Here is a 115343-nt window from a genome sequence, read left to right on the forward strand (position 1 = left end):
ATACACCTGTTCCCATGCCGAACACAGAAGTTAAGCTTCTCAGCGCCGATAGTAGTTAGGGGTTTCCCCTTGTGAGGGTAGGACGTTGCCACGCTTTTAGTTATTCCGCAATAGCTCAGTTGGTAGTAGCGCATGACTGTTAATCATGATGTCGTAGGTTCGAGTCCTACTTGCGGAGTTACATAGTTTTCTATGGTGTTATTGAGTTGTATTGAGATTTAAATGAATCTGGAGAGTTGTCCGAGCTGGCCGAAGGAGCACGATTGGAAATCGTGTAGGCGGTGAAAACTGTCTCAAGGGTTCGAATCCCTTACTCTCCGTATCAAAATAAATAGGCCCGTTGGTCAAGCGGTTAAGACACCGCCCTTTCACGGCGGTATCACGGGTTCGATTCCCGTACGGGTCATAGTTTTATCTGGAGGTTTAGCTCAGCTGGGAGAGCATCTGCCTTACAAGCAGAGGGTCAGCGGTTCGATCCCGTTAACCTCCATTTTTTTTAAAATTTTCAATCATACTGATTGACACAATTATAGAAAAATAAATGTGACGTAATAAATAAAGCCTATTTTGGTCTGGTAGTTCAGCTGGTTAGAATGCCTGCCTGTCACGCAGGAGGTCGCGGGTTCGAGTCCCGTCCAGACCGCTTTAATAATTTAATGTTTTTCCCTATATGGCTCGGTAGCTCAGTTGGTAGAGCAATGGATTGAAGCTCCATGTGTCGGCAGTTCGATTCTGTCCCGCGCCACCATTTTTGGAGGGGTAGCGAAGTGGCTAAACGCGGCGGACTGTAAATCCGCTCCTTTGGGTTCGGCAGTTCGAATCTGCCCCCCTCCACCATTTTTTATGTTTTTTAATTTAATACAGGGGTATAGTTTAAAGGTAGAACAGTGGTCTCCAAAACCATTAGTGTGGGTTCAATTCCTGCTACCCCTGCCATTTTTTATTGTTATGGCGATTGTGGTGAAGTGGTTAACACAGCGGATTGTGGTTCCGCCACGCGTGGGTTCGATCCCCATCAGTCGCCTTTAAGGTATTTTTATTTTATTATTTTCTATTTTTATGATGGCGATTGTGGTGAAGTGGTTAACACAGCGGATTGTGGTTCCGCCATGCGTGGGTTCGATCCCCATCAGTCGCCTTTGTATTATTGGGCTATCGCCAAGCGGTAAGGCAACAGACTTTGACTCTGTTATGCGTTGGTTCGAATCCAGCTAGCCCAGTTTTTTATTAATATTTTTAAATGGTGGCGGTATAGCCAAGTGGTAAGGCAGAGGTCTGCAAAACCTTCATCACCGGTTCAAATCCGGTTACCGCCTTTATCATTGTTTAAAAATACTAGCTTTTTGTTAATTATGCCGGCGTGGCGGAATTGGCAGACGCGCTGGACTCAAAATCCTGTGCCCGCAAGGGCGTGCCGGTTCGACCCCGGCCGCCGGTATACTTAGAGCATCAACGTTTTCATTAACGTTGGTGCTCTTCTTTTTGTCTTGGTTATTTTTAGGAGAGTCTCTAATTTGAGCCATAAATGTCTCCCATATAGCATAAATTGACTAATATAGGAAGTATTGCTATGATTAAGTAATTAGTTAATACCTTTATGAAGGGAGATAAATACATGAGCATTAAAAAATTGAATATGGCATTGTATATTTATGTATCAGCTATAATTGTTTTGCTTTTACTGTCATTTTTTTACAATAACTGGAAAATTCTTATTAGTGGGACAGGTGTATTTTCTGTTTTGATGTATTATATTTCTATTAAGCTGAAAAAATCTGATAGTAATTAAATTAAGTTTATTAAATGCCTTAAAATATCAACGTAAGCCACTCACTTCGCTAGGGAATGAGTGGCTTACGTTGAGTTAATGAATAGACATCAAAAGCAAAAGAGAGGAGTTTCAACATAATGATAAAGCTGAAACTCCTTTCATTTGAATAACCCATTCAACTTGTTTGAACTTTTCTTTTAACTATATTTTTCTAATTTTATAAAATATCCAGTCTTTTTGCTGTTCCATTTGCATTAGTTCTAATCCTAAATCACTAAGATATTTTTCAAAAGAACTTTGTTCTTTTAGATGATATAAAAAGTATTTTATTTTAGCATACTCACAACCAATAATAAAAATACCGTCACTAGAAAGTATTCTTCTTATTTCTAAAAAACTTCCACGAAGATCAGTCCAATGAAAGTGATTTTGGAATGCACAGACTAAATCAAAGTGGTTTGAAGGATATTGAGTTTTATTGATATCTTTTTTTTCATAGGCTATATTATAATTCGAATTCCGGAACTTGGCTTGCTCAATAGCTTTATCCGAGATATCTATCCCAATTATAAAATCAGAGATAAAAGTGTTACTAATATACTTCGTCGTTGCACCATTTCCTACGCCTATATCCAAAATATTATCAAAACTTTGTTCTTTCAGAAAAGATAGACTCCATATAGCCATGGGTAGATAAACATTATTCCATAATTTCATCATCATACTGCCAATCCAACCAGAAGGTTGGATTGATTGTCTTAAAAGCTGTTGATATAAAAAATACAAGGTTATTATTAATAATAATATAATAAAAAGTGTCATTTATTTTCCTTTCTGAATCATGGTTAAATAGAAATAAAATTTGTTTTTAGCATAGTAAATAACTTGTTTAGAGTTATTTTGCTACATACATTATACCATATAAAGTTCTTTTAAGTTTTGACTACATAATACTTTCTTCATAATAAATGAATTTAGTTTAACTGTATCTTATTTTGAAATATTAGTAACCGTCATTATAGATGAAGAAAGAGCTTAAACGTTATTATTACGTTCAAGCTCTTTCTTTTTAGAATAAGTCATTTAGCTTGTCTGACATGCTTTTCTGCTTACTTGGGTAAAGATGTCCATATGTGTCGTAAGTCGTTTGAATAGAGGCGTGACCGAGTCTTTGCTTGATTGGGAATTCCTTTTCTCCATTCTCAATTAATAAAGCAACATGTGAGTGCCTAAAGTCATGAATCCGAATCCGTTTTAGCTCGGTTGTTCGTTCTAGAATGGCGTTGTACTTGTTAGTTACCATGTATCGAGTGATGATACTAGGGGCAAACTGAAAGACTTGTAATTGTTCTACATCATCAGTAAATCGGTATAACCTAGCGGTTTGTGTCTCTTTCCATGATTGTAATTCATCAACTAAGTTACTTTGAATTGTTATTTTACGTTTACTGGCATCTGTTTTTGGTTCGTTGAGTATGGTTCTCCCTGGAAGATGTATAAGTGTTTTATTTACGTCAATTTCTTTTCTGTTAAAGTCGATGTCGTCCCACGTTAACCCCAGCAATTCACCAATACGCATCCCAGTTGAAAAAAGTACCTTGAAAATTAATTTGTATGAGCTATCATCTGGTTCTAGTAAGGTTAAAAATTGTTGGAACTCTTTTACAGTCCAGTAGTTCATCTTATGCTTAGGTACGGGCAGTCTTTTAATCTGAGAACAGGGGGTTTCATTAAGAAAACCTTCCTTAACGGCAATGTCTAATAGTTTTTTCATTAAGATCATTTGTTTATTGACAGTGTTGTTAGTTAAATCTTTATCTAACAATGTTTCTCTGAATGCGTCCATATCCTTGTAGGTTAAAAGGCCAATGGTTGCGTCTTTGAAGTACGTTGAAAAGTGTTTATTATAACTGCAGTTTTGCGATGAAATATAGCTCTCTTTGCGTTGTTTTTTCTTGTCTTCATCTTTCATTATCTCGTATAAGATGTCGAGTGAAGCTCCCTTAATAGTAGAGTAGTCACCATATTTCGTCATTCTGTAATAACTTTCTAATTCTAAAGCCTCCTTACGGGTCTTTATATTCCTTTTAATGAATCGGTTTCGCTTACCAGTAACAGCATTGTACCCCTTAGAGATATCTAGTTTCCATGTGTCTTTACCTTTTTCTTTTGTGACTGACATTATTAACACGCTCCTTTTGATTTTAATGTACTAATTTCTTTGAGTTCTGATGTTAAGTCGATTCCAAGCATGGTATCAATTGTTTTTACAGGTACACCACCTAATCGTTTGTTGTCGTAAAAATCGAATCCATCAGCTACTAGTAATGCTTTGGCTTTCTTAATGATGCTTTCGGCTGTGCAATGTCCGTATCCTAATTCGATTAAATCCTGTTTAGTTAGTGTTAAATTTTTCATAAAAGTTGTTCTCCTTTGTATTTGGTTTATTCGGTTCTAATGACCTGAAATCATTATTTCCGCAGTCTAACTTTTTGTAAAGTACCTTTATCCTAAAATATTTCTTTATATACTCCTCAAAAGAGCTTCTAAAGTTCAAAGAAGGTAGGGGCTTTTAGTATCAAAGTTAGACGATTTCATCTAAGGTAAAAATCTACATATAGGGTGGTGAAAACAACTTCTGAGTACCCCAAGATAAAGAAGCAAAATAATTGGAAATTTAAGTTGATTTATCTGATTCATTAGACCTTTGCTCTAAAACTAAAATGACAGTGAACAATTAACTGGAAAATTATGTACAAGTTACAATAAAATGAGTTTGTGTCAGTTTGGTTGAGTGAGATTTAAAATCAAGTGATCGGTGAGTATATCTATTCGACAATAAGTTCAATATATTTATAGTCCCATTAATTGGAGGAATGGTTTTTTCAATGTTTAGCTCAAATTGGATATCTATGAAATTTGGAAAAGATATGATTGTAACCTTTATTATAAAATTGATTCTGTTAGCTGTTTGGCTGTTCTTTTGGATAAGTTGTGGTTATTATTTTATGATTTTAGCTAACCTTATATAGAGTTTAAAATGGAAAGGTTAACTGTTTTTAATTATAGATAGGACCTCTGTCTAGGATAAAAAGATAAAAGAGTTCTGCAAAAGAATTTAACTACAAGAATCTTTTTTGTATGCTGATGTATTCTAGCTAGAGTGAAATGAGATTTAAGTCATTCGTTTATGCCTGGAATAAATCATCTAATCAAACTGAGCAGATAAGATATGAGAGAGGTAAGCATCTAATCAAAATATTCAACCATCTAGCCTAATTTCACTAGACAAGCGTTTGAATAAATGCTATACTTTGTTAGTAATCAATACAAGTAGAGATATTTTGAACGAGATAGTGCGAATGAGTTCTTGCTATTAGTTTCTATATATCACCAAATAGTTTCCTGAAAGACTAAGTTGTAATCAATTCTAATTGGTTATGGATGACTTAAGTCTTATTTAATTTTATGTAAGAATGTCAAATCGGGTCTCTGGCTGAAACTCAAAATCCTGTGCCCGCAAGGGCGTGCCGGTTCGACCCCGGCCGCCGGTATACTAGTAGTATCAACGTTTCTAACGATTCGTTGGTACTTTTTTTTATTTTTTGTTGTAATATAATCAGAGAAAATGAAAAATAGAATTTCATTTATAAGAAGTTATTTTTTTGGAAGGGATTGACATTAAGCGCTTACAATGTTAATGTATATGATATAAATAGGATTTACATACAACATATGGATAGTGATTGTTTCGGCAAGCTAAACCTAATACAACGTTTATAGTAAGGAGTGCAAACTTCTTTGACTATGAAGGTGTATTAGGTTTTTTTCATGAAAGGCGGGGTGTGAAAGAAATGCTAATAGAAAAAATTCTAAATAATAATGTTGTGATCACAAAAGATCGCTATGGAAATGAAATTATTATTATGGGACGAGGATTAGCTTACTGCAAAAAAATTGGGCAGAAAATTGAGAAGGATAAGATTGACAAAGTTTATCGATTAAGTAGCGATGAATTGTCACAAAAGTTTCAAGAGCTGCTCTTAGAATTGCCTATTGAGTATTTAGCAATAGTTGATCAAATCATTGATTACAGTAAAGAAATATTAGATGCGGAACTGAATGATTCTATTTATATCTCCTTAACAGATCATGTTTTTACCTCTATGGAACGAAAGAAAAATGGACTGCAAGTTCGCAATGCATTACTCTGGGACATTAAACGTTTCTATCCTAAGGAATTTAAAATTGGCATGAAAATGATTGAAAAAATAAAAGAACATTACGACATTGATCTTCCAGAAGACGAAGCAGGCTTTATTGCGTTGCATTTAGTTAATGCTCAAACTGGAAATTCTGAAATGAACAATATGTACGATTTAACCAAAATTATTCAGGACATTATGAATATCATTACGTATTACTTTAAAATCACCATTGATGAAGATTCAGTCTATTTTTATCGATTTACTACACATTTACGATTTTTTATTTCGAGAATGCAGTCTAATAAACCTTATAAAAATGAGACTGATGAGGATTTGTTAGAAATTGTACGAAAAAAGTATTGGAATGCCTATCAATGTGTCGATAAAATTGCTGAATTTTTAGCAGTTAATTATCATTATGAAACATCCACTGATGAACGTTTATACCTAACCATTCATATTGCAAGAATTGTTGAAAAGAATGGTTAGTCATAATATAAAATTTTAAAAAGGGGGGTCAGAAAGCTAGCAGGTAAGGTAAGCAGGAATTGACAGAGACATGAAACATTTGGATAGTGACATTCAGTTGGCTAAACCTTCAATTAAACTATTTTATTAATTATTGGAGGAAACAAAAATGGGAAAATATCATGAATTAGCAGAAAAAATTGTAGCAAATGTAGGCGGAAAAGAAAACATTAATAGCTTAACACATTGTATTACGAGATTGCGTTTTAAGTTGAAGGATGAGAGGAATGCAAATGATGACATTCTAAAAAATATGGATGGCGTTGTAACCGTTATGAAGAGTGGTGGACAATACCAAGTAGTCATTGGCAATCACGTTCCTGCTGTCTATGAAGAGGTTGTGAGTATTGCAGGTTTGTCTGGTGATACTGAAGAAGAATCATCTGGCGGAAGTATTTTTAATCGTTTAATCGATATTTTAAGTGGCTGTTTTCAACCTTTTTTAGGCGCTTTAGCAGCAGCTGGGATGGTAAAAGGATTTAATGCTTTATTGGTTTTCTTAAAGCTATATTCAAACACATCCGGAACCTATACGATGTTAAATGGTATTGGAGATGCGATCTTTTATTTTATGCCTGTTATTTTAGGTTACACTTCAGCTAAGAAATTTAAACTACATCCAATGGTGGGAATTGTGATTGGAGCAGCATTGTGTTATCCAGCCGTGCAAGGAAGTGCATTACAAGCAGTTTTTGAAAGTACTGCTGGCGCTGGTGCTGCAGCTCCTTATAGCTTATTAGGATTACCCGCTTATGATACATTTTTAGGGATTCCTTGGGTAGGCGGTAGCTATACAAGTAGCGTCGTGCCAGTAATCTTTATTATTGCATTTGCTGCTCAAATTCAAAAGTTGTTTAAAAAAATTATTCCTGAAGTAGTTCAAACATTTTTAGTGCCATTTTTTGTCTTATTAATTGCTTTACCAATTGGATTTTTAGTAATTGGTCCAATTATCAGTATCTTAACTGATTTACTAAGTAGCGGATTCCAAGGATTAATGTCTTTTTCACCTGCATTATATGGTCTTATTCTTGGATTTTTCTGGCAAGTCTTGGTTATCTTTGGTTTACACTGGAGCGTTGTGCCTTTGGCTATTATGCAAATTACGCAAGAAGGGTTTAGTCAAGTGTTAACAGCTTCATTTGCAGCAAGCTTTGCTCAAACAGCAGTTGTCGCAGCGATGTTCTTTAAATTAAAAGATAAAAAAATAAAAGCCCTATGTCCACCAGCAATTATTTCAGGCATCTTTGGTGTAACGGAACCGGCGATTTATGGCATCACGTTACCAAAGAAAAAACCATTTATTTTCTCAATGGTAGGAGCTGCAGCAGGTGGTTTGTATTTAATGTTAAATCAAGTTACTTCCTATACAATGGGTGGTTTGGGAATTTTTGGTATTTTAAACTTTATCAACGGGGAAGACGCTAGTGGTGTTGTAAATGGGGCAATTGGTGTTGTTATTGCCGTTGCAGTGGCCTTCACATTAACGTTCTTCTTTTGGAAAGATGATGTGGTAGAAGAAGAAGTAGAAATTGACATTCCAAAAGCAATGAATAAAGACATTATCACATCTCCTGTGAAAGGAACGGTTGCGTCACTAAGTACCTCAAAAGATGATGCTTTTTCATCAGGTGCATTAGGTAAAGGAGTAGTGATTTCACCTGAAAATGGAAAAGTAGTAGCCCCATTTGATGGGACTGTCATGACGGTTTTTCCAACAAAGCATGCCATTGGTCTAATTTCCGATAATGGAATGGAGTTATTGATTCATATCGGACTTGATACGGTTCAATTAGAAGGAAAGTATTTTGAAGCATTTGTAAAACAAGGAGACAAAGTGGCACGTGGTCAAACATTGGTGACCTTTGATAAAGAAGCAATTGAAGCAGCTGGATTCAGTACAGAAATTCCAGTTATTATTACGAATAGTGACGATTATTTGGATATTTTAGAACCACAGCAAAAAGAAATTAATTTAAATGATGATTTGATTACCGCGTTAATTTAAATGGAACAAGTGAGCGTGTATGTTGGTGAGTCAATTATTGACATACACGCTTAAATAAAAGAGCAAAAAATAAATTTAAAAGGAGCGATTGAACAATGGGATTTCCTAAAAATTTTCTTTGGGGCGGAGCTACAGCGGCCAATCAATATGAAGGTGGGTATTTATCTGGGGGAAAAGAACCAAGTACCCTAGATGCGATTACAGGTGGTAGTCATACGACACCCAGAAAAATTACTTACAAAACAAAAGAGGGCAAGATTGAATCTGTTACGAGAGAAAAGTCTTTACCAGCAGGAGCAGTTGGTTATATTGATCCAGAACAGTATTATCCAAGTCATGTTGCTACAGATTTTTATCATCATTATAAGGAAGACATTGCTTTATTTGCTGAAATGGGCTTTAAATGTTTCCGTCTTTCAATTAACTGGTCACGGATTTGTCCTAAAGGAACAGATGAAGTCAATGAAGAAGGATTAGCTTTTTACGATGCAGTATTTGATGAGTTGTTAAAATACAATATCGAACCGGTTGTTACGATTAATCATTTTGATATCCCTATGTACTTAGCAGATGAGCTTGATGGGTGGTCAAATCGTAAAGTGATTGATTACTTTTTATTTTTCTGTGAAACGATATTTAAGCGTTATAAAGATAAAGTGAAGTACTGGATGACTTTTAATGAAATTAATTTTTTAAGAAGTTGGACGCAAATTGGGATTCATGATAGCAGTCTTCAAGGAAAGTATCAAGCTGCCCATCATTTGTTTGTTGCTAGTGCGAAGGCAGTTCAGTTAGGGCATCAAATAAACCCCGATTTTCAAATTGGGATGATGGTTGCTTATATTCCAAGCTACCCAATGTCTTGTCGACCAGAAGACGTGATGGAATCCGTTCAGTTTAATCGTGAGCAAGAGTTCTATATTGATGTTCAAGTGAAGGGGTATTACCCAGCGCATAAGTTAAAACAATTTGAGCGCGAAGGGGTAGTGATTAAAAAAGAAGCAGGAGACGATGAACTGATAAAAGAAGGAACGGTGGATTACATTGGTTTTAGTTATTATATGTCAACCGTATCTTCTGCCAATCCTGATAAGGTGAAATTTGTAGGTGGAAATCAAATGCCAGCAGTGAAAAATCCTTATTTAGAAGAATCTGATTGGGGTTGGGGAGTTGATCCATTAGGTTTAAGAATTTCATTAAGTAACTTATACGATCGCTACAATATCCCACTATTTGTCGTTGAGAACGGTTTTGGTGCAGTCGATACGGTCGAAAGCGATGGTTCAATTGTGGACGATTATAGAATTGATTATTTTAAAAAACACGTTGCAGCTATGAAGGATGCGATTGAGTTAGACGGGGTCGATTTAATCGGCTACACGCCTTGGGGTTGTATTGATCTGGTATCTGCAGGTACTGGTGAAATGAAAAAACGTTATGGCTTTATCTATGTTGACTTAGATGATCATGGCCAAGGAACCTTAAATCGAAGTCGTAAGAAGTCCTTTAATTGGTACAAACAAGTTATTGCAACAAATGGTGAAAAGTTAGAAAATAATTAAGAGTGGATTGAAAATTTTGCTACAATTAAATACAAGAAACGCCCCAAAAAGAACTGTTCTTTTTGGGGCGTTTTTATTTATATAGACATCCAGGTTGGCTCTAGCATGTTGCCATCTGGATCTTGCACTTCAAGCCCAAACATTTGATCTTCAGGAATTCCCATCTCAACTTTGTAGTAGTTTCCACCATTTTCTTTTGCTGTTTCAGCGAACTTTTTAACCGCATCGGCACTTTCTAGACTAAAGGCAACAAGTGTACCACTACTAGTTTTAGCATCTGCAATTTCTTTCCCATTAATAAATTGACGATAAAAATCATGACTTAGTAACATAATCCAAAAATGATCGTCCCAAACCATTGAACTGCTTGTTTCATTCGAAAAAGCCTCGTTCTTGGTGAAGCCTAACTTCTCATAAAATTCAGTATAGCGCTTCACATCGGATACTGGAAAGTTAACAAAGACCATACTTGACATAAAAATCCCCCATTCTTTTTTTGTAAAGTTGATTACGCACAAAGCATCTCATGAAGGAGCTTTTTTGTCAAAAAATAAGAACACTTAATTTATTAAATTAAACGAGGATTCATTTTTTGATAATTTGCTAGTTTATACGCACTATTTTTTTCATAATCTATGTTGAAATAGCTAAGATAAAGCATATCAAAAAGATACATTAAGGACATTCTTGTAGAAAAGGATGAAATTTTATGGTAGTGATTTTCAAGAGAAGAAAAAAGAAACGTACTGTCAACTGCTTCCTTCAGCAAAGGACTATTTTTTGATGTAATGAGCAAGATTTTACACTTATTTTGTTTCAAAATAGCAAATAATTCAGGAATATTCCCACCACGACCTTCAAAGGAGACAATAATGGCTAAATGATTAGTAGTGCTATTGGCAGCAGTTAAATGTTGAGTGTAGTTATCTTGTGGTACATTGACTGTTTTTCCGATTTCTTGCATTTGAAATTTGAAATTTTCGGCAAAATAAATATTTGCTGAAGTTGCATAAATATCAATTGTTTCTGCTTCTTGTAAAAGTGTACGATTTACACTTAGGTTTTCAAACTCGTTAGTATCAATGGTTGATTGAACGGTTTGTTCATAAACTAGTTGTAAATTTTTCATGATGGAAAAATTAGTATCTTCTGACGAAATGGGGTAATTAATGTCAATAATCGGTTCTGACCTATGGACATTTAAGTATTTAACGAGTTCTAGTTTTAGGTCATTTAATCCGTCAAGTTTTAGTTTAGTAATTAAACGATAAATGGTAGAAATAGAAACAAATGAGGCTTCAGCTAATTCTTTTGGTGATAGGTAAATCACCTTTTCAGGAGCGTCTAAAATAAATTGAACAAGGATACGTTCACTAGTTGTAACAGGAGTTAATGTTTTCAGTTTTAAAAGTAAATTCATGAATGGATGCCACCTTTCTTAGACTGTGTAACTCTAGTATAAACTAGTTTTTATTTTTAAGCGTAAAAAAGATGAGAGATAGACTCTCATCTTGTCCTTTTAAAGTAATCCAGATAAAGCTTTTGCAATTCCGTCTTCATTGTTAGATAAGGTGATTTGGTCTGCATTCTTTTTTAATTCAGCTACAGCATTCCCCATGGCAATCCCGATACCTGCGTAGTTAATTAAAGATAAATCATTGTGACCATCACCAAATGAAATAATATGTTCAGGTTTCACGCCTAAAGGAGTTAACGTTTTAGCTAATGCTTGAGCTTTATCAATTCCTTGATCTGTAAATTCAAAGTACATAGGGGCAGAAAAGACACCATGGACCTTATTCTTAAAAGGAGCTAGAATTTTTTGCCAATGCATATTTAAATAGTCTGGTTGAGCAGCGACTAGAATTTTATGCAGTGGAAAATCAACAAAAGCAGCTAAATCTTTTATTTCACACAACTGAAATTCTCCCCCCTTTGCTTCGTATTCAATGATATTAAAAGTACCTAGTGGAGTTCCTAAATCTAATAGCCCGTTATAAACATTATTAACATACATGTACTCTTCTTTGGCGATCATTGGAAGGACATCAAACTGTTTTAAATGTTCTAAAATCTGCTGGCTCATTTCAATTGAAAGAGGTTGACTGAATAATTCTTTTTTTGTAGCAACCTCAACAACATAAGCACCGTTATAGGAAACTAACATCCCATTGTAGCGTTCTAATTGCAATTCTGCTGCGTATTTCCACATGCCAGGTGTGGGTCTGCCAGAAGCAAGTACGATTTTAATCCCTTGTTTTTGAGCATCAATTAAAGAGTCTTTCGTTCTCGGGGTTAGTTGCTTTTCATCATTTAAAAGTGTGCCATCAATATCTAAAACAATTGCTTTTATGTCCATAAGTGTTCCTCCATTTTCATTTGACTTCAATTGAATCTTTATTCTTTAATTCTAATTATAAAGGAAAACAACAGGAGAGTGAGCAAGTTGAGAGAGGTTGAAAGTTTTTTTTCAATAATAAAGTGTCTAAGCAAGCAACATGACAATTTTTTCTCATCACGAACTTTAGAAAAAGCAAAGCTGCTTAATAGAATGTCATGATTAAAGTCTATGTTTTCTATCATGAATCGAGTATGATAAAAGTAAACAATAAGGAAGAGGTGACATTTTGTTTAGACAATACAAGGACGTTTCCGCAAGTGAACGAACTCAAGTTTGGAATAATGGTTTTTCAGATTACATGTTTCCAATTCATATGACAAAAGAGCAGTTAGATAATCGTTTGTCTAGTTTATCGATTTCTCAGAAATTAAGCAAAATTCTTTATATAGATCAGCAACCAGCAGGGATTTATCTTCATGGGGAAGGTGTTTTTTCAGGTGAAAAGACAGCGTGGTTAGGTGGAATGGCGGTTGATTCAAAATTTCGAAATCAACACCTTTCTGTTCAGATGTTACATGAATTTGAACTTACAGCTAAAAGTAGAAACACCGATACGTTGTATCTTGAAGCTATCGATGGAAATAATCGTGCTATTTTCATTTATCAAAAATTCGGTTTTGTACCTATATGTAAAGTTTTAATGTTAGAAAGTCAAAAAAAATATCCTCTAAAAACACATCACGAGATACAAAAAGTTGAAACGTTAGAGGCAATTGGAATAACAGAAGATAAAGCCACCCTATGGCAAAATAAAACCATTCATGGATATGATTGTTTAGGAATTTATGCTGCTAAAGACTTGGTGGGGTACGCTGTTGTGAGTTTTAAAGAAGATTGTTTAGTGTTTCACCAAATAAAACTGGATGAGGCTTATACGCAAATAAAAAGCGTTTTAGGTTCATTCCAAATAAACTATGCTCCCAAGAGATGGATTGGAAGCAATTTAGTAGCAGATGAAGCCACAACGCAAAGTTTACTGGCAAACGGTTTTAGTGAAGTATTGTCTCAGCATCAATATAGAAAAAAGATTTAATAATTTTCTTCTATGAAATTAAACTAAATAAGGTTGATTCGTTTATAAAAAAAGGTGGTGTTTTTCTTGGCAAAAGACCAAACAAAAAAACTTTTAGCAACTTCCCTTAAAGAGATTATGTTAAACAAGCCGCTAGATAAGATTACAATTCAAGAGTTAACAGAAGAAGCTCATGTTACACGAAATACCTTTTATTATCATTTTTCAGATATTTATCAACTTGTTGAATGGATTTACGATCATGAAATTGTAAACGGATTATCTGAATACCAGCACCTTAATAACTGGCATAAAGGCTATGAGCGGTTATTAGATTACGTTTTAGCGAATAAAAGTTTTTGTTTAAATACTTCTCGCTCGATGGGAAGAGAGTTATTGGAAAATTTTTTATTTACTGTGGCTTCGCAAATGTTAGTTGGAGTGATTGATGAAATCAAACCAACATTGCCTGAATCGTTAAAACAAGAAATTATTCATTTTTATGGTTGGGCACTTGTAGCACAAATTACACAATGGTTAAAAAATAATTTAAATGAACCGAAAGAAGACATTTTACTGCGGACAGAAACAATGATGAATGGCGCCATTTTAAAATGTGTAAAAAAGAATCAAACAGTGTAAATTTGGGCAAATCACTGACATTGCCTATAGATTAAACCGCCTTCATCCCTGCATAATAGGAGTGTAGTTAAGTTACTTTTATGAAGGAGTTGGAGGAAAATGTTTTTATTTCAAGATGTCACATTGGTTGATTTTTTAATGTGGATTGCAGTTGTTGCAGGTCTTATGATTTTGAATGAATTTGCACGTAGCAACAAGTATGTAGCTCTTATTTTATTTATTGCATTGCCGATTATTTTAACGGTATTTGTTTGGCCAACAACGGCTGGACCAGGTTCAAGTACCGGAACGTGGTTCCACTGGGTGAAAGTTTATTCAGCACTGGCTGGTTGCTTAGGATTTCTAGCTTTACGCCATATTAAGAGTTTGCAAAGCAACAAATGGGCGCTAGCTTTCCCTGCTTTTATTTTAGCTTTTAATATTTGTGAAGCGGTTATTCGTGATTTTCAAGTAGCCAGTTTGCATGGTATGGTAGATGGCGTGTTTATGAACGGTGGACCTTGGAACATTATGAATGGGATCGCTGGAATTATCAATATTGTAACGATTTCAGGTTGGTTTGGAATTATTATCAGCAAAGACAAACAAAAAGATATGATTTGGCCAGATCAATTATGGTTTTGGATTATTGCATATGATGTTTGGAATTTTGCTTATGTTTATAATTGTGTTGGGGATCATTCATTTTATGCAGGAGCGGCGTTATTGATTTCTTGTACGATTCCAGCCTTCTTTATCAAAAAAGGAGCTTGGTTGCAACATCGTGCTCATACATTAGCTTTTTGGATGATGTTTACTATGAGCTTCCCTGAATTTGTCACAAGTTCAAAATTTGCTGTTCAATCCACCCATTCGGATGGAGCCTTGATGACGGTTAGTGGAATTGCATTAGCAGTGAATATTGCGGTATTAGTTTATCATGTTTACCGTATTACCAAATACAAACGCAATCCATTTACTCAAACTGTTTATGATGGATTAGCTGCTTCTGATGAAGTGATTAAAGAAAATAGTTAAATTAAAAAATCTATTGATAGAGAATTCTCTGTCGATAGATTTTTTTTAATAAAAAGGTGATTTTTAAACTATGTTTATAAAGTTTTGTTGATTATGCTATTTTGTTGTGTTAACATTTTAAATGTAGTTAATAAAGTTTTGAGATAAAAGGAGGGCATTAGGTGAAAGCTAGTAAACCACAAAATGTAAAAGAAAATAATCTCATGTTTTTAAAAACTGTAATCAAAGAAAATGGTCCCTTATCGCAACGTGAAATAGCAAAACAAAGTGGCCTGAGTATTGTGACGATTAATAAGTTAGTTACTTGGTTACTTGAAAGAGACGAAATCAAAGAAGCAAAAAAATTAGTAACAACGGGTGGTAGACGTGCAGTTTCTTATGAGTATAATGCTGAATTTAAATTATTATTAGCTATTCAATTAATTGAAAAAAATCACAAATTTGTTTTTTTATTTCATGTAACCGATTTATTTGGAGAAATAGTATCAGAAGAAGAAATTAGTGGGAGTTCATTGTCTTGGGCTGGATTTAAAGAATATGTGAGTTCTTTTCTAGATAAATTTCCTAAAATTGGTGGAATAATGTTAGGAATACCAGGAGTTGAAATTCATGGAGAGTTAAAAATCTTGGACTTTCCACCATTGCTGAATTTGAATGTACGAAAAGAATTACAAGAAGTTTTTCATTTGCCAGTTGGAATTGAAAACGATATCAATACTGCAGTTCGAGGTTATGCTGACTGGTTGCCAGTCAAGCATGAAATTTTAGTAGGCATTTACTATCCTGATGATTTTCCGCCAGGTGCGAGTATTTTAATAAATGGGAAGATTTTTAAAGGACGCAATGGACTTGCAGGTGAGATCAAACATTTGCCGTTATCTGTTGACTGGGAAATGGGATTGCTCGATAAAATAGAATTTAATAAAAATAGTCAAGAAGTAATTCAAACTATTATCAGCATGTATGACCCTGATAAAATTATTATTTATACAAATGAGCGTATTGTTTCTCAAGAAGAGTTGATCCCTATTAAAGAAAATTTAGCCGAAGTTTTCCCATATATTGAGTTGCCTGAAATTGCCAGTTCGGTCACGTTTAGTCAAGACTATTTAAAGGGTTTGATTATACAAGGAATTGAATTAATAGAGTCAGCAGAATAAAAACAAAAGGTAGGAGTTGGAAAAATGAGAACGGAAAAAGAAAAAATGCTAGCAGAAGATTTATATATAGCCAATGATGAAGAACTTGGTCAAGATGTGAAAAAATCTCGTCGACTGACTAGACTTTTTAATGGTACGACGGAAGAACAATCTGATTATCGAAAGGTTTTGTTAAAAGAGCTTTTAGGTGAAGTAGGAGAAAAGTATCACATTGAACCACCATTTCATTGCGACTATGGTCAGCATATATCAATTGGAGATCATTTTTATGCCAATTTTGATTGTGTTATTTTGGATGTAGCGAAGGTTTCAATTGGAAATAATGTGATGTTTGGTCCAAAAGTAGCTCTTTTTACAGCTAGTCATCCTATTGATCCTATAGTGAGAATTTCAGGTTTGGAACTGGGCAAACAGATTAAAATTGGAGACAATGTTTGGATTGGAGGAAATTCAACGGTCAATCCAGGTGTAACAATTGGGGATAATGTTGTAATAGGATCTGGATCAGTAGTAACAAAAGACATTCCTAAAAATGTAGTAGCAGCTGGAAATCCTTGTCGTGTTATAAGAGCAATTGATGAAAACGATAAAGTGTATTGGGAAAATTTACAGGAAGAGTATTGGTTAGAGTCAAAAAAAGCTAAAAAGGAGTTATTATAGGATGATTAAAATGGTTGCTGTAGATATGGACGGTACTTTTTTAAATGAAAATAAGGAGTATAACCGTTCACGATTTAAAAGAATTTATCGGGAAATGAAGCGTAAAGAAATTAAATTTGTAGTAGCTAGTGGCAATCAATATTATCAATTAAAATCTTTTTTCCCAGAAATAAGTGATGAAATTTCTTTTGTGGCTGAAAATGGAGCGCTAGTCATTAGTGAAAAAGAAGAATTATTTTGTGGAAAGTTTGAAGAGCCACTCGTTCATGAAATGCTCGCATTTTTAAGCAAATCCCCACAAATTCAAGTGCTTTTATGCGGTCGCAAGAGTGCCTATGTGGATGAAAAGGAGTCTGAGGACTTTAAACAAACTAGCAAAAAATTCTATCATCGTTTAAAGACAGTCACGGATTTAACTCAGTTAGAAGAGGATGTTTTTTTTAAGTTTGCTTTATCTGTACCCAAAGAAGAAACTGAGAAATTAGTGATGCATTTAAATAAAGAGTTCCAAGGTAAATTCGTAGCTGTTTCAAGTGGTCATGGCGAATTAGACTTAATTATACCAGGTTTTCATAAGGCAAATGGTTTGGAAATTCTGCAAAAAAAATGGGGGATTTTAGATGAGGAGCTGGCCACTTTTGGTGACGGAGGCAACGACGTTGAAATGTTACGCAAAGCAGCCTTTAGTTATGCAATGGCTAATGGCAGTCAAGCAGTTAAACATGCGGCTAACTATAGTGCACCTTCTAATGAAGAGGAGGGGGTTTTAAAAATAGTAGAAGAATTACTGGAGTTGAGTGATGAAAAAAAATAAACCGATTTTTAAGCTATCGCTATTAAGTATGTCTCTACTAACCGGTTCAGCAACAGCAATCACTGGAATTTTACCCGTTTTAAAGTCTAGTTACCCCAATGTACCGCAGTCTTTGATTGAAAGTTTAGTCACACTTCCAAGCCTAACAATTTTAATTTTCACTTTATTAAGTAGTTTTGTTGCAAAGAAAATTGGGAATAAACAGACGGTTCAGCTAGGTTTAATGATTGCTCTTGTAGGCGGAGTTACTCCTTTTTTTATAACTAATTTTACGGCGCTATTAATTATGCGTTTGGTATTTGGTGTGGGTATCGGTTTGTTCACACCGTTAGCCATTAGTCTTATTAGTATGTTTTTTGAAGGGGATGAGCGTGCCAATTTACTTGGTTACCAATTAGGGACAATGGCACTAGGGAACGCTTTGTTGATTTTTTTAAGTGGTATGTTATTAAAACATGGCTGGAACGTCTCCTTTTTAGTCTATCTATTGATTATTCCAGTTTATCTATTTGTAACGTTCAATATTCCGGAACCGCCAGTATCTCAGGATGGATTTTTAATTAAAACAGAATCTAGTAAAACATCCATTAAATTAAATAAAGAGATTCTATTCTTGATTGTGCTCTGTTTTTTTACATTTTTAATTATTTGGATTGTCCAGTTGAAAATGCCGCTTATATTTGCAGAAAGAGGATTGAATAAAAATAATCCTGCAAGTTTAGTATTAAGTTTAATGAATGTAGGCGGTTTAGTTGCAGGTCTTCTATTTGGAAGAGCTTTTGTTCTTTTTCGACATAAATTATTGCCTCTGGGGTATTTGCTAGCGGGTATGAGTATTTTATTTATCAGTCTGTCTAAGTCTGGTATTATGATTGCTTTTTGGGCTATTTTTTTCAATTTTATTTATTCGTTTACAGGCCCGTATATTATTTTAAAAGTGAATCAAATCTCCCCTCGCTCGTTGCTGACGCTGTCAACTGCTTTGATTTCAGTTTCAATGACGTTAAGCCAGTTAGTTACGCCCTTTTTTTGGAATGGTCTTGGAGCTTTGATAGGAATAGATTCAGCTTCTATGATTATTCGATTAGCAGGTGGCTTTGCTTTTATCATTGGTGGGATTCTTTCTTTAAGATTGATACAATTAAAACGTGTGAAAAACGACTGATAAGTTCCATTATCAGTCGTTTTTTTTTAAGTGGTTAAATTTGCCAACAGATTAAAAAACGATTAAAATTATAATAAATAACAAATAATAATCTTTTCTTCTATTGAAATTTATAGGGTTATATGTGAAAAAATAACGAAATCTGTATTTTTATCTAGGAGAGGGATTTAGAGTGGAGGGGAAGTAAAATGGAGAAAAAGCGTGTTGTGGAAACCTTTATTGAATTGGTAAAAATGGATTCAGAATCTAAAAAGGAAGGACCTTTTCAAGCTTTTTTAAAAGGAAAATTTGAACGTTTAGGCTTAGAGGTTTATGAAGATCAAACAAAGGAACAAACTGGATTAGGAGCGAATAATTTACTTTGTCGATTAGCAAAAACGAAGCATGATGGCACATCGCTATTATTTTCTTGCCATGTGGATACCGTTAGTCCAGGGGTTGGCATTGAACCTATCATTAAAGACAATGTCCTCTATTCAAAAGGTGAAACTATTTTAGCAGCAGATGATAAAGCGGGAATTGCAGTAATGTTGGAGTTAATTCAACGAATAAAAGAGGAAGCTATTCCTCATGGTGGACTAGAATTTATTTTATCTCCTGGTGAAGAAATAGGTCTTGTTGGAGCAAATGCGTTTGATTGCACTCTTTTGGAGTCAGAAATTGGGTTTGTTTTAGATAACGGAGGACCGGTTGGAAGTATTACGGTTGCCAGTCCAACCTTAATGGGCTTAGATGTTGAAATTAAAGGTAAAACGGCCCATGCAGGATTAGAGCCTGAAAAAGGTGTTTCTGCTATTGAAATCGCAGGTATTGCGATTGCTAAAATGAAATTAGGTCGCTTAGATGAAGAAACAACTGCAAATATTGGGACAATTAATGGGGGTGTTGCGAGTAATATTGTTGCGGATGAAGTAAAAATTACTGCTGAAGCGCGTTCAATTTCTCACGAGGCGTGTGTTACACAAGTGGAAGCGATGGTGGCGGCCTTTGAAGATACTGCAGCCGCAATGGGAGGTTCGGTTACAATTACTCAGGATACAAAATCAACAGGCTATCGCTTAACACCAGAACATACTACAGTCAAGTTAGCTGCTAAAGCACTTCAAAAAATAGGCTGTCAAGTCAATTATGATGTTAGTGGTGGCGGAAGTGATGCCAATGTCTTTAATAGTAAAGGCAAAGAAGTTGCCAATTTATCTATCGGTTATGAAAAAATTCATACATTGGATGAGTATTTGCCAATTGATGAATTAGAAAAAGCAGTCGAATTAGCGGTTCAATTAGTGAAAGAAGTAGAGTAGCTTTCCTTAAGAAAGAGGCGAATAATATGAAAAATACGATGAAGCAGATTCCTATTGTTACACTAGCAATTGCGATTTTAGGTGTGAGCATTAATATGTTTTTAGCACCTCATCATATAGCTGCTGGTGGTGTTAGTGGAATTGGAATTTTAGCTGAGCAGGCATTCGGTATTGATCGAGCACTGGTCGTTTTAGTATTAAATGTAGTAATGTTAATTTTAACCTTCTTTTTTTTAGGAAATACTGTTTTTATTCGTACGGTAATAGGGAGTATGTTGTTGCCCCTTTCCTTAGCTGTCGTACCGGAAGTAATGGTTACGCAAGATCGTTTGCTCTCTGTTATATTTGGAAGCGCATTATTTGCAGTTGGCGTTGCCATACTTTATAAAATTGGAGCGTCAAGTGGTGGGACAACGATTCCTCCTTTGATTTTTAAAAAGTACTTTGGCTTAAATACTTCGGTGGGGTTACTGTTTACAGATGCTATTATCGTACTATTCAATATTTTTGTGTTTGGTGTGGAAGAATTCTTATATGCCATTTTATCAATTGTAATTACGTCGATTGTCATGAGTTACATTGAAACTGGTTTGAAGAGAAGAAAAGCGATTATGATTATGAGTGAAACCCACATCGAAGCTATAAAATTGGTTTTACAAGCAAATAGTAATCGTGGAATTACAGTCTTTTCCGTCTCTGGCGGGTATACGGGAACCGAAAAAAATATGTTGATGATTGTGATGGAGAATCAAGAATATCCTGGACTATTAAAGTTGATTAATGAGGTCGATAGTAAAGCCTTTGTAATTGCCTATAATGTTTCAGAAGTTCATGGGTTAGAGTTCACATATCAGCCATTAGGATAAATAAAAAAGGAGTGATTTGTTATGAATGCAGTGTTGGCTTTTACGATTGTAATGCTTATTTGGACCATTAGTGATTTTGTTTCAAAGAAAACGAAGTCGTTGCTCTCTTCTTTACTGGTAGCATCTATTATTTTTCTGATTGGATTTAAATCTAATCTTCTACCCAAAGATATTTTGCCAAACTCTTCTTTACTAGCTTTAGGAACAACGGTAGTCGGATTTATCATCGTCCATATTGGAACGATGATTAGTATTGAAGAATTGAAACAGCAATGGAAGACAGTGGTAGTTGGTGTTTCGGCAATTATTGGAATTGCAGTTGCCTTGTTACTAGTGGGCCCTTTGTTTGAAAGTCGCAACTATGCCATTGCAGCAATCGGTGCAGTTAGTGGTGGAACGATTTCAATTATTATTGTTCAAGAAGCTGCTTTAGCATTAGGCTTGTTGTCTGTAGCGGTTTTACCGGTTTTAATTTCTGCTTTGCAAGGGTTGATTGGGTTTCCGCTGACGTCCATTATTTTAAGGAAAGAAGCAAAAAGATTGCAAGGGGAGTATCGGGCAGGAACCTTAAAAGCGGTGAAGGTAGAAGCTAAGGAGACTGAACAAAAAAGCAAGTTACCGGAAGCTTTCCAAACAACTGCAGGAACATTGTTTGTAGTAGGGGTTATTGTTTTGATTTCCACGTTGGTTAACAATTTGACTGGAGGGTTCCTAAATACTTTTATTGTAGCTTTATTATTGGGGGTTACATTGCGAGCCTTGGGCATTTTAAAACCTAATATATTAACTGGAATTGATGCATATGGGTTGATGATGTTAGCCATTTTAATCATTATTTTTGGTCCATTAGCAACGATTGAACCTCAGGATTTAATTGACTTGATTGTACCGATTTCATTATCCTTCTTAGTTGGGGTAAGTGGCAGTATTTTATTTGCAATCGTGACCGGAAAGTTGTTAGGGTATAGTTTGTTAATGTCGATTGCGGTAGGGTTAACGTCACTTTATGGTTTTCCTGGAACAATGATTTTAAGTCAAGAGGCAGCGAAAAGTATTGCGGAAACGGAAGAAGAGAGACTTGCAATTGAAGCTCAAATTTTACCGAAAATGATTATTGCAGGTTTTTCTACGGTAACGATTACGTCAGTCTTTATTACTAGTATTTTAGCTGGTTGGATTCAATAAAAAATGGGAGTGAGTAGAAAATGAAGAACGGTGTTAAAGCAACAGTGAAAACGGGTATTTCTTTTGGAACAGCTTTAGCCATTGTTATTTCTTATGTGAAGTGGCAATCTATTTTATGGGCGATGATTCATGGTGTTTTTGGTTGGGTTTATGTTATATATTACGCAATTGTATATCGTTGATGGAAACATTCCGTAACTGGTCTTTTAATAGGCCAGTTTTTTTATTGGTTTTATTTTTTAGGTAAGCCGAAAAAATAAATTGACAAATAAATAAAATAGGTTCATACTAAACTAGAATTAAGAAAACATGAGGGGACAGGAGGATTAAATATGTCTAATAGAGAGAAACATGAATCCAGTGGTTGGATTCGAAAATCACATAATATTAGTTTAGAAGAAGTAAATAGTACGATTAAAATCCCTAAAAATGCAGGTTTTTTCAGAAAGCTATTTGCATTTATGGGCCCAGGAGCTCTTGTTGCTGTCGGCTATGTTGATCCAGGAAATTGGGCGACATCCATTGCTGGGGGTGCGCAATTTGGTTATACTCTTTTGAGTGTAATTTTAATCTCTAATTTAATTGCCATGTTGTTACAAGAAATGTCCGCTCGTTTAGGGATTGCAACAGATATGGATTTGGCACAAGCAACGCGAAATTCGGTTGGAAAAAAAGTAGCCATTCCTTTATGGATTTTAACGGAGTTAGCCATTATTGCAACAGATATTGCGGAGGTTATTGGTTCAGCCATTGCCTTGAATTTATTATTTGGTTTGCCATTAATTGTAGGTGTCGCCATTACGACGTTAGATGTACTGGTTTTATTGTTGCTACAAAAAAAAGGATTTCGTATTATTGAATCGATTGTCGTTGTCTTGATGATTACGATTTTTGTGGTATTTTTATTTGAAGTGATCTTGTCAAAACCTGAAATGTCAGAGTTGTTAAAAGGATATATTCCAAGTACGCAAATTGTTACCAATCCAAAAATGTTGTTTATTGCGTTAGGTATTTTAGGGGCGACGGTGATGCCGCATAATTTGTATCTGCACTCTTCAATTATCCAAACAAGACAGTATGAACGTAACTTAGTTGGTAGAAAAGAAGCGGTTAAATTTGCTAAAATTGATTCCTTTTTATCTTTAACAGGTGCCTTCATTATCAATTCGTTGATTCTAATATTAGGAGCTGCAGCTTTTCATGGAACAACAAATACGATTAATGAAATTCAAGATGCGTATCAATTATTAAGTCCAACGTTTGGCGTCGCAGCAGCGAGTACTTTATTTGCAATCGCCTTACTTGCTTCAGGCCAAAATTCAACCATCACAGGAACATTAAGTGGTCAAATCGTCATGGAAGGTTTTATTCATATGCGTGTAGAGCCTTGGGTAAGACGTGTGATTACTCGTCTAATTGCTGTAGTACCTGTCTTTATTGTTACCTGGTTGATGGGTGCAAAGGGAACTGGGGAATTGTTGTTGTGGAGTCAAGTTATTCTTAGTCTGCAATTGCCTTTTGCAGTTGTACCGTTAGTGTTGTTTACAAGTGATAAAAAGAAAATGGGCAGTTTTGTCAACCCAACATGGGTGAAAGTAATTGCTTGGCTAGCGACAATCTTAATTACTGCATTAAATATTTTCCTAGTTGGTTATATTTTAATGACAGGACAAGATTTAGGCTAATAAGGATAAAAAGTCAACTTTTCGAGTTGGCTTTTTTGATGAATTTGTTAAAAATAGCGTTTAAAAGAAGTATTTGATTCCTAAATAAGGTAAAATAGAAGAAATGATTTTGATTTAGGAGGAAAAATAAATGGGCTTTCAAACACATGAAGAGTACTTAATGCGTTGCGTTGAACTTTCAAAATTGGCAAGGGAACATGGCAATACACCTTTTGGTGCGTTATTAATTGATAAAGAGGGTACCATACTCTTGGAACAAGAAAATATTGAAATCACAGAAAATATTTGTACGGGTCATGCAGAAACTACTTTAGCAGCGCGTGCTTCACAGAAGTACTCTAAAGAATTTTTATGGGATTGCACACTTTATACAACAGCCGAGCCCTGTGCGATGTGTACGGGAACGATTTATTGGGGCAATATTGGTCGAATTGTGTTTGGCATGACTGAAAAGCGTTTGTTGGAATTGACAGGTGATGATGAACAAAATCCAACCTTTGATTTGCCAAGCAGTACGATTTTAGCTCATGGACAAAAGGACATTCAGGTTCTTGGACCCTTTCCAGCAGTCGAAAAAGCAGCAGCAGCCGTTCATGAAGGGTATTGGGATTAAATTTTTAGGGGGAATAAGTGAATGAAAGCTTATCAAACAGTGTTATTTGATGTAGACGATACGTTACTTGATTTTGGTGCAGCAGAGGATTTAGCATTGCGTTTACTTTTTGAAGAACAAGGCTTTGAATTGACAAAGGAAATTGAAGCACATTATAAAGAGATGAATCAAGGCATGTGGCGCTTATTTGAAGCAGGTGAAATGAGTCGTGATGAGCTTGTAAATAGTCGTTTTTCATTGCTGTTTAAAGAATATGGGAAAGTGGTAGATGGCCCATTAATGGAAAAGCATTATCGGAAATTTTTAGAAGAGGGGCATCAATTAGTTGCTGGAGCATTTGAATTGATTACAAATTTAAAAGATGACTATGAGTTATATATTGTAACAAATGGTGTCTCTACGACTCAAGATAAGCGCTTAAAAGATTCAGGGTTGCATCCCTTCTTTAAAGATATTTTTGTATCAGAAGCAACGGGTTTTCAAAAGCCGATGCCGGAGTATTTTGACTATGTATTTAAGCGAATTCCCGGTTTTTCACTCGAAAAAAGCATCATTATTGGGGATTCATTAAGTTCTGATATTAAGGGTGGTGAATTGGCAGGTCTGGATACTTGTTGGTTTAATCCATTTTCTCTGCCAAATGAAACGGATTGTAAGCCTACTTATGAAATAAAATCATTAGAAGCGCTTTATGGGATTTTAGCAACTCAGAAAAGTGAGGGATAAGGATGGAATTAAAACCTTATACAAGAAAAACATTTTTTTATGAAACGGACCAAATGGGCATTATCCATCATTCAAATTACATTCGTTGGTTTGAAGAGGCGCGCTTTGATTTACTGGAGCAAATTGGGTATGGAAGTGATTTTTTAGAACGTGAGAAATTAGGAAGTCCAGTTCTGAATGTCAGTTGTCAGTACAAAGCAATGACGCGTTTTAATGAGGAGGTAGCCATTCGAGTAGTTGTTCGAGAATGCTCAAAGGCAAAATTGACTTTTTCTTATCAAGTTGTAGGAACGCAAGATCAAGTAGTGCGTGCTACTGGAGAAAGTTCCCATTGCTTTTTAAATGAAGCTGGAAAAATCATTTCCATTCAACGTCAATTTCCAGCACTTTATCAATTGTTAAATGAAGAAATCTAAACGAAAGAGGAAAGATTTTTTAGGGACTAAAAAGTCTTTTTTCTTTGCACTTTTTGGGTGAAATAACTAGCAAATTCAACAGCCAAGTGGTATACTGACAACTATTCAATTGTGGAGGTCTATTATGGGGAACAATGAAAATGAGTTACAATATGAACAAAATCGAGTAGATTATACCGTCAAAGAAATCAAAAAACGTGAGGCGATACTTGATGTTTCAATTGATCACGTTAGAAAAGAAGCCAAAGAAATTCGGACCAACTTTTGGAATGATGTGACGGTCAATTTAAGTAGTTCTGACGATGTGATAGAAACGGAAATCAGTATCCGACAACAAGAACAATTGCTACGAGAACGAGAGCAAAATTATAAACATGTCGAAAAACAATTAAGCTCATTCCAACAATTAAAAGAGTCGCCTTATTTTGCTCGGATTGATTTAAAAGAAAAAGAAGGCGAAATAGAATCGATTTATATTGGAACCTCTTCATTTATTGATGATGAGGATCATTTTTTGGTTTACGATTGGCGTGCGCCTATTTCGAGCGTGTACTATGACGGCAGTTTAGGCGAAGTAGCCTATCAAACACCTGTTGGCGAGCAGTTAGTGGAGGTTTCTTTAAAACGACAATTTCTAATTAAAAAAGCTCAAATTCAAACGATGTTTGATTCAAGTGAAACGATTGGCGATGAGATGTTGCAAGATATCTTAGGAGATCAATCAAATGCTCAAATGAAATCCATTGTATCAACAATTCAAAAAGAACAAAATAAAATTATTCGCGACACCAAAAGTCATCTGTTATTTGTTCAAGGAGCAGCAGGAAGTGGGAAAACCTCTGCGATTTTACAACGAATTGCCTATCTATTGTATCAATTTAGAAATGAAGTGGATTCAAACCAAATGATGATTTTTTCACCTAATAAGTTATTCAATCATTATATTTCCAATGTGTTACCTGAATTAGGTGAAGCGAATATTCAACAAACTACCTTTTTAGATTTTGCCTCTTCACGAATTAAAAACATGGAAATTAAAGATTTATTCGAGCAATTTGAAAATGAAAAAAACCAAAAGCGTAAAAATATTATAGCGTTTAAAGAAGAGCCTATTTTTTTTAAAGCATTAGAACGCTACGCTCAATTATTAGAAACTCAAGGAATGATTTTTAAAGATATTGTCTTTCGTAACAAGGTACTAATGAGTAAGGAAAAAATTAAGGCATTGTTTTATTCTTTTCCAGAACACTATACATTGCCACAACGATTGCTTTATACAACGCAAAAATTAAACGATCGATTAGATGAAATTGCTAAAGTAGAAGCTAAACGAAGCTGGGTAGAAGCTCAAATTCAATTGTTGAATGAAGAAGAATATCAACGAATGATTCCCACCCATCAGAAGTTTAAAAATTACCAAGAAGAAGTGTTGTTTATTGGAACTAAAATTGTAAATCGTCAATTAAAAAAAGTCAGACGTATGATTGCCCAGTTTAATTTTTTCCATTACAAGGCGCAGTATGCGAATTTTTTAAAAGTTCTTCCAAAATTAGTGTCATTAGAAAAATACTCTATTACACATGAGCAATGGATAACGGAGCAAAAAAGAGCAATTTTAGATTTAAATCAACGTGTCTTATTGATGGAAGACGTGGTTCCGTACTTGTATTTAAGCGATGCGATTATTGGTAAAGAGCCTCTAAGAAAAATTAAATACATCTTTATTGATGAAATTCAAGATTACTCCGTGTTACAAATCGCCTATTTAAAATCTTTGTTTCCAAATGGTCGTTTTACGATGCTTGGGGATTTAAACCAAGCTATTTTCAAAAATAAACTAGCAAAAAATACATTGCTAGAAGAAATCAAACCAATGTTTGACGAAACAAAAATCAAAGCCATCCAATTGACGAAAACGTACCGTTCAACGAAAGAAATCACAAATTTTACTAAAGGTATTTTAATGGACGATTCATTGATAGAACCATTTGAACGGTTAGGAGAGTTACCAGAATTAGTTGTAACCCAGTCCAATCGTAGTTGGTTAAATAATATATTGAAGCAAGCCAAAAAATATGAAACCGATTCACAGTTAACGGCAATTATTGGCAAAACGAAAAAGGAATGTGATTATCTTTATCACCAATTAAAAGAGGTCCTTTCCGTGAACTTAATTAGTTTTGAAAATCAACAATTAGCAGAAGGAATCATGATTATACCTTCCTATTTAGCTAAAGGTCTTGAATTTGATACTGTAATTGTCGCAAATGCTTCTAATAAAAATTATTCGTTAGAAGAGGAACGTACCTTGATGTATACTATTTGCTCTAGAGCTATGCATCGTTTAATTGTAAATAGTTTTGGAGATGCGTCTTTCTTGTTTGACAATGTGTCACCTGAACTTTATCTAAAAAAATAAAAATAAGCGATAGAATCCTAGATTCTATCGCTTATTTTTTAATCTAATAGCTGGACGCAGATGCCAATTAAACCAGGTCCTGTATGAACCCCTAAGGCTGGACTAACAGGTCCTTCAAACATCGCAAGGTTATTTGGGAAAAGATGTTGCAATTGTGCTTTGATTATAGCTGCTTCAGGAACGGCGTCGCCATTAACAACAGCTAATCTAACTTTTTGATGATCGCCAATGTACTCTTTAACTAATTGAATCGCATTTTCTAAACTTTTTTTGCGTCCTCTAGCTTTTGAAACGGTGTAGTAAACACCTTGTTCATTACAAGAAATAATGGGTCTTAGGTTGAGTGCATTTCCTAAAATAGAAGAAACTAACCCGATTCTACCACCTTTTTTCAAATATTCTAATGTTGCAACTGAAAAGAAGACTTTTGTTTTAGAGACGTTAAGCGTTAATTGTTCTTTGATCGCTGAAAAAGAAAGGCCTTCTTCTATTAGTTTTGCAGCTTCAACTGCCTGAATGCCACTTCCGATGCCGATATTTTTAGTATTTAAAACAAAAACATCTAAGTCAGTAAAATCTTCTGCAATTAAGCGCACAAGATTATTTGTTCCGCTTAGCCCACTTGAAATAGTTACCACGATTACCTTTTGATACCCGTCTTTTTTGATTGATTCAAAGATATCTGTAATCACTTGACCATCAGGTAACGAAGTAGTGGGTACTTCATTTTTCAAGTTTTGGTATACCTCTTCTGCAGTAATATCAACTTTATCAGTGTAAACTCGATCTTTGTAAATAATATTTAAAGGAATCACAAACATTCCATACTTTTCAATAAATTCTTCTGGTACATCGGTACATGAATCGACTAATAACGCAATTTTTTCTTGGTTCATTCTAATTCCTCCTTAGGATGTGTAAGTAATTGGTCTTTTCCAAGTGAAATCGCCTTTTTTGCCAATAACTGACTTGCAAAAGCAAGAGTCGCTGTTTTTAAGGCAATAAAATCTGCCGAAATAGGCTGGTCAAAGATTGCGATACTTTTTTCCCCTGTTGCTTGACGAGCGACGACTTTTAAGGCTTGTTCCTGTTCATCACAAAAGAGATTAAATGAGGCATTGATGCCACTGACAGATGCTTGAAACAGAATACCATCCTTAATTTCTTGAATAGTAAAGACTTGCTTTAAAATGGTAATCGCAATTAAAAATGCGAGATGTTTTCGATTGTATTTCTTTTTAATAGGAGCTGGGATTAGCCCTAGCTTCACATAATTATTAATCATGGCAGCTGTAATGATTTTTTGATTCGGTTGCACGATTAACGGTGACAGGTATTTCTCAATCAAGGTTAAGACTTGATCCATATAAAGTTCGATATCAGGTAATAAATTCCAGCGAGGCAATTGAAATTCTTCAATAGTTTTCCCCCAACTCGCTAATTCTTCGTTTGTATTTTTCAAAATAGACACCTTCTTTATTGATTGTAAATATAATTTAACATAGTTAATCTGATTACGCAATCTAATTATTGAAACTAGATTGAAAAAGTGTTTTTTCTTGATATCTGCTGGAACTTTCTTGATAATAGGAAGAAACAAAGAATCATTGGAGGTTCATTAATGAGTGGAACGATTACGGGAATGTGGTTTAGAAAAGATTTACGTTTGGTAGACAATACAGCATTGATTGCGATGATGAACGAACGAGACGACAATGAATCGGTTATTGGGATTTTTAATATCAATCCATCCCAGCTAAAGAAAGGAACGCTTAACCATCAAGCTTTTTTTGCAGCAGTTGAACAGTTTAGTGAAGAAGCAGAAAAAGCAGGACTACCAATTCACTTTATCGTAGGAAAGCCTGAAAAAGCATTTGAGACATTAAAAAAAGCCATACCAGAATTAACTAAAATTTACTTTAATCGTGATGAACGAGGATATGGGAAAAAAAGAGACGAAGCGATGCTGACCTTTTTTTCGGACTATAAAATTCAAGTGAATCATTTTCAAGATAGCCATTTGCACGGTGTTTCAGAGATCAAAAAAGACAATGGGGAAGCATTTAAAGTATTTACACCGTATTACAATCGCTGGAAAAAGCTTAAAAAACCTCTTTTTCAAAAAGAAGAATTTGCTGATTTTGGTGTAAAGGGAGCTGATTTTAGACAGTTATTTAAAGAGGAACAAAAGTATGTGTCTGAATTGTTAGCAGAAATACCCATAGAATTAAAAGGTGAAGTTGGCTTGCAGCGTGCTAGAGGATATTTAAGTCGTTTTATTGATAAAAAAGTATCGTCTTATGAAGTAGATCGTGATTATCCAGCTATTAAAGGTACGAGTCGGATATCTCGTTTCCTAAGAACAGGAGAGATGTCCATTCGAGAGGTATATCATCGTTTAAGTGAAAGTGATGAGGACGAAAATAGCAGAGATACTTATCTTAAGGAACTTTGTTGGCGTGATTTTTATAATATGATTTATGCTGAAAATCCAGAGCAACAAACGCTGGAAATTAAAGAACAGTATCGCGGTCTTCATTGGAATCAAAATCAAGGGATGTTAATTGCTTGGAAAGAAGGCAAGACTGGCTTTCCAATCGTAGATGCTGGCATGCGTCAATTAAATCAAACCGGTTGGATGCACAATCGATTACGAATGATTGTCGCCTCCTTTTTAACAAAAGATTTATTAACCGATTGGCGTTTGGGAGAAGCCTATTTTAGTCAGCAATTAGTCGATTATGATTCAGCTAGCAATATTGGGGGTTGGCAGTGGGCAGCGTCAACTGGAACGGATGCTGTTCCTTATTTTAGAATTTTTAATCCCACACTACAAGGAAAAAAATTTGATTCTGATGGAACCTTTATTCGTTTTTATGTACCAGAATTAGCGAATGTGCCAATCGCCTATTTACATGAACCTCAAAAAATGCCCCTTGATATTCAAAAGCAAGTAGGGTGCATCATTGGAACTGATTACCCTGAACCTATTGTGGATCATCAAAAAATGCGAAGTGAAATTTTAAGTTTATTTAAAGGACAGTAAAAAAAAGCTACGATTTAAAATCGTAGCTTTTTGGTTTATTCTGCTAAAGGAGACTTATCTAGAAAGGCTTGTAACATCCAGATTGTTTTTTCAATATCCGTTTTCATGCCAATAAGCATATCTTGAGTGGAACAGTCCTCTTCTTGGCCACTTATGTCAATGCCCTCTTGGAAGACCTCTTTTAAATAACGGTAATCTTCAACTAACTGTTGAATTAAGTTTTCCATTGGGATACCGAATTTCCCTTTTTTCTCTTCTAGTTTTGTCGTTTCTAAAAATTCACCAAATGTAGATAAAGGTTCACCGCCAATAGCAATTAAACGTTCTGCAATTTGATCTAACTGATCGTCTAAATCAGCCATTAATTCGTCCATTTTAGGGTGCATAGTAAAAAATGTTTTGCCACGCATGTACCAATGTGTTTGATGAACAATTAAAGTGAGTTGGCTAATGTCAGCTACCAATTGATTTAAAGTTGTTTGAGTTTTTGGATAAAGACTGTTCATTACTTATTCCTCCTCTTATTTGTTAAACTTCTTACAATTTAATGGTAGCGCTAATTGCATAAAAAGTAAAATAAAAGCTCCTTTGAATTTTTTTAATTAGGAAATGTTAAAAAATGAGGAATCAGTTGCTTTGTAATCGTGGGATTTAAGACTAATTGTAACGCAACTTTACCAAGGTCTTCTAATTGATGATTCATTGATGGAAAGTGAAGTGCTTTTCCAATAGGGAGATCTTCCTCACCGACTACGAGCAAATCCTCAGGTATATTTATTCCTTTTTTTACAGCAATAGAATAGATTCCTGCTGCAATTTCGTCACCATTTGCATAAATTGCAGTCGGTTGTTTTTTTTGATTCAAGAAAAGTTCGCCAACTCTAAGACCATCTTCATAGGTATCGCAATTTGTTAAATAATGGAAATCTGCAGGGGTTTGAAAAATGTCTTGGTAAGCTTGGACTAACTGTTGAGTGCTGTTGCTGATTGTCTTTTCTCGGACTGAGGTAAAGGCTACGTTTGAGTGTCCCAATTGTTTTAAGTAGGTGAATACCTCTTGATAAGAGGCTTTTCGGTCGCTATAAGCCGCCGATAATTCTGGATGCTCTGTCTCTTCACAGACAGTAATCGGTCCATAAGACGTGTATGATTTGATAGTTTCCCATGGATTGGCTCTTGAAGTAATAATTAGTCCGTCAATTCTTTTTTGTTTTAAAAGCTCCAAATGCTTTAGTTCTTTTTGTGGATCGTAATTGGTGGGAAGAAGCAAAATAATATAATTTAACTTGAAGGCTTCTGAAAGAATTCCTTTGATAATTTTATCAAAACAGGCGTGGTTTGTGTAAGGTGAGATAACACCAATTAATCGTGTTTTCCCAATGCTAAGGTTGACAGCATTTTGATTTGCAGTATAATCTAACTCTGCAATAATTTTTTGAATGTGGGCTCGTTTTTCTGCCTTTACATAAGGATGTTGATTTAAGACACGAGAAACCATACTAACAGAATAACCAGACAATCGTGCAATATCTCTAATAGAAGTCATGCAATCATTCCTTTCAGAAAAATAATCTTTTATTTAAGTATACCTGATTTAGATCACGTTGCTCCTTTTTATGGTTAAAATTATGGTATAATGAATCATTGTAAGAAGCTATCTTTCGTTACATAGTACTGAGAATACAGGATAGTGACGGGTGTTAAAATAGAAAGAAGGTTTAGTGGTGAAGAAAATCGATCAAGGAATCCAGTTTTTAACGAATAATATGCAATTGTTCCAGTGTCCAGTTTGTCATGCTGCATTTGTAGAAGTAAAAGGCACAAGTTTATGTTGTGAACAAAACCATCACTTTGATGTGTCAAAAAAAGGGACAGTTTTCTTTTTAGCACATCAAGCAAAAAATGAATACGATAAAGAAATGTTGAGCTCTCGGTTTAAAATTGCACAAGATGGTTTATTCAATCCGATTTTGGATGTTATTTTTGATTTAATGGGGCCAAATTATCAAGGGACGACCATTGATGTTGGTTGTGGGGAAGGTTCTCAATTGGACTATTTAACTGGAAAAGGGCTAAAAGGTGCGAAGATTGGATTTGATATTTCAAAGGATGCGATTCAATTAGCCAGTAGTCATTTTACAAGTGCTTTTTGGTGTGTAGCTGATTTAGCAAAATCGCCATTTGCTTCTAATCAATACGATACACTTCTAAATATTTTTTCTCCTTCAAACTATCAAGAATTTAAACGGATTTTAAAAGAGCATGGAACGGTTATCAAAGTAGTCCCTGAAAAAAATTATTTAATTGAACTTCGTCATTTATTTTATCAAGATCAAAAAGAAAAACAAACGTATCAAAATGATTTGGTGATTGAAAAATTCCAAGAGCACTTCCCAGAGATGGAACAACATCGTTGTACTTATGAATTTCCGTTGAATGAAGAACAGTTTCAAGCATTGATGAAAATGACGCCATTAGGCTGGGGCGCAAGTGAGGAAGCAACAAAGTCTGCGTTATTAAATCCCCTGAAAAAGATTACCGTAGATGTCTGTATTTTAGTTGGAAAAAAGCAAATAAGTTAAATGTGAATGAAATGTGAACTTTTTTTAACAAAAATGACTGAGAACCCAACTAATCTGACTTTTTTAGTTGCAACAGTTCCATGGCGGTGTTATATTATTCCTAAGTTGTTTAAATTCATTCGTTTTTATCAGAGATCCATCAGATTTTGATAAAAGTTAATGAATAAAAATGGGCTTCACTAACGTATCGTTTCGCAGTGCTGGACACCGAAGCGATACGTTTTTTTTGTTTTTAATTGAACCTACATAATGGAAGAAAAGATGATATAATAGTCAAGTGAATATGGACAAGGAGTTGATTTCAGTGAGTACTTTGCAGACCTCTTTAAAGGAAAAGATTATTCTTGAAAGCAAGCGGATTGGAATCGACAAAATTGGTTTTACTTCGGCTGCACCCTTTACAGAATTAGAAGAAAAATTGGAAAAGCAGCAAGAAAAAGGACACCACTCAGGTTTTGAACATTCAAATATTAAAGAACGGATTTATCCTGAATTGATTTTTGAAGAACCACGATCCATTATTTCAATTGCGCTAGCCTATCCAACAAAAATGGTGGAAGCTCCTGAAAAAGTGAAGGGTGAACGACGAGGGCAATTTGCAAGAGCCTCTTGGGGAACGGATTATCACGATATTTTAAGAGAAAAAATGGATCGTTTAATTGCTTATATTAAGGAAGAAGCAGAAGAGGTTTCTTTTAAACCGATGGTGGATACAGGCGAGTTAATTGATGTTGCAGTAGCTCAACGCGCAGGTCTTGGATTTATTGGGAAAAATGGTCTGTTAATTACAGAAGAATTTGGTTCTTATGTTTATTTAGGAGAAATCATCACCAATATTTCTTTTCCAGTTGATGAGCCGGTTCCCAATGGCTGTGGAGACTGTACACGTTGCATTGTAGGCTGTCCGACAACTGCTTTGCTTGGCGATGGCCGAATGAATGCGAAACGCTGTCTGTCTTATCAAACTCAGACAAAGGGCATGATGCCTTTGGAGTATCGTAAAAAAATGGGTCATGTTATCTATGGCTGCGATATTTGTCAGATGGTGTGTCCTTATAACAAGGGAAAAAACTTTCATTTTCACGAGGAAATGGAACCTGTTCCTGAAGACGTTGCGCCACTATTAAAGCCATTGCTAACGATTAGCAATCGTGAATTTAAAGAACGCTTTGGTGTAATGGCAGGTTCTTGGCGTGGGAAAAAACCAATCCAACGAAATGCAATCATTGCCCTAGCAAATTACCGAGATAAATCGGCGGTTCCAGACCTGTTAAAATGCGTTGCTGAAGATCCTCGCCCTGTGATTCGAGGGACTGCTGCATGGGCAATTGGCGAAATAGGAATTCAAACAGAAGAATTGATTGAATTTTTAGAAGAAGCTTTTACAAAAGAAACTGACGAAGAAGCTAAAGCAGAGTTAACTGCAGCGATTGAAAAATTAACAACCAATTAACGGTTTCATTTAGGAGGATTTTATTATGCCAAACCATATAGTATTATATGAACCACAAATTCCAGCCAATACTGGAAATATTGCAAGAACATGTGCAGCAACCAATACAACCTTGCACTTAATTGAGCCATTAGGTTTTTCGACAGATGATAAGCACTTGAAACGTGCGGGTTTAGATTATTGGAATGATGTTGCGATTAAGTATCATAAAAATTTAGCTGCTTTTTTAGAAGTAGCCAATAAAGGCAAATTGCATTTAATTACTAAATTTGGTCATGAAGTATATAGCGACGTTGATCTTAAAGATACAAAGGAAGATCATTATTTTATCTTTGGAAAAGAAACAACTGGTTTACCAGAAGAATTTATGCGTGAGCATGAAGAAGATTGTTTGCGTATTCCGATGAATGACGAACATGTTCGTTCTCTGAATCTATCAAATACAGCGGCTATTTTAATATATGAAGCGCTACGCCAACAAGAGTTTCAAAATATGGAATTAACCCATCATTATGGAGAGATAGATAAATTGGATTAATGAAAAGGTTATTGCAGAGTTAGTTATGCAATAACCTTTTTTATTACAAAATTGTAAGTTAAACAGCCTATTTGTAAGGTCAGTCCCACGACAACTCAATGCAACTTCTTTATAGTAGAAAAGAGATAAAAGGAGAGGTGAGGATGCACATGGAGAAAGTAACAAAAGGAATCACAAGTTTTCAGCTTAAATTACTAGGAATTGTATTAATGGTTTTTGATCATTTAGGACAGTTTTTTGGATTTTTAGGAGCGCCTGTTTGGTTTCATTGGTTGGGGCGATTAGTAGCACCTATTTTTTTATTTACTAGTTCAGAAGGATTTATCTATACCAGTAATCGAAAAAAGTACTTATTACGGCTATTATATGGTTTTTGGTTGATGGGAATTGGAAATATAATTGCGAATAAATTTTTTATGAATGAAAATGAAGTCTTGATAAACAATATATTTGGAACTTTATTTTTAGGCGTTCTTTATATGTGGTTTATTGATGGGATTCGAAAAAACTGGAAGTTGAAACAACCACTTAAAGTAGTGGGTGGTTTTATTTTATGTATCGTTCCAATTGTACTGAGTTTTGCCGTTTTGCTATTAATGGATGGAATGGATTCAAAGGCTAGTTTAATAATTTTTCGAATGTTCACTTTCCTTGTTCCGTTACCGATTCTATCTGAAGGTGGCCCTTTGTTTATTTTACTAGCTGTTTTATTTTATTTATTTCATGGGAAAAAAAGTGGACAACTTATTTCTTTAGCAGTGATAGCAGTCATTAGCTTTATTTCAGGAACGGGGAATCCTTTTACCGAAAATTATCAATGGATGATGTGTTTAGCTGCTGTTCCGATCATTCTATACAATGGTGAAAAGGGAAGAGGAATGAGAAACTTTTTCTATTATTTTTATCCAGCACACATCTATCTCTTCTGCCTAATCGCTTATTTTATTCAGCATTAAAAAAACACGATGCCTCTTTTATTTAAAAGAGGCATCGTGTTTTTTGTTTTTAATGTCCTCCTAAAAAGAACAGTTGAATGAAGAATAAAACAGCAAAGGCATAAACTAAAGGATGAACAGATTTAGCTTCCCCTTTAATTGCTTTCGTAATAGGATACGTGATAAATCCTAAAGCCAACCCAGTTGCAATACTGTTTGTTAACGGCATTGTTAAGATGACAATAAATGCAGGAAAGGCTTCAGATAAATCTTCCCAGTCAATTTCAGCAGCACTCGCCATCATCATAGATCCAACGATTACTAATGCTGGAGAAGTGATTGCAGAGACACTTGAAATGGCACTGACTATTGGGAAAAAGAAACTTGAAATAGCAAACATAACGGCAACCGTCAAAGCAGTTAAACCAGTCCGTCCACCTGCGGCAACTCCAGTACCTGATTCAATATAAGCACTTGTTGGGCTTGTTCCAAAAATAGAACCAACGGTTGTACCAATTGCATCCGCAAGTAAGGCTTGTTTCGCATTTTCTAAATTGCCGTCTTTCATTAAACCCGCTTTTTTTGTAACACCAATCATCGTACCGGTTGTATCAAAAATGGTAATCAATAAGAAAGATAACACTGCTCCATATAACCCATTTGCAATGACATTTTTAAATGGTGTGATAGGATCTGTAATCATTAACTCATGACCAAAATTTGGTAAAGCCATAAATCCGTCAAAATGAATTTGACCAGTGAAGAAACTGATAATTGCAATCACAATCATACTGATAAATAAAGAACCTTTTACATTTAAAATCATTAAAACTACACTTAGTAAAATACCAATTAACGTTAAGATAACTCCGATACTTTGTAGATCACCTAGTTTAACCAGATTACTTTTATCTCCAACAATTACGCCAGATAAACGTAAACCTACAAAAGCAATAAACAACCCAATACCAGCTGTAATTGCTGATTTTAACGTTTCTGGAATAGCGACAATCAATTTTTCTCTTAAAGAAGTAAAAGATAATAGTAAGAAAATAATACCAGCCAAGAAGACTGATGAAAAAGCAACACGGTAATCAACACCACTAGCAACAACTGTTACAAAGTATGCGTTCATTCCTAATCCTGGTGCAATTGCGATGGGATAATTTGCACAAAGCGCCATCCACCCTGTACCCACGATAGCAGAAAGAATTGTTGCCATAAAGACTTGATTAAATGGGACACCTGCCGAACTTAAAATAACTGGATTCACCACAATGATATAGGCCATTGTTAGAAAAGTTGTTAACCCAGCGATGATTTCTGTTTGAATGGTAGTACCGTGTTCTTCCAAACGAAAGAATTTAGACATGAAGAAAATCCTCCTAAAAACGAATATTTAATAATTACATGTTTAATGATATTCGCTTTGAAGTCTAAATGCAAGACTATTTAATGGTTTTCTTAAAAAAAATGCTTTTTTTACGAATGAAACCCTTACATTACGAACGTTAAGATTTTAGTGAAGGTTTTTCGATAAAAGAACTAGAAATTTAGTTGGAATTTTGACGTTTAGTTTAAAGAGAAGAAACGATACTGACAGATTTTAGTTAAAGAAAAGCTGAAACCACTTGGTTTTTAATGTGATTTTAATAAAATGCAAAAAAAATAAAAAAAAGTTCGCTAATAAAAAATGTATAAAATTAAAAATATACAGTATAAAGTAATCGTTTTCAAATTGGTATACGGTATAAAGAATAAATATAGATTTGCCTGATAAAATGAGAAATCCTTCTCATTTAGTATGCCAAAACCATCAAATATGCTAGAAAATAAAGGGGTATATTAAGGGTGTAGCAAGGATAAATTATTAGGAGGTAATGGAAATGACTCACCCCATTCATGTGTTTTCTGAAATTGGTAAATTGAAGACAGTTATGCTTCACAGACCGGGAAAAGAATTAGAAAATTTAGTACCTGATTATTTAGAAAGACTATTGTTCGATGATATTCCTTATCTAGAGCAAGCACAAATCGAACATGATAATTTTGCACAAGTCTTAAGAGACAATGATGTTGAAGTCGTTTACTTGGAAGACTTAGCAGCAGAATCTTTAACTAGTCAAGAGTTACGGGAACAATTTGTTGATGAATATTTAAATGAAGCTTCCATTAAAGGATCAAGAAGAAAAGAACAATTACGTCAACTATTATTATCTATTAAAGACAACAAAGAATTAATTGAAAAAACAATGGCAGGTGTTCAAAAAGCAGAACTTCCTGAATTAGGCGCTAAAAACTTATCAGACATGGTAGATTCCGATTACCCATTTGCAATCGATCCAATGCCAAATCTTTACTTTACAAGGGATCCATTTGCAACTATGGGAAATGGTGTTTCATTAAATCATATGTATTCAGTAACTAGAAATCGTGAAACACTTTATGGAAAATACATTTTTATGTATCATCCAAGATTTAAAGATGCAGATGTACCAATGACGTATGACCGCAGTGAAACAACTCGTATTGAAGGCGGAGACGAATTAGTTCTTTCAAAAGATGTGATGGCTGTTGGAATATCTCAAAGAACCGACGCTGCTTCAATTGAAAAATTAGCAAAAAATATCTTTGCTAAAAAATTAGGTTTTAAAAAAGTCTTAGCCTTTTCAATTGCCAATAATCGTAAATTTATGCATTTGGATACCGTTTTTACAATGGTGGATTACGATAAGTTTTCTATTCATCCAGAAATTGAAGGAGACTTAACCGTCTACTCTATTACTGAAGGCGAAGATGGAAAATTAACAATCACTGCTGAAAATGGTGCTTTAGAAGAAATTTTAGCAAACAATTTGAATGTAGAAAAAGTAACCTTGATTCGTTGTGGTGGTGGCAACATTACTGCAGCCGCTCGTGAACAATGGAATGATGGCTCTAATACGTTAGCAATTGCTCCAGGTGAAGTAGTCGTTTACGATCGTAATACTGTAACGAACAAAAAACTAGAAGAAGCAGGAATTAAACTACACGTTATTCCAGGAAGCGAGTTAGTTCGTGGTCGTGGGGGTCCTCGTTGTATGAGTATGCCTTTAGTTCGTGAAGATTTACCAAAATAATTAATATCTATTTATTAGGAGGAAAATAAAATGACAGAACAAGTATTTCAAGGACGTAGTTTATTAGCAGAAAAAGATTTTACCCGTGCAGAATTAGAATATTTAGTTGATTTTTCCGCACATTTAAAAGATTTGAAAAAACGTGGCATTCCTCATCATTATTTAGAAGGAAAAAACATTGCGTTGCTATTTGAAAAAACCTCTACTCGTACGCGTTCAGCATTTACAACAGCTTCGATTGATTTAGGAGCACATCCAGAATATTTAGGTAAAAATGATATTCAGTTAGGTAAAAAAGAATCTGTTGAAGATACCGCAAAAGTATTAGGCAGCATGTTTGATGGAATTGAATTCCGTGGCTTTAGTCAAAAAGTTGTCGAAGGCTTAGCAGAGTTTTCAGGTGTTCCTGTTTGGAATGGTCTAACAGACGAATGGCATCCAACACAAATGATTGCCGATTTCTTAACAGTAAAAGAAAATTTAGGCCGTCTTGAAGGCGTGAATTTAGTTTATGTAGGTGATGGACGTAACAATATGGCGAATAGCTTATTAGTAACAGGGGCAATTCTTGGAGTAAATGTTCGTATTTGTACACCTAAATCACTTTTTACAGACCCAAAAATCGTTGATATGGCAGAAGGCTTTGCTAAAGAGTCTGGTGCAAAATTAGTGATTTCAGATGATGTTGCTGAAACAGTTAAAGGTGCAGATGTCTTGTACACAGATGTTTGGGTTTCAATGGGGGAAGAAGATAAATTCGCAGAACGTATTGAATTATTAACTCCTTACCAAATCAATATGGATATGGTGAAGAAAACAGGTAATGAAGACTTAATTATTTTACATTGTTTACCAGCTTTCCATGATGCAGAAACAGAATACGGTCAAGATGTTAAAGAAAAATTTGGCATTACAGCCATGGAAATAACAGATGAAGTATTCCGTAGCAAATATGGTCGTCAATTTGAACAAGCTGAAAACCGTATGCATTCAATCAAAGCAATAATGGCAGCAACTCTTGGAAATTTATTTATCCCTCGAGTTTAATCATCAGTATTTTAAACTACTGAAGAAAAAAGCATGAGGATGTTTTGTAGTCCTCATGCTTTTCTTCTTTTCAAGTATAAATAAAGTAGCGTAGTGGATTTATATAAGGAGGAAAATATGATGGAAGAGCAACAAATACAAGAAAAAAAATTAGGTCTTATTCCCTTAGTCGCTCTCGTTGTCGGCTCAATCGTTGGTGGTGGCGTCTTTAATTTAATGACGGACATGGCAAAAGAAGCATCGTTAGGTGGCATTATTATTGGGTGGTTAGTTGCTGGATTTGGGATGGCAATGTTAGCTTTTTCTTTCCAAAACTTAACTGCCAAACGTCCTGACTTAGACGCGGGAATTTATAGTTATGCTCGTGAAGGTTTTGGTAAGTATATGGGATTTAACGCTGCGTGGGGCTATTGGCTAGCAGCTTGGCTGGGAAACGTAGCGTATGGAACGCTTTTATTTAGTGCAGTCGGTTATTTCTTTTCTATTTTTGGCGATGGTCAAAATTTAGCATCTGTAATCGGTGCATCCGTAATGTTGTGGTTGGTTCATGCGTTAATTTTAAAAGGGGTCGAAACAGCTTCAATTATTAATACCGTTGTAACAATTGCTAAAATGATTCCACTTGCAATCTTCTTTGTTACAATGATTATTGCGTTTAAATTAGACGTTTTCACAACAGATTTCTGGGGAACAGTCTCAGGTCATTTTGAATTAGGCAACGTGATGGGACAAGTTCGAGGAACAATGCTTGTGACGGTTTGGGTATTTACAGGGATTGAAGGTGCAGTCGTTTTCTCTGGGCGTGCAAAAAAGAAATCAGACATTGGGAAAGCGACAATTCTAGGCTTAATTACAGTTATCGCAATCTATTTATTAACAACCGTTTTATCTTTAGCCGTTATGACACGTCCAGAATTAGCTGAGTTAAAACAACCAGCAATGGCTTATCTATTAGAAAGTGTGGTAGGTAAATGGGGTGCTGTGTTAATTAATGTAGGGGTTATTGTATCTGTTCTAGGAGCATGGCTTGCATGGACCATGTTTGCAGCAGAATTGCCATTCCAAGCAGCAAAACAAGGCAGTTTCCCTAAATTATTTGCAAAAGAAAATAAAAATGGTGCACCAATTAATTCCTTAATTTTTACAAACGTACTCATCCAAATTTTCTTATTTACCTTTTTAATTAGTTCAGCAGCGTATAAATTTGCTTTTTCATTAGCATCCTCTGCAATCTTGATTCCTTATGTATTTACTGGATTTTATCAATTGAAATATTCTCTTCAAGAAAAAATGGGAACTCCAAGACGGACACAAAATATTGCGATAGGTGTTCTAGCAAGTATTTATGGCGTTTGGTTAGTATATGCAGGTGGAATTGACTTCTTCTTGCTTACCATGCTTCTATTTGCTCCAGGGATCTTTATCTACGCATGGGTCCAAAAAGAAAACAAAGAAAAAATCTTTACAAAAGGAGAATGGATTTGTGCAGGCGTGATTGTCTTCCTTTTCCTATTCTGTATTTACCAAATTGCAACAGGTGCCATCGATGTAACGAACTTATAAAACTTATACTGAGAGGATGAATTAGAATGACAAAACGTAAAGTTGTAGTAGCTCTTGGAGGAAATGCGATTCTTTCTACAGATGCTAGTGCTAAAGCGCAACAAGAAGCCTTACACCAAACAGCAGAATATTTAGTGCAGTTTATTGAAAAAGGAGACGATTTAATTGTCTCTCATGGAAATGGTCCTCAAGTGGGGAATCTCTTATTGCAACAAGCTGCTGCAAATAGTGAAAAAAATCCAGCAATGCCTTTAGATACCTGTGTGGCTATGACAGAAGGAAGTATTGGTTATTGGATGCAAAACGCGTTAAATAGTGCATTACTAAAACGCCATATTGATAAAGATGTCGTGGCCTTAGTAACTCAAGTCATTGTTGATGAAAAAGATCCTGCCTTTGCAAACCCAACAAAACCGATTGGTCCATTTTTAACAGAAGAAGAAGCAAAAGTTGAAATGCAAGCAAGCGGTGCAACTTTTAAAGAAGATGCAGGACGAGGCTGGCGTAAAGTTGTCGCTTCACCAAAACCAATCAGCATTAAAGAATATCGTGTGGTCAATCATCTTGTCGAAAGTGGAGTTTTAACAATTTCAGTAGGTGGAGGAGGGATTCCAGTTATTGAAAAAGAGGCTGAACTTGTTGGAGTAGAAGCGGTTATTGATAAAGATTTTGCTTCTCAAAAACTAGCTGAACTGGTTAAAGCAGATTTGTTAATTATATTAACAGGTGTTGACAATGTTTATGTGAACTACAATCAACCGGATCAAAAGAAATTAGAAGAAGTAACGGTGACAGAATTAAAAGAGTACATTGCAGACAATCAATTTGCACCAGGTAGCATGTTGCCAAAAGTAGAAGCAGCCATCAGCTTTGTTGAAAATTATCCTCAAGGAAAGGCGATTATTACTTCTTTAGAAAATATTGGGGCTGTTTTAGAAGGAGACGCGGGAACGGTAGTTGTTGCAAAATAGTGAAAGTTAAATGAGAGAAAAAGGGTATCATTTCTCTTTTATACATTCATTATGTATAATGTGCTTGTAAGGGTGGTTCACTTCTTTAAATCTTATTAAATCAAAGAATTTCTGTCGAATTTTCCTTTATTGCTACAGAGGAGGATTCGACAGATTAATGTGTTTATACATTTTTAGGGAAGATGCGTGAACCGGTTTGGTTTCTCCCATTTTTCTTAAATACCTTCTTAAGAGTCAGTGAAAAGTTCAAAAAATTTTTTACCTTTGGGAGTTGAGAATCGTGGAGAAAATCGAGAATTATATTAATCAAGTTCATGAACTTCGTAACACAGAAGTATTCGCTGGTTTTTCTGATTTAGAATTTGAAGAATTACAAAGCAATCTCTATATGCGGCATTATAAAAAAGGACAAATTTTGTTTGATGAGGGCGACCAAAGAGAGCGGATCTATTTTCTAAAAAAAGGCTTGGTTCGTTTAGAAAGATATGACGCAAGTGCGACATTCAGCTATTTTGACTATGTTAAAACGGAGCGCTTATTTCCTTATGGAGGAATGTTTACCGATAAAGAGTATCATTATTCTGCATATGCTGTTACCGATATCGACTTGTATTACATTCCGATGCAATTATTTGAAAAAGTTGTTTTACAAAACAAAGAGCAAATGATTTATATTTGTACAAGATTGTCTAAATTATTATTAAATCACGAAGTTCGCCTGCAAAACTGTGTGACATCTAGTGCGACGGACCGTGTGATTCAAACAATCGGGATTTTAATGGATAAACTTGGAGAGCCAATTACGCCAGAATTGATTGAGATTCCTTATCCGATTACGTTAAAAGAATTGGCCAGTTTAAGCGGTACGACGAGAGAGACTGTGGGTCATACTATGAAGAAGTTAAAAGAAGAACAAAAAATCGAGTATCATCATAAAATTTTTGTTTTTCTAGACAGCGATTACTTTAAAGATCATTTATAAGAAAAAATCAATGAATTGATTTTTTCTTATTTTTTTGGTTTAAATTCCAATTTGTAGGAAAAAAAGTCAGATTAGTTCTAAAAAAAAATGATTGCGTTGCATGTTGCAAAAAAATCTTTTTATTCTTTTAAAATATAATATATAGTTATGTTATCAAAAGAAGAGAGGATGATATAAATGAAAAAAAATCTATTATTAAGTGTACTTTTTATGGCTATTTTAAGCGTTGGAGGATTACTCATTAACAATCAAGCAACAAAAGCAGCGCCACTTGTGGAAGACTTCACCTTTGAGGCATCTGCTCCAAATTTAGCGAAGTATCATTTAGTTGATATGTGGTCAAGTAAAGTTGAATTTAAAGGCAATCGCTTAACGGTTACAGATGGAAGAGTTGGCAATACAGTAGAGTTACCCGTCAATCATAAATACAAAGTTACTTTGAAAAAAGCACAAGGGAAGTTAACTATTTTTGGAGGGATCTTGGATGTGAAAAGTTTTGATTTAGCAAACCAAGAAACGGTTGACTATAGTTTCGTCTTACAAAAAGGATCAATTGAAGGACCAAAAACAGCTAAAATTAGCTTTGGCTCATACGGAACGTCATCATTTAGCGGCTATACAATCGAACAATTGAATTAATAAGAAAAAACTGGCAGATTCGTGTTTATCGAATCTGCCAGTTTTTTTATTACATTTCGTCAGGTGCTTCTACGCCAAGCAAACGTAAATCTTCTTTTAAAATAGTTGCAACTGCTTGAACTAAAGCTAAACGTGCTGGTTTTTCAGCATCATCAGCAAGAACTTTGCTATTTGCATAATATTTGTTGAAGGCTTGTGCCAAGTGAATCGCGTGTTTAGCAATTACAGATGGTTCAAATTTTTCATAGGCTCTTGAAATGGTGTCTGGATATTCTTGTAATAATTTTACAACTTCCCAGCTGTAGCTATCTGATAAAGCAAGTGGGGCAGTTAAGTCTATGTCAACATTAGCTTTGCGTAAAATACTCATTGCACGAGCTCTAGTGTATTGAACGTAAGGTCCTGTTTCTCCCTCGAAACGTACAACTTCTTCAATCGTAAAGTCAAAGTTGTTTAAACGATCATTTTTAAGATCATGGAAGACAACCGCGCCAATCCCAACTTGATCAGCTACTTTTTCTTTGTCTTTTAAATCGGGGTTTTTAGCAGAAATTTGTTCGTTAGCAGAAGCAACAGCTTCGTTTAATACTTCTTCTAATAGAACAATTTTCCCTTTACGAGTAGATAATTTTTTACCACCTTGCGTGATTAAACCAAACGGAATGTGGTGCATATCTTCTGCCCAATCAAAGCCAGCTTCTTTTAAAACAGCTTTTAATTGTTTGAAATGATTGCTTTGTTCATTTCCTACTACATACAATGATTTGGCAAAGTTGTAATTGCGTTTACGATAAAGGGCAGCCGCAAGGTCACGAGTGATGTAAAGAGTTGCACCATCAGACTTGCGAATTAAGGCAGGATTTAAGTTGTATTTTTCTAAATCTACAATCGTTGCGCCACGATCAACGCTTAAAATATTTTTTTCTTCTAAAATAGAGACAACTTCTTCCATTTTATCGTTGTAGAAAGCTTCTCCGTTAAATGAATCGAATGTAATACCTAACATATCATAGATGTGATTGAATTCAGTTAGAGATTCTTCTCTAAACCAAGTCCACAATGCAACCGCTTCTTCATCATTGTCCTCTAGTTTTTTAAACCAAGCACGAGCTTCGTCATCTAATTCAGGTTGCGTTTCAGCAACTTCGTGGAATTTTACATATAAGCGCAATAATTCATTGATTGGTTCAGCTTTAACTTTTTCCTCAGAACCCCAGAGTTTGTAGGCAACAATTAATTTCCCAAATTGAGTCCCCCAGTCGCCAAGGTGATTAATTTTAATGGGTTTAAATCCAACTTTGCGTACAATTTCAGCGATGGAATTCCCAATAACTGTTGAACGCAAGTGACCCATTGAAATAGGTTTTGCAATATTAGGAGAAGACATATCGATTGGAATGCTTTCACCATGTCCAATTTGTTGGTCGCCGTAGTGAGCACCTTCTTCAAGGACTGTTTTTAAAATAGTGTCACTTACGATTTCTTTATTTAAAAAGAAATTTAAGTAAGGTCCAACAACCTCTACTTTAGCAATAATTGGATTGCTGATTTTTTCACCTAAGTCTGTTGCAATTTGTTGTGGTGCTTTACGAAAAACTTTGGCCAATGAAAAAGTTGGGAACGCAACGTCACCATGATCCACTGATTTTGGTTTTTCTAACAGGGTATAAATTTCTTCAGTTGTTAAAGTGTCGCCAATTTGATCTTGTAATGTTTCAGCGATTATTAATTTGTAATCCATGTTAAATTCCTCCTAATGTGTCTATTTATCAATCAATTTTGGAAAAAAGAGCATAAAAAAAACGCCCAATTTTGACTTGTGTCAAAAAAGAGACGAGGTATTATCCCGCGGTACCACTCTAATTGTTTATACCATAAAGGCACAAACCGCTTGTTTACTGATAACGGATAACAAATCCGAATAATTCTACTTTAATTTCAAATTATTTTTTCCAAAGTGCGCTTCCTTTTTTGCTTCGTTATTGGCTTTCACTGTCCCAACTCGCTAAAAACTCCCTAAAAAAGTACTCTCTTCTTCAACAAAAGTGATATGAACTTGCTATCAGTATAACAAATAACCCGTCGGAATTCTATCATTATCTTACTAAAATATGTTATTTTTGACTATTTAATGAAAAGTTAGTGGGAAATAAAAGCAGAATGAGCTTTGTTTTGGTATAATAAAAAAGGAGAGAAAATAAAGGAGGCGTTTATCATTATGAAAAAATCAAGCCGACAAATGATTATCAAACAAATTATTAACAACCATGCGATTTCAACACAAGAAGAATTGCTTCATTATTTAAAAGAAGAAGGTGTAGAAGCGACTCAAGCGACAATTTCAAGAGACATCAAAGAGATGAATTTAGTTAAAACCAACTCAGCAAATGGAAATGTTAAATACACAATTTTCCAACATAATAAAATGTCAGAAGAAGAAAAATTGGAGCAAACGATTGGAGAAGTGGTAATCAAATTAACAAGAGTTGAATTTATGACAATCGTTATGACCATCCCTGGAAATGCCCATGTGATTGCAGCATTATTAGATGCCATTGATTTTCCTGAGATGGTAGGAACCGTTGGCGGGAACGACACCGTTTTGATTATTTCAAAAGATCAAGAAGATGCTACGAAGTTATACAATTATTTCAGCAAATGGACTTCGTTTTAAGAAAAGTTGTTAAAAAAGCTCAAATGCTAAGGAGGACATCTATCTATGAATGAATCAACAATTCCTGTATTAACCGAATTACAAAATGGTTCTGACGTAAGAGGGGGCGCTTTGGAGACCCCTAACCAAGTTGTTACATTAACGAATGATCGAATTGAGCGAATAGCCTATGGGTTTGCTTTTTGGCTAAAGGAAGTTAAAAAGTTAGCCGTGGATGACCCACATTATCCGCTACGAATTGCAGTGGGACACGACAGTCGCTTGTCTAGCGAACGAATTAAAAGCGCTTTAATTGAAGGGCTAGTTAATGCTAATTTTGAAGTTATTGATGTTGGACTGGCAACGACACCCGCCATGTTTATGGCAACTCAATATATTGAATATGATTGTGATGCAGCGATTATGATTACCGCAAGTCATTTGCCCTTTCAGTACAATGGATTGAAGTTTTTTACAAAGGATGGAGGAGCAGAGCACGAAGACATTCAGTTTATGTTAGAACACGCGGATTGGAGCTATGTCTATTGGGGAAATATGTCAGGCTCAGTAGTACCTCGTTATTTGTTAAAAGATTATGCAGCAGATTTAGTTGATAAAATTCGTCAAGGGATTAACGATCCAGAGCATTACAACGAACCTTTAAAAGGAAGACATATTGTTGTAGATGCAGGAAATGGCGCAGGTGGATTTTTTGCAACCGCTGTTTTAGAGCCGTTAGGGGCCACAACTTCTGGCAGCCAATATTTAGAACCAGATGGTCATTTTCCTAATCATGTGCCTAATCCAGATAACAAAGAAGCGATGAAGAGTATTCAAACCGCTGTTTTAACGAACCGTGCAGATTTAGGCATTATTTTTGATACAGATGTCGATCGTTCTGCAATCGTTTCCAGTGATGGCGAGCCAATCAATCGAAACAACTTAATTGGACTGATTTCAGCAATCTTAATTGAAGAAAACCCGGGAACGACGATTGTAACAAATTCAGCAACTTCAGAACATTTAAAAACGTTTATTGAAGCCTTAGGTGGCAGACAAAATCGTTATATCACAGGTTACCGTAATGTAATCAATAAAGGCATAGCCTTGAATAAAGAAGGCATTCCAACAAGTCTTGCGATTGAAACAAGTGGACATGCCGCCCTAAAAGAAAATTATTTTTTAGATGATGGGGCCTTTTTGATTGCGAAGTTATTAATAGCAGATGCAAAATTAAAAAAAGTTGGAAAAACGCTAAGTGATTTAATCAGCAATTTAAAACAACCTGTCGAGACTGAGGAAGTTCGCTTTAAAATTGAAGGCGAAGATGTTGCTTTAATTGGTGCGAATGTTCTGGAGGATTTTCGTGATTTTATTCGAGAAACGCCAGACTTAACAATAGAACCGCAAAATTTTGAAGGCGTCCGAGTGAACACGACTGGCGTTTTTGGCAAAGGTTGGTTTATTTTACGTCTCAGTTTGCATGAACCGCTACTTGTTTTGACAATGGAAAATGATGAACTGGGAGCTATTGCGAGATTAAGAGAAGTCTTAAAAACTTTTTTCAACGGTCAATCTGATTTAGATGCTTCTTTTTTGTAAGTTTCAACCTTTTACGTTAAACTAAGAGAATAAGGTAGTCGACGTGCTATCTAATGAACCCAAAGGAGTGAAGAATTTAATGGAAAAAGCATTAACTCAAAGTGTGACACTTGCAAATGGTGTTAAGATTCCTCAGCTAGGCTTAGGAGTATTTCTTGTAAAAGAAGAAAATGAATTGATTCAAGCCGTGATGACGGCTGTTTTAGATGGTTATCGTCATGTAGATACAGCAATGATATATGGAAATGAACAATATGTTGGGGAGGCCTTAAAAGGCTTAGAAATTCCAAGAGAAGAAATTTTCATTACATCAAAAGTTTGGAATTACGACCATGGATATGAAGAAACAAAAGCAGCTTTTCAAGCGAGTATTGACCGATTAGGTGTAGATTATCTTGATTTATATTTAATTCATTGGGCGTCTCCTCATTACATTGAAACTTGGAAAGCAATGGAAGAGCTGTACAATGAAGGAAAAATTAAAGCAATCGGGGTTTCTAATTTCCAAATTCACCATCTTGAAGATTTGATGGCTCATTCAACGATCACGCCAATGATTAATCAAATTGAAACACACCCTGAGTTTCCGCAAAATGAACTACATGACTTTATGAAACAACACGGGATCGTCCATGAAGCATGGGGCCCGCTAGGTCAAGGGAAAAATGATTTATTAAACAATCCAGTCCTAGTAAAATTAGGAGAAAAATACAATAAAACAGCGGCACAAATTATTTTACGCTGGCACCTTGAACGCGGTGTTGTGGTGATTCCAAAATCAGTGACGCCACATCGTATTCGTGAAAATGCAGCTATTTTTGATTTCTCATTAACAAAAGAAGATATGGCAGAAATTGCTACATTAAATACCGGCACTCGTTATGCTAAAGATCCTGATGACGAAGCGTTCTTACTAGAATCATCTATTAGACCAAATTAAAAAGAGAGTTTCTTGAACGCTTTTGTTCAAGAAACTCTCTTTTATTTACGCTTCAGTAGATTCTTCTTCAACTTCGGTTAAAGGTTCTTCCAATTCTTTATGGCTAATTTCAATCGTTTCAATCGTACTTTTAGCAGATTTGATGACGGTAAATACATAGTCTCCACTGACTAAAGAGTCGCCTTCTTGAATGTCATATTTTTCATTCATCATCCAACCACCAATCGTATCCACATTATCTTCTTCAATTGAAAGCCCGAATAATTCGTTGATCTCATCAATTAACATTCTCGCACTCACAATGTAGTGATGATCGTCAATTTTTCTAATTTCAGCTTCTTCTGAAGTTTCATAATCGTCATTGATATCGCCAACAATTTCTTCTACGATATCTTCAATCGAAATCATCCCACTTGTGCCGCCGTACTCATCCACTAGAATAGCGACTTGATTTCGTTCTTTCTGCATTTTAACTAAAATTTCTTTAATCGGAATCGTTTCAATAACAGAAATAACAGGACGAATATACTTATTAATATTAAATTTTTCAGAAATACCAGCTTCTACGTAATTGACATAGGCTGCGAAAATTTCTTTTGTATTAATGACGCCAATCACAGAATCCTTATCGCCATTTTCAATAACAGGATAGCGAGTGTAACGTTCTGTTCGAACTAACTCACTGATTTCTTTCAAGGACATTTCCGTTGAAACAGTAACCATTTCAGTTCTGGGAACCATAATTTCCCGACTCATTCGATTGTCAAAAGCAAATACATTTTCAACAAATTGATACTCATCGCGATTGATTTCACCACTTTTCAAGCTTTCACTCATGATAATTCGCAATTCTTCTTCAGAAACACTTTCATCTGATTCACTAACACTTTTTAAGCCAAATGAACGAGAAATTCCATTAGCTACGCCATTTAAAACAAAGACAATCGGGTACATTAAACGATACCAAACTTGTAATGGACGAGCAATTAATAAACCAATTTTTTCAGTTTTATTGATGGCAAAGTTTTTTGGAACGAGCTCTCCAACAATCACTTGAACAAAAGTTAAAAGTGAAAAAGAAACGATGATCGACAAAATACTCGAAACCGAGGAAGGCATATCGATAGTGCTAAAGAGAGTATCAAATAACTTTTTAAATGTAGGATCACCTAACCAACCTAAGGCAAGAGACGTGATCGTGACGCCTAATTGTGTTGCGGATAAATACGTGTCTAAATGTTTCGTCATTTTTTTTAATAAAATCGCATTTTTGTTGCCATTTTCAATTAAAAAATCCAGTCTTGTTGGACGAATCCGAACTAAGACAAATTCAGACATTACAAATAAAGCTGCAATGGCTAAAATAATAAAAAATATGATCATACCGGTACCTACTGACAAATGTGCGTTCACGTTTTGTAAAAAAACGTGAACTCCACCTCCTTGATGTTATAATAGTAATGAATGATTTCTTTTTAAGTAGTTAAGACAACCAAAAAGAGCAAATAAGCGCACCATTGGTGGTTTTAAAAGACTAAAAGAAGCAAATAGATGAAATGTAGTTAGTTTTTCTGTCCCAAGGGGCTCACCTCACGTTTCTAGTTTAAATTAGGAAAGAGCAAAATTTGCAAGAAACTTAAGAAACTCTTTAAGCTAATTTTACTCCGTTACGATAGAATTATAAAGTAAAATCTAAAAAATACCAATAGTTAGCTTAAAAAGACCTCTCCAACTTGAGATGTATTTATAATTGAAGAGATGTTTGGTAGAATAAGAAAGAGTTTAAAATCGAACAAGAATACTAAATTTAGAACATATAAAGGATGAACAAACATGAATGAACCGACTTTTTTTGAAAAGTTAAAACAAGGGCTAGCAGTTTTTTGGAAATGGCTAAAACCCTATTTAATTAAAATCCATCATACAAGAAAACGTATTTGGAAAAAGTACCATATTCATAAAATATTTTTGTTGGCATTATTAGTTGTAGTATTAGTAACGAGCATTTATTTGCTTTATTTAGCGAAGTCAGCAAATGTAGAATCCTTAAAAGCAGGTTTAGAGCAGACGACTAAAGTTTATGATGAAAAAGGGGAAGAAGCAGGCAGCCTCTATGCTCAAAAAGGCAGTTTCGTTACGTTAGATAAGATTGCGCCTGCCATTCAAGATGCTGTTATTTCAACAGAAGACAAACGATTTTATCAACATGGCGGATTTGATGTGCGAGGAATTGCCAGAGCAGCGGTTGGGTATGTAGTAAATCGAGGAAACGTTGTGGGTGGGGGAAGTACCTTGACGCAACAATTGGCAAAAAATGCTTTCTTATCTCAAAATCAAACATTGACCAGAAAAGCACAAGAACTTTTTCTAGCTGTTGAAATTGAAAAAAAATACAGCAAACAAGATATTTTAGAAATGTATTTAAATAATGCCTACTTTGGAAATGGTGTGTGGGGTGTGGAAGATGCTGCTCAAAAATATTACGGCAAACATGCTTCTGAAATCACAACAACTGAAGCAGCTTCAATTGCGGCTATTTTAAAATCACCAAGTTACTACAATCCAATTGATCATATGGATCATTCAATTGAACGTCGAAATTTGATTTTAGACCTAATGGCAGACAATCAAAAAATAACTAAAGAAGAAGCAACAGAAGCTAAAAATTTACCATTATTGTTGGAAGATACTTACAATCCCACTGATGGTTATCGCTATAAATATTATTTTGATGCAGTGATTGATGAAGCAGTGAACAAGTATGACCTAAAAGAAGAAGACATTATGAACAAAGGGTATAAAATATACACCGCTTTAAATCAAGACTATCAGCAAAAAATGGAGTTAACCTATCAAAATAACAACTTGTTCCAATATTCAGCAGATGGGACCCTTGTTCAAAGTGGTTCAGTTGCAATGAATCCTAAAAATGGTGGCGTTTATGCCTTAGTTGGAGGTCGAGGAGAACACGTCTTTAGAGGGTACAACCGGGCCACTCAAATTCGAGTACAGCCAGGTTCAATCATGAAACCATTAGCTGTATACACACCGGCTTTGGAATCAGGGTATAAAATAGATTCTATGTTAAAAGACGAGAAAGATTCTTATGGATCTGACCATTACACACCGCAAAATTACAACGATGTTTATTTAGGGGAGGTTCCAATGTATCAAGCTGTAGCCAACAGCATCAACGCACCCGCAGTCTGGTTACTAGATGAAATCGGCGTAGACAAAGGCTATAATAAGGTAGAAAAATTTGGGATTCCATTAACTGAAGATGACCGTTACCTAGGATTAGCGTTAGGAGGACTGACAAAAGGAGTCTCACCTCTTCAAATGGCCAGCGCTTATACAACCTTTGCAAATGAAGGCAAGCGCGCAGACGGCCATTTAATCACCAAAATCGTAGATGCAACAGGAGCGATAGTCGCTGACAATCAAGACCCTAAAATGACAACTGTGACAACCCCAGAAGTTGCTAAAGACATGACGAGTATGCTGATGGGTGTCTTTAACGATGGAACAGGTCAAAATGCTTTGCCAAATGGGTATACCATTGCCGGGAAAACAGGAAGCACTGAATTAACCTTTGGCGAAAAAAATGGCACAAAAGATCAATGGATTGTAGGATATACTCCTGATATCGTTCTTTCAACATGGATTGGATACGATAAAACAGATGAAGAGCATTACTTGCAAGGGCTAAGCGAAGAAGGCGTTGCGCCCCTCTTTAGATCAGAAATGGCGAACATTTTGCCACTGACGCCACTGACTAAGTTTAATACTGAAAGTGCTCAAAATATAGTAACCGAAGAAAACAAAGGTTCTGTTGATAAATGGAAAGATGAGTTTGATAAAGGAGCAAAATATTGGGGCGATAAATTTAAAGAAGGATCTTCTTACCTTAAAGAAAAGTCGGGAAATCTGTTTAATAAATTTAAAGAAAAGCTAAACTAAAAATTTCATGAAAAAACGTTTTAGAATAGATTAAATAGGTCAGAAATGTTATAGTTAATAGGAGAAAAAACAAACAATTTCATTTAGAGGAGTGTTCAATCAGTGAGCAATAACATTTACGATACAGCAAACCAACTTGAAAAAGATTTAAGAGAAACAGATGCATATGTAGCTTTAAAAGTGGCATATGATGCAGTCAAAGCAAATCCAGAAGCAAACGAAATGTTTCAAGAATTTCAAGGGATTCAAGTGAAATTACAACAAAAACAAATGTCTGGTGAAGAGATTCTAGAAGAAGAAATTAAAGAAGCTCAAGAAATGGCGATGAAAACTGGAGAAAACGATACAATCAAGAACTTAATGGAAGCAGAACAAAAATTAAGCTTATTGATTGACGATATTAACCGTATTATCATGTCTCCAATCCAAGAATTATACCAAGGTCAATAATCAATTGAAAAATTCACTATTGCGTCAGTGATAGTGAATTTTTTTTAAAAGAAAACCGAACACCTGTTTATTTTTCCAGTGCATTCTGTTAAAATAAAACAATCATTTAAGAAAGGGTGAATCAAGTGGTTCAATTTATACATGGTGCTGACTTGCATTTAGATAGCCCTTTTATCGGGTTAAAAACAGTGCCTGATTTTTTGTGGGAAAAAATTTACCAATCCACCTTTACTGCATTAACAAATTTAGTAAATCATGCCATTGAAAAACAAGTTGATTTTGTATTGCTGGCAGGAGATATTTATGATAGTGATGATCGAAGTGTCAAAGCACAAGCCTTTTTAAAAACAGAAATGGAGCGATTAAACCAAGCTGAGATCCCAGTTTTTATTTGTCATGGGAATCATGATTACATAGAAAATAGTGGGTTGCATTTAAAGATGCCAGAAAATGTTGAATTGTTTAGTGAAACAGTCGAAACGAAATGGTTGACGACAAAAAACGGAGAACGCATAGCAGTGAGTAGTTTCAGTTACAACAGTAGATGGATGACGAAACGCATGATTACAGAATATCCTAAAAAGCATGAGACGGCAGATTTTCATATTGGAATGTTACATGGTTTTTCAGAAGGATTGGAAACAAGTCACGGACACTATGCACCCTTTACAATCAACGAGTTAAAGAGCAAAGGGTACGATTATTGGGCATTAGGACATATTCATACAAGACAAGTATTAGCAACACAACCTCCAATCCTTTATGCTGGAAATACGCAAGGCAGAAGCAGTAAAGAAACTGGCATCAAAGGGTGTGAATTAGTCACCCTAACATTAGGGGAATCATCAATTGAAACACTAGAAACTCAAGATATCCAATGGGAAACGTTCGAAATATCATTAGCTAAACAGTCAACATTGGATGACGTGTATCGGAAAATTAAAGAGACAATTGAAATAAAAGAAGGCAGTCAAAAAAATTATTTATTAACCATTGAGTTGGTGGATACAAAAGACTTATTGCCAAACGTCTTAAAGAAGATAATCCAAGGAGAATTGCTAGAAGCCTTGCAACAAATTTCAGCTACAGAACCTTTTATTTGGGTAAATCAACTAAAAATACAAAAAAGAGCGACAGAAGATACCACTGAAAAAATGTTTATTATGGAAGAGTGGCTTCATGGGATTGAAGAATTGTCAAAAGAGAACCAATTTAATCAATCCACCAATAGCTTATTTGATTTTGCGTTAATTGAAGATTTATTGGAATCAAGAGATGAGGATTATCGTTCTAGAATTATGAAGCAAAGTTTAATGGAAATTAGTGCAGAATTAACGAATGAAAGCAGGGATAACCATGAAAATTAAAGAAATTACAATTTATGGTTATGGCAAATGGGTAGATCAACGATTTGATTCTCTAGCAGATTTACAGATTTTTTATGGGAAAAATGAAGCTGGAAAGTCAACGTTAATGGCCTTTATTCACAGTGTATTATTTGGTTTTCCTACCAAACAAAGTTCTGAATTGCGCTATGAACCCAGAAAAGGCAGTCGCTACGGTGGTCGTTTGCGGATTGTCACAAGACAATATGGCGAACTTGATATTGAACGAATTAAAGGCAAAGGAAACGGCAAACTTACGTTGACCAAAATAGACGGAACTAAACTGCCAGAAACGGTTTTAAATGAATTGGTAAGCGGCATCGATAAAGCAACCTATCAAGCGTTATTTTCCTTTAATTTGTTAGAATTACAAAAAATCAGTCAACTAAATCAAGAAAAATTAAATCGCTATTTTTTAAGTATAGGAACGATGGGAAATGAACGCTATTTAAAAATTGCTGACCGCTTTAAGCAAGAAGCCAGTAAGCTTTACAAGCAAACTGGAAGAGTCCCTGAGATCAATAAAAAAATAGTTGAAATTAGAAAAAAAGAAAAGCAGCTCAAAACAGTAAAGGCACAAAATAATCAGTACAACCAACTAGTCAATCAAAAACTAGAATTAGAACAAAGCATCAATCAACTAAGAACAAAACAGCAAACAATTGAAACCCATCTTGAAAAATTGAATGAATTAACGAATAACTGGCAATATTTTGTAGAAATGAAAGCTATTCAAAAACAAATTAGCGAAGCTCAGTTAAAGAAATTGCCCGAAGATGGACTTTATCAGTTGCAACATTTTAACCAAGAATTGCAGCAAATCAAAAATGAAACGATAAAAAAAGAAGAACAATTAAGTTCGTTAACAAAGGAATTAGCTCCTTCCAAAGAACTAGATTTTTATGAAACGCATAATAAAAATCTGACTAAACTGTTAGAAACGATTCCAACTATAGAAGCATATTTAGTAAAAGAGCAGCAAGCGAACCAGAAAAACGAACAACTTTTTCAGCAAATTCAACAAGAATATCGTTATTTAAACTTAGCAATAGACACTCCTATCCCACTTAAACTAAGTAACGAGCAATTAGAAAAACTAAGAGAATTACAAGTCCGACAAGATTTTTATACAAAAGAGCAACAATCATTATCCGAAAAGCATCAACAGTTAAACTTTGAAAACAATGCTTTAAATCAGCAACTAGATCAAGTGGAGCGACTACTCTGGGAAAATCAACAATTTCAACAGGTAGAAGAATTTTATTCAGTCAACAACGCTCAACGGCAACCGGCTCAGCCAACAACCCTCTCATTTACTACTATTTTCATGCAACTAGTGGGTTTTATCTCAATAGGACTTGGATTTATCTCTAGTCGCTTTTTTATCTTATTCGGCCTGGCATTGATTGCTGTCAGTGGGTATCGAGTTCTTTCGCTAAAAGAAAAAAAGAAAAAAAGCACACTAGATGCACCAGCTTACTCATATGAGGAATTTATTCGTCAACAAGAACTTCGAAAACAGTGGCGAGAACTACTTGCAAAATCAGATGAGGTAACGATTTCAGTAAATCAAGTCACTCAAAAACTTGAAGAAATGACGGTTGAAAAACAGGGAGTTCTTTTGGAAATCAATCAAGTACAATCCCAATGGCAGTTGCCAAAACAATATGCAATTACTGATTTTTTATCAGAATCTGATCCATTTGAATTGATTCGACAATTAAAAAATGAATTTACAGAAAATCAACGGATAATACAAGTAATCAATGATCAGTTTCAAGTGTGGTTAAAGAAAGCGGAATTTCTTAAATCCGTTGTTGTAGCAGATTGGAATCATGTATCAGCTGTTCTGATTGGAATTAAGCATCTAGTAAAAGCAATCGAAGGAGAACTTGAACATCAAAATAAGGTAAAAGCAACCATTGAAGAATTGAATCAAGAAAAATCAGATTGGTTGAAGAAGAAAAAAATCTACCAAAAAAAAAGAATAGATCTATTTCAACTTGTTTATGTACAAGATGAAGAGTCTTTTCGTAAAAAGTTTTTGTTAAACGATCAATTAAAAAGTAAAAAAGCCAGAGTCGCATTATTAGAAAATCAAATTGCAATCAACCAAGAATTGCTCGAAACGTTTAGAGATGAACAAGAATTACAAGATGCGATTCAAGAACAAAAACAAGAGCTATCCCAACAAAAAATAACGATTGAAGAAATGATTAATCAAAAAATTCAATGTGAAGTTGCACTGAAAAATTTAGAAGAAGGCGGACAGTATTCGGTATTGTTGCAAGAATTTGCCAATTTAAAATCAGACCTACAAGATTTAGTAGATAAATGGAGTAGTTACCAAATTGCAGCTGATTTAATTGAACGATCCTTAACCTACGCAAAAAAAGACCGTCTCCCTCAAACGCTTCAAGATGCAACAACGTATTTTAAATTGTTAACAAATGAAAACTACCATCGCATTCTTTTAAGCGAAAATCAAATTCAAGTCCAGCATCACGAAGGCCTTATTTTTGATGTCAGTGAATTAAGTCAAGGAACAGCCGAGCAACTTTATATTGCGTTGCGTTTTGCATTTATTAAAAATGCTGCTGATTTAATTCAAATGCCCATTTTGATTGATGATGGTTTTGTTAATTTTGATTTTGACCGTCAAGAACAGATGTTGAAGCTGATTCAAAAAATGAGTGAGAGCAATCAGGTTCTTTATTTCACATGTGATAAAAAAATTCAAGATGTATTCCCTAAAGAACAGGTGAAAGTGTTACAATAGAGGTAACGAACTAAAATGAGATAAGAGAGTGGGAGATGTATGGACAAAAAAATATACGATTACAATGTTGACGATGCCGTTGATCTTTTTTTATTGATTAAGGGAGCCGATATCCGTATCGCAAAAAACGGCAAAAAATTTATTGCTTTTACTTTCCAAGATAAAAGTGGACAGATTGATGGGAAATATTGGGATGCTTCCGAAGAGGACATTGCAGCCTTTACCGCTGGAAAGGTGATTAAAGTTTCTGGAAAACGAGAACTTTATCAAGGAAATCCACAATTGAAGCTCTTTAAACTTCGACTAGCAAGTGACAGCGAGCCTCACGCACCAGAACTTTATATGGAGCGGGCGCCAATAAAAAAAGAAGATATTGCCGAAGAAATAAATAGTACTTTATTTGAAATTACTAATGCAAATATGCAAAGGGTGGTACGTTATTTATTAAATCAATATCAAACGGAATTTTTCCAATTTCCAGCTGCCAAAAAACACCATCATGCTTACATGGGAGGTTTGTCTTTTCATACGGTATCAATGTTGCGTCTTGCCAAAGTAATTGCTGGGCAATATGAAGAAATAAATAAAGCTTTGTTGTATTCAGGAGTTATTTTACATGACCTTGGAAAAGTAATGGAATTATCTGGAGCCATCTCAACAGAGTACACCCTCGAAGGGAATTTGATTGGCCATATTGTAATCGTCGATGAAGAAATTACAAAGGCTTGTCTGGCTCTAAAAATTGATGATAAGAATGAAGATATTATTTTATTAAAGCATATGATTTTATCTCATCATGGACAGTTAGATTATGGTTCGCCTGTTCGACCTCGTTTACGAGAAGCTGAGATTTTACATCAAATTGATAACATGGATGCTTCTATTAACATGTTAAATTCGGCTTTGAATCGTACGGAACCAGGAACCTTTACAGAACGTATTTTTGGAATGGATAATCGGACGTTTTATAAACCAAAAGAATCAACTGAGTTAGGGGAATAAAAAAAGAAACGTGCATCGGCACGTTTCTTTTTTTTATTATTTAGTTGACTCTTTTTTGTCAGTTGACTCTTTTTTAGTAGTACTTTCTTTTTTGTCAGATGATTTTCCAGTATAACTGTCCATTACATCTTTTAAATCTTCATCTTTGATTTTCACATCTGCTTTTTTAACAAGTTTAGCAAGAACAGATTGAATGTATTCATTGTCTTTTAATTTTGCGTCAAGCATTGCTGTTTCTAACTCTTTTTTATGATCTTTCATGTTTCCTTTTTCAGGATTTTTGATCATTTTAATGATGTGGTAACCATTTTGACCTTGAACGGGTTCAGCAGTTACTTCGCCATCTTTAAGTTTTGCTGCAGCTGCAACGAAAGCTGGGTCGTATCCTGTTGTAGCATCGAACTCAGGTAATTTTCCACCGTCTTCTTTAGAGCCAGTGTCTAATGAATTTTCTTTTGCTAGGGTATCAAAATCTTCACCAGCATTGATTTTAGCAATTAAATCTTTTGCTGCTGCTTCGTCTGCTACTAAAATGTGTTGAGCTGTCATTTTAGGAGTCCAGTCTTCCCAAGCTTTTTTGTAATCATCATCGGTGAATTTTGTATTTGCTTTAACTGCTGCTTCAACTAATAGATTCATACGAATGGTATCTTTGTATGATTTTTCTGTTAAGTTTGCTTGTTTTAGCAATGTATCAAATTGTTCGCCATAACTTTTCTTTTGTTTGTCGAATTCTGCATTGATTTTCTTATCTGTTACATCTTTTCCATAATTTTCTTCTAAAACATCTTTTAAGATTAATTTTTGAAGAGCAGCAGGGCCAGCTGTTTCTTTCATTGATTCGTATAAATCGTCTTGTGTTACTTTGCCACCTTTAGTAGTAGCTACCGTACTGTTTGAACAACCTGCGATTGTGATGACTGCAAGTACAGCGACACAAGAAAGCATAAATTTCTTCATTTGAACACGTCCATTTCATTTTATAATTGCGAAGCACTTCATTAAATATAGCATAATTCAATCTAGATTTAAAAGGAAAACCCCAATCTAATATTCTTACTATTACGTTAAAAAGAGAATAAGTATGAAAAAAGCTTATTCTCTTAGTGAACCTTATTTTGTAGAAGTAGTATTAGTGGCTGGTTCTAAAATTGAAGCGACAGCATTTTTCATATCTTTATCTTCGATTTGAACGTTTGCTTTTTTGATGACTTTAGCTAAGATTGGTTGTAATTGAGCTTGGTCAGCTACGATTTCATCAATTATTTGTTCTTTCAATTCTTTTTTATGATCTTCCCATTTGCCTTTTCCTGGGTTTTTGGTCATTTTTAGAATCGTATAGCCAGTTTGACCTTGAACAGCTTCTTTTGTGTATTCGCCATCTTTAAGTTTACTTGCTGCTGCTACAAGAGTTGCATCAAGACCAGTAGAATTGTCGAAGTTTTCAATTTTGCCTTCTTTGTCTTTCGTTGTTGTATCTGTTGAATATTCTTTAACTAATTTTGTGAAGTCTTCGCCAGCATCTAATTTAGCAATAACTTCTTTTGCTTTCTCTTCATCAGCGACAACGATTTGTTGAGCTGACATTTTAGGAACCCAAGTTTTGAACGCTTCTTTATAGTCAGCGTCTTTAAGTTTTTTCTGATCAGCAGCTGCTGCTTTTAAAAGAGCTCTTGTACGAGATGTTTCTTTAAAGTCACTTTCAGTGATATTGCTTTGTTGAAGGGCTGCAGCAAATTGATCGCCAAGTTGTTTTTTCGTTTTATTGAATTCAGCTTCACCGTCTTTTTTAGAAACTTTATCGCCGTATTGGTCTTCCAAAGCAGTTGAAATTAACATTTCACGAAGGGTTGCTTCACCGTATTTCCCTTTCATTTTGTTGTATAATTCCTCTTGTTTAATTTTACCAGACGTCGTTGAAGCAACGGTTTTGTCTCCTGAACAACCAGCAATAGTGACAGCTAATAGTAAGGCTGCACCTGCAATCATTAATTTTTTCATTTTCTTCATTCCTCTCAAAATTGATTGTTTACATTTTTAAGTAAAACGTACCTTACTTAATATAACATATCTATATACAAAAAAGTTTACAAATTTAAAGAGTTCCGTATAAAATCAAGATAAAGTCACAAAAAAATCATATTTAACGAGGAAAATAAAAACACAAGTTGTCTAAGGACAACTTGTGTTAGAAATCGTTATTCTTTTGTAGCGAGTTCTTCTAAATCAGGCATCAATTCAGAAAATTCTTCTAAGTCAGCAGTTAATTTAGTTGCTTTTTCTTCGATTCGACGCATACGCGGTTCATTTTGAAGCGTAAACTCTTCTACAGACTCAGTCATCTCTTCGGTAAATTCATTTAAGAGAGCGAGTCCTTCTGTACTCAATTCAGTGACAGCACCTTTCAAGGAATGAATGCTATTTGAAACGTCTTCAACTAACAAGGTTGTGTCTTCAATATAACTTAATGCTAGATCACGATTTTCTTTCCCAGAACGAGGGGTAGCAAGTAAAGCTGAGACTCCACCGACAATGGAACCAAAAAGTAATCCTTTAAAAAATGGATGTGCCATTTGTTAATCCTCCAATTCATGTTGAATAGTTGCTGCAATTTCAGCTAATTTTTCAGGTGGGTATTTTTTCATATTGTTGCCAAAGTGCATAGTAAAATCATCTTTTTTGCCATAGCGAGGAATTAAATGAAAGTGTGAATGGAAAACAGACTGATAGGCCATCTCACGATTATTGTTAATAATATTCATTCCTTGAATAGCAGGATTTGATTTTTCAATACCACGAGCGATTTTTGGGATACGACTAAAAACAGTTTGAGCTAAGATTTCATCGTATTCAAAAATATCGGTTACGTGTTTTTTGGGAATCACCAAGGTATGGCCAGGAGTGACTTGTGTGATGTCTAAAAAGGCTAATACATCGTCATCTTCATATACTACATGACTTGGAATTTCATGATTAATGATTTTACAAAAAACGCAATCGTTCATTTAACTTAACCTTCTTTCTTTGTTCGAAAATGTGTCATTTTGATAGTTTAAATGTATCATAAAAATGATTGAAAGTGAAACGCTAATGCTGAAAAAATAGAAAAATCAACCGACAGAAGTCATGCTATGATATACTAGGATAGAATAAGCAAACGGGAGGATTTACTATAATGAGTTTAAAAGTAACGAATGTAACAGGGGGTTACAGCCAAATACCTGTTTTAAAAGATATCTCATTTGAGGTAGGCAAAGGAAAATTAATCGGCTTAATTGGGTTGAATGGTGCCGGTAAGAGTACAGCGATTAAACATATCATTGGCTTGATGTCTCCGACAAAAGGATCCATTTCGATTGACGAGTTGACAGTGGAGGAGGATACAGAGAATTATCGAAAGAAATTTGCATTTATTCCTGAAACGCCTGTTTTATATGATGAATTGACCTTGAAAGAGCATATTGAATTAACCGCAATGGCGTATGACGTGCCGACAGATATTGCTTTTGAAAGAGCGAGCAAGTTATTAAAAACGTTTCGTTTAGAAAATAAATTAGAATGGTTTCCAGCTCATTTTTCAAAAGGAATGAAGCAGAAAGTCATGATTTTATGTGCTTTTTTGGTAGAACCTAGTTTGTATATTATCGATGAGCCTTTTTTAGGTTTAGACCCATTAGGAATCAATGCTTTATTAGAATTAATGAATGAGATGAAAGCGCAAGGAGCTTCTATTCTAATGTCAACGCATATTTTGGCAACTGCTGAAAGACAGTGTGATGGGTTTATCTTGCTTCATAATGGCGAAGTGAAAGCAGAGGGGACCTTAGAAGAAATTCGTGGAAGTTTTAATATGCCAGAAGCCACTTTAGATGAAATTTACATCCAATTAACTAAAGAAGAGGACAAATAGATGAACATGATTGAAATTTGGAAAAACCGAGTTCGTTTACATCAAAAGAAAATGATGCGTTATATGAAGTATGTCTTTAATGACCATTTTGTTTTAGTCTGTTTGTTTTTAATGGGTGCATTAGGTTATGCATACTCTAATTTTTTAAAAAGCTTAACCGGAGATTTTATTTGGAGTCGGCCTATTGTGTTAGTTGTTTTTGTGTTATTGATTCTAACAGGAAAGTTAGCAACCTTGATTCAACCGGCAGATGCTGTATTTTTATTGCCAAAAGAAGAGCAGATGAAGGGCTATTTCAAAGGAGCGAAAATGTATAGTAGCTTATTGCCAAGTTTTATCATTGTATTAATAACAGCCTTTTTAATGCCATTATTAGTAGCCACAACAACTCTTACTTTCTTCGATATGGTTTATTTTATCGTAATGTTGCTAATGTTGAAAAACTGGGAATTAGAGTTACAAATTTATGCGTTAAAAGTAAGTCAAAAGAAAGAGCGACAAATGCTTACGCTTATTAAAGTAGCAACAGTCGCCCTTATTAGCGGGATTTCTTTGTTTAGTTATCCAATAATCGGTGTGGTATTAGCGATTTTATTAGTTGTGGGAAGTAAAAATGTGCTTAGTAAAAAGGGGAATCATCAAGTGTATCAATGGGAATGGATGGTTTCAAGCGAACAACAACGAATGCACCGCATCTATCAATTTATTAATTTATTTACAGATATTCCTTCATTAAAAGGAAAAATTAGACGTCGCAAATATTTAGATGGATTTTTAAAAGGCATTAAACCAGTTCATCAAAAAACATTTGACTACCTCTATGCTCGAACGTTTTTACGAGGAACGGAGTACAGTGGCTTGTTCATCCGATTGACGGGTATTGTGGCTATTTTGATTGTAGTCACCCATTCATTTTACGTTGGACTGTTCTTAGCTGTTATTTTTATTTACTTAACGGGCTTTCAACTAGTGCCTCTTTATTTTCACTATGACAATATGGCATTGACGAATTTATATCCTGTTAAAGAAAAAGAAAAATTAGCTGCACTAAAGCGTTTATTGAGGATGATTTTATTTGGTCAATCAGTGATAATTTTCATTGCGAGTTTAGCAGTTCTTTCCATCTCTGAAAGTTTATTAATGGGAATTGTGGCTCTTGGGTTTAGTGTAGTATTTTGCCAAGTATACTTGCCAAGCAGAATTAAAAAGATGACCCTTGCAAAACGTTATTAAAAAAAAAATCTTGCTCTTTCTATGAATGAAAGAAGCAAGGTTCTTTTTTAGGAACAAAATAAAACAGCCCTCACATATTATTAAAGTGAGGGCTGTTTTGATTGATTAAGCTAAGTCAGAGCCATTAGTTTCAATGACTTTTTTATACCAATTAAAGGATTTCTTCTCATAACGATTTCCAGAGCCTTCAATATTGTCGTCAAGATCAACGTAAATGAATCCGTAACGTTTAGACATCTCACCTGTAGAAGCGCTGACTAAGTCAATACAGCCCCAAGGAGTGTAGCCCATTAAATCAACTCCATCACCAATAGCTTCACCCATTGCTTCAATATGACTTCTTAGATAGTCGATGCGATAGTCATCTTCAACAAAATTATTTTCATCAAGCACGTCTTTTGCTCCTAAGCCATTTTCAACGATGAACAATGGTTTTTGATAACGCCCATATAATTCATTTAAAGCCAAACGCAAGCCAAGTGGATCAATTTGCCAGCCCCATTCAGAAGCTTCTAAGAAAGGATTGCTAACGCCAGACAATAAATTTCCTTCAGATTTTGCCATAACGTCTTCGTCAGTCGTCACAACAGTAGACATATAGTAGCTAAACCCAACATAATCGACAGGATAAGCTTTTAATAACGCTAAATCACCATCATGAATATCTAAAGTAACATTTTCTTCTTTCCAGATACGTTTGGCGTAATGAGGATATTCCCCTTTGGCTTGAACGTCTGCACAATAAAAATTAAAGGCTTGATTGTACTCTAAAGCTTTTAAATGATTGATTGGATTTGAGTCGTAAGCATATGTGGTTGCATAAATAATCATACAGCCAACCTTTAAATCAGGATTTAAGTCATGAGCAATTTTGACCGCCTTACTACTTGCTAAAAATTGATGGTGCAATCCTTGATAAATGGTTTGCTTGCTACCTGCGCCAGTTTTCATTACCAAGCCTTGACTCATCACTGGGAAATGCAACGCACTATTAATTTCGTTAAATGTCATCCAATAGTTTACTTTTGTATGGTAACGCTCTAAAACAACTTTTGCATAACGCTCATAAAAATCAACTAATTTACGATTTCCCCAACCACCGTATTCTTTAGCTAAGTGTAACGGCATTTCATAATGAGAAATTGTCACAACAGGTTCAATTCCGTATTTTAAGCATTCATCAAAAACGTTATCATAAAAGGCTAAACCAGCTTCGTTAGGTGTGGTCTCATCCCCATTTGGAAAAATACGCGACCAGGCAATAGATAAGCGGTAGACTTTGAAGCCCATTTTAGCAAATAACGCGATATCTTCTTTGTAACGGTGATAATGATCGATTCCTTTATGGTTTGGGTAGACATATTTAGATTCATCAAGCTCAAAATTAAAGTCAGGACTGGCTACAATTTTGAAACGATCTTTTCCACCAGGTAAGGCATCTGCAACAGACAAGCCTCTGCCATCTTCCAAATAAGCGCCTTCCAGCTGATTGGCTGCCGTAGCACCACCCCATAAGAAGTTTTTAGGAAAAATAGATTTTGTATTAGACATAAAAAACACCCCAATTCATTTATTTCTCTTAGCATAAACTATGAGATGCATCCCATGTCAAATAAAAATAAAATCTTCTCTGAAATTCCAGTTAAATAATGCTACAATATGTAATGAATCGAACAAAAAGGAGTGAGCTAGCATGTCGAATATTAATGAAATTGCAAAGCTAGCTGAGGTTTCAAGATCAACTGTTTCACGAGTGATTTCCAATAATGGCTATGTAAAAGAAGAAACTAGAAAAAAAGTTCAAAAAATTATTGACGAACTTGATTACACACCCAATCAAAATGCCATTTATTTAAAAAACGGTGAGACGAAAAATATTGGCATTGTATCACCAGATTTTTCAGATGTATTAACCATTTTTTTGAGTAGCTTTGCAACGGTTGCAAAAAAATATGGCTATCAAGTGACGTTACTTTTAACCGATTACGATAAAAAAAGTGAAGTAGAAGCATTTCAAAAACTAAAGCAAAAACAAATCGATGGTATTTTTCATATTGTCCGTTCAAACGAATGGGAAGTGCTTGAAAAATACAGAAAATATGGACCTATTGTGACGTGGCAAAGAGTTCAATCAACAAAAATTGACACTATTTTTATGGATCATTATGAAGGGTTCAAATTAGGGCTGTATCATTTGTACAAAAAAGGTCATCGTAAAATCAAACCTTTTTTTGGCATTGAAAAAAGTCTCAATACAGTCGCACGAGTAAACGCTTGGTACGATTTCTGTCTTGAAAAGCAACTTGATCCTAAGCTAGAGGATATTGTTTATGATTTGCATAGCTCAAATGATGGGAGAAAAATTGCTCAATGGTGGGTAAAGGAAACAACGCCTCCAACAGCCATTTTATTTCCAACAGATAATGTAGCGGTGGGCTTTTTAGCAGAAGCTAGAGAATTAGAAATTGCCGTTCCTAATCAAGTCGCTGTTATAGGATTTGACAATACTTTTATTTCTGAACTATTTAATTTAACAACCATTGATTACCCTATGCACTTACAAGCAGAAAATGCTTTTTTTAAACTGTACAATCAATTAAAACATAAAGAATTGCCATTGCATAAGCTTGAATTTAAATTAATTGAACGCGGTACCACTTAAAAGTTTAAGATTTTTTGAATTTTCAGATAAATGACGTGCGTTGCAGGTTAATTTTTGATATGATAACTTCAAAATAGATGAATGTGTAACGAGAGGAGACTAATTATGAAAGTCTTATGGGATGATAAAATAGTAGATCGCAATGAAGTGGAAATTGATATGGAAGATAGAGGCTACCAATTTGGTGATGGGTTATATGAAGTCATTAGAGCCTATAATGGCACTTTTTTTACAGCTGACGAACATATTGACCGTCTCTTTACAGGAGCTAAAAAAATTGACTTAGTCCTTCCCTTCACTAAAAATGAATTAAAAGAACGCCTATACAAACTAATGAGAGAAAATGAAATTGAAACAGGCAACATTTATTTTCAAGTAACAAGAGGGATTGCGATTCCAAGAGACCATTCTTACCCGGATCCAACAAAAGTACCCGCTGTTTTTACAGCATCAACTACCAAAGTCCCAAGGGATCAAGCAAAAATGGATCGCGGTATTTCAGTGATTACATTGCCTGATATGCGTTGGTTGCACTGTGACATTAAATCAATTAGTTTACTTGGAAATGTAATGGCTAAGCATGAAGCCCACAAAGTTGGAGCAGAAGAAGCAATACAGCATCGTGAGGGGATTGTCACTGAAGGGGCTTCGACAAATATGTGGATGGTCAAAGATGGTGTCATTTATACTCATCCAGATGGCAATTTAGTGTTACCAGGAATCACTAAAATTGTCTTATTAGATGTAGCAAGAAAAGCAGGTATTCCAGTTAAAGAAGAAGCCTTTACATTAGAACAATTGAAAAATGCGGATGAAGTCTTTTCATCAAGTACAACGATTGAAGCAATGCCAATTATTGAAATTGATGGCGTTAAAGTGAATGATGGCAAACGAGGACCTGTTGTGAAGCAACTTCAAGATTTGTATGTAAAAGCAGTTGAAGACGTTTGTGGGAAAGTTCGATAAATATCTAACTATTGATTGCATGAGAAATTTATGATACGATTATAAAAGTAAACAAGGCGCTAGCTCTATCCAGAGTAGCGTCTTTTGTGATGTGGAAGTTTGATTATTTCTAACTAGTCCAATAAAGGTTCGTTGAAATTCTAAAAAAACAGTCGGTATTTTAAAGCTGTTTAATTAAAATCTACATCGCAAATCAAATGATGATTGGAGGAATCGATGTGGAACATGAACATCAAAAATCTCATATTGTAACGATTTTAGGCGTTATTATTATGGGGACATTTGTAACAATATTAAATCAAACCTTGATGAGCACAGCGCTTCCAAGTATTATGAAAGAATTTTCAATTACAGCAGTAGGTGGTCAATGGTTGACGACGTCTTATATGCTGATTAATGGGATTATGATTCCCATTACAGCTTACTTAGTGGAACGATTTACAACAAGGCAGCTTTACTTATTTGCCATGATTTGTTTTACAATAGGAACATTAATTGCAGCAACATCTAGTGTCTATTGGGTATTGATTGGTGGAAGAATGATTCAAGCAATTGGTGCTGGAATTGTCTTACCATTACAAACGATTGTGGTTCTGTATATGTTTCCAATTGAAAAAAGAGGTTCGGCAATGGGATTAATTGGACTTGCGATGAACTTCGCGCCAGCAATTGGTCCTACCTTTTCCGGTTGGGTTGTTCAAAATTACAGTTGGAATATGCTTTTTTACTTTATTTTGCCTTTTGCAATTCTTGATGTGGTGGTAGCTTACTTTGTCTTGAAAAATGTGAGTGAGGTTGGAAAACCACGTTTAGACTGGTTAAGTGTCGTCTACTCCACATTAGGATTTGGTGGCTTGCTATTTGGTTTCAGCAATGCCGCTTCTCATGATTTCTTTAGCATCAATGTTGGAGGTGTCCTTTTAGTTGGAATTGCATCGATTTTATTATTAATTAAACGCTGCAATGCTTCAGAGCATCCTTTGCTTAATTTTAAAGTATTTAAATTCCGTGGTTTTAGACTAAATGTAATGATTTCCTTTATTATTTTAGCTGGAATGTATGGTGGAATTATTTTATTTCCAATTTACTTCCAAAGTATTCGTGGGTTTGATCCTATGAAATCAGGGATGATTTTACTACCAGGTTCTATCGTTATCGCGGTGATGAGTCCAATTACTGGACGTTTATTTGATCGATATGGTGGGAAAATACTAGCTGTTACAGGACTGTTTCTAATAACCGTTACGACGTTTATGATTGGAAGGTTAACCCTAACGTCTTCTATTTCAACTATTATAGGAATTCAATTGGTTCGATCACTAGGCATTGCTTTAACCTTGATGCCACTTCAAACAGGAGCCTTTAATGCGGTTCCCTTATCAATGGCAGGACATGCAAGCGCGATGTTTAATACTCAACGGCAATTAGCGGGTTCGATGGGAACGGCACTATTTGTTGTTATCATGATGATGGTATCAAATAGTGCAGCTGCATTAAATCAAGGAAGTCCGCAATTGGCTTCGTTAAGCGGCTTCCAAGCAGTCTTTTTCGTAGTCGGAATTTTTTCATTAATTGGTTTAATACTCAGCATATTTGTTCGAGATGAAGTACCAAAATCAAAAGTAAAAATTGTCCAAGAGAATACAAAATAAATGAAATTCGTTAAAATCAGCTTAGAAAAACACACTTTTTAGAGATGAAAATGTGAGTTTTTAAGCTTTTTTTATTTTTTTTGGTAAAACAGTGTATATATGCTTGACGTAGAAGCAGAAGCAACCTAAAATAAGGAGTGAATAGAATGATAGATGTCTTTTTGATGTCTATCATTTTTGGCTCTAGTAGGTTAAGTTCGTTAATTTAAGTTAGGGAATGATTAAGATGGATTTTGAAATAGATACAGGATGGAAATTGCTTCCGGTTGGTGGAGATACTGGCCAAGCATATATGGGAATTAGAGCAGAAGAAAAGCTTTTTTTGAAGCGAAATTCTTCGCCTTTTTTAGCTGCACTTTCTGTTGAAGGTATTACCCCTAGACTTGTTTGGACGAAACGCATCGGTAATGGAGATGTTTTAACGGCTCAAGAATGGTTAAATGGACGTACCTTAGCAAGTGAAGAGATGTCCTCACCAAGCGTTGCAAAATTATTATATAAAATTCACCATTCAGAGACATTGCGTAAAATGCTGTATCGTGTTGGTGGAGAAGAAGTATCACCAGAAAAATTGCTGCGTTCCTATAAAATGTCGTTGCCACATGATTTAGCCATTCATCCGTTGTTAAAAGAAATTTTAGCGAAATTAACTCATGAAGTGACCCAAATGGAATCTGTTAAACCACAAGTATGTCATGGAGATATTTACCGTAAAAATTGGTTGCTTTCTGATGAAAATCGTTTGTATTTAGTTGACTGGGATATGGCTGTTTTAGCTGATCCAGCGATGGATTTAAGCATGTTATTGTGTCAATATGTACCTAAAGAAAACTGGCAAGAATGGCTAGAAAATTATGGGACTATTGTGACCGATGAAGTCATCAAACGAATTGAATGGTATGCACTTATTAATTTTTTACAACAAACAAAACGTCATCATTATCAATCGCGTTTTCATGAAATGAATCAGGATATTTTAACATTACAAGAAATTTATCAAAGCACTAAAGAAGCTTAGCAATAGAATTCTCTTCTTTTACAGAAGAGAATTCTGTTTTTTAACTTACTAATAATTATAGAAGCGAAAGAGGAGAATAGAATGCGTTTAAGAAATAAACCAGGGGCACCTGCAAAGATTGCAAATTATCCCCAATACGTGGTAGATACCCCAGAAAAATGGCAAGGACGTTGGCAAGAACGCTTTGGCAATGCGAATCCTATCCATATTGAAGTTGGGACAGGAAAAGGACGTTTTGTTACTGAAATGGCAAAATTACATCCAGAAATCAACTATATTGGAATCGAATTGCAAATGAGTGTTGTCGTTGTAGCGCTTGATAAATTAATTGCCGAAGACTTACCAAACTTACAATTACTTCACGTAAACGGTGGAGCATTGACACAATATTTTGCAAAAGGTGAAGTGAGTCAAGTGTACTTGAATTTTTCAGATCCATGGCCTAAAACAAAACATGAAAAACGTCGATTGATGTATCATGATTTCTTAGCAGGGTATGAAGAAATCTTGATTCCACAAGGTGAAATTCATTTTAAAACAGATAATCAAGGGTTATTCGAATATTCTCTTCATAGTTTTTCAAAATACGGCATGTTGATTGAAAAAGTGTGGTTGAATTTACATGAAAGTGATTTTGAAGGCAATGTAATGACGGAGTATGAAGAAAAATTTTCAAATCGTGGACAACGGATTTATCGAGTTGTAGCGAGCTTTCCTAAAAAATAAAAGTTCCATTTTAAACTGGCAAAAGAGAACCTTATCTTTTGCCAGTTTTTTTAAAAATAAAAAAACAAGCCCTATTAAATGGCTTGCTAAACTATAGTTACAAAGGAGGAGTGTGGTTGTTACTAAAACTGAAAAAATAGCCATGGCATTGTTTTCTCATTTTGATAGGATTCTATCTGCTGGTAAATTTTATATTCTATGGTAGTAGAATGTTGCCTTAAAAAGTTCATCCCTTGTTTCTTTTTGCAAGTGATGCATTTATTTTTATTGGAGGTTATCAAGTTTGCCAGTTCTTTATGGTTCAAGAAATAAGTTCATTTTCCCGACTGATAATGAATGTGTTTATTTCGATTGTATCAGCTGTTATTTTAATGATACGGCACTAGTTTAAGCAATACAAACTAGTCAGTTACTTGTCGAAAAGTATCACTGACATTTAAAATCAATCCAATTGCGAGAGAAGAAATAATTAAACTAGAGCCACCATAACTTACAAATGGTAAAGTGACGCCACTAATAGGCAGCCAACCTGTTACGCCTCCAATATTGATGCAACTTTGAATCAAAAACATCATTCCCACGCCGATACATAGCAAGGAAGCAAAAGGATCTTTCAAAATGATGCCTAGGTAAAATATCCATAAAATTAAACTGAACAGTAAGGTCAAAATCATAATGATTCCTAGGAGACCAAGCTCTTCTCCAATTACAGCTAAAATAAAATCAGTATGTGGTTCAGGTAGGTAGCCCGTCTTTTGGACACTTTTCCCTAAACCAACACCAAGCAATCCGCCACGATCTAAGGCATAGTAGGAATTGATTAATTGATGTCCAGCGCCGTTTTCCAATTCAAAAGGTGACCAGAAAGCTTTAAAACGATCAAACCGATACGAGGACATGCCAATTACAGAAGTTCCGTAACGGCTGACTAAAAAAATGTAACCGGATAAAACCGAAGTGATAAAAAGTGAACTTAGCAGGCCTAGATAAAAAGGAATCCCCGATGCAAAAACTTGGACTAAGACAATGCCCGCTAAAATCAAAACACTACCTGTATCAGGTTGAAGAAAAAGGAGCATCCCAACCAAGCTTAAAACAATTAAAGGAGCCCAAACAACTTGCACCCAATTTTCTGTCAGTTGCTTTTGTTTTTTTGAAAGAATAAAAGCCGTGTACCAAATTAAAATAATTTTAGCTAATTCAACAGGTTGAATGTTAAAAAAGCCAATATTAATCCAACGACTTGCGCCGTTTATTTTACCCGTCAAAAGAACAATACCGAGTAGTACAAACATTCCAGCAAGAAGACCCTTTAGTAAACTTGGATGAACTAGCAAGGATTTTTTTAATCTACTTACGAAAAAAAGTGAAAAAATACCAATCAGTGCGTAGATTCCTTGATTTCTAAAATAAGTAATACTACTGCCTGTATTTGATTGTGCGCTATCGCTACTTGCTGAATAAACCATTAAAATTCCAAAGCAAAGCAGCAAAAAATAAACCAATAAGAAGAAACAATTTGTTTTTTTCATATAAACCTCCTATAACGACGAACTAAGTTAAAAAATGCCATTTTTTATGATTGGTGGAAAAGACATACTCACGATCGTGCTTGTTCATAGATAAGACTAACCCTACAGCTGCCATGTTTCCCATCAAAGAAGAGCCACCGTAACTAATGAATGGCAATGGAATCCCTGTGACGGGGAGAATGCCAATGGTCATGCCAATATTTTCAAAAATGTGAAAACAAATTAGCATTAATACACCTGTAACAATATACGTATAAAATTCACTTCTAGTTAAAAAACACGTCACTACCAAACGATAAATCAATAAAAAGTAAATTAATAACAAAATACCGCCGCCTATAAAGCCAAAATTTTCACCAATAGCAGTGAAAATAAAATCAGTATGATTTTCTGGTACATGCACTTCTGAAATGCCTAATCCTTTCCCAGTAATTTGTCCAGAACCAATCGCTTTCATACTTTGGATCGTTTGATACGAATCGCCTGAAATATCCTTATAAGGTTCAAGCCAAACATCAACCCGGTCAAATTGATAACTGTGAAAGCCGAAACGATAAAGAACCGGTCGATTAAATAGGATGAAATAAAACAACGCTGTTATAATTCCTACAAAGGTTGAAAATAAAGGAAGCAACAGTTTCCATGAAATACCAGACAACAGCGTAATGCCACTGATAATTGCTAGAAAGACAATGGTAGTACCTAAGTCAGGTTGCAGCATAATGAATACTACAGGAGGGATACTGAGGGCAACAATTTTTGAAAGCAATCTCAAATCGGTCTGAATCGTTCGCTTTATATTTTTAAAATTATGTTGAGTTACGCATCTTGAAAGCATCAAAATAAAGGCAATTTTCATGACTTCAGAAGTTTGGAAATTCATAATTCCAAAATTCAACCAACGTTTTGCCCCGCCGATTGTGACACCAAAAAATAAAACTGCTATTAAACAAAAAATACCGATTAAATAGGTTAACGGGGCGATTTTCCACAATACCTCCGCATCAAATTTCATCAAAATGATAATTACAATAACACTAATAAAGTACCAAAAGGTTTGTAAAATTACGTAATGCCAAGTATCTGTTGCTGAATAAATTGACAGTAAACTAATAGCAGCTAATAACATTAATAAAAGCACAATTGCGTAATTTTGTTGTTCGTTTTTTTCTCTTTCCATTTAAAAACTCCTTTCTATTCCATGTTGAAAGATGAGTTTAATTTATAAAGAAAAAGTTAATAAATGTTCCGAGTGGTTGTAATTTGACCTTCAAATGTAATAATTGGAATGAATGATTCGAAAGGAGGGGTGCAGAATGAATATTGCAATTTGTGAAGATGAAGAAATTTATCAACAAATGTTACTGGAGAAGTTAAAGAAATATCAAGAAAAATTTCATGGGAAACTAAAAATCGAATGGTTTAAAAATGGCGAAGAATTACTGGAGATTTACCGCTATTCAAGTCATCGTTTTGATGTTCTCTTTTTAGATATTAAATTAGAAGGATTAAGTGGCATGGAGGTTGCTAAAAAAATTCGTAAAATGGATCAGCAAGTAGAATTAGTTTTTTTAACAAGTTTGATGGAGTACGCTATTGAAGGATACCAAGTGAATGCATTGCGGTATCTACTTAAACCCATTCAACAAGCGCAGCTAAATGATTTGTTAGACTTGATTATAACCAAGCGAAAAGAAGAAGTTCTGACAATTTCAACAAAATTTGGACAAAAAAAAATCGTATTAAAGGAGATTGCGTATATTGAAAGTAAGCAGCGAAAACTATACTTCCATTGCAATCAAGAAGTCGATAAGATGTATGGTAAAATTGGAGAATTTGCTATTACGTTAGCCAATAACAATTTTGTTAGGCCCCATCAATCCTATTTAGTACAGTTGGAATTTGTCAAAGAATTAAAAAAAGACCATTTAATTTTAGAAGATGGCTCTTTGATTCCAGTTAGCAAAGGATACGCAAAAACATTTAAAGCCGCTTTCTTTGATTATTTATCACAAGGAGGTGGGAATTATGAAGGACTTTATTGAGTGGATTTCTCTTAATTGGGGATATTCAGACTTTATGGAAGCAGTAGCGGAATCCTTTTTGATTTACTATTTTTTTAGTCGATTAGTTGGAAAGACTCAAGTGAATAAGGTCCTTTTATTTCCAGTCTTTTTTTGTTTAGATTTAACGGTTACTTATTTCGAACAATTTTCTTTGATTCCTTATTTTATTGCCTTGGCAACAAGTTTATATATTAGCAGTCGCTTTTTTACAGGCAGTCGAAAAGCACGTTATATTTTACTATACGGGTTCATTACAATCATAGTTGAGAGTAGCGTAGGACATATTTCAAGTGGGTTATATATCGTTTCAAGCACTTTTGAACAAGTGGATTCGCTTAAACATGTCTTTTTTTACTTATGTAGTGATCTCGTGCAGTTTTATTGCATTCAGTTGGTAGTATTGAAAAAAAATTACAAAGAAAGAGCGTTGTATTTGAATGCGAGCATTACAACTTTATTGGTTACCATCACGATTATTTTAGTGTACAATTCATTACTAGTTGTTTATTTAGAAAACAATCCAATTTTTCGTTTGCTTTCAGTCGGGTCAATAATAACAATGATACTTGGCAGTTATTTTGTCTTGCAATTATTAGGAAAATTGGAAAGACAATACAAAGTAGAATTTGAAAACAACACACTAAATGAACAACTCTATTATCAAAAACAAACCCAATTAAAAATTTTAGCGAATCAAAATGAAATTAGAGGAATGAAACATGATCTAAAAAATCAATTGATCATTATGGAGCACCTACTTAAAAAGGGGCATTACCAACAACTAGAACACTATTTTTCAGAATTAGAATTAACCAAAATAGACGACTATCAAACGATTTTTACAGATAATGTAATGATTGATAGCATGATTCTGCATTTGGAAGAACGCTGTAAAGAGCAACATAGTCAATTTGATTTATCCGTATTCCCTATCAAATTCCAACTCGTAAACGAAAAGGATGTTGCTATTTGTTTAGGAAATGCCTTTGACAATGCGATTGAAGCGGTTAATAAAATCTCAAGTGGTCAAAAAAGAATCACCCTTCAATTTAAAGTGAAAAATGGGTATCTAATTATTTTAATCACGAATAGTGTTTCAAATCAAGAAATTGATCCTTTGAGTACAAGCAAAAAAGATCAATTGAATCATGGTTTCGGTTGGAAAAACATGCAGAAAATTACAACAAAATACAATGGAGAGGTAAAATTTGAAAAACACGACAAAACTGTAACCGTACGGTTGATTTTTAAAGATTATTAAAAAAGCAATGAAATCTAGCTTCATTGCTTTTTAGATTACCTATTAAATTAAACGCGGTACAAGTCTAAAATTGAGCCTGTGTAAGCATCGGCAATAAACTCATATTGGACTAAAGTATCTTCTTCCATCCTAGAAACGCCGCCATAATAAACATCAGTTTTAAAAGCGAACTTTCTAAGAGGCACTTTTTTTAATTCAATCCAAGACCCTTCAATTGGCCCTTCTTCAAGAAAAGCTTTTTTGACCATCGTTAAAATTTCATCCCCGTGAATGGTTTTATTTTTTTTCATTAAGCAAGCGATTTTATACCCGCATGTCAAACCAGCTCCAAAAATAAGCCCGCCCACAACCGCGTAAGTATTAAATGAGTTTTTAGAAGTCATGATATATATCCTCCAATCAAATGATTACTGTTTTTAGTATACCATTTTCCGCAAAAAAAGATAATTGAATCCACTAAAAAAGCAAATAAAAATCACTTTTATGATGATTTTATAAAATTAATCCCGAACCAGTTAAAATCTTTATAGAAATACGATATAATAAAGAAGGTAAATCAAATATCTAAAGGAGGGTAGATCACAAATAAAAAGAAATTCTACTTATTTGTGAGTATACACATGAATGAAGAAACATTTTCGCTAGTTAAAAAGATGACTGAATTACAAGGCACCAGTGGCTTTGAGCACAATGTAAGAGAGGTTATGAGAAAAGAGTTGACCCCTTTAGTTGATGAAGTCGTTCAAGACGGTTTAGGTGGCATCTTTGGAATCCGCCGTAGTAAAATCGAACAAGCTCCAAGAATCATGTTAGCTGCTCATATGGATGAGGTTGGCTTTATGGTTGCTAACATTACGGATCAAGGTTTATTTAGAGTGGTTCCTTTAGGTGGATGGAATCCTTATGTTGTTTCAGCACAACGCTTTACACTACAAACTGCTAAGGGAGACTATCCTTGTGTTTCTTCTTCAGTACCCCCACACTTACTACGAGGTACAAATGGAAAAGCAGGAGCACCAGAAGTTGCAGATATTTTATTTGATGCTGGTTTTGATTCAAAAGACGAAGCGATGAGCTTTGGCGTTCGTCCAGGAGATGCAATCGTTCCATTAACAGAAACGGTTAAAATGGCAAATGGGAAAAAAATTCTAAGCAAAGCTTGGGATAACCGTTATGGCTGTACAGTTGTGATTGAAGCCTTAAAAGAATTACAAGGCGAAGATTTACCCAATACATTGATTGCAGGCGCAAATGTTCAAGAAGAAGTTGGCTTACGTGGAACAAAAGGTGCCGTTCACCAATTTAAACCTGACCTATTCTTTGCAGTGGATTGTTCAGCAGCTGATGATTTAACAGGAGACAAATCTAAATATGGCCATCTTGGCGAAGGCTTCTTATTAAGAATCTTTGATCCAGGGATGATTACCTTAAAAGGAATGCGTGAGTTTTTATTAGATACAGCTGAAACCAATAACATTCCTTACCAGTATTTTGTATCAAAAGGTGGTACGGATGCAGGTGCAGCGCATATTTCAAATAATGGAGTTCCAAGTGCAGTTATTGGCGTGTGCGCGCGTTATATTCACACACATCAAACAATGTTCCATATTGATGATTACGCAGCAGCTAAAGAAATGGTATTACAAGTTGCTCGTACAATGGATCGCAGTACCTATGAAACCATCATGAAAAATAACTAGTTTATTACAAAGGGGTATTGATATGAGAGAATTAAAATCACTAGCAGAATTTGAGACATTAAAGAATAAAGGGAAAACAATTTTCTTTTTCACAGCAGATTGGTGTGGTGATTGTGTGTTCATTAAACCTTTGATGCCTGAAATTGAAAAAGAACAGGCAGATTTTACATTTATACAAGTAGATCGTGATGAATTTATTGATTTATGTGGAGAGTTGGCTATTTTTGGGATTCCGAGTTTTGTAGCGTTTGAAAATGGAAGCGAAACAGGCCGTTTTGTCAATAAAGATCGCAAAACAAAAGAAGAAGTTACTCAATTTATCAATACGCTCTAATGATTCAAGATGAAGCGTTTAGCCTTTTGTTATAGGAATGAAAGAGTTATAATAAAAGAAAGCAGTTAAATGCTAAGTTTTTCAAAAGGGGATGAGATTATGGTTGAACAAAATCAAGAATATCAACACATCATGGTTGCAGTAGACGGAAGCGACGAAGCAAGTGCAGCTTTAGAAAATGCAATTGAAACAGCGAAACGAAATAATGGTGATTTATTGATTGTCCACGTAATTGACAATCGTTCATACACGATGGGTGTTGCGAGCTTTGATATTGAAGCCAGTGAAGAAGAGACGCGTACGATGAAAGAAATTCTTGGTGAATACCGTCAATTTGCAATTAATCGTGGTGTAAAAAAAGTTTCAACTGAATTAGTAACAGGCTCACCAAAAGAATTACTAGCAAAATCATTGCCAAAAGAACATAACATCGATTTGATTTTATGTGGTCAAAGCGGATTAAGTGGAATTGAACGTTTAATGATGGGAAGCGTTAGTCAATACATTATTCGAGAAGCACCATGTGATGTATTGATTGTTCGAAATCAAGCGAAGGAAAAATAGATTGGAGAAAAATAAATTGATGATTAGTTGTTACAATAAAAATGGAATAGGCGATACTCTTTTAATTATGACTGAAAACAGTAATTTTTCGGAACAAGGATTTGAAGAAAACGGAGACGTTGTTAGAATTTTTAAATCAGAAACAAATGAAACTGTTGGTTTTAACTTCTTTCATATCTCAAACCACTTAACAGTGTCAGGAAATGGTCAAATCTATTTAACTGAAGATCAAGTGGCTGTTTTAAATGAGCTTATTCAAAAAGCTGGATTTGATTATGTCTTAGAAGTCGACAATGAACCTAAATTCGTTGTTGGATTTGTTAAAGAATGCGTGCCACATCCAGATTCAGACCATTTATCCATTACGCAAGTTGAAGTTGGAAACAATGAAACAGTTCAAATCGTTTGTGGCGCTCCAAACATTGCGGCGGATCAAAAAGTAGTGGTTGCAAAAGTAGGCGCAATGATGCCGAATGGGTTAATTATTTGGGACGGTGAATTGCGTGGCGAAGCGAGTCACGGAATGATTTGTTCAGCTAAAGAATTAAACTTAGCGGATGCACCTACTCAAAAAGGTATTTTAGTATTGCCAGCAGACGCAACTGTTGGAGAAGCCTTTAAAATAGGCTCTTAACAGTTAAATAGAACAATCTACTTTTCACAACTTGTGTTGAGTAGATTGTTTTTTTATTGTTATCTAAGAAGATTTTAAGCTTTCTTAATTATGATTCAATAAAGAGGGGGATTATGTTAAACTAAACAAAGACAACAGAGAGGAAAGGAGCATCATCATGTCAAATTATGATGGACCAAGCTATCAAGGTGGGCAAAATCATCCTAAAAAATTTAAGTTTCCTTTCTATTCTGATACTGAACAAGTAAGACAGAATGAAAAAAAACAACCTTACGAAACACAAAATAATGAAACAAATAGACCTGTTAAACTAACAAAATCAGGTCGTCAACCAGCACCAGATGCTGTTTTTTCAGAATTTTTACATCGTACTAACGAGTACACACGAAAAGAAACGAATGCAGTTGTAAAAAAAGAGACGCAAGATTTCCATACTCGAAAAGCCAATACTGAAAGAAAAGTTGAAGCGAAACAAGCAGTTAAGCACTCTATCGAAAAACAACCAACTGCCTATCATGAAACAAGAAGTTCAACACCATTTAAAGTTCAAAAAATTCCGTCACCGATTTATGGTTTTCAAAGAGAGGACGTAAAGAAGACAATTGACGAAATTGATTATGATCTTTTAGCCGCGCGTTTAAAAAAAGAGTTAAACACGTTTATTTTGCTAACAGAAAATGAAGATTCAGTCGAAATTGAAGTAGAAAAGGACGTAACCCCTTCAAAATTGATTACATTTGAAGAGGTTCTTCCAACGAGTGAAGTCGAAAATAGTCGTCTCATTCAAGAGGAGGAATACCTAGAAGAGACAGAAAAATCGAGGATTTCTCAAATCGAAGAAATCCACCACGATAAAAAAAGAGGCCTTTCAAGATCCCTTGCTGGAATGATTGAAGAAGAACAAGACATTACAATAAATCGTGGAACGAATGTTGCGCGTTATTTTGGGGAGCTTCATGAAGAAGAGTTCGGAGATGAAGCTCAAGATTCAGATGAAAATGAAGGCATCAATAAAGAGGAATCATCTGTTGAATCACTTTTAGAAGAAGCCACTGAAACGAGTCCATTTAATCAAGAGGAATCTGATTTGGAATTAAAAGCGGCCTTAAGTCGTTTTAATTATTTGTCTCAAACCTTAACACCAGTAGTTGAAGAACAGGTAGAAGAGTCTAGTCTAGAAGATTCCATTTCAGAAGAAGTGCCGCCCTTTTTTGAAGAAAAGAGAGCAGAACCTGTCAGCGAAGAACTTGAGGAAACGATTGTAGAAGAACAGCCACAAGCAGTTGAAGAACCTTCAACGGAAGAGCCAGAAGCATTCATTGCAGAAGAAGGGCCTCCATTAATTGAAGAGACAAGAATTGAACCAGCATTGAAAGATAACCCTGTTTCTTTAGAAGAAAAAGTAGCAGTTTCAGTTTTAAATCAAATTGAAGACGAAAATCTCGCTGCGTATCAATTTCCTTCACTGAGCTTACTTGAACCACCTGTTCAATTTACAAATAGTGCCGTGGATGATTGGGTTATTGAACAAGCTGAAATGCTAAATGAAGCCTTAGATGCCTTTGGGGTTGATGCCCAAGTAATTGGCTGGACGATTGGACCGGCAGTAACTCAATTTGAATTGCAGTTGGGTCGAGGCGTCAAAGTGAATAAAATAACTAATTTATCAGATGATTTGAAGCTTGCGTTAGCAGCAAAAGACATTCGGATAGAAGCACCCATTCCAGGCAGAAGTTCTGTCGGGGTTGAGATTCCAAATCAATTTTCAAGACCAGTCATGCTATCCGAAGTGATGGAAAGTCCAGAATTTAAAGAAAATAAATCGCCCTTAACAGTCGCAATTGGAGTGAATCTATCTGGGAAAGCAGTGGTTTCAACCATTGATAAAATGCCCCATGGGTTAATTGCAGGAGCAACAGGTTCAGGTAAGAGTGTCTTTATCAATTCAATTTTAATCAGCTTACTATACAAAGCAAATCCAAGTGAAGTGAAATTGATTTTAATTGATCCAAAAGCGGTGGAGCTTGCGCCTTATAACGACATTCCTCATTTACTATCACCCGTTATTTCAGAACCAAAAGCTGCAGCAGAAGCGTTAAAATGGGCAGTTGAAGAAATGGAAGAACGTTACCAAAAATTGGCAGCAGCTGGTGTTCGAAACATTGAAAAATTCAATGAAAAAGCAGCTCTCCATGGCGATCACGGATTGAAAATTCCTTATATCGTGATTGTTATTGATGAGTTGGCCGATTTAATGATGGTGGCGAGTAGCGAAGTTCAAGACTACATCGCTCGCATTACACAAAAGGCAAGAGCTGCAGGGATTCATTTACTAGTTGCAACACAAAGACCGAGTGTGGATGTGGTAACAGGAACCATTAAAAATAATATTCCAACTCGAGTAGCCTTTATGGTTTCTAGTCAAGTGGATTCAAGAACCATTATGGATACAGGTGGAGCAGAAAAATTACTTGGAAAAGGGGATATGCTGTTCTTAGAAAATGGCATAGGCCAACCTATTCGAGTACAAGGAACCTATGTTGAAAACGAAATTGATTCGATTGTGCAACATGTGAAGGATCAACGAGCAGCTAATTATCTGTTTGAACCAGAAACCTTACTTGCAAAATTAGAACTAGTTGAAAGTCAAGATGAGCTATTTGATGAAATTCTAGCCTTTATTTCAGAAGAAGACACCGTTTCCGTTTCTTTATTGCAACGTAAATTTAAAATTGGATTTAATCGTGCTTCTAACTTAATTGAAGCATTAGAAGAGCAACAGTTAATTTCTGGAAATAAAGGTTCTAAACCAAGAGATGTCTTTTTAACGAAAGCAACTTATGAAGCAAATTATCAAAAAACGGAGTAAATGAAAAATTCAATTGTTTATTTTTAGGAAGTTCTAATACAAAAGGATTCTAGGTGAAAGCAGTATGCTAATGAAAAAAATCGTGGTATACTAATAGCGTTATAATTTTTGAATAAGTAACTATTTATAGAAGAAATTGATGCTAAAAAGACCCGTTAATTAAAATAGGGACATGACTGTTTAATAAAAATATAAGTAACTAGACGATTTAGATAACTACGAATCACATCATTTGGAGGCAAAAAAAATGAATACAAATACACTATATCACTTTGTCGGTATCAAAGGTTCTGGAATGAGCGCATTAGCATTAGTCTTGAATGATAAAGGTTTTAATGTACAAGGATCTGATGTTGAAAAATACTTCTTTACTCAAAAAGGAATAGAAGATGCAGGAATTCCAATCTTCCCATTTGCGAAAGAAAACATTCGTGAAGGATTAACGGTTATTGCAGGGAATGCATTTCCAGATACTCATGAAGAAATTCAAGCCGCTTTAGATTTAGGAATTCCAGTTATTCGCTACCATAAATTTATCGGTGAGTTTTTAAAACAATACACAAGTGTTGCCATTACAGGTTCTCACGGTAAAACAAGTACAACAGGACTATTAGCACATGTATTAAGTTCAATTGAACCAACAAGCTACATCATTGGAGATGGAACGGGGCATGGTGTACCTGATGCTGATTTCTTTGTCTTAGAAGCTTGCGAATACCGTCGTCATTTCTTAGCCTACCGTCCTGATTATGCCATTATGACCAATATTGATTTTGATCATCCTGATTACTTTACAGGTATTGAAGATGTATTTGACGCTTTCCAATCAATGGCCAACCAAGTTCAAAAAGCAATTATTGCTTGTGGTGAAGATGAAGAGTTGCAAAAAATTAAAGCAAATGTTCCAGTGCTTTATTATGGATTTGCCGATCACAATGATTTCCAAGCCCGCAACATTACGCGTTCGACAAAAGGGTCAAGTTTCGATGTGTACATTTCGAATGAATTTTACAATCACTTTGAAATTCCAACCTATGGAGCTCATAATGTATTAAATGCACTTGCAGTTATTGCCCTTTGTCAACTTGAAGGCATTTCAAAAGAAAAAATTGCTGAAAACTTACTGACTTTCCAAGGCGTTAAACGTCGTTTTAGTGAAAAACAAATGGGAGACATGGTTATCATTGATGATTACGCACACCATCCTTCTGAAATCCGTGCTACTTTAGATGCTGCACGTCAAAAGTATCCAGATAAAGAAATTATTGCGGTTTTCCAACCTCATACCTTCACAAGAACGGTTGCGTTGTTGAGCGAATTTGCTGAAGCGCTAAATCTAGCAGACTCTGTTTATCTATGTGATATCTTTGGATCAGCAAGAGAAGATCAAGGAAGCGTAACAATCCAAGATTTGGCTGAAAAAATTAAAAATGGTGCCACTGTTTTAAAAGAAGAAAACATGTCGCCATTATTGAATCATCATGATGCAGTTGTTATCTTTATGGGTGCAGGAGATGTTCAAAAATTTGAAAGCTCTTATGAAACACTATTAAGCAGAACTACTCTACAAAACAATTAAATTGATTGATGCCTAAACAAAATTATTTGTTTAGGTTTTTATTTTTATAGAAAGTGAAATTAAAAAACTTTATTCATTACATTTTCCAGAACATTTGGTAAAATAAAGACAAAGACAATGAAGGAGAAAATGAAAAAATGATGAAACCAAGAAAAATGGGGAAATTGATTACGGAAATCCAAGAAGGCGATCAATTAAGTGTGACGGAATCAATTGAAGATAAAGATATCTTGTTGTACTTAGGATTGACAAATGATGCAAATCCCTTATTTATTCAACATGATTATACCAATCAAACGGAATACGAAAAGCCATTAGTGCCGGTTATTATGCTGATTGGCATTATGACAAGTACGATTTCAAAACATTTACCAGGACCAGGGTCAAATGTAGTGAATGTTTCAGTAAACTGCGTAAATCCCGTCTACCACTATGAAACGATTACCTTTGAATTCGAAGTCATTCGAGTGGATTTAATGAAAGAAGTAGTGACGATTTCAGTAGAAGCAAAAAACATGGAAGGTGAGCGAGTAATTGACGCTAGCTTTATTGTTGAGCCGCCACGATTAATCCCCCAAATTGAAGAAGCCTTACATTAAAATCAGAGTGCGCAAACTCTGGTTTTTTTCTTTTGAAGGGAACGAATTTCTTTTTCGCTATCTGCTCTTTTTTTTGGTAGAATAGAAGAGATGAAATTGGCACCAAACGATAAGTGAACACCACTTACTTAAGGTTTCCATAAAAAAGGAGTTTTCTTATGACGAAAAAAAATAAACTATTATTGATTGATGGAAGCAGTATTGCGTTCAGAGCATTTTATGCAATTCCCGGATCATTAGATCGATTTGTTAATAAAAACGGGCTTCACACAAATGCCCTTTTTAGCTTTCACCGAATGTTAGAAAATGAAATGAGTAAAGAAGAACCGACACATGTATTAGTTGCATTTGATGCAGGGAAAACGACATTTAGACATGAATTTTATAAAGAATATAAAGATGGACGGTCTAAAACCCCAGGGGAATTTAAAGAGCAAATGCCTTATTTACGTGATTTACTAGTCGGATTTGGGATTCCACATTACGAATTGGATAATTATGAAGCGGATGATATTATTGGAACCCTAGCAACGCAAGTAGACCCAAATGAATATGACGTTGTAGTCGTTTCAGGCGACCGAGATTTAACGCAACTTGCTAAAGAAAATGTTCGTGTGGACATTACCATAAAAGGCGTTAGTGAAATCGAAGAAAATACCCCTGCTTATCTAATGGAAAAATACGGTTTAACGCCAAATCAAATTATTGACATGAAGGGATTAGCAGGAGACTCTTCTGATAACATCCCAGGAGTGACCAATATTGGTGAAAAAACAGCTTTAAAACTGTTACATGAATTTGGTTCTGTTGAAGGCGTGTATGAAAACATTGAAGATATGAAAAAAAGCAAACGAAAAGAAAACCTAATCAATGACAAAGAACAAGCTTTCCTAAGTAAACGCTTGGCAACAATCGATGTTGAGGCTCCTCTAGAAGTGACAGTGGATGATTTAGTTTACAAAGGAAAAGACGTTGGAAAACTAATTGAGTTTTATAAAGAAATGGATTTTAAATCATTTTTAAGCAAATTAGATACTAAAGCTTATGATGAAGAAAATCAAATTGAAAAAGCTGAAATTCTTTTTGAAGTGGTAACCGAAGTAAAACCTGAAATGTTCGGTAAAGAAGGTGCTTTATACGTTGAAATGTTAAGTGATAATTACCATACAGCAGATATTGTAGGAGTCACTTGGACAAATGGCGAAAAAATTTATATGGCAGATCCTGATTTTATTTTAGCAGAGCCGTTATTTGCAGAATGGTTAAAAGACGAATCAATAGTTAAACACGTCTTTGATGCAAAACGAACAGTCGTAGCAATGAAACGCTACGGCAACGAAGTGAATGGCATCCAGTTTGACGTTTTACTGGCCTCTTATATTTTAAATACAAATGACAACAGTAAAGACTTATCTGAAGTAGCAATGGAGCATGATTACTATGAAGTTGATTCAGATGAAAGTGTCTATGGAAAAGGAGCTAAAATTGCCATTCCAGAAGATCCAGCAGTTCTTTATCAACATTTAGCGAGAAAAGCAAAAGCTATTGAAGTTTTAAGCAAGCATTTGAAAACTGAGTTAGAAAAAAGTGAACAAAGTGATCTTTTCTTTACAATGGAATTGCCTCTTTCAATGGTATTAGCAAAAATGGAAATGACAGGTGTAAAAGTCAATGCCAATCGCTTACTAGAAATGAAATCAGAATTTGCTACTCGCTTAACTGAAATTGAAGCGCGTATCTATGAAGAAGCTGGAGAAACTTTTAACATCAATTCACCAAAACAATTAGGTGTGATTTTATTTGAAAAAATGGGATTACCTGCAATTAAGAAAACTAAAACCGGCTATTCAACAGCAGTTGATGTTTTAGAGCAATTAAGAGAACAAGCGCCAATCGTAGATGATATTTTACAATACCGTCAAATTGCTAAAATTCAATCAACCTATGTGGAGGGCTTACTAAAAGTCGTTCATAATGCGACTGGAAAAGTACACACTAGATATGTTCAAACCTTAACCCAAACAGGTCGCCTTAGTTCCGTTGATCCTAACTTACAAAATATTCCGATTCGCTTAGAAGAAGGGCGTAAAATTAGACAAGCCTTTGTACCAAGCCATGAAGGCTGGAAAATGTTTGCTTCCGATTATTCACAAATTGAATTACGTGTGCTGGCAGATATTTCAAATGACACCCATTTAAAAGAAGCCTTTCTTGAAGGGCAAGACATCCATTCAAGTACGGCAATGCGCGTTTTTGGAATTGAAAAAGCAGAAGATGTGACTGGAAATATGCGTCGCCAAGCAAAAGCGGTTAACTTTGGAATCGTTTATGGCATCAGTGACTACGGACTATCACAAAACTTAGGAATAACTAGAAAAGAAGCACAACAATTTATTGATACGTATTTTGATAAATATCCAGGCGTTAAACAATATATGGAAGACATCGTACGGGAAGCAAAAGACAAGGGCTATGTTGAAACCTTATTCCACCGTCGCCGTTACTTGAAAGACATTAATTCAAGAAACTTTAACCTACGATCATTTGCTGAAAGAACCGCTATGAATACGCCAATCCAAGGAAGTGCGGCTGATATTATTAAAGTAGCGATGATTGAAATGGACAAACGTTTAAAAGCAGAAAATTTAAAAGCGACGATGTTGTTACAAGTACACGATGAACTGATTTTTGAAGCACCGATGGAAGAAATTCCAATCCTTGAAAAATTAGTTCCAGAAGTGATGGAACATGCCGTGAAATTACAAGTTCCATTAAAAGTAGACAGCAATTATGGCGACAGTTGGTATGACGCTAAATAAAAGAATAGCCTTGCATCCATTTGATAAAATAAAAAATGGGTGCAAGTTTTTTAAGAAGAAAGGAGCTTTTTATGCCAGAATTACCAGAAGTTGAAACGGTCCGAAAAGGACTAACCAACCTTGTTAAAGGTGCCACGATTAAAGACGTAGCAGTTTATTGGGATCGCATTATCACAAAACCATTTTCTGGTGAAGAGTTTGGTCATCAATTAATAGGAGAAACCATTCAACGTATTGACCGTCGAGGAAAATACTTGATTTTTATTTTAGATCACTGGGCAATGATTTCCCATTTGCGAATGGAAGGCAAGTATGAAGTTGAAGAAACGGAAACACCTTTGAAAAAACATACTCATGTGGTTTTTCATTTAACAGATGGCCGAGATTTAAGGTACTTAGACGTTCGAAAATTTGGTCGTATGACATTAGTTCCTTTGGGAGAACAATTTAATGTGACTGGAATACGCGACTTAGGACCAGAACCTATTCCAGATTTCTTTAAGCTACCAGAATTTTCAAAGGCTTTAGGTATAAAAAACAGAGCCATCAAGCCATTATTACTAGAACAAAAAATTGTTACAGGTCTAGGCAATATTTATGTTGACGAAGCTCTTTTTGAAGCGGAAATCCATCCTTTACGTCCAGCGAACTCATTGAAAAAAAGTGAAGTCAAAGCCCTTTATCAAGCGATTATTGATGTTTTAGGTCGAGCAGTTGAAGCAGGTGGAACGACAATTCGAACGTATCAAAATGCGTTAGGAGAAGCAGGAACATTCCAAGTAGAACTAGCAGTGTATGGTAAAACAGGCGAGCCTTGCATTCGCTGTGGACACCTTATTGAGAAAATTAAGGTAGCACAACGAGGAACCCACTTTTGTCCTCAATGTCAAAAATTGACAACTACAAATACAAAGTCATTCAATCAATTATAGAAAAGAGTGATAAAGATGACAGTTATCTTAGGTTTAACAGGGAGTATTGCCACCGGAAAATCAACCGTCAGCCAACTCTTCAAAGATTTTGGCTTTCCAGTAGTAGATGCTGATCTTGGGGCAAGAGCCGTAGTCGAAAAAGGAACAGCAGGTCTTAGAGCAATCAAAACCTATTTTGGCGATGAAATCATCCATTCAGATGGCAGTTTGAATCGGCAAAAACTTGGAAAGATTGTCTTTGAAGACGGAGAGAAACGAAAACAGTTAAATGAACTTTTAAAACCCTATATTCGAAAATGGATTATGGATGAGACTCAAAAACAAGTTGTAAAAGGCGTGTCATTGGTCGTGTTGGATATTCCGCTTTTATATGAAGCGGAGTACGACAAAGTTGTAGATATGGTGATGGTAGTAGCCGTTTCTCCTGCCACTCAACTAAAACGACTACAAAAACGCAATCAATTATCAAAAGAAGAAGCCTTATTGCGAATTCACTCGCAAAAATCAATTGTTGAAAAAGAGCAACTTGCGGATATTGTGATCGATAATAATGGGTCAAAAGAATCAACCAAACAACAAGTCGAAAAGTGGCTAGGTCAAATGGGGTTTCTTTCTATCAAAGGATAGGAAGAACTCTATTTTTATAATCAACACCTTTTTTCATAAGTCTTTTCACAAAGGTTCAAGCTATGTTATAATGACGTGTAAACACCTAATTATAATACGAATTATTTTATTAATCATAATAAATTAAACATAGAGGATGATGAAAAGTGCAATGTCCACGCTGTCAAAATAATGGTTCTAGAGTTGTCGACAGTCGTCCAGCAGATGAAGGACGAGCAATTAGACGAAGACGTGAATGTGAAGCATGCAGCTTTCGTTTTACAACCTTTGAAAGAACAGAACAGGCGCCTTTACTTGTTGTCAAAAAAAATGGAACAAGAGAAGAATTTAATCGTGAAAAAATCTTACGTGGCCTTATTCGCTCCTGTGAAAAACGCCCAGTAGCAATGGAGCAAGTTGAAAAAATTGTCGATGAAGTTGAAAATAAAGTTCGAGGTTTAGGTGAAAATGAAGTATCAACCACTTTGATTGGCGAATACATCATGGAACGCTTAGCCCAAGTAGACGAAGTTGCCTATATTCGTTTTGCAAGTGTCTACCGTGAATTTAAAGATATGAGTGTCTTTTTGAAAGAATTACAAGAAATGCAAGAAAAAGAAAAATAAGCAAGCGAAAGGTGTGAATCTTATATGAATTATCCATGGAAAAATCTTAGTCCAAAAGATGGCTTTAAAGTCCGTCAAAATGGCTTGCTTTCAGATATGGATCAAAAAATTCTCACTTTTTTATATCAGCCTCTGATTGGAGCCACTGCCTACAGTCTTTATATGACCTTATGGACAGAAGTTGAAGATGATAAGTATTGGAGTGACGGTATTCTTCATTCAGAATTGCTGGCACTATTAAATATTGGAATTCCAGAATTGTATCAAGCTAGAATTAAACTTGAAGCCATTGGCTTACTTAAAACGTATGTCAGTTCAGAACAAGAAAAAAACTTTGTTTATGAACTTCTATCTCCACAACCAGTCCATGTCTTTTTTAAAGACGATTTGTTAAGTTTGTTGTTATTTGAAAAAGTAGGCGAACGGAAATTCAGAAAGCTACGCCAACGATTCACATCGAATTCAGTTAATCCCAAAGAATTTGAAGAGATTACAAAATCATTCCTAGATGTCTATCATTTTGATAGTCAACTATTTAATCAAGAAAAAAATCTATTGACCGAGCCAGTCGAACTGGTGGGTGCTACAGAAAGTACGGTACCTCAATTGGATTCTAAGCAGTTTGATTTTAAATTTTTCTATGATGGCTTATCTACTCAATATATCAATCGATCTTCCATTACAAAAGAAATTGAAAAGACGATTATTGTGTTGAACACAATGTACGGGGTCGATGAATTAAAAATGCAAAAAGCTGTTTTAGAAGCATCTGATATTGATACAGGCAAAGTAGATGACCGTAAGCTCAAGCAATTGATATACGATCAGTATCATCAAACCAATCAACAAGCTGTGCATGTAAAAGATGTTATGGAAGAAGTGATTACCACTTCAAAAACGAAGCGTCAATTTAGAAAAAATGAATTGAAGCATCAAGGCTTTACCAATGAGGATATTGCTGTAATTGAAGTAAGTGAAACCATGACTCCTTATGATTTTATGACATCCATCAAAGAACAAAAAGGTGGATTTGTTGCCAAAACAGAAGAGTGGACGTTAGAAAATTTGCTTAAAAGAGCCAATTTACCGTCATCCGTAGTCAATATTTTGATCCATTATGTGTTAGTCGTCCGAGGAAATCCAACCTTTACTCAAAATTTAGCTGACAGTATTGCCAATGATTGGAGTCAAGACAACGTCACTTCTCCAGAACGAGCGATTCAAAAAGTAAAAGAACTTTATCAAGAAAATGCAGCTAAAAAACAAAAACGAGAAGAACAACAAAAAAGCTACTCAAAATCAAAACCTGCTACTTATCGCAACAATCAAACCAGTACAAGAAAAGAAACCCTACCAGAATGGGCAAAAGATGATTATCAAGAAACCGAAGAAAAACCGATGAGCAAAGAAGAGCAAGAAGCCTTTATGCAACGAATCAAACGGTTAGAAAAACAAAATTAGGAAAGGATGGTGAACAAAATGGAAGATATGGGCAAAGGTTTATCTAAACTCATTAAAGAACGAAACTTAGAAAGCCAGTACGATTCTTTGATGAAAGAAGTCTTAAGAGACGAGGATGTCATAAGCTTCATTGAAGAAAATCGAGAAAAATTAACAGATGAACGAATCGTACGAAGCTATGCAAAACTTTACGAATACGTTCAAGAAAAAAAGAAATTTCAGCGTAAAGATGGCATGATGGCACCAGGCTATATGCCAAAATTATTTATGAATTTTCACGTTATCGACGTTACGTATGTTCCGACAACTGAATTGATTGCCAAACAAAAAGAAAATGAGATTCGTGAACGAATTCATTCAATGGATATGCCAAAAGATGTTCGTAATGCAACGCTAGCTAAATTTGAATTAACTGATGAGCGGCGTGAAGCCGTTTCGGAAGCACTTGATTTTATTGATTCTTATTTAAGTGATCCAAAAGGGTTTCATAAATCGTTATATTTACAAGGATCTTTTGGAGTGGGGAAAACCTATTTATTAGGAGCTCTTGCCCATGAATTGGCAAAAAATGGCTATGCCAGTACATTGATGCACTTTCCATCTTTTGCAGTTGAAATGAAACAATCCATTGGCAAAAATGATATGAGTGAAAAATTGGATATGGTCAAAAAATCAGCCATCTTAATGTTAGATGATATTGGAGCAGATTCGATGTCTAGCTGGATTCGTGATGATGTTTTAGGTGTTATTTTGCAATACAGAATGCAAGAGCAATTGCCAACCTTCTTTTCATCAAACTTTGATATGAAGCAATTAGAAAACGAACATTTAAGAACTAGTCAACGGGGAGAAGATGAGCCTTTAAAGGCAAAACGAATTATGGAACGAATTCGTTATCTTGCAAAAGAAATTAAGATGACAGGGAAAAATAGACGTAATGGATAATTTGTTTTTGTTATTTAACGATTGTTACTTGAAAACTCAGAGAAAAAGTGTTTTAATTAGGTCAATAGATTAAATCAATGAGAAAGACACCAAGACAAGAAGCCTATTTACCAGAGAGGAAAGCATTTGCTGAGAGCTTTCTAAACAAGAACTTGTTTTGACCACTTTCAAGTGCCACTGTGAACCAGTTATGAACTAGCAGTTTGGCCGTTTCGCTAACGTTATCAAGCCTAAGAGCAAGAGTCTATTTTGGACTCTAAAATTGGGTGGAACCACGACTAGATCGTCCCTTTTACAACAAGTAATGTTAGTTGTTGTAAAAGGGGCTTTTTTTATTTAGCAAAAGATTGATTTAAAAATTAACTACATTGGGGGAAGCAGTATGTCAGAAATCAAGATTACATTACCAGATGGCGCAATTAAAGAAGTTGCAGCAGGTTCATCAACGTTAGATATTGCGAAAAGTATCAGCAATAGTTTAGCAAAAAAAGCTTTAGCCGGAAAATTCAATGGAGAATTAGTCGATTTAGTTCGTCCACTTGAAGTAGATGGAAGCTTAGAAATTATTACACCCGATCACGAAGATGCCTTACAAATCATTCGTCATTCTTCTGCTCATTTAATGGCAAATGCGTTGCGTCGTTTATATCCAGATATTCATTTTGGTGTAGGTCCAGCAATTGAAAGTGGATTTTATTACGATACTGATACTGAAACACCTATCACAGAAGAAGACTTACCAAAAATCGAAGCTGAAATGATGAAAATCGTGAAAGAAAATAATCCGATTGTTCGCAAAGAAGTGACTCGTGAAGAAGCGCTAGACTTGTTTAAAGAAGATCCTTACAAAGTAGAATTGATTACAGCGTTGCCAGCAGATGAAACAATCACAGTCTACGATCAAGGCGATTTTGTTGATTTATGTCGCGGGGTCCATGTTCCTTCAACAGGCCGTATTCAAGTATTCAAATTATTGTCTCTTGCAGGAGCTTACTGGAGAGGTGATTCATCTAACAAAATGATGCAACGTATTTATGGAACAGCCTTTTTTGATAAAAAAGACTTAAAAGAATTTATCAAAATGCGCGAAGAAGCAAAAGAACGCGACCATCGTAAACTAGGTAAAGAATTAGATCTATTTATGATTTCTCCAGAAGTAGGATCAGGATTGCCATTCTGGTTGCCAAAAGGTGCGACAATTCGTCGCACTATCGAACGTTACATCACAGATAAAGAAATCAGTTTAGGCTATCAACACGTTTACACTCCAATTATGGCAAACGTTGACCTTTATAAAACATCTGGTCACTGGGATCATTACCATGAAGACATGTTCCCACCAATGGATATGGGAGACGGCGAAATGCTAGTGTTGCGTCCAATGAACTGTCCTCATCATATGATGGTTTATAAAAATGACGTTCATAGTTACCGCGAATTGCCAATCCGTATTGCAGAATTAGGCATGATGCACCGTTATGAAAAGAGTGGCGCATTATCAGGATTGCAACGAGTTCGTGAGATGACTCTTAATGATGGACATACATTTGTTCGTCCAGATCAAATCAAAGACGAATTTAAACGCACATTGGAATTAATGGTGGCAGTCTATGAAGACTTTGATATTACCGATTACCGTTTCCGTTTAAGCTATCGTGATCCAAAAAATACAGACAAATACTTTGATGATGATGCAATGTGGGAAAAAGCACAAATCATGCTAAAAGCTGCTATGGATGAAATGGAATTAGAATACTTTGAAGCAGACGGAGAAGCAGCATTTTATGGTCCTAAACTAGACGTTCAAGTGAAAACAGCAATGGGAATTGAAGAAACATTGTCAACAATTCAATTAGATTTCCTATTACCAGAGCGTTTTGATCTAACTTATGTTGGAGACGATGGCGAAAATAATCACCGTCCTGTTGTTATTCATCGCGGTATCGTATCTACAATGGAACGCTTTGTGGCCTACTTGACTGAAGTATACAAAGGCGCCTTCCCGACATGGTTAGCACCTGTTCAAGCTACAATTATTCCAGTTAATATGGATATGCACTCAGATTATGCTTTTGAAATCAAAGAACGCCTGACAGCTGCAGGTATGCGGGTTGAAGTGGATGACCGCAACGAAAAAATGGGTTATAAAATTCGTGCTTCACAAACTCAAAAAATTCCGTATCAATTAGTTGTTGGAGATAATGAAGTAAAAGAAGCAACCGTTGCTGTCCGCAAGTATGGCGAAAAAGAAACAACGGACATGGCTTTAAATATGTTTATAGATGTTATGGTTGCAGAAGTAACGAACTTTAGTAAATAATAAAAAGCGGTTATAGAATTCTTAAGAATTTTATAACCGTTTTTTTGTATAAATTAATTTTTTAATATGATAAAATTAATAATTGTATAGGAATTTTTTGAGTTGGAGTGGAAAAAATGGGAATGTATGAAAAACTAGTAGGTGTTGGTTTAATCGTAGCAAGTGGTTTATATGGGCTTTCTTTAATTGGAAATGCGAGTCAAAAAATTGATTATCCCAATGAAGGCATGCGCTTTTTTGAACCAAAAACTGTAAATCAACTAGAACAACAACAACTAGATAAGTACAGGGATAGAAAAGTTGAGGCAGAAAAAAAAGTTCCTCATTTAAAAGATTATTTAAAAGAACCCTGTAGTTATTTTTTAAATATTAAAAAAACTCAACAAGGATCTGAAAGTTTGTCCTACCGTATTACAGAAATAGAACCGATTTTAAAATCCCACTCAGCAACCTTTGAAAAACGAACAGAAATGAGTACTGTCAATCCAAAAGAAGGAACAGAGTTGGAATTACAAACTATTTTTACGGATGCTAGTAATGGAGTAGAGTCTTTGAAACAAGATATAATAAAAAAAATAAACGAGATGCAAGTTTATTCAACAGAGCAAAAACAAGAGGTAATCCAACAAGTAACCGATCAAATAGAACCAAATTTAAATCACTACAGCATGTCAGATGATTTATTTGAATTTGAGCTAAAAGACAGAACCATTCAAGTTCCAAAAGCTGAGTTAAAAAGGATCATTAAGCCGGATTACCTATCCTCACAATTAAATCAACAAGTAGCAGATGAAATTCAGCAAGAAAAAATAGCAGAACAAAAACGCATTCAAGAAGAAGTAAGACGTCACCAAGCAAAAAATCCAATTGCAAAAGTCAGCGGGAAAGTAGTAGCATTAACTTTTGACGATGGACCAAGCCCTACTGTAACGCCACGTGTATTAGAACTCTTAAAAAAATACAATGCAAAAGCGACCTTCTTTGTTTTAGGGAAAAACGCCATAGCCAATCCAAGTTTAATCCAGCAAGAAATTGGAAATGGCAATGAAATTGGCAACCATAGTTGGAATCATGCTGACTTAACGAAATTAAAAAAAGACGGTGCACTTAGCCAAATTCAGCAAACCAATCAAGCCGTCAAACAAGCATCTGGTTACGATGTTCAGTTAGTCCGACCACCGTATGGAGCCATTACGAAAGAATTAAGCCCTATTATCGGCATGCCAGTCATTCAATGGTCAGTAGATTCGCTAGACTGGAAAACTAAAAATGGGGTAGCCGTACACAAAGAAGTGATGAGCCACGTCAAAAATGGTTCCATTGTGTTAATGCATGATATTCATCCGACCACGGCTGATGGGCTGGAGCAAATTTTAAAGGAGTTAAAAGAGCAAGGCTATCAATTTGTTACCATTAGTGAATTATTTGGAACACCAATGGTGCCTGGGAAAGCTTATTACAACGATTGATTTCTAAAAAGAGTTGACATATTTCTAAAAAAAAGGTATACTATAAAAGTTGAGAAAACAAAGCAGAAGCACCCGCTTCTCGCCTTAGTAGACAAATGTCGCTGGGCTAGATATAAAAGATGATATCTTGCGTAATGCAAGTTCGGATATTTATAGGCGGGTTCATATAGAACTCGTCTATTTTTCTGCTGTACATTCTCGCGAATTTGATGGAGGTGAATGACCATAGCAAAAGATATGATGGTAAATGACGGCATTCGTGCTCGTGAGTTACGCTTAATAGGCGACGATGGAGAACAGCTTGGTGTGAAAACAAAAAGCGAAGCTCTTAAACTTGCTGAACAAGCTAATCTTGACCTAGTATTAGTAGCACCAACGGCAAAACCGCCAGTTGCTCGTGTCATGGATTACGGTAAATTCCGTTTTGAACAACAAAAGAAAGAACGTGAAGCCCGTAAAAACCAAAAAATCATTAACGTAAAAGAAGTTCGTTTAAGTCCGACAATTGATGTCAATGACTTTAACACTAAATTACGTAATGCTCGCAAATTCCTTGAAAAAGGTGACAAAGTGAAAGCTTCGATCCGATTTAAAGGCCGTGCCATTACTCATAAAGAGATTGGCCAAAAAGTTTTAAACCGTTTAGCTGAAGAAACTGCTGATATTTCAACAGTAGAATCAAAAGCAAAAATGGATGGACGTAGTATGTTCTTGGTCTTAGCACCAAAGAATGATAAGTAAGATCGATGTATTTTTAAGGAGGAAACACTAATGCCAAAACAAAAAACACACCGCGGTTCTGCTAAACGTTTCAAAAGAACAGGTAATGGCGGACTAAAACGTCATAGCGCTTTTACAAGCCATATGTTTGCTAACAAATCACAAAAGCAAAAACGTAAATTACGTAAAGCTTCAATGGTTTCAGCTGGTGATTACAAACGCATTCGTCAACAATTATCACAAATGAAATAATTTTCAACTAGACGATTGCATTGCGTAATCCGTACTTAGATGAAAAACACAACGATTAAAAAATTAGTGAAAAGAATTTTCTAAATAATAGAAAATTTCTTATAAGGAGGAAATTACTATGCCACGTGTTAAAGGTGGGACAGTTACCCGTAAACGCCGTAAAAAGATTTTAAAATTATCAAAAGGTTATTACGGAGCAAAAAGCAAATTATTTAAAGTAGCAAATCAACAAGTGATGAAATCTTATCAATATGCATACAGAGATCGTCGTCAAAAGAAACGTGATTTCCGTAAATTATGGATCGCTCGTATCAACGCAGCAGCTCGCATGAACAACATGAGCTACAGTGTATTGATGCACGGTTTAAAAGTTGCTGGTATCGACATTAACCGTAAAATGTTAGCTGATATCGCTGTTCATGATGCAGCAGCATTTACTGCTCTTGCTGAACAAGCAAAAGATGCTTTAAACAAATAAGATAGTTAGTCCCGCTCATTTGAGTGGGGCTTTTTTTTTGAGATTTTTTGACTATGACGATTGATTTTTTTCATGAAAGTTCCAAGGATGTTGGTATTTTCTATATCGGATTCCTTTGTTACTTAAATAAAAAAATGTTCTAAAGTGCCTCAGAAGATTCCATAGGGTTGTTTTTTAACGAATAGAGATGGAGGATAAACTTATATTGAGAAATGAGAATATAGAAGAGGCTAAACTAGAATTGTTCTTTAAAAAAATGAAATCCTTGACCTTCGGGTTACCCAAAGGTTTATAATAAGAATGAGGTGAGGGGAATGTCAGAAAAACTAATGACGATTTCAGAGTTGGCAAAAGTATTTAAAATAAATCAACACACGATTCGACACTATGAAGAAAAAGAGTTATTGTTACCATCTGAAATAAGTGAAAATGGGTATAGAAAATATGGGTTATCAGAAGCATATCAGTTAGCTTTCATATTATTTTTAAGAGAATTAGGATTAAGTTTGGCAAGTATTAAACTACTTATTGAAGAAGGTTCAAGAACGGATTATACAAGTATTTTGTTAGAGAAGAAAGCAAAAATTATAGAAGAAAAACGACGTTTAGAGAAGTTAAGTAAAATGGTTGATGAACAAATTGTAATTAGTTCAAAATCGAAAGAAGAAATGTACACGGTCAATCATGCTATTAATTTAAGTTTACTCAAGCGTATGCCACTATCAGAAAGTTTTGGCATCTCTGACTTAGCTGAAATCAAATTGAGTTCGGGACTTTTTATGGAAAAAATATATTACATTATCCATGAAACCTTTTATGATATATGCATTGAAGAAGCCAAAGGAACATACTTTAGTATTAGTTCAGGAAAGTATTATTTTCAATTAATTGAAATAGGCAGTGAAAAAGAAGTAGATAAAGAAATAGAACATGCACTATTAAATCACGGGTTCCCTCTAATTGCGATTGAAGATAGCGAACGTTTTTTAACAACTGGAAATCGAATCACCATCAAAGTCTTGGGAGAGAAAAAATGATAGTGATAGAAAAAATAAACAGGTTAACTGAACAAGATTTAACTCTTTTATTCAAAGGATTTAAATCGAAATGGCAGAGGTTGCTAAAGGTCTATTCTTTTGAAGAATTTATTAGATTATATAACAGCACTAGTCTAACAGAAGTCTGTTATCGAGTTGTTTATAATGGGCATTTAGCAGGTATTTTTGCTATTAATGGAGATTTTTCCAAAAAGAAAAGGAAGCTTATTAGAATTCAAAATTTTTCTGACTGGCGTTGGCATATCGGGCTGAAATTACTAAGTGTTAAAGTTGCAAAAAAGGAGTGTTATCTGTCATTTCTTGTAATTGAAGATGATTTTCAAGGGAAAGGGATTGGAAAAATGTGTTTGTACTATATTGAAACAGTTATGTTAAATTTAAATGAAATGAATTGCATTACCCTGTTTGTTTCAACTGAAAATAGTAGAGCTATAAAGTTATATGAACAACAAGGATTTAAAATTGATAGGCAACTACATTCATTTCTTACTGACTACTTTATTGGCGAAAAAAAATGGTATAAGATGAAAAAAGATTTAAATTGAAGCGTTTTTTTAATGTAGTTTTCTATTTTTAGTAAATTTAATAATAAATAAAGGGTGAATAAAATGAAGAAAGCAACGATTTCAGTGATTGCAATACTCATTATTTTAATAAGTATTATTGTTTATAATAATGAATTTGATATGATTATCAAAGATGAAACCGTTAATATCGAAAAAGAAAGTATAGCAGTTGAATATGCGCTGCCAAAAAAGAAGAGAGAAAAACCCGGTTTAATTTTATTTATACATGGCGATGGACCAATTAATAAGAATGGTGATGAAGGGTATTATCCAGCATGGGAAACTCTTGCAAAAGAAAATTACATATCCATTAGTTGGGATAAAGCAGGCGTTGGGGGTTCCACGGGAAATTGGTTGAAACAAGATATGGTTGATCGAAAGCAAGAAGCGGAAAAAGTATTGAAATGGGCACTTGAAAAATTTGATCTTGATTTAAGGAAAGTTGGTGTTTGGGGAGCTAGTCAAGGAGGTTGGGTCATAACAAAACTATTAAATGAAAACAAGGATGTGAAATTTGCGATTGGCGTTGCACCAGCGGTAAATTGGATGAGACAGGGGAGGTTTAATACCATTAGTGAGATGGAATATGAAGGTTATTCTAAAAAGAAAATTGATGAAAAACTACTGACAGAGACTCAAGTAAATAAATATTTAAAAGAAAATAATTACCAAGGATACAAGGACAGTAATTTAGAAAAAGAGATTTTGGAAAAAGACAGATGGGATTTTATTCGTAAAAATATGGACTTAGATAATACTTCAGAGGTTGAACAAATTAGTAAACCCTATTATTTAGTAATAGGTGACCATGATCTTAATGTTGATACGAAAGAAACAGAAAATATTTATAGAGAGCACATAAATAAAGAGTATTTAACAGTCTATCCAATTTCAAATGCGACCCATAGGATGTTAAAACCAAGACATCAAAAAGATAGTAGAATGACAGTTGTAGAAACCGTTTTTAATCCTAGAAGAATTTTTGCACCAGATTATTTTAAAGCACTCAAAGAGATAGCATCGAAAAAAGAAATATAATTTCGGCGCTGTTTAATCCAAGATTTTTAAATCATACTACTAATAATGAAAGGTTAAAGGCAAACGGGTCAAGCAAAAGACGCTTTAAACAAATAATCATAAAAAAAGAGAATCGTTTAAGATTCTCTTTTTTTATCCATAGATTAGCGAACTTCAATCCAAGCATGATAATAATCAAACCGTTCCTCCTCAGCAAAGCTAACAAGATACCTTGCAACCGTATGTCCTGTCGTGTAGCCTAAGCTTGTTAACGCGTTAAGATGCTCTTGTAGGTTGTGAATAGCGGGTTCTTGAATTGAAACCTTTAACAAGCATTCTTTAAAGCATTTCGTTTCTTTTGATTTCTGCCACAGCACATCTTGATTTTTTTGATTGGTAGAGGCTATCCCGTATTCGATTTCACTGTTTGAAGCAGAATTTATTTTTAAAAGAAAGCTTGAAGGATCCGCTAAATACGTAGTGACACTTTCCTTATCTGCAATATCTAAATGAATCATAAAATCAAAATCTGGCTGACTGTCCTGATAAAGTTGCTTTTGCAAATACTTCACCAGCTCTATTTTTTTAAGACGTGTACGAATTCCTAATTGAACGTTCCTTAATCGTTCGATTTCATTTGTTACACTCAATTCAGTTTCCATAAGAACCCCAGATAAGGAAGAGGCATCAAAAGTAGTTATTTTTTTTAATTGTTGAATGGGAACATTTAAACTTCGATAAAATTGAATATCGGTTAGTTCAATTAATTGTGTTTCCGTATAAATGCGGTACCCATTCGCTGGGTTTCGTTCAATCTGAATCAATTTTTCTGCATCCCAATAGCGCAAAGTAGATTTTGGAATATTAAACAAATCCGATATCTCTTTAATTGAATAATGTTCTTCCATTCCCTCACCTCTTTTTCATTATATGAAAAATCTCATTGACATTCAAGTAACTTTAACCTTTATACTAGGCTAAGTAGAAATAACAGAAAGTTGGTAAAGGTATGAAATTAGTGATTGATTTTTTCAAAAAAAACAAAGGATTAAGTGTTGCAACCATTGTCGCACTTTTGTTTCAAATTTTAGGAACACTTGGAGTCCCACTTTTAGTTGCTAAATTAATTGATGAAGGCATTGCTAGTGGTGATTCTACACTAGTTTATCAAATCGGCTTGCAAATGGTAGGGGTGGCTTTTTTTGCCGCTATCTCAGCGATTATAGGAAGTTATTTATCTGCTCAAATAGCCGCTTCCTTTGGCTATCACATCAGAAATCATTTTTTTAGAAAAGTACAAAAGCTATCTTTAAAAGATACAGAAGAATTTGGTGTTGCATCACTGGTCAATCGAACGAGTAATGATGTTGATAATATTCAACAAGTGATGATTTTATTTTTACAAATGATTTTGCCAGGTCCAATCATTTCTGTCGTTGCAATTTATATGACGTATTCTCTTTCACCAAAATTAACAATTGTTCCACTTCTTTCAATGCTTGTTTTTTTTATTGCCGTTTTTATTTTAATGAAAAAAGGCAATCACTATTCAAGAAGCGTCCAAATAAAGATGGATCAAGTAACCCGAGTTTTCAGAGAATTTTTTATGGGGATTCGTGTTATTCGTGCTTTTGGCAATCAAGAATATGAAAAAAAACGAACGGATCAAACCTTCAAGGAATACGCTGACAATACTATTAAGCTAAATCAAGTCTTTGCTTGGCTGACGCCCACTGTTTTATTTTTGATGGGAGCTTCTCTTGCTGGAATATTATGGATTGGAGGAAATGAAGTTGCACTTGGAAAACTTCAAATTGGCAGTATTACAGCCGTCGGTGAATATACGATTATTACCTTAGCTTACCTTGTAATGGCAGCCATGGTGATAGTAACGATTCCAAAAGGGATGGCGTCGGTTTACCGAATTCAAGAATTGTTAACTAAAGAACCAGAAGTTAAAGACTTCGCAAATGTAAATGCAGACAATCAAAAAAGTCAAAAAGAAGTTGTCGCCTTTAAGAATGTTACCTTTTCCTATCAAAATGCAGCAGAACCAGTATTACAAAATATTAGTTTTACTGCTAAACGAGGAGAAGTGACCGCTATCGTTGGTGGGACAGGCTCTGGAAAAAGTACGATTGCTAAAGCATTATTACGCTTTAGCGAAATAACCTCAGGAGAAATCCAGTTAAATGGCCAGGCAATTCATGAACTTTCTCAATATGATTTACGAAAAAAGATTAGTTATGTTCCACAAAAAGCGTATTTATTTAGTGGAACAATTGAAGAAAATTTAAAAACAGGCAATCAAACAATGAGTTCAGACGAATTGGAACATATTATTAAAATTGCCCAATCCGACTCCTTTATCCATTCACTGGAAAAAGGAATACAATCACAAGTCTCACAAGGTGGGAGTAATTTTTCAGGCGGACAAAAGCAACGTTTGGCCATTGCTCGCGCGTTGGCTAAACAAGCAGACGCTTATATTTTTGACGATAGCTTTAGTGCCCTTGATTTTAAAACAGATAGTAGACTTAGGCAAGCATTAAAAGAGGAACTAAAAAATAAAGCAGTGATTATCGTAGCGCAACGCATTAGTACAATCAAAGATGCAGATCAAATCCTTGTGTTAGATGAAGGAGTGATGGTTGGAAAAGGCACTCATGCAGAACTCCTTGCAACCAATCCGATTTACCAAGAATTCGTTGCCTCACAAAGTGCAAGTAAGGAGACACAAGATGATGAATAAAAAAATATATCTAGATAAAAGTTTTTGGCGTTTCTTTAAGATTTTAATGACTGAAAAAAAAGCTTTTATTTTAATGGCTTTTTCCAGTTTGGTTTCAAATTTATTAATGACTAGTATTCCCTTTATTATGGGAATCGGAATTGATCGCTTGCTTCATATGATTCAAGAAGTAGGTCTGCGTGATGTGACGATTCGTCAGACACATGAAATCCTAAGCCCGTTGATTTTTATGATGATCAGTTTTGAATTAATCACCTTTTTCTTTTCATATACGCAGGAAAAAACAATGGCAAAAGCAAGTGAAAAAATAACCTTAAATTTAAGAAAACAATTGACAACTAAATACACAAAATTGCCGATGGAATTCTTTGATACTCATCAAGTGGGAGATATCTTAAGCCGTTCCACAACAGATTTAAATAAAGTTGCCAATGTTTTATTAACGGGCATTAACCAAATGATGTCTTCAATTGCCAATGTTTTCTTTGGTGTATTGATGTTGCTTTATATCAGTCCAGCATTAACCATTGTCGTCTTAGGAATTATGGGGATGAATTTTTTTGTAACGAAGTGGATTGCAGCGAAAAATAAAGAGTTTGCTGAAAAAAGTTACCGTGAATTAGGCGAATTAACTAATTTTGCAGAAGAATATTATACAGGTAATCTGATTGTAAAATCGTTTAATCAACAAGAAACAGCAATTCAAGCCTTCAATGAAATCAATCAAAAACAAGCAAAATCTTTTAAGAAATCTCAATTTGTCAATTTTGGTATCTATCCTTTAATTCGTTTTTTAAACCAGCTAGCTTTTGTTGTAAGTGCAATTTTTGGAGCGAAATTAGTGTTGTCAGGAGCTATGAGCTTAGGAACGATTCAAGCCTATCTGCAATACGTCAATCAAATATCGGAACCACTAACACAATCTTCTTATGTTATAAATTCGATTCAAAGTGCGCTGGCTTCGATGGAGCGTATATTTGAAATATTGGATGCAAAAGAAGAAATAAAAGAGGCTAAAACCGTCGTTGAATTAAAAAATCCAAAAGGGGAGATTGCCTTCAACCATGTGCAATTTGGCTATGACGCTACAAAAATGCTTATGGAAGATGTTGATTTTCTTGCAAAAGCTCATGGGACGGTTGCTATTGTGGGGCCAACGGGAGCTGGTAAAACAACCTTGGTTAATCTACTCTTACGTTTTTATGAACTAACTGGAGGCGAGATTACCTTTGATGGTGAACCTATCACCAACTTATCAAGAAGCCATTTAAGAAGTATGTTTGGAATGGTCTTACAAGACACCTGGTTATTTGAAGGAACGATTGCTGAAAATTTGGCATATGGAAAAAGAGATGCGACGCGTAATGAAATCATCGAAGCGGCTAAAATTGCGCAATGCCATCATTTTATCCAAACCTTACCAGATGGTTACGACACGATTATTTCCAGTGAAGAAAATACAATTTCCCAAGGTCAACAACAGTTACTAACGATTGCTCGCATTATTTTAGCCAATCCAGCAATTGTGATTTTAGATGAAGCAACCTCAAGTGTAGATACCCGAACAGAAATTGAAATTCAAAAAGCAATGAACCACGTAATGAAGGGGAGAACTAGTTTTGTCATTGCCCATCGTTTATCAACGATTCAATCTGCTGATTTGATTTTAGTAATGAAAGAAGGAACGATTATTGAGCAGGGCAGGCATTTAGAATTGCTTAATCAAGATTCCTTCTATTCCGATTTGTATAACAGTCAATTTTCATAATGCTTGTCAAAAAAGAGAATTTTAATCGATTCTCTTTTTTTGTTATCCTAAAAAAAAGTCAAAAACATTGTGAAAGAATTAAATAGCTTAATTTGACCGTTTACAGCCGTTCTTTAATCCGTAAGTCATTTAATCTATTTTAAAGAAAAGAAGAGAAACGCGATGTTGATGCTGTAAATCAATTTTTAAACGAAACTAACACATACTACATATAGTGTCAATAAATAAAATAATTTTCTAATACACAAGATATTGATTGTAAAATAAATAGGAATGAGATAGAATAAGTGAGGTAGAGAACAAAAGGAGTGACGTGTAAATGATGAATGTTGAGAATGTTGAAGAAGGTACTGCTAACTTTAAAAGTAAAAAACTAAACGTCTTTGTGATTAAAAGAGATAGTCGGTTAGTGCCATTTGACGATCAAAAAATTTACGATGCCTTAATGAAGGCAGAAGCACAGTTAAATGGAAAAATAACACCAGAAGTAAAAGCTGAGATTCAAGAAATTGTCTATAAAATTGATCAAGAAATCACAGATCGTTTCCAAAAGGATATTAAAATTTATGAAATTCAAAATATTGTTGAGCATATTTTAATCGCAGAAAAAAAAGTAGCCTTAGCAGAACATTATATCAGTTACCGAGCAAATCGAGATTTTGAACGAACCAAAGCAACGGATATCAACTTTACGATTGAAAAATTAATCAATAAAGATCGCTCTGTTGTGAATGAAAATGCTAATAAAGATAGTGAAGTTTTTAACACACAACGGGATTTAACAGCTGGAATTGTTGGGAAATCAATGGGATTAAAAATGTTGCCACCCCACGTAGCAAACGCACATCAAAAAGGAGATATTCATTACCATGACTTAGATTACCAACCATATTCTCCGATGACAAATTGTTGCTTGATCGACTTTAAAGGTATGTTAACAGAAGGCTTTAAAATTGGAAATGCGGAAGTTGAAAGTCCTAAGTCCATTCAAACAGCTGCCGCACAAATGGCACAAATTATCGCAAATGTTGCCTCTAGCCAATACGGCGGGTGTAGTGCTGACCGAATTGATGAAGTGCTAGCTCCCTTTGCACAATTAAACTACGACAAGCACTTAGCAACTGCTAAAGAATGGATTGAAGGAGAAGAAAAACAACTTGCCTTTGCAAAAGAAAAAACAGAAAAAGACATTTACGATGCGATGCAAAGCTTAGAATATGAAATCAATACGCTGTATTCTTCACAAGGACAAACGCCCTTCACCTCATTAGGTTTTGGTTTAGGAACAAACTGGATTGAACGAGAAATTCAACAAGCAATTTTAAAAGTACGAATTAAAGGAATAGGCAAAGAACAACGTACAGCGATTTTCCCTAAATTAATTTTCACATTAAAACGTGGCGTAAACTTAGAAGAACAAGATCCAAACTATGATATGAAACAAATCGCCTTAGAATGTGCAACAAAACGGATGTACCCAGATGTCTTAATGTACGATAAATTAGTAGAATTAACCGGTAGCTTCAAAACGCCAATGGGTTGTCGTTCCTTTTTACAAGGCTGGGAAGATGAAGAAGGCAACGACGTGAGTTCTGGACGGATGAACTTAGGCGTGTTGACGTTAAACATCCCACGAATTGCCATGGAAGCAGACGGCAATCAAGAAAAATTCTGGTCAATTTTAGAAGAACGTCTAGCCATTTGTAAAGACGGATTGGTTTACCGCGTCGAACGAGTGAAGGAAGCAACACCAAGCAATGCGCCTATTTTATACATGCATGGAGCATTTGGCAATCGCTTAACAAAAGATCAATCAGTAGACGAATTATTTAAAAATCGGCGTGCAACAGTATCGCTAGGCTATATTGGCTTGTATGAAGCAGCGACAGCCTTTTTTGGAGGAGAATGGGAAAAAGACCCAGCAGCAAAACAATTTACGTTAGACATTCTAAAAACCTTGAAAAAACATACGGATGCGTGGTCAGATGAATACGATTATCACTTTAGTGTCTATGGTACACCAAGTGAAAGTTTAACAGATCGCTTCTGTCGTTTAGATACTGAAAAATTTGGACAAGTTGAGAATATTACAGACAAGGAATACTACACAAACAGTTACCATTATGATGTGCGTAAAAATCCAACTCCTTTTGAAAAGCTTGAATTTGAAAAAGACTATCCAAAATATGCAAGTGGTGGTTTTATCCATTATTGTGAATATCCTAATATGCGACAAAATCCAAAAGCATTAGAGGCCGTATGGGATTTTGCCTACGATAAAATCGGTTATTTAGGCACCAATACTCCGATTGACCACTGTTATGAATGTGATTTTGAAGGAGACTTCGAGCCAACTGAGCGAGGATTTGAATGTCCACAATGCGGCAATCATGATCCTAAGACATGTGATGTTGTGAAAAGAACGTGTGGCTACTTAGGTAACCCCCAAGCGCGTCCAATGGTACACGGTCGTCATAAAGAAATTTCCTCTCGTGTTAAACATATGAAGTAACTAAATAAAGTGCTGCCAAAAAAATTTGGCAGCCTTTTTTCGAAAGAATGGTGAGACAAATGAAAAATCCTAAACCGCAAGAATGGCAATCGACGCAATTGACAAAACACCATATTGCCGATTACAAGCCGTTTAATTTTGTAGACGGGGAAGGCGTACGTTGTAGCCTATATGTAAGTGGCTGTTTATTTGCTTGTGAAGGCTGTTATAACAAAGTAGCACAATCCTTTCAATATGGAACTCCTTACACAAAAGAATTAGAAGATCGTATTATCGAGGACTTAGCAAAACCTTACGTTCAAGGGTTAACGCTACTTGGTGGAGAACCTTTTTTAAATACTGGTGTTACAATTCAACTAGCCAAACGAATTCGAGCAGAATTTGGTTCAACAAAAGACATTTGGTCGTGGACTGGCTATACATGGGACGAACTAATGATGGAAACTGCGGACAAATTAGAATTGCTAAGTTTGATAGATATTGTGGTAGATGGACGTTTTGAATTAAGCAAAAAAGACCTAAGCCTCCAGTTTAGAGGAAGTTCCAATCAGCGAATCATCGATGTACCTCGTTCTCTTACTAAGGGCCAAGTGGTGTTATGGGAAAAAGGAATTGATTTATAAAACAACAAATAAAAACAGCTAATCTTAACATTAGCTGTTTTTATTTGTTTATGATTCACAAAAAAACTTTATCCTTATCTTCATTAAAATAAGTTAAAAAAGGAAATAAAATTTTAAAAGTGGTGCCTTCGTTCACTTTAGATTCAACAATGATTTGATGGCCAAGTTTTTCCCCAAGGTTTTTCGCTAAATACAAGCCTAGCCCTGTTGAATGGTGGTTTGTATCATTTCGCCCATTATGACCAGTAAACCCCTTATCAAAAATACGTCGCTGATCTTCTAAGGGAATCCCAATCCCTGTATCTGTTAAATCAAGCCACACGCCTAAATGGTTTTTACGGATAGCAAAAGTAATTTTCCCACCAGGTAAAGTATACTTTAAAGCATTTGAAAGCAATTGCTCTAAAATAAAGCTCAGCCATTTTTCATCCGTTAGAATTTTTTGATCCTCACCAGTAAAATCAAAAGTGAGCTGTTTTTGGATAAAGTAAGGAGCATTGTTTTTAATAATGCCATTAACAATAGTCCTTAGGGAATATTCTTGAATCAAATAGTCTCGTGAAAATGAATCTAAGCGTGAATAATATAAAACTTGTTCCACATAGTGGTTCATTTTTTTCAGTTCATCTTCTAATTGATAGAATTTTTTTTCAGGAAGTTGATCTTCTAGCGATTCAATAATCAATTTTGTTCCAGCTAAAGGGACTTTGATTTCATGAACCCAGCTGTCAATAAAATCTTTTTGCTCTTGTTGATTTTGAGCAAGCGTTCCTAATTGCTTTTGATGTAAAATCAAAAGATCATTGATATAACTTTGGATAAAACGCTGTTCTTCGTTTAAAGCAGCATCAAGTGGAGTTAAGAGGCCATCTTCTCCTGCATCTTGGCGTTCTTCGATTTCTTGGTACCATTTTGAATGGTAAATGTAGAGCCCAAGCAATAAAAATAGAAAGAAAACCGTTAAGAGCAACGTAACATAAACAACATTGCCAAGATCAAAGGTTTGGTTGGGATCAAGAAATAGAATAAGATTCAAAATAATCAAACACACAATCCAAAAGCCAATCAAAATCCACTGATCTTTAATAAATTTTAAACCATTCATAGATAAGCTCCTTTAGGGAATAATATAACCTTGCCCAACTTTTGTTTCAATATAGCCAACAGCACCAGCTTGTTCGATTTTTTTCCTTAAACGATTAATATTTACCGTCAGGGTATTGTCATCGACATAACGTTCATCATCCCAAAGGCCACGTAAGAGTTTTTCACGACTAATAATTTTCCCATGATTTTTCATTAATAGATGAAGCAATTTGTATTCATTTTTACTTAAGTCGATATGCTGTTCGCCAACAGTTGCAGATCCATCTTTTAAATTTAAAATCACATTATTGTGTTGAATAGCATCAATGGCCTGATCTGCATAGTTATAAGTTCTTCGCAAAATTGCATTGATTTTTGCAGTTAACACTTCAATAGAAAAAGGTTTGTTGACAAAATCATCCCCTCCCATATTCATCGCCATGACCATATCCATATTTGTATTGCGACTTGAAATAAATAAAATAGGTGCTTTTGAAATCTCTCTAATTTTTTGACACCAATAAAAACCGTCGTAGACAGGTAAATTGATATCAAGCAATACTAAATGAGGTTTTTCAGCAATAAAGTTATTTAGTGTCTCAGTAAAATCAGTCGTCGTAAATGTCTCGAAATTCCATTTTTGTAACGTGTCGGAAATCGTGTCACGAATTGTTTCGTCATCTTCAACAATCATAATTTTAAACATTAGGCAATTCCTCTTTTCTATAATTGGATTCCATCATTCCTTATGTTAAACAAATTCCCCAATTCATGCAACTATCTTTACCGAAACTTCGTAAAATATTAAGAAGCTAAAAATCACATGACAAAACTGTTCGTTTACTAGAAGGAAAATCCCTTTAAATTCTAAAGTTTAATTGCTACACTGATAGGTGAATAGAAGAAAAGAGGGGTGTATTAGATGAGACCAATTTTAGAAGTGAATCAATTAAAAAAAACATATGGCAAAAAAGGAACCTTATATACTGCGCTTGAAAACATTAGTTTTGAAATAGAAAAGGGTGAATTTGTTGGAATTATGGGTCCGAGCGGGGCGGGTAAAACCACACTTTTAAATATCTTATCTACTATTGATAAGCCCACTAACGGACAAGTAAAAATTGGTGGCAAAGAGATTACCTCAATGAAAGATAACGAGCTAAGTCATTTTAGAAGACATGAATTAGGCTTTATTTTTCAGGATTTCAACTTATTAAATTCATTAAATGCAGGCGAAAATATTCTTTTGCCACTTGCTTTAGATCGCAAAAAAATTGAATTTATGGAAGAACGACTGGCTCGAGTAGCCAATATTTTAGGGATTTCAGATATTCTTGAAAAATACCCTTCCGAAATTTCGATTGGACAAAAGCAACGAATTTCAGCAGGTAGAGCGATGATTACGAATCCACAGTTAATCTTTGCCGACGAACCTACAGGCGCGTTAGACTCGAAGTCTGCTACTGAATTGCTACAATATTTGGCTGAGATTAACTTAAAAGAAGATGCAACAATTTTAATGGTTACCCACGATGCCTTTTCAGCAAGCTATTGCAACCGCATCTTATTTATCAAAGACGGTGTGTTATTTGCCGAAATTATTCGTAATGGAACCAGAAAAGAATTTTTTCAAAAAATCATAGACATGCAAGCAACTATTGGTGGAGGAGTGAGCCATGACTTATATTAAACTGGCAATAAAAAATGTGAAGACGCAGTTTAGAGATTACTATGTGTACATGCTGTCAATGTCTTTTTCTATAATGGTTTATTTTACGTTTATTTCCCTATCATTTAGTGACGATGTGGTTAAAATTACCAAGGAAAGCGTCAAAATTTCAGCAACTTTACAAGCTACCAGTATTTTGATACTTGCGTTTGTTGTGCTATTTATGTTTTATGCAAATGCTTTTTTTATTCGAAAAAGAAAAAAAGAAATAGGCTTATACAATATTTTAGGTATGAAAAAAAGTGAACTGGGGATTCTTTTTTTCTTAGAAAATTTGTTCCTAGGAATGATTGCCTTATTTATCGGGATTTTGCTAGGACAGCTGCTTTCAAAACTCTTTGCAATGATTCTTTTAAGTGCGATGCGCATTCAAGGTGTCGCCCATTTTAGGTTATCATTCCATGCCGTTAATCAAACAGTAGTGGTTTTTTTACTGATTTTTCTATTTTTATCCATACAAAATGCGTCTCTTGTTTATCGTTACAAATTAGTTGATTTATTTAAAGCGACAAGCGTAGGAAATCGGTTGCCTAAAAAATCGTTTTTTTCAGGATTTTTAGGATTACTAGGTATTTTTTTAATAGGTGCAGGCTATTATATGGCCTTAAACATTGGAGAAATTATCAGCATTATTGAGAATTCAGATGTCCAATGGCTATTAGCAGCGTTAGTAATTATTTTACTATTTGAAATCATAGGAACGTATCTATTTTTTAATAGCTTCTTAGCGTTCTTTATCCGTTTGCGTAAAAAAAATAGAGGAAGTTATTACAAAGGGATGAATTTGATTACAACAAGTGAACTTCTCTTTCGCTTTAAAAAAAATGCCATCAGTTTGTCGACCATTGCCATTTTAAGCGCAGTCACATTAACTGCAGTCGGTGGAGCGGGTGCCCTTTATACCTTTTCAATCAGACAAATTGCGGCAACGGCAAGTTTCGATTTTAATTATGAAAGCAGCAATGATGAAATCAAACAAACGATTAAAGAGACGTTGAAGAAATACCCTGATTTTCCAGTCAAAGATACTGTTACATCAACCTATAAAGTAGTAGAAGGAACCTATATTAGCTTTATAAATCATAAAAAAACGACGGAATACTTTAATCTAATGAAAGAATCTGATTATAATCAGACAGTAAAAAAATCAAATTATGGGAAAATGGTTAGCTTAAAAAATAATCAAAATGTGGCGTATTTAACAGGACTGTATTATCCTTCCTTATTTGGCGATCCCATAGGGACCTCTATCGCTATTAAACAGCTTGGTGGCCCGTTAAAAATTCAAGAAATTAGCGGCACAATCCCATACAACCAAATGGCAACCAGTGGGGATATCTTAGTAGTTAAAGATACTGTTTTTAATCAAGTTACTAACCCTCTTACTACCTATAAAAAAACTGGCATCAATATCGAACACTATAAAAAAAGTGGTAAACTAGCAACAGAAATGGATAAGAAATTAGAGGATGAAAAGATGGCCTTTTTACCACTGGAAAATAGCAACATCTATCAACAACCTAGATCGGTATACAGCTCAAAATATTGGGTTGAGCAAGATTTAAACGCTTCAATGGGGTTTATGATGTACATTTCAGTCTTTCTAGGACTGGTCTTTATGATTGCAACAGGAAGCATTATCATGCTAAAACAATTAGCAGAAGCGGAAGAAGAAATCGGAAACTATCTGATTTTAAAAAAAATTGGTGTGACCTATCAAGAAATCAAACGGTCGATTTACAAACAAACAGCATTTGTATTTTTACTTCCAATTTTAATCGCAAGTATCCACACGTATGTTGCAATTAAAATGATGTCCATTATCTTAAATAACAATTGGATATATACTCTATTAATTTGTGGAAGCTTTATTTTTATTTACTTTATCTTTTATTTATTTACAGCTAGAGCATACAATCGAATTGTAAACCGACGAATAACTGCGAGACTATAAGAATAAAATAAATGGGTAGTGAGGATCAAACGACCCCTTTTTTTTGTTTGCCTATAAACAAAAAGAATCTTTACAAATATATATTTTTTAGTTATTTTAATAACTGGAAAATCGTGTTGGGGGAATGCACTGTTAATGCTTTAGAAAAGCCCTAAAGGCTTCTTTTAAATTCAATAATAAAAGTCACTTCAAATTCTCATTTTCAGCTATTTTTTTAATTTTTTAGAACAAGTTCATTTTACTAAAAGAACATAAAAAACAAATGAAATAAAATAAAAAACGCTATTAATCAGGTAGTTTATAAGTTTTCAGATTAAATAAAATAAAACTACTGAATCAAAAAAATTCAGATAATTTAAATTTAAATGTTGATAATATTAAATTAAGATGATAATATAGTGACAAGAAGTTAATTTGTTATTTAAAGTATTACAAATCGGAGGAATGAATATGAAAAAAAGAAATGTAGTAGGCCTATTAGGAATTGCTTTAACATCAACATTAGTTTTAGCAGCCTGTGGCGGTGGAAGTAGTTCAGATAGTGGAAGCAAATCTTCCTCTGATAAAGGATCATCAAAAGTGGCTGATAAACAAACTTTGAATTTAATTGAAAGTGCTGAAATTCCTACAATGGACACCGTCATGAATACAGATGCAGTTGGTTCTGTTGTAATGAACAACGTTTTTGAAGGACTGTATCGCCAAGATCTTAAAAATAATAATGAATTAGCAATGGCGGCAGAAGAGCCAAAAGTGAGTGAAGATGGCTTAACTTATACGTTTAAAATTAGAGAAGACGCAAACTGGTCAAACGGTGATCCTGTAACTTCAGGTGATTTCGTTTATGCATGGCAACGTTTAGTGGATCCTGCAACAGCAGCTCCATATAGCTACATGATGGATGGCGTTATTGCAAATGCAACAGAGATTATTGCAGGTGAAAAACCAGCAACTGACTTAGGCGTTAAGGCAATTGACGATAAAACGTTAGAAGTAAAACTAGCTTCAGAAGTACCTTATTTCAAAGGTTTGCTAGGATTATCAATGTACTACCCACAAAACGAGAAATTTGCTAAAGAAAAAGGCGAAACTTACGCTAAAAATAGTGACAATCTTGTTTACAATGGTCCATTTACATTAACAAAATGGGATGGTACAGGCTTAAACTGGGTATACAAAAAGAACGACACTTATTGGGATAAAAAATCTGTTAAGCTAGATTCAATCAACGTGGACGTTGTAAAAGAAACCTCAACTGCATTGAATTTATATGACAATGATTCTATTGATAGAATGCTTTTAACAGGTGACTATGCACAACAAAGACAAGATGATGCAGATTTGAAAAAACTGCCAACTTCATCTGTATTCTGGTTCAAATTTAACCAAAAACGTTCAGATAAAGAAACACCTTTAGCAAATGAAAATATCCGTAAAGCCATCGCAATGTCTTATGATAAACAAGCTTACGCAGACACTGTTTTACAAAACGGATCTGTTCCAGCTAACGGCATGGTTCCAGAAGGTCTTGCAAAAGATCCTGATGGTGGAAAAGATTTCCGTAAAGAAAATGGCAACTTGTTAGAATACAACAAGAAAAAAGCAAAAGAGTATTGGGAAAAAGGCTTGAAAGAACTTGGCGTTGACAAATTAGAGCTTGAAATTCTTTCAGATGATACTGAAAATGCGAAAAAATCTTCAGAATTTATGCAAGGCCAAATGGAAGCCAACCTTCCTAACCTAAAAATCAAATTAAAAAATGTTCCATTTAAAGTTCGTCTTGACTTAAATGACAAACAAGACTATGACATCCAAGTAGCAGGTTGGGGCGCAGATTTCGCTGATCCAATCAACTTCCTTGAATTGTTCCAAACAGAAAACGGCAATAACAAATCAGGATTCTCAGATGCAAAATACGATGCATTACTTGAAAAAATTCAAACAACTAGTCTTTCTGATCCAGCAAAACGTTGGGATGAAATGTTAGAAGCTGAAAAAATCTTGATGGATACTGCCGGAATTGCACCGATTTACCAACGTTACAATTCTGTATTACAAAAACCATATGTTAAAGATATCGGAGTTCACTTAGTTGGGTCTGATTACACTTACAAATGGGCTTACGTTGAAAGCCATTAATAAAATGTAAAAAGCAAGTGAGAATTCATTCTCACTTGCTTTTTTTTTGATTTTCAACCATTACATTCTTCATTAATTAAGGTTTGATTAACAAGGATGAGAGCTTAATTAGAAACAAGCAGGTAACAATTGCTAGCCTTATAATAAGATGATAAAATCGGTTTTGTTAGCTTATAAAAATTTAATCTTAACTTAATAAGATTGAAATTGGAGGTATAGAAATGAAAAAAGGTAAAGTAATGGGGATTTTAGGAGTTGCTCTAGCTTCAACTGTCATTTTGGCAGCATGTGGTGGAGGAAGTTCTGATAAAAGTGATAACGCATCAAACGATAGCGGCAAGATGGCGAAAAAACAAGAATTAAATTTAATTGAAACAGCAGAAATTCCAACAATGGATTCT

100 protein-coding genes, 13 tRNA genes and 3 other annotated features (1 of these 116 only partly in view) are annotated in these 115343 nt (G+C 34.9%); of the genes, 89 read left to right on the plus strand and 24 right to left on the minus strand.

The window, feature by feature from the left end:
• Window positions 1–84, plus strand: a sequence feature (5S ribosomal RNA rRNA prediction is too short).
• A 20-nt stretch (window positions 85–104) separates the two neighbouring features.
• The 13 genes from CDIMF43_RS06095 (at window position 105) to CDIMF43_RS06155 (ending at window position 1438) form a co-directional block, all read left to right on the plus strand.
• A tRNA-Asn gene (locus CDIMF43_RS06095) sits at window positions 105–178 on the plus strand.
• 52 nt (window positions 179–230) lie between these two features.
• A tRNA-Ser gene (locus CDIMF43_RS06100) sits at window positions 231–320 on the plus strand.
• A gap of 14 nt (window positions 321–334) precedes the next feature.
• A tRNA-Glu gene (locus CDIMF43_RS06105) sits at window positions 335–406 on the plus strand.
• A gap of 11 nt (window positions 407–417) precedes the next feature.
• Window positions 418–490, plus strand: a tRNA-Val gene (locus tag CDIMF43_RS06110).
• Between the two features lie 79 nt (window positions 491–569).
• A tRNA-Asp gene (locus tag CDIMF43_RS06115) sits at window positions 570–643 on the plus strand.
• Between the two features lie 29 nt (window positions 644–672).
• Window positions 673–748 (plus strand) — tRNA-Phe (locus tag CDIMF43_RS06120).
• Window positions 749–753: 5 nt separating this feature from the next.
• Window positions 754–837, plus strand: a tRNA-Tyr gene (locus tag CDIMF43_RS06125).
• Between the two features lie 25 nt (window positions 838–862).
• Window positions 863–936: transfer RNA gene (locus CDIMF43_RS06130), tRNA-Trp, on the plus strand.
• 15 nt (window positions 937–951) lie between these two features.
• Window positions 952–1024, plus strand: a tRNA-His gene (locus CDIMF43_RS06135).
• 41 nt (window positions 1025–1065) lie between these two features.
• Window positions 1066–1138, plus strand: a tRNA-His gene (locus CDIMF43_RS06140).
• Window positions 1139–1148: 10 nt separating this feature from the next.
• Window positions 1149–1220, plus strand: a tRNA-Gln gene (locus CDIMF43_RS06145).
• 25 nt (window positions 1221–1245) lie between these two features.
• Window positions 1246–1316 (plus strand) — tRNA-Cys (locus CDIMF43_RS06150).
• A 38-nt stretch (window positions 1317–1354) separates the two neighbouring features.
• Window positions 1355–1438, plus strand: a tRNA-Leu gene (locus CDIMF43_RS06155).
• A gap of 534 nt (window positions 1439–1972) precedes the next feature.
• On the opposite strand, the gene CDIMF43_RS06160 is transcribed toward CDIMF43_RS06155, so the two are convergent.
• From CDIMF43_RS06160 to CDIMF43_RS06170, 3 genes are all read right to left on the minus strand, one after another.
• Window positions 1973–2593, minus strand: a complete 621-nt coding sequence (locus CDIMF43_RS06160) for a class I SAM-dependent methyltransferase (protein ID WP_109841490.1) — start codon at window positions 2591–2593, stop codon at window positions 1973–1975.
• Between the two features lie 247 nt (window positions 2594–2840).
• Window positions 2841–3806 (minus strand): site-specific integrase, encoded by a 966-nt coding sequence (locus CDIMF43_RS06165; RefSeq protein ID WP_233218298.1) that lies wholly within the window; start codon window positions 3804–3806, stop codon window positions 2841–2843.
• A 149-nt stretch (window positions 3807–3955) separates the two neighbouring features.
• Complete coding sequence (locus tag CDIMF43_RS06170; protein WP_109841492.1) at window positions 3956–4189, minus strand: DUF3173 family protein; 234 nt, start codon at window positions 4187–4189, stop codon at window positions 3956–3958.
• Between the two features lie 1436 nt (window positions 4190–5625).
• Here CDIMF43_RS06170 and licT point away from each other — a divergent pair.
• The 3 genes from licT (at window position 5626) to CDIMF43_RS06185 (ending at window position 10077) form a co-directional block, all read left to right on the plus strand.
• Window positions 5626–6468, plus strand: a complete 843-nt coding sequence (gene licT, locus CDIMF43_RS06175) for a BglG family transcription antiterminator LicT (RefSeq protein WP_074403121.1) — start codon at window positions 5626–5628, stop codon at window positions 6466–6468.
• A gap of 148 nt (window positions 6469–6616) precedes the next feature.
• Window positions 6617–8515, plus strand: coding sequence for a beta-glucoside-specific PTS transporter subunit IIABC (locus CDIMF43_RS06180; RefSeq protein WP_109841493.1), 1899 nt, complete (start codon window positions 6617–6619; stop codon window positions 8513–8515).
• A gap of 95 nt (window positions 8516–8610) precedes the next feature.
• The gene (locus tag CDIMF43_RS06185) at window positions 8611–10077 is read left to right on the plus strand and encodes a glycoside hydrolase family 1 protein (RefSeq protein WP_109841494.1); all 1467 of its coding nucleotides are present in this window, start codon (window positions 8611–8613) and stop codon (window positions 10075–10077) included.
• Between the two features lie 77 nt (window positions 10078–10154).
• On the opposite strand, the gene CDIMF43_RS06190 is transcribed toward CDIMF43_RS06185, so the two are convergent.
• The 3 genes from CDIMF43_RS06190 to CDIMF43_RS06200 all read right to left on the minus strand — a co-directional run bounded on the left by CDIMF43_RS06190 (window position 10155) and on the right by CDIMF43_RS06200 (window position 12436).
• The gene (locus CDIMF43_RS06190) at window positions 10155–10553 is read right to left on the minus strand and encodes a VOC family protein (protein WP_109841495.1); all 399 of its coding nucleotides are present in this window, start codon (window positions 10551–10553) and stop codon (window positions 10155–10157) included.
• A gap of 92 nt (window positions 10554–10645) precedes the next feature.
• Window positions 10646–11497, minus strand: coding sequence for a MurR/RpiR family transcriptional regulator (locus CDIMF43_RS06195; RefSeq protein ID WP_109841496.1), 852 nt, complete (start codon window positions 11495–11497; stop codon window positions 10646–10648).
• A gap of 99 nt (window positions 11498–11596) precedes the next feature.
• A complete protein-coding gene (locus CDIMF43_RS06200; protein WP_109841497.1) occupies window positions 11597–12436 on the minus strand; it encodes a Cof-type HAD-IIB family hydrolase in 840 nt (279 codons plus the stop codon).
• A gap of 268 nt (window positions 12437–12704) precedes the next feature.
• Between CDIMF43_RS06200 and CDIMF43_RS06205 the strand changes: the two genes are divergently transcribed.
• The 16 genes from CDIMF43_RS06205 (at window position 12705) to helD (ending at window position 28159) form a co-directional block, all read left to right on the plus strand.
• Window positions 12705–13511: a GNAT family N-acetyltransferase gene (locus CDIMF43_RS06205; protein WP_109841498.1), complete on the plus strand. Its 807-nt coding sequence runs from the start codon at window positions 12705–12707 to the stop codon at window positions 13509–13511.
• A 66-nt stretch (window positions 13512–13577) separates the two neighbouring features.
• On the plus strand, window positions 13578–14132 hold the full coding sequence (locus CDIMF43_RS06210; RefSeq protein WP_082985790.1) for a TetR/AcrR family transcriptional regulator: 555 nt from the start codon (window positions 13578–13580) through the stop codon (window positions 14130–14132).
• A 99-nt stretch (window positions 14133–14231) separates the two neighbouring features.
• On the plus strand, window positions 14232–15149 hold the full coding sequence (locus CDIMF43_RS06215; RefSeq protein WP_074403078.1) for a DUF5692 family protein: 918 nt from the start codon (window positions 14232–14234) through the stop codon (window positions 15147–15149).
• A gap of 161 nt (window positions 15150–15310) precedes the next feature.
• The gene (locus tag CDIMF43_RS06220) at window positions 15311–16309 is read left to right on the plus strand and encodes an ROK family protein (RefSeq protein ID WP_074403077.1); all 999 of its coding nucleotides are present in this window, start codon (window positions 15311–15313) and stop codon (window positions 16307–16309) included.
• 24 nt (window positions 16310–16333) lie between these two features.
• Window positions 16334–16969: a sugar O-acetyltransferase gene (locus CDIMF43_RS06225; protein WP_109841499.1), complete on the plus strand. Its 636-nt coding sequence runs from the start codon at window positions 16334–16336 to the stop codon at window positions 16967–16969.
• Window position 16970: 1 nt separating this feature from the next.
• Entirely contained in the window at window positions 16971–17783 is an 813-nt protein-coding gene (locus CDIMF43_RS06230; RefSeq protein ID WP_109841500.1) for a Cof-type HAD-IIB family hydrolase, read from the plus strand.
• Window positions 17770–18948, plus strand: a complete 1179-nt coding sequence (locus tag CDIMF43_RS06235) for an MFS transporter (RefSeq protein ID WP_109841501.1) — start codon at window positions 17770–17772, stop codon at window positions 18946–18948. Before CDIMF43_RS06230 ends, CDIMF43_RS06235 begins: the two co-directional genes overlap by 14 nt.
• A 188-nt stretch (window positions 18949–19136) precedes the next feature.
• Window positions 19137–20249 (plus strand): M20/M25/M40 family metallo-hydrolase, encoded by a 1113-nt coding sequence (locus tag CDIMF43_RS06240; protein ID WP_074403073.1) that lies wholly within the window; start codon window positions 19137–19139, stop codon window positions 20247–20249.
• A 26-nt stretch (window positions 20250–20275) separates the two neighbouring features.
• A complete protein-coding gene (locus CDIMF43_RS06245) occupies window positions 20276–21115 on the plus strand; it encodes a YitT family protein (protein ID WP_109841502.1) in 840 nt (279 codons plus the stop codon).
• 21 nt (window positions 21116–21136) lie between these two features.
• On the plus strand, window positions 21137–22300 hold the full coding sequence (locus tag CDIMF43_RS06250; RefSeq protein ID WP_074403071.1) for a hypothetical protein: 1164 nt from the start codon (window positions 21137–21139) through the stop codon (window positions 22298–22300).
• Window positions 22301–22320: 20 nt separating this feature from the next.
• Window positions 22321–22482 carry a hypothetical protein gene (locus CDIMF43_RS13725; RefSeq protein WP_167554795.1) on the plus strand — a complete coding sequence of 54 codons (162 nt, stop codon included), beginning with the start codon at window positions 22321–22323 and terminating at the stop codon, window positions 22480–22482.
• Between the two features lie 150 nt (window positions 22483–22632).
• Window positions 22633–23985, plus strand: a complete 1353-nt coding sequence (locus CDIMF43_RS06255) for an Nramp family divalent metal transporter (RefSeq protein WP_074403070.1) — start codon at window positions 22633–22635, stop codon at window positions 23983–23985.
• Window positions 23986–24115: 130 nt separating this feature from the next.
• Window positions 24116–24598 (plus strand): nucleoside deaminase, encoded by a 483-nt coding sequence (locus tag CDIMF43_RS06260; RefSeq protein WP_109841503.1) that lies wholly within the window; start codon window positions 24116–24118, stop codon window positions 24596–24598.
• Between the two features lie 21 nt (window positions 24599–24619).
• On the plus strand, window positions 24620–25324 hold the full coding sequence (locus CDIMF43_RS06265) for a YjjG family noncanonical pyrimidine nucleotidase (RefSeq protein WP_109841504.1): 705 nt from the start codon (window positions 24620–24622) through the stop codon (window positions 25322–25324).
• Window positions 25325–25326: 2 nt separating this feature from the next.
• Window positions 25327–25740 carry an acyl-CoA thioesterase gene (locus CDIMF43_RS06270; RefSeq protein ID WP_109841505.1) on the plus strand — a complete coding sequence of 138 codons (414 nt, stop codon included), beginning with the start codon at window positions 25327–25329 and terminating at the stop codon, window positions 25738–25740.
• Between the two features lie 124 nt (window positions 25741–25864).
• Window positions 25865–28159 (plus strand): RNA polymerase recycling motor HelD, encoded by a 2295-nt coding sequence (gene helD, locus CDIMF43_RS06275; protein WP_109841506.1) that lies wholly within the window; start codon window positions 25865–25867, stop codon window positions 28157–28159.
• Window positions 28160–28197: 38 nt separating this feature from the next.
• Here the strand turns inward: helD and CDIMF43_RS06280 are convergent, their stop codons facing one another.
• Together CDIMF43_RS06280 and CDIMF43_RS06285 are read right to left on the minus strand one after the other, a co-directional pair.
• Window positions 28198–29055, minus strand: coding sequence for a DegV family protein (locus CDIMF43_RS06280; protein WP_109841507.1), 858 nt, complete (start codon window positions 29053–29055; stop codon window positions 28198–28200).
• Window positions 29052–29621 (minus strand): DUF1836 domain-containing protein, encoded by a 570-nt coding sequence (locus CDIMF43_RS06285; RefSeq protein ID WP_074403064.1) that lies wholly within the window; start codon window positions 29619–29621, stop codon window positions 29052–29054. The genes CDIMF43_RS06280 and CDIMF43_RS06285 overlap by 4 nt, the downstream gene beginning before the upstream one ends.
• 159 nt (window positions 29622–29780) lie before the next feature.
• Between CDIMF43_RS06285 and CDIMF43_RS06290 the strand changes: the two genes are divergently transcribed.
• A complete protein-coding gene (locus CDIMF43_RS06290) occupies window positions 29781–31205 on the plus strand; it encodes a cryptochrome/photolyase family protein (RefSeq protein ID WP_109841508.1) in 1425 nt (474 codons plus the stop codon).
• Between the two features lie 35 nt (window positions 31206–31240).
• On the opposite strand, the gene CDIMF43_RS06295 is transcribed toward CDIMF43_RS06290, so the two are convergent.
• Together CDIMF43_RS06295 and CDIMF43_RS06300 are read right to left on the minus strand one after the other, a co-directional pair.
• On the minus strand, window positions 31241–31711 hold the full coding sequence (locus CDIMF43_RS06295; RefSeq protein ID WP_109841509.1) for a Dps family protein: 471 nt from the start codon (window positions 31709–31711) through the stop codon (window positions 31241–31243).
• Window positions 31712–31803: 92 nt separating this feature from the next.
• A complete protein-coding gene (locus CDIMF43_RS06300; protein WP_109841510.1) occupies window positions 31804–32751 on the minus strand; it encodes a LacI family DNA-binding transcriptional regulator in 948 nt (315 codons plus the stop codon).
• A gap of 178 nt (window positions 32752–32929) precedes the next feature.
• Here CDIMF43_RS06300 and CDIMF43_RS06305 point away from each other — a divergent pair, with 178 nt between their 5' ends.
• The 4 genes from CDIMF43_RS06305 (at window position 32930) to CDIMF43_RS06320 (ending at window position 36734) form a co-directional block, all read left to right on the plus strand.
• On the plus strand, window positions 32930–33787 hold the full coding sequence (locus CDIMF43_RS06305; RefSeq protein WP_109841511.1) for a putative RNA methyltransferase: 858 nt from the start codon (window positions 32930–32932) through the stop codon (window positions 33785–33787).
• Between the two features lie 313 nt (window positions 33788–34100).
• Window positions 34101–35240 (plus strand): tRNA epoxyqueuosine(34) reductase QueG, encoded by a 1140-nt coding sequence (queG, locus tag CDIMF43_RS06310; protein ID WP_227001181.1) that lies wholly within the window; start codon window positions 34101–34103, stop codon window positions 35238–35240.
• A gap of 25 nt (window positions 35241–35265) precedes the next feature.
• Entirely contained in the window at window positions 35266–35778 is a 513-nt protein-coding gene (trmL, locus tag CDIMF43_RS06315; RefSeq protein ID WP_109841512.1) for a tRNA (uridine(34)/cytosine(34)/5-carboxymethylaminomethyluridine(34)-2'-O)-methyltransferase TrmL, read from the plus strand.
• Window positions 35779–35927: 149 nt separating this feature from the next.
• A complete protein-coding gene (locus CDIMF43_RS06320) occupies window positions 35928–36734 on the plus strand; it encodes a TraX family protein (RefSeq protein ID WP_074403119.1) in 807 nt (268 codons plus the stop codon).
• Window positions 36735–36783: 49 nt separating this feature from the next.
• Here the strand turns inward: CDIMF43_RS06320 and CDIMF43_RS06325 are convergent, their stop codons facing one another.
• Window positions 36784–38085 (minus strand): NCS2 family permease, encoded by a 1302-nt coding sequence (locus CDIMF43_RS06325; protein WP_074403058.1) that lies wholly within the window; start codon window positions 38083–38085, stop codon window positions 36784–36786.
• A 508-nt stretch (window positions 38086–38593) separates the two neighbouring features.
• Between CDIMF43_RS06325 and arcA the strand changes: the two genes are divergently transcribed.
• The 6 genes from arcA (at window position 38594) to CDIMF43_RS06355 (ending at window position 45034) form a co-directional block, all read left to right on the plus strand.
• The gene (gene arcA, locus CDIMF43_RS06330) at window positions 38594–39832 is read left to right on the plus strand and encodes an arginine deiminase (RefSeq protein ID WP_109841513.1); all 1239 of its coding nucleotides are present in this window, start codon (window positions 38594–38596) and stop codon (window positions 39830–39832) included.
• Window positions 39833–39862: 30 nt separating this feature from the next.
• Window positions 39863–40879 (plus strand): ornithine carbamoyltransferase, encoded by a 1017-nt coding sequence (gene argF / locus CDIMF43_RS06335; protein WP_074403056.1) that lies wholly within the window; start codon window positions 39863–39865, stop codon window positions 40877–40879.
• Between the two features lie 120 nt (window positions 40880–40999).
• Window positions 41000–42442, plus strand: coding sequence for an arginine-ornithine antiporter (gene arcD / locus CDIMF43_RS06340; protein ID WP_199198159.1), 1443 nt, complete (start codon window positions 41000–41002; stop codon window positions 42440–42442).
• A 26-nt stretch (window positions 42443–42468) separates the two neighbouring features.
• Window positions 42469–43413, plus strand: a complete 945-nt coding sequence (arcC, locus tag CDIMF43_RS06345) for a carbamate kinase (protein ID WP_109841515.1) — start codon at window positions 42469–42471, stop codon at window positions 43411–43413.
• 280 nt (window positions 43414–43693) lie between these two features.
• The gene (locus CDIMF43_RS06350) at window positions 43694–44395 is read left to right on the plus strand and encodes a Crp/Fnr family transcriptional regulator (protein ID WP_074403053.1); all 702 of its coding nucleotides are present in this window, start codon (window positions 43694–43696) and stop codon (window positions 44393–44395) included.
• A 177-nt stretch (window positions 44396–44572) separates the two neighbouring features.
• Window positions 44573–45034, plus strand: a complete 462-nt coding sequence (locus CDIMF43_RS06355) for a hypothetical protein (RefSeq protein ID WP_109841516.1) — start codon at window positions 44573–44575, stop codon at window positions 45032–45034.
• Between the two features lie 49 nt (window positions 45035–45083).
• On the opposite strand, the gene argS is transcribed toward CDIMF43_RS06355, so the two are convergent.
• Window positions 45084–46775 (minus strand): arginine--tRNA ligase, encoded by a 1692-nt coding sequence (gene argS, locus CDIMF43_RS06360; protein WP_074403051.1) that lies wholly within the window; start codon window positions 46773–46775, stop codon window positions 45084–45086.
• Window positions 46776–46860: 85 nt separating this feature from the next.
• Window positions 46861–47083 (minus strand) — a binding site (T-box leader).
• A gap of 169 nt (window positions 47084–47252) precedes the next feature.
• Between argS and argR the strand changes: the two genes are divergently transcribed.
• The 3 genes from argR (at window position 47253) to CDIMF43_RS06375 (ending at window position 50229) form a co-directional block, all read left to right on the plus strand.
• Complete coding sequence (argR, locus tag CDIMF43_RS06365) at window positions 47253–47708, plus strand: arginine repressor (RefSeq protein ID WP_109841517.1); 456 nt, start codon at window positions 47253–47255, stop codon at window positions 47706–47708.
• A 45-nt stretch (window positions 47709–47753) separates the two neighbouring features.
• Window positions 47754–49289 carry a phosphohexomutase domain-containing protein gene (locus CDIMF43_RS06370; RefSeq protein WP_109841518.1) on the plus strand — a complete coding sequence of 512 codons (1536 nt, stop codon included), beginning with the start codon at window positions 47754–47756 and terminating at the stop codon, window positions 49287–49289.
• 79 nt (window positions 49290–49368) lie between these two features.
• The gene (locus CDIMF43_RS06375; protein ID WP_074403049.1) at window positions 49369–50229 is read left to right on the plus strand and encodes an aldo/keto reductase; all 861 of its coding nucleotides are present in this window, start codon (window positions 49369–49371) and stop codon (window positions 50227–50229) included.
• Between the two features lie 45 nt (window positions 50230–50274).
• Here CDIMF43_RS06375 and CDIMF43_RS06380 read toward each other — a convergent pair whose 3' ends face one another.
• On the minus strand, window positions 50275–51612 hold the full coding sequence (locus tag CDIMF43_RS06380; RefSeq protein WP_233218299.1) for a hemolysin family protein: 1338 nt from the start codon (window positions 51610–51612) through the stop codon (window positions 50275–50277).
• Between the two features lie 450 nt (window positions 51613–52062).
• Between CDIMF43_RS06380 and CDIMF43_RS06385 the strand changes: the two genes are divergently transcribed.
• The 5 genes from CDIMF43_RS06385 (at window position 52063) to CDIMF43_RS06405 (ending at window position 59805) form a co-directional block, all read left to right on the plus strand.
• A complete protein-coding gene (locus CDIMF43_RS06385; RefSeq protein ID WP_109841519.1) occupies window positions 52063–54189 on the plus strand; it encodes a PBP1A family penicillin-binding protein in 2127 nt (708 codons plus the stop codon).
• Between the two features lie 102 nt (window positions 54190–54291).
• Window positions 54292–54639 (plus strand): YlbF/YmcA family competence regulator, encoded by a 348-nt coding sequence (locus tag CDIMF43_RS06390; protein WP_074403047.1) that lies wholly within the window; start codon window positions 54292–54294, stop codon window positions 54637–54639.
• A 125-nt stretch (window positions 54640–54764) separates the two neighbouring features.
• The gene (locus tag CDIMF43_RS06395; RefSeq protein WP_109841520.1) at window positions 54765–56006 is read left to right on the plus strand and encodes a metallophosphoesterase family protein; all 1242 of its coding nucleotides are present in this window, start codon (window positions 54765–54767) and stop codon (window positions 56004–56006) included.
• Window positions 55996–58803, plus strand: coding sequence for an ATP-binding protein (locus CDIMF43_RS06400; RefSeq protein WP_162532920.1), 2808 nt, complete (start codon window positions 55996–55998; stop codon window positions 58801–58803). The genes CDIMF43_RS06395 and CDIMF43_RS06400 overlap by 11 nt, the downstream gene beginning before the upstream one ends.
• A 39-nt stretch (window positions 58804–58842) precedes the next feature.
• Window positions 58843–59805 (plus strand): 3'-5' exoribonuclease YhaM family protein, encoded by a 963-nt coding sequence (locus CDIMF43_RS06405; protein ID WP_109841522.1) that lies wholly within the window; start codon window positions 58843–58845, stop codon window positions 59803–59805.
• A 36-nt stretch (window positions 59806–59841) separates the two neighbouring features.
• Here CDIMF43_RS06405 and CDIMF43_RS06410 read toward each other — a convergent pair whose 3' ends face one another.
• The 4 genes from CDIMF43_RS06410 to CDIMF43_RS06425 form a co-directional block, all read right to left on the minus strand.
• Window positions 59842–60765, minus strand: a complete 924-nt coding sequence (locus tag CDIMF43_RS06410; RefSeq protein ID WP_074403043.1) for a peptidylprolyl isomerase — start codon at window positions 60763–60765, stop codon at window positions 59842–59844.
• Between the two features lie 153 nt (window positions 60766–60918).
• Window positions 60919–61806, minus strand: a complete 888-nt coding sequence (locus tag CDIMF43_RS06415) for a peptidylprolyl isomerase (RefSeq protein ID WP_082985786.1) — start codon at window positions 61804–61806, stop codon at window positions 60919–60921.
• Window positions 61807–62003: 197 nt separating this feature from the next.
• Window positions 62004–62378, minus strand: coding sequence for a YtxH domain-containing protein (locus tag CDIMF43_RS06420; RefSeq protein ID WP_109841523.1), 375 nt, complete (start codon window positions 62376–62378; stop codon window positions 62004–62006).
• Window positions 62379–62381: 3 nt separating this feature from the next.
• Entirely contained in the window at window positions 62382–62810 is a 429-nt protein-coding gene (locus CDIMF43_RS06425) for an HIT family protein (protein ID WP_074403040.1), read from the minus strand.
• Window positions 62811–62980: 170 nt separating this feature from the next.
• Between CDIMF43_RS06425 and CDIMF43_RS06430 the strand changes: the two genes are divergently transcribed.
• Both CDIMF43_RS06430 and CDIMF43_RS06435 read left to right on the plus strand, forming a co-directional pair.
• Window positions 62981–63715, plus strand: coding sequence for an ABC transporter ATP-binding protein (locus CDIMF43_RS06430; protein ID WP_109841524.1), 735 nt, complete (start codon window positions 62981–62983; stop codon window positions 63713–63715).
• The gene (locus tag CDIMF43_RS06435; RefSeq protein ID WP_109841525.1) at window positions 63716–64948 is read left to right on the plus strand and encodes an ABC transporter permease; all 1233 of its coding nucleotides are present in this window, start codon (window positions 63716–63718) and stop codon (window positions 64946–64948) included.
• Between the two features lie 105 nt (window positions 64949–65053).
• Here CDIMF43_RS06435 and CDIMF43_RS06440 read toward each other — a convergent pair whose 3' ends face one another.
• The gene (locus CDIMF43_RS06440; protein ID WP_109841526.1) at window positions 65054–66499 is read right to left on the minus strand and encodes a glycoside hydrolase family 1 protein; all 1446 of its coding nucleotides are present in this window, start codon (window positions 66497–66499) and stop codon (window positions 65054–65056) included.
• Window positions 66500–66641: 142 nt separating this feature from the next.
• On the opposite strand from CDIMF43_RS06440, the gene CDIMF43_RS06445 reads away from it, so the two are divergent.
• The 5 genes from CDIMF43_RS06445 (at window position 66642) to trmB (ending at window position 71972) form a co-directional block, all read left to right on the plus strand.
• Entirely contained in the window at window positions 66642–67610 is a 969-nt protein-coding gene (locus CDIMF43_RS06445; protein ID WP_074403037.1) for a LacI family DNA-binding transcriptional regulator, read from the plus strand.
• 105 nt (window positions 67611–67715) lie between these two features.
• Window positions 67716–68576: a D-amino-acid transaminase gene (dat, locus tag CDIMF43_RS06450; protein WP_074403036.1), complete on the plus strand. Its 861-nt coding sequence runs from the start codon at window positions 67716–67718 to the stop codon at window positions 68574–68576.
• A gap of 218 nt (window positions 68577–68794) precedes the next feature.
• Window positions 68795–70228 carry an MDR family MFS transporter gene (locus CDIMF43_RS06455; protein WP_074403035.1) on the plus strand — a complete coding sequence of 478 codons (1434 nt, stop codon included), beginning with the start codon at window positions 68795–68797 and terminating at the stop codon, window positions 70226–70228.
• 226 nt (window positions 70229–70454) lie between these two features.
• A complete protein-coding gene (locus tag CDIMF43_RS06460; RefSeq protein WP_074403034.1) occupies window positions 70455–71246 on the plus strand; it encodes a phosphotransferase family protein in 792 nt (263 codons plus the stop codon).
• Between the two features lie 81 nt (window positions 71247–71327).
• Window positions 71328–71972 (plus strand): tRNA (guanosine(46)-N7)-methyltransferase TrmB, encoded by a 645-nt coding sequence (gene trmB / locus CDIMF43_RS06465; protein WP_074403033.1) that lies wholly within the window; start codon window positions 71328–71330, stop codon window positions 71970–71972.
• Between the two features lie 401 nt (window positions 71973–72373).
• Here the strand turns inward: trmB and CDIMF43_RS06470 are convergent, their stop codons facing one another.
• Both CDIMF43_RS06470 and rodA read right to left on the minus strand, forming a co-directional pair.
• Window positions 72374–73504 (minus strand): FtsW/RodA/SpoVE family cell cycle protein, encoded by a 1131-nt coding sequence (locus CDIMF43_RS06470; RefSeq protein ID WP_109841527.1) that lies wholly within the window; start codon window positions 73502–73504, stop codon window positions 72374–72376.
• Window positions 73505–73526: 22 nt separating this feature from the next.
• Window positions 73527–74684: a rod shape-determining protein RodA gene (rodA, locus tag CDIMF43_RS06475; protein WP_109841528.1), complete on the minus strand. Its 1158-nt coding sequence runs from the start codon at window positions 74682–74684 to the stop codon at window positions 73527–73529.
• 136 nt (window positions 74685–74820) lie between these two features.
• Here rodA and CDIMF43_RS06480 point away from each other — a divergent pair, with 136 nt between their 5' ends.
• Together CDIMF43_RS06480 and CDIMF43_RS06485 are read left to right on the plus strand one after the other, a co-directional pair.
• Window positions 74821–75549: a LytR/AlgR family response regulator transcription factor gene (locus tag CDIMF43_RS06480; protein WP_109841529.1), complete on the plus strand. Its 729-nt coding sequence runs from the start codon at window positions 74821–74823 to the stop codon at window positions 75547–75549.
• The gene (locus CDIMF43_RS06485) at window positions 75533–76831 is read left to right on the plus strand and encodes a sensor histidine kinase (RefSeq protein ID WP_109841530.1); all 1299 of its coding nucleotides are present in this window, start codon (window positions 75533–75535) and stop codon (window positions 76829–76831) included. The genes CDIMF43_RS06480 and CDIMF43_RS06485 overlap by 17 nt, the downstream gene beginning before the upstream one ends.
• 47 nt (window positions 76832–76878) lie before the next feature.
• On the opposite strand, the gene CDIMF43_RS06490 is transcribed toward CDIMF43_RS06485, so the two are convergent.
• Complete coding sequence (locus CDIMF43_RS06490) at window positions 76879–77214, minus strand: PepSY domain-containing protein (RefSeq protein ID WP_074403028.1); 336 nt, start codon at window positions 77212–77214, stop codon at window positions 76879–76881.
• A 237-nt stretch (window positions 77215–77451) separates the two neighbouring features.
• Here CDIMF43_RS06490 and pepA point away from each other — a divergent pair, with 237 nt between their 5' ends.
• The 21 genes from pepA (at window position 77452) to CDIMF43_RS06595 (ending at window position 100400) form a co-directional block, all read left to right on the plus strand.
• Window positions 77452–78531, plus strand: a complete 1080-nt coding sequence (pepA, locus tag CDIMF43_RS06495; RefSeq protein ID WP_109841531.1) for a glutamyl aminopeptidase — start codon at window positions 77452–77454, stop codon at window positions 78529–78531.
• 22 nt (window positions 78532–78553) lie between these two features.
• On the plus strand, window positions 78554–78865 hold the full coding sequence (locus CDIMF43_RS06500; RefSeq protein ID WP_074403026.1) for a thioredoxin family protein: 312 nt from the start codon (window positions 78554–78556) through the stop codon (window positions 78863–78865).
• Window positions 78866–78964: 99 nt separating this feature from the next.
• Window positions 78965–79429: a universal stress protein gene (locus CDIMF43_RS06505; protein ID WP_034570530.1), complete on the plus strand. Its 465-nt coding sequence runs from the start codon at window positions 78965–78967 to the stop codon at window positions 79427–79429.
• 19 nt (window positions 79430–79448) lie between these two features.
• On the plus strand, window positions 79449–80063 hold the full coding sequence (ytpR, locus tag CDIMF43_RS06510; protein ID WP_109842348.1) for a YtpR family tRNA-binding protein: 615 nt from the start codon (window positions 79449–79451) through the stop codon (window positions 80061–80063).
• Window positions 80064–80220: 157 nt separating this feature from the next.
• Window positions 80221–82932, plus strand: coding sequence for a DNA translocase FtsK (locus tag CDIMF43_RS06515; protein WP_109841532.1), 2712 nt, complete (start codon window positions 80221–80223; stop codon window positions 82930–82932).
• A 247-nt stretch (window positions 82933–83179) separates the two neighbouring features.
• Window positions 83180–84511, plus strand: coding sequence for a UDP-N-acetylmuramate--L-alanine ligase (gene murC, locus CDIMF43_RS06520; RefSeq protein WP_109841533.1), 1332 nt, complete (start codon window positions 83180–83182; stop codon window positions 84509–84511).
• A 137-nt stretch (window positions 84512–84648) separates the two neighbouring features.
• The gene (locus tag CDIMF43_RS06525) at window positions 84649–85110 is read left to right on the plus strand and encodes a MaoC/PaaZ C-terminal domain-containing protein (RefSeq protein ID WP_074403021.1); all 462 of its coding nucleotides are present in this window, start codon (window positions 84649–84651) and stop codon (window positions 85108–85110) included.
• Between the two features lie 158 nt (window positions 85111–85268).
• The gene (polA, locus tag CDIMF43_RS06530; protein ID WP_074403020.1) at window positions 85269–87929 is read left to right on the plus strand and encodes a DNA polymerase I; all 2661 of its coding nucleotides are present in this window, start codon (window positions 85269–85271) and stop codon (window positions 87927–87929) included.
• A 71-nt stretch (window positions 87930–88000) separates the two neighbouring features.
• On the plus strand, window positions 88001–88861 hold the full coding sequence (mutM, locus tag CDIMF43_RS06535) for a DNA-formamidopyrimidine glycosylase (RefSeq protein ID WP_109841534.1): 861 nt from the start codon (window positions 88001–88003) through the stop codon (window positions 88859–88861).
• A gap of 15 nt (window positions 88862–88876) precedes the next feature.
• Window positions 88877–89488, plus strand: a complete 612-nt coding sequence (coaE, locus tag CDIMF43_RS06540; protein WP_109841535.1) for a dephospho-CoA kinase — start codon at window positions 88877–88879, stop codon at window positions 89486–89488.
• A 146-nt stretch (window positions 89489–89634) separates the two neighbouring features.
• Window positions 89635–90093: a transcriptional regulator NrdR gene (gene nrdR, locus CDIMF43_RS06545; protein ID WP_034570509.1), complete on the plus strand. Its 459-nt coding sequence runs from the start codon at window positions 89635–89637 to the stop codon at window positions 90091–90093.
• A gap of 24 nt (window positions 90094–90117) precedes the next feature.
• Window positions 90118–91554, plus strand: coding sequence for a replication initiation and membrane attachment family protein (locus CDIMF43_RS06550; protein ID WP_233218300.1), 1437 nt, complete (start codon window positions 90118–90120; stop codon window positions 91552–91554).
• Window positions 91555–91572: 18 nt separating this feature from the next.
• On the plus strand, window positions 91573–92499 hold the full coding sequence (dnaI, locus tag CDIMF43_RS06555; protein WP_109841536.1) for a primosomal protein DnaI: 927 nt from the start codon (window positions 91573–91575) through the stop codon (window positions 92497–92499).
• Between the two features lie 382 nt (window positions 92500–92881).
• Window positions 92882–94819, plus strand: a complete 1938-nt coding sequence (gene thrS / locus CDIMF43_RS06560; RefSeq protein WP_074403015.1) for a threonine--tRNA ligase — start codon at window positions 92882–92884, stop codon at window positions 94817–94819.
• A 116-nt stretch (window positions 94820–94935) separates the two neighbouring features.
• Entirely contained in the window at window positions 94936–96288 is a 1353-nt protein-coding gene (locus CDIMF43_RS06565) for a polysaccharide deacetylase family protein (RefSeq protein WP_109841537.1), read from the plus strand.
• 54 nt (window positions 96289–96342) lie between these two features.
• Window positions 96343–96479: a sequence feature (ribosomal protein L20 leader region), on the plus strand.
• 28 nt (window positions 96480–96507) lie between these two features.
• A complete protein-coding gene (gene infC / locus CDIMF43_RS06570) occupies window positions 96508–97029 on the plus strand; it encodes a translation initiation factor IF-3 (protein ID WP_034570495.1) in 522 nt (173 codons plus the stop codon).
• A gap of 30 nt (window positions 97030–97059) precedes the next feature.
• Window positions 97060–97260 (plus strand): 50S ribosomal protein L35, encoded by a 201-nt coding sequence (gene rpmI / locus CDIMF43_RS06575; protein WP_034570492.1) that lies wholly within the window; start codon window positions 97060–97062, stop codon window positions 97258–97260.
• Window positions 97261–97378: 118 nt separating this feature from the next.
• The gene (rplT, locus tag CDIMF43_RS06580) at window positions 97379–97738 is read left to right on the plus strand and encodes a 50S ribosomal protein L20 (protein WP_074403013.1); all 360 of its coding nucleotides are present in this window, start codon (window positions 97379–97381) and stop codon (window positions 97736–97738) included.
• A 314-nt stretch (window positions 97739–98052) separates the two neighbouring features.
• Window positions 98053–98775, plus strand: coding sequence for a MerR family transcriptional regulator (locus tag CDIMF43_RS06585; protein WP_109841538.1), 723 nt, complete (start codon window positions 98053–98055; stop codon window positions 98773–98775).
• Window positions 98772–99341 (plus strand): GNAT family N-acetyltransferase, encoded by a 570-nt coding sequence (locus CDIMF43_RS06590; protein WP_109841539.1) that lies wholly within the window; start codon window positions 98772–98774, stop codon window positions 99339–99341. Before CDIMF43_RS06585 ends, CDIMF43_RS06590 begins: the two co-directional genes overlap by 4 nt.
• A 63-nt stretch (window positions 99342–99404) precedes the next feature.
• Entirely contained in the window at window positions 99405–100400 is a 996-nt protein-coding gene (locus tag CDIMF43_RS06595) for an alpha/beta hydrolase family protein (protein ID WP_109841540.1), read from the plus strand.
• Between the two features lie 143 nt (window positions 100401–100543).
• On the opposite strand, the gene CDIMF43_RS06600 is transcribed toward CDIMF43_RS06595, so the two are convergent.
• A complete protein-coding gene (locus CDIMF43_RS06600; RefSeq protein WP_109841541.1) occupies window positions 100544–101287 on the minus strand; it encodes a MerR family transcriptional regulator in 744 nt (247 codons plus the stop codon).
• 101 nt (window positions 101288–101388) lie between these two features.
• Between CDIMF43_RS06600 and CDIMF43_RS06605 the strand changes: the two genes are divergently transcribed.
• The 4 genes from CDIMF43_RS06605 to nrdG all read left to right on the plus strand — a co-directional run bounded on the left by CDIMF43_RS06605 (window position 101389) and on the right by nrdG (window position 108034).
• On the plus strand, window positions 101389–103131 hold the full coding sequence (locus CDIMF43_RS06605) for an ABC transporter ATP-binding protein (RefSeq protein WP_109841542.1): 1743 nt from the start codon (window positions 101389–101391) through the stop codon (window positions 103129–103131).
• A complete protein-coding gene (locus CDIMF43_RS06610) occupies window positions 103121–104899 on the plus strand; it encodes an ABC transporter ATP-binding protein (protein ID WP_414734867.1) in 1779 nt (592 codons plus the stop codon). Before CDIMF43_RS06605 ends, CDIMF43_RS06610 begins: the two co-directional genes overlap by 11 nt.
• 322 nt (window positions 104900–105221) lie before the next feature.
• Window positions 105222–107411, plus strand: coding sequence for an anaerobic ribonucleoside-triphosphate reductase (gene nrdD / locus CDIMF43_RS06615; RefSeq protein ID WP_414734760.1), 2190 nt, complete (start codon window positions 105222–105224; stop codon window positions 107409–107411).
• Window positions 107412–107470: 59 nt separating this feature from the next.
• Window positions 107471–108034: an anaerobic ribonucleoside-triphosphate reductase activating protein gene (gene nrdG / locus CDIMF43_RS06620; RefSeq protein ID WP_074403006.1), complete on the plus strand. Its 564-nt coding sequence runs from the start codon at window positions 107471–107473 to the stop codon at window positions 108032–108034.
• Window positions 108035–108089: 55 nt separating this feature from the next.
• Here nrdG and CDIMF43_RS06625 read toward each other — a convergent pair whose 3' ends face one another.
• The gene (locus CDIMF43_RS06625; RefSeq protein WP_074403005.1) at window positions 108090–109139 is read right to left on the minus strand and encodes a sensor histidine kinase; all 1050 of its coding nucleotides are present in this window, start codon (window positions 109137–109139) and stop codon (window positions 108090–108092) included.
• Between the two features lie 12 nt (window positions 109140–109151).
• Window positions 109152–109826 carry a response regulator transcription factor gene (locus CDIMF43_RS06630; protein ID WP_034570435.1) on the minus strand — a complete coding sequence of 225 codons (675 nt, stop codon included), beginning with the start codon at window positions 109824–109826 and terminating at the stop codon, window positions 109152–109154.
• A gap of 216 nt (window positions 109827–110042) precedes the next feature.
• On the opposite strand from CDIMF43_RS06630, the gene CDIMF43_RS06635 reads away from it, so the two are divergent.
• The 4 genes from CDIMF43_RS06635 to CDIMF43_RS06650 all read left to right on the plus strand — a co-directional run.
• A complete protein-coding gene (locus CDIMF43_RS06635) occupies window positions 110043–110810 on the plus strand; it encodes an ABC transporter ATP-binding protein (RefSeq protein ID WP_074403004.1) in 768 nt (255 codons plus the stop codon).
• Window positions 110797–112803: an FtsX-like permease family protein gene (locus CDIMF43_RS06640; protein WP_109841544.1), complete on the plus strand. Its 2007-nt coding sequence runs from the start codon at window positions 110797–110799 to the stop codon at window positions 112801–112803. Before CDIMF43_RS06635 ends, CDIMF43_RS06640 begins: the two co-directional genes overlap by 14 nt.
• Window positions 112804–113253: 450 nt before the next feature.
• Complete coding sequence (locus CDIMF43_RS06645) at window positions 113254–114942, plus strand: peptide ABC transporter substrate-binding protein (protein WP_074403002.1); 1689 nt, start codon at window positions 113254–113256, stop codon at window positions 114940–114942.
• A gap of 221 nt (window positions 114943–115163) precedes the next feature.
• Window positions 115164–115343: the beginning of a peptide ABC transporter substrate-binding protein gene (locus CDIMF43_RS06650; protein WP_109841545.1), read on the plus strand. Its footprint extends 1500 nt past the window's final position; 180 of the gene's 1680 nt are visible here — the first part of the coding sequence; the start codon lies at window positions 115164–115166; its stop codon lies beyond the right edge, outside the window.

The sequence above is a fragment of the Carnobacterium divergens genome (assembly GCF_900258435.1).
In the GTDB taxonomy this organism is placed as follows: Bacteria; Bacillota; Bacilli; order Lactobacillales; family Carnobacteriaceae; genus Carnobacterium; species Carnobacterium divergens_A.

Bases quoted from the DNA above. Each gene is read 5' to 3' on its own strand.
- CDIMF43_RS06160 (WP_109841490.1), bottom strand. From the start codon at position 2,593: ATGACACTTTTTATTATATTATTATTAATAATAACCTTGTATTTTTTA.
- CDIMF43_RS06165 (WP_233218298.1), bottom strand. From the start codon at position 3,806: ATGACGAAATATGGTGACTACTCTACTATTAAGGGAGCTTCACTCGAC.
- CDIMF43_RS06170 (WP_109841492.1), bottom strand. From the start codon at position 4,189: ATGAAAAATTTAACACTAACTAAACAGGATTTAATCGAATTAGGATAC.
- licT (WP_074403121.1), top strand. From the start codon at position 5,626: ATGCTAATAGAAAAAATTCTAAATAATAATGTTGTGATCACAAAAGAT.
- CDIMF43_RS06180 (WP_109841493.1), top strand. From the start codon at position 6,617: ATGGGAAAATATCATGAATTAGCAGAAAAAATTGTAGCAAATGTAGGC.
- CDIMF43_RS06185 (WP_109841494.1), top strand. From the start codon at position 8,611: ATGGGATTTCCTAAAAATTTTCTTTGGGGCGGAGCTACAGCGGCCAAT.
- CDIMF43_RS06190 (WP_109841495.1), bottom strand. From the start codon at position 10,553: ATGTCAAGTATGGTCTTTGTTAACTTTCCAGTATCCGATGTGAAGCGC.
- CDIMF43_RS06195 (WP_109841496.1), bottom strand. From the start codon at position 11,497: ATGAATTTACTTTTAAAACTGAAAACATTAACTCCTGTTACAACTAGT.
- CDIMF43_RS06200 (WP_109841497.1), bottom strand. From the start codon at position 12,436: ATGGACATAAAAGCAATTGTTTTAGATATTGATGGCACACTTTTAAAT.
- CDIMF43_RS06215 (WP_074403078.1), top strand. From the start codon at position 14,232: ATGTTTTTATTTCAAGATGTCACATTGGTTGATTTTTTAATGTGGATT.
- CDIMF43_RS06225 (WP_109841499.1), top strand. From the start codon at position 16,334: ATGAGAACGGAAAAAGAAAAAATGCTAGCAGAAGATTTATATATAGCC.
- CDIMF43_RS06230 (WP_109841500.1), top strand. From the start codon at position 16,971: ATGATTAAAATGGTTGCTGTAGATATGGACGGTACTTTTTTAAATGAA.
- CDIMF43_RS06235 (WP_109841501.1), top strand. From the start codon at position 17,770: ATGAAAAAAAATAAACCGATTTTTAAGCTATCGCTATTAAGTATGTCT.
- CDIMF43_RS06240 (WP_074403073.1), top strand. From the start codon at position 19,137: ATGGAGAAAAAGCGTGTTGTGGAAACCTTTATTGAATTGGTAAAAATG.
- CDIMF43_RS06245 (WP_109841502.1), top strand. From the start codon at position 20,276: ATGAAAAATACGATGAAGCAGATTCCTATTGTTACACTAGCAATTGCG.
- CDIMF43_RS06250 (WP_074403071.1), top strand. From the start codon at position 21,137: ATGAATGCAGTGTTGGCTTTTACGATTGTAATGCTTATTTGGACCATT.
- CDIMF43_RS13725 (WP_167554795.1), top strand. From the start codon at position 22,321: ATGAAGAACGGTGTTAAAGCAACAGTGAAAACGGGTATTTCTTTTGGA.
- CDIMF43_RS06255 (WP_074403070.1), top strand. From the start codon at position 22,633: ATGTCTAATAGAGAGAAACATGAATCCAGTGGTTGGATTCGAAAATCA.
- CDIMF43_RS06260 (WP_109841503.1), top strand. From the start codon at position 24,116: ATGGGCTTTCAAACACATGAAGAGTACTTAATGCGTTGCGTTGAACTT.
- CDIMF43_RS06265 (WP_109841504.1), top strand. From the start codon at position 24,620: ATGAAAGCTTATCAAACAGTGTTATTTGATGTAGACGATACGTTACTT.
- CDIMF43_RS06270 (WP_109841505.1), top strand. From the start codon at position 25,327: ATGGAATTAAAACCTTATACAAGAAAAACATTTTTTTATGAAACGGAC.
- helD (WP_109841506.1), top strand. From the start codon at position 25,865: ATGGGGAACAATGAAAATGAGTTACAATATGAACAAAATCGAGTAGAT.
- CDIMF43_RS06280 (WP_109841507.1), bottom strand. From the start codon at position 29,055: ATGAACCAAGAAAAAATTGCGTTATTAGTCGATTCATGTACCGATGTA.
- CDIMF43_RS06290 (WP_109841508.1), top strand. From the start codon at position 29,781: ATGAGTGGAACGATTACGGGAATGTGGTTTAGAAAAGATTTACGTTTG.
- CDIMF43_RS06295 (WP_109841509.1), bottom strand. From the start codon at position 31,711: ATGAACAGTCTTTATCCAAAAACTCAAACAACTTTAAATCAATTGGTA.
- CDIMF43_RS06300 (WP_109841510.1), bottom strand. From the start codon at position 32,751: ATGACTTCTATTAGAGATATTGCACGATTGTCTGGTTATTCTGTTAGT.
- trmL (WP_109841512.1), top strand. From the start codon at position 35,266: ATGCCAAACCATATAGTATTATATGAACCACAAATTCCAGCCAATACT.
- CDIMF43_RS06320 (WP_074403119.1), top strand. From the start codon at position 35,928: ATGGAGAAAGTAACAAAAGGAATCACAAGTTTTCAGCTTAAATTACTA.
- CDIMF43_RS06325 (WP_074403058.1), bottom strand. From the start codon at position 38,085: ATGTCTAAATTCTTTCGTTTGGAAGAACACGGTACTACCATTCAAACA.
- arcA (WP_109841513.1), top strand. From the start codon at position 38,594: ATGGAAATGACTCACCCCATTCATGTGTTTTCTGAAATTGGTAAATTG.
- argF (WP_074403056.1), top strand. From the start codon at position 39,863: ATGACAGAACAAGTATTTCAAGGACGTAGTTTATTAGCAGAAAAAGAT.
- arcD (WP_199198159.1), top strand. From the start codon at position 41,000: ATGGAAGAGCAACAAATACAAGAAAAAAAATTAGGTCTTATTCCCTTA.
- arcC (WP_109841515.1), top strand. From the start codon at position 42,469: ATGACAAAACGTAAAGTTGTAGTAGCTCTTGGAGGAAATGCGATTCTT.
- CDIMF43_RS06355 (WP_109841516.1), top strand. From the start codon at position 44,573: ATGAAAAAAAATCTATTATTAAGTGTACTTTTTATGGCTATTTTAAGC.
- argS (WP_074403051.1), bottom strand. From the start codon at position 46,775: ATGGATTACAAATTAATAATCGCTGAAACATTACAAGATCAAATTGGC.
- argR (WP_109841517.1), top strand. From the start codon at position 47,253: ATGAAAAAATCAAGCCGACAAATGATTATCAAACAAATTATTAACAAC.
- CDIMF43_RS06370 (WP_109841518.1), top strand. From the start codon at position 47,754: ATGAATGAATCAACAATTCCTGTATTAACCGAATTACAAAATGGTTCT.
- CDIMF43_RS06375 (WP_074403049.1), top strand. From the start codon at position 49,369: ATGGAAAAAGCATTAACTCAAAGTGTGACACTTGCAAATGGTGTTAAG.
- CDIMF43_RS06380 (WP_233218299.1), bottom strand. From the start codon at position 51,612: ATGATCATATTTTTTATTATTTTAGCCATTGCAGCTTTATTTGTAATG.
- CDIMF43_RS06385 (WP_109841519.1), top strand. From the start codon at position 52,063: ATGAATGAACCGACTTTTTTTGAAAAGTTAAAACAAGGGCTAGCAGTT.
- CDIMF43_RS06400 (WP_162532920.1), top strand. From the start codon at position 55,996: ATGAAAATTAAAGAAATTACAATTTATGGTTATGGCAAATGGGTAGAT.
- CDIMF43_RS06405 (WP_109841522.1), top strand. From the start codon at position 58,843: ATGGACAAAAAAATATACGATTACAATGTTGACGATGCCGTTGATCTT.
- CDIMF43_RS06410 (WP_074403043.1), bottom strand. From the start codon at position 60,765: ATGAAGAAATTTATGCTTTCTTGTGTCGCTGTACTTGCAGTCATCACA.
- CDIMF43_RS06415 (WP_082985786.1), bottom strand. From the start codon at position 61,806: ATGAAAAAATTAATGATTGCAGGTGCAGCCTTACTATTAGCTGTCACT.
- CDIMF43_RS06420 (WP_109841523.1), bottom strand. From the start codon at position 62,378: ATGGCACATCCATTTTTTAAAGGATTACTTTTTGGTTCCATTGTCGGT.
- CDIMF43_RS06425 (WP_074403040.1), bottom strand. From the start codon at position 62,810: ATGAACGATTGCGTTTTTTGTAAAATCATTAATCATGAAATTCCAAGT.
- CDIMF43_RS06430 (WP_109841524.1), top strand. From the start codon at position 62,981: ATGAGTTTAAAAGTAACGAATGTAACAGGGGGTTACAGCCAAATACCT.
- CDIMF43_RS06435 (WP_109841525.1), top strand. From the start codon at position 63,716: ATGAACATGATTGAAATTTGGAAAAACCGAGTTCGTTTACATCAAAAG.
- CDIMF43_RS06440 (WP_109841526.1), bottom strand. From the start codon at position 66,499: ATGTCTAATACAAAATCTATTTTTCCTAAAAACTTCTTATGGGGTGGT.
- CDIMF43_RS06445 (WP_074403037.1), top strand. From the start codon at position 66,642: ATGTCGAATATTAATGAAATTGCAAAGCTAGCTGAGGTTTCAAGATCA.
- dat (WP_074403036.1), top strand. From the start codon at position 67,716: ATGAAAGTCTTATGGGATGATAAAATAGTAGATCGCAATGAAGTGGAA.
- CDIMF43_RS06460 (WP_074403034.1), top strand. From the start codon at position 70,455: ATGGATTTTGAAATAGATACAGGATGGAAATTGCTTCCGGTTGGTGGA.
- trmB (WP_074403033.1), top strand. From the start codon at position 71,328: ATGCGTTTAAGAAATAAACCAGGGGCACCTGCAAAGATTGCAAATTAT.
- CDIMF43_RS06470 (WP_109841527.1), bottom strand. From the start codon at position 73,504: ATGAAAAAAACAAATTGTTTCTTCTTATTGGTTTATTTTTTGCTGCTT.
- rodA (WP_109841528.1), bottom strand. From the start codon at position 74,684: ATGGAAAGAGAAAAAAACGAACAACAAAATTACGCAATTGTGCTTTTA.
- CDIMF43_RS06480 (WP_109841529.1), top strand. From the start codon at position 74,821: ATGAATATTGCAATTTGTGAAGATGAAGAAATTTATCAACAAATGTTA.
- CDIMF43_RS06485 (WP_109841530.1), top strand. From the start codon at position 75,533: ATGAAGGACTTTATTGAGTGGATTTCTCTTAATTGGGGATATTCAGAC.
- CDIMF43_RS06490 (WP_074403028.1), bottom strand. From the start codon at position 77,214: ATGACTTCTAAAAACTCATTTAATACTTACGCGGTTGTGGGCGGGCTT.
- pepA (WP_109841531.1), top strand. From the start codon at position 77,452: ATGAATGAAGAAACATTTTCGCTAGTTAAAAAGATGACTGAATTACAA.
- CDIMF43_RS06500 (WP_074403026.1), top strand. From the start codon at position 78,554: ATGAGAGAATTAAAATCACTAGCAGAATTTGAGACATTAAAGAATAAA.
- CDIMF43_RS06505 (WP_034570530.1), top strand. From the start codon at position 78,965: ATGGTTGAACAAAATCAAGAATATCAACACATCATGGTTGCAGTAGAC.
- ytpR (WP_109842348.1), top strand. From the start codon at position 79,449: ATGATTAGTTGTTACAATAAAAATGGAATAGGCGATACTCTTTTAATT.
- CDIMF43_RS06515 (WP_109841532.1), top strand. From the start codon at position 80,221: ATGTCAAATTATGATGGACCAAGCTATCAAGGTGGGCAAAATCATCCT.
- murC (WP_109841533.1), top strand. From the start codon at position 83,180: ATGAATACAAATACACTATATCACTTTGTCGGTATCAAAGGTTCTGGA.
- CDIMF43_RS06525 (WP_074403021.1), top strand. From the start codon at position 84,649: ATGATGAAACCAAGAAAAATGGGGAAATTGATTACGGAAATCCAAGAA.
- polA (WP_074403020.1), top strand. From the start codon at position 85,269: ATGACGAAAAAAAATAAACTATTATTGATTGATGGAAGCAGTATTGCG.
- mutM (WP_109841534.1), top strand. From the start codon at position 88,001: ATGCCAGAATTACCAGAAGTTGAAACGGTCCGAAAAGGACTAACCAAC.
- coaE (WP_109841535.1), top strand. From the start codon at position 88,877: ATGACAGTTATCTTAGGTTTAACAGGGAGTATTGCCACCGGAAAATCA.
- CDIMF43_RS06550 (WP_233218300.1), top strand. From the start codon at position 90,118: ATGAATTATCCATGGAAAAATCTTAGTCCAAAAGATGGCTTTAAAGTC.
- dnaI (WP_109841536.1), top strand. From the start codon at position 91,573: ATGGAAGATATGGGCAAAGGTTTATCTAAACTCATTAAAGAACGAAAC.
- thrS (WP_074403015.1), top strand. From the start codon at position 92,882: ATGTCAGAAATCAAGATTACATTACCAGATGGCGCAATTAAAGAAGTT.
- CDIMF43_RS06565 (WP_109841537.1), top strand. From the start codon at position 94,936: ATGGGAATGTATGAAAAACTAGTAGGTGTTGGTTTAATCGTAGCAAGT.
- infC (WP_034570495.1), top strand. From the start codon at position 96,508: ATGACCATAGCAAAAGATATGATGGTAAATGACGGCATTCGTGCTCGT.
- rpmI (WP_034570492.1), top strand. From the start codon at position 97,060: ATGCCAAAACAAAAAACACACCGCGGTTCTGCTAAACGTTTCAAAAGA.
- rplT (WP_074403013.1), top strand. From the start codon at position 97,379: ATGCCACGTGTTAAAGGTGGGACAGTTACCCGTAAACGCCGTAAAAAG.
- CDIMF43_RS06585 (WP_109841538.1), top strand. From the start codon at position 98,053: ATGTCAGAAAAACTAATGACGATTTCAGAGTTGGCAAAAGTATTTAAA.
- CDIMF43_RS06590 (WP_109841539.1), top strand. From the start codon at position 98,772: ATGATAGTGATAGAAAAAATAAACAGGTTAACTGAACAAGATTTAACT.
- CDIMF43_RS06595 (WP_109841540.1), top strand. From the start codon at position 99,405: ATGAAGAAAGCAACGATTTCAGTGATTGCAATACTCATTATTTTAATA.
- CDIMF43_RS06600 (WP_109841541.1), bottom strand. From the start codon at position 101,287: ATGGAAGAACATTATTCAATTAAAGAGATATCGGATTTGTTTAATATT.
- CDIMF43_RS06605 (WP_109841542.1), top strand. From the start codon at position 101,389: ATGAAATTAGTGATTGATTTTTTCAAAAAAAACAAAGGATTAAGTGTT.
- CDIMF43_RS06610 (WP_414734867.1), top strand. From the start codon at position 103,121: ATGATGAATAAAAAAATATATCTAGATAAAAGTTTTTGGCGTTTCTTT.
- nrdD (WP_414734760.1), top strand. From the start codon at position 105,222: ATGAATGTTGAGAATGTTGAAGAAGGTACTGCTAACTTTAAAAGTAAA.
- nrdG (WP_074403006.1), top strand. From the start codon at position 107,471: ATGAAAAATCCTAAACCGCAAGAATGGCAATCGACGCAATTGACAAAA.
- CDIMF43_RS06625 (WP_074403005.1), bottom strand. From the start codon at position 109,139: ATGAATGGTTTAAAATTTATTAAAGATCAGTGGATTTTGATTGGCTTT.
- CDIMF43_RS06630 (WP_034570435.1), bottom strand. From the start codon at position 109,826: ATGTTTAAAATTATGATTGTTGAAGATGACGAAACAATTCGTGACACG.
- CDIMF43_RS06635 (WP_074403004.1), top strand. From the start codon at position 110,043: ATGAGACCAATTTTAGAAGTGAATCAATTAAAAAAAACATATGGCAAA.
- CDIMF43_RS06640 (WP_109841544.1), top strand. From the start codon at position 110,797: ATGACTTATATTAAACTGGCAATAAAAAATGTGAAGACGCAGTTTAGA.
- CDIMF43_RS06645 (WP_074403002.1), top strand. From the start codon at position 113,254: ATGAAAAAAAGAAATGTAGTAGGCCTATTAGGAATTGCTTTAACATCA.